Origin of the sequence: Bacillus sp. YP1 (assembly GCF_000877815.1) — a bacterium.
Classification (GTDB): Bacteria; Bacillota; Bacilli; order Bacillales; family Bacillaceae; genus Bacillus; species Bacillus subtilis.
The window spans coordinates 3,095,417-3,210,759 of the sequence record NZ_CP010014.1; the positions used below are offsets into that span (position 1 = coordinate 3,095,417).

At 44.6% G+C, this 115,343-nt stretch carries 108 protein-coding genes, 1 tRNA gene, 1 pseudogene and 1 other annotated feature (2 of these 111 running past the window's edge); of the genes and pseudogenes, 23 read left to right on the plus strand and 87 right to left on the minus strand.

Annotated features, from left to right (window positions below):
• A protein-coding gene (gene opuCA / locus QF06_RS15295; protein ID WP_003243370.1) for an osmoprotectant ABC transporter ATP-binding protein OpuCA crosses the window boundary here: on the minus strand, positions 1 to 646 show its 5' portion. The gene continues 497 nt to the left of window position 1, outside the view; only the first 646 of its 1,143 coding nucleotides appear in the window; its start codon is at positions 644 to 646; the stop codon falls past the left edge of the window.
• A gap of 263 nt (positions 647 to 909) precedes the next feature.
• Between opuCA and opcR the strand changes: the two genes are divergently transcribed.
• On the plus strand, positions 910 to 1,467 hold the full coding sequence (gene opcR, locus QF06_RS15300) for an opuC operon transcriptional regulator OpcR (protein WP_003228345.1): 558 nt from the start codon (positions 910 to 912) through the stop codon (positions 1,465 to 1,467).
• Between the two features lie 17 nt (positions 1,468 to 1,484).
• On the opposite strand, the gene QF06_RS15305 is transcribed toward opcR, so the two are convergent.
• Positions 1,485 to 2,120 (minus strand): NAAT family transporter, encoded by a 636-nt coding sequence (locus QF06_RS15305; RefSeq protein WP_082044608.1) that lies wholly within the window; start codon positions 2,118 to 2,120, stop codon positions 1,485 to 1,487.
• A 149-nt stretch (positions 2,121 to 2,269) separates the two neighbouring features.
• Between QF06_RS15305 and QF06_RS15310 the strand changes: the two genes are divergently transcribed.
• Together QF06_RS15310 and QF06_RS15315 are read left to right on the plus strand one after the other, a co-directional pair.
• Positions 2,270 to 2,884 carry a PH domain-containing protein gene (locus tag QF06_RS15310; protein ID WP_043940197.1) on the plus strand — a complete coding sequence of 205 codons (615 nt, stop codon included), beginning with the start codon at positions 2,270 to 2,272 and terminating at the stop codon, positions 2,882 to 2,884.
• 132 nt (positions 2,885 to 3,016) lie between these two features.
• Positions 3,017 to 3,715 (plus strand): zinc ribbon domain-containing protein, encoded by a 699-nt coding sequence (locus QF06_RS15315; RefSeq protein ID WP_041850524.1) that lies wholly within the window; start codon positions 3,017 to 3,019, stop codon positions 3,713 to 3,715.
• A gap of 35 nt (positions 3,716 to 3,750) precedes the next feature.
• Here the strand turns inward: QF06_RS15315 and QF06_RS15320 are convergent, their stop codons facing one another.
• Entirely contained in the window at positions 3,751 to 5,556 is a 1,806-nt protein-coding gene (locus QF06_RS15320; protein ID WP_041850523.1) for a zinc ribbon domain-containing protein, read from the minus strand.
• Between the two features lie 127 nt (positions 5,557 to 5,683).
• Here QF06_RS15320 and QF06_RS15325 point away from each other — a divergent pair, with 127 nt between their 5' ends.
• Positions 5,684 to 6,151 carry a GNAT family N-acetyltransferase gene (locus tag QF06_RS15325; protein WP_076457576.1) on the plus strand — a complete coding sequence of 156 codons (468 nt, stop codon included), beginning with the start codon at positions 5,684 to 5,686 and terminating at the stop codon, positions 6,149 to 6,151.
• 43 nt (positions 6,152 to 6,194) lie between these two features.
• Here the strand turns inward: QF06_RS15325 and eno are convergent, their stop codons facing one another.
• The 7 genes from eno to araE form a co-directional block, all read right to left on the minus strand.
• A complete protein-coding gene (eno, locus tag QF06_RS15330) occupies positions 6,195 to 7,487 on the minus strand; it encodes a phosphopyruvate hydratase (RefSeq protein ID WP_041850522.1) in 1,293 nt (430 codons plus the stop codon).
• A 29-nt stretch (positions 7,488 to 7,516) separates the two neighbouring features.
• Positions 7,517 to 9,052 (minus strand): 2,3-bisphosphoglycerate-independent phosphoglycerate mutase, encoded by a 1,536-nt coding sequence (gpmI, locus tag QF06_RS15335; RefSeq protein ID WP_003228330.1) that lies wholly within the window; start codon positions 9,050 to 9,052, stop codon positions 7,517 to 7,519.
• Complete coding sequence (gene tpiA, locus QF06_RS15340) at positions 9,045 to 9,806, minus strand: triose-phosphate isomerase (protein ID WP_003243394.1); 762 nt, start codon at positions 9,804 to 9,806, stop codon at positions 9,045 to 9,047. The genes gpmI and tpiA overlap by 8 nt, the downstream gene beginning before the upstream one ends.
• A gap of 30 nt (positions 9,807 to 9,836) precedes the next feature.
• Positions 9,837 to 11,021, minus strand: coding sequence for a phosphoglycerate kinase (locus QF06_RS15345; RefSeq protein ID WP_003243051.1), 1,185 nt, complete (start codon positions 11,019 to 11,021; stop codon positions 9,837 to 9,839).
• A gap of 316 nt (positions 11,022 to 11,337) precedes the next feature.
• Positions 11,338 to 12,345, minus strand: a complete 1,008-nt coding sequence (gene gap, locus QF06_RS15350; protein ID WP_003219957.1) for a type I glyceraldehyde-3-phosphate dehydrogenase — start codon at positions 12,343 to 12,345, stop codon at positions 11,338 to 11,340.
• Positions 12,346 to 12,391: 46 nt separating this feature from the next.
• Positions 12,392 to 13,414 carry a gapA transcriptional regulator CggR gene (cggR, locus tag QF06_RS15355; protein ID WP_009968188.1) on the minus strand — a complete coding sequence of 341 codons (1,023 nt, stop codon included), beginning with the start codon at positions 13,412 to 13,414 and terminating at the stop codon, positions 12,392 to 12,394.
• 297 nt (positions 13,415 to 13,711) lie between these two features.
• On the minus strand, positions 13,712 to 15,106 hold the full coding sequence (gene araE / locus QF06_RS15360; protein ID WP_003243899.1) for an arabinose-proton symporter AraE: 1,395 nt from the start codon (positions 15,104 to 15,106) through the stop codon (positions 13,712 to 13,714).
• A 203-nt stretch (positions 15,107 to 15,309) separates the two neighbouring features.
• On the opposite strand from araE, the gene araR reads away from it, so the two are divergent.
• A complete protein-coding gene (araR, locus tag QF06_RS15365; protein ID WP_003243070.1) occupies positions 15,310 to 16,398 on the plus strand; it encodes an arabinose utilization transcriptional regulator AraR in 1,089 nt (362 codons plus the stop codon).
• Between the two features lie 49 nt (positions 16,399 to 16,447).
• Here araR and QF06_RS15370 read toward each other — a convergent pair whose 3' ends face one another.
• Both QF06_RS15370 and QF06_RS15375 read right to left on the minus strand, forming a co-directional pair.
• Positions 16,448 to 17,458: an LLM class flavin-dependent oxidoreductase gene (locus QF06_RS15370; RefSeq protein ID WP_003228318.1), complete on the minus strand. Its 1,011-nt coding sequence runs from the start codon at positions 17,456 to 17,458 to the stop codon at positions 16,448 to 16,450.
• A 156-nt stretch (positions 17,459 to 17,614) separates the two neighbouring features.
• Positions 17,615 to 18,493, minus strand: a complete 879-nt coding sequence (locus QF06_RS15375) for a LysR family transcriptional regulator (RefSeq protein ID WP_003228316.1) — start codon at positions 18,491 to 18,493, stop codon at positions 17,615 to 17,617.
• Positions 18,494 to 18,592: 99 nt separating this feature from the next.
• Between QF06_RS15375 and QF06_RS15380 the strand changes: the two genes are divergently transcribed.
• Positions 18,593 to 19,510 carry a DMT family transporter gene (locus QF06_RS15380; RefSeq protein ID WP_003228315.1) on the plus strand — a complete coding sequence of 306 codons (918 nt, stop codon included), beginning with the start codon at positions 18,593 to 18,595 and terminating at the stop codon, positions 19,508 to 19,510.
• Positions 19,511 to 19,550: 40 nt separating this feature from the next.
• Here the strand turns inward: QF06_RS15380 and QF06_RS15385 are convergent, their stop codons facing one another.
• The 9 genes from QF06_RS15385 to QF06_RS15425 form a co-directional block, all read right to left on the minus strand.
• Entirely contained in the window at positions 19,551 to 20,894 is a 1,344-nt protein-coding gene (locus tag QF06_RS15385; RefSeq protein ID WP_043940198.1) for an amino acid permease, read from the minus strand.
• A 68-nt stretch (positions 20,895 to 20,962) separates the two neighbouring features.
• Positions 20,963 to 21,198, minus strand: a binding site (T-box leader).
• Between the two features lie 97 nt (positions 21,199 to 21,295).
• The gene (locus QF06_RS15390) at positions 21,296 to 22,330 is read right to left on the minus strand and encodes a glycosyl hydrolase family 18 protein (protein WP_043940199.1); all 1,035 of its coding nucleotides are present in this window, start codon (positions 22,328 to 22,330) and stop codon (positions 21,296 to 21,298) included.
• A gap of 107 nt (positions 22,331 to 22,437) precedes the next feature.
• Positions 22,438 to 23,160, minus strand: a complete 723-nt coding sequence (lutC, locus tag QF06_RS15395; protein ID WP_043940200.1) for a lactate utilization protein LutC — start codon at positions 23,158 to 23,160, stop codon at positions 22,438 to 22,440.
• Positions 23,160 to 24,599 carry a lactate utilization iron-sulfur protein LutB gene (gene lutB, locus QF06_RS15400; protein ID WP_041850520.1) on the minus strand — a complete coding sequence of 480 codons (1,440 nt, stop codon included), beginning with the start codon at positions 24,597 to 24,599 and terminating at the stop codon, positions 23,160 to 23,162. The genes lutC and lutB overlap by 1 nt, the downstream gene beginning before the upstream one ends.
• 26 nt (positions 24,600 to 24,625) lie before the next feature.
• Complete coding sequence (gene lutA / locus QF06_RS15405) at positions 24,626 to 25,342, minus strand: lactate utilization iron-sulfur protein LutA (protein ID WP_014478017.1); 717 nt, start codon at positions 25,340 to 25,342, stop codon at positions 24,626 to 24,628.
• Positions 25,343 to 25,516: 174 nt separating this feature from the next.
• The gene (yvfU, locus tag QF06_RS15410; RefSeq protein ID WP_003228302.1) at positions 25,517 to 26,119 is read right to left on the minus strand and encodes a two-component system response regulator YvfU; all 603 of its coding nucleotides are present in this window, start codon (positions 26,117 to 26,119) and stop codon (positions 25,517 to 25,519) included.
• A 16-nt stretch (positions 26,120 to 26,135) separates the two neighbouring features.
• On the minus strand, positions 26,136 to 27,251 hold the full coding sequence (gene yvfT, locus QF06_RS15415; protein WP_003228300.1) for a two-component system sensor histidine kinase YvfT: 1,116 nt from the start codon (positions 27,249 to 27,251) through the stop codon (positions 26,136 to 26,138).
• Positions 27,252 to 27,254: 3 nt separating this feature from the next.
• Entirely contained in the window at positions 27,255 to 27,992 is a 738-nt protein-coding gene (locus QF06_RS15420; RefSeq protein ID WP_003228297.1) for an ABC transporter permease, read from the minus strand.
• Positions 27,993 to 28,898: an ABC transporter ATP-binding protein gene (locus QF06_RS15425; protein ID WP_003228295.1), complete on the minus strand. Its 906-nt coding sequence runs from the start codon at positions 28,896 to 28,898 to the stop codon at positions 27,993 to 27,995.
• Positions 28,899 to 29,181: 283 nt separating this feature from the next.
• On the opposite strand from QF06_RS15425, the gene rsbQ reads away from it, so the two are divergent.
• Together rsbQ and rsbP are read left to right on the plus strand one after the other, a co-directional pair.
• On the plus strand, positions 29,182 to 29,991 hold the full coding sequence (gene rsbQ / locus QF06_RS15430; protein WP_003228292.1) for a sigma factor SigB/phosphatase RsbP regulator RsbQ: 810 nt from the start codon (positions 29,182 to 29,184) through the stop codon (positions 29,989 to 29,991).
• A 35-nt stretch (positions 29,992 to 30,026) separates the two neighbouring features.
• Positions 30,027 to 31,238, plus strand: a complete 1,212-nt coding sequence (rsbP, locus tag QF06_RS15435) for a phosphoserine phosphatase RsbP (RefSeq protein ID WP_003228290.1) — start codon at positions 30,027 to 30,029, stop codon at positions 31,236 to 31,238.
• A 53-nt stretch (positions 31,239 to 31,291) separates the two neighbouring features.
• Here rsbP and ganB read toward each other — a convergent pair whose 3' ends face one another.
• From ganB to lutR, 7 genes are all read right to left on the minus strand, one after another.
• Entirely contained in the window at positions 31,292 to 32,581 is a 1,290-nt protein-coding gene (gene ganB, locus QF06_RS15440; RefSeq protein WP_043940201.1) for an arabinogalactan endo-beta-1,4-galactanase, read from the minus strand.
• 79 nt (positions 32,582 to 32,660) lie between these two features.
• Positions 32,661 to 34,724 carry a beta-galactosidase GanA gene (gene ganA / locus QF06_RS15445; RefSeq protein ID WP_010886616.1) on the minus strand — a complete coding sequence of 688 codons (2,064 nt, stop codon included), beginning with the start codon at positions 34,722 to 34,724 and terminating at the stop codon, positions 32,661 to 32,663.
• Positions 34,725 to 34,742: 18 nt separating this feature from the next.
• The gene (ganQ, locus tag QF06_RS15450; protein ID WP_014478026.1) at positions 34,743 to 35,594 is read right to left on the minus strand and encodes a galactooligosaccharide ABC transporter permease GanQ; all 852 of its coding nucleotides are present in this window, start codon (positions 35,592 to 35,594) and stop codon (positions 34,743 to 34,745) included.
• Positions 35,595 to 35,597: 3 nt separating this feature from the next.
• A complete protein-coding gene (gene ganP / locus QF06_RS15455; RefSeq protein ID WP_003243623.1) occupies positions 35,598 to 36,854 on the minus strand; it encodes a galactooligosaccharide ABC transporter permease GanP in 1,257 nt (418 codons plus the stop codon).
• Between the two features lie 39 nt (positions 36,855 to 36,893).
• Positions 36,894 to 38,159: an arabinogalactan oligomer ABC transporter substrate-binding protein GanS gene (ganS, locus tag QF06_RS15460; protein WP_041850515.1), complete on the minus strand. Its 1,266-nt coding sequence runs from the start codon at positions 38,157 to 38,159 to the stop codon at positions 36,894 to 36,896.
• A 135-nt stretch (positions 38,160 to 38,294) separates the two neighbouring features.
• Positions 38,295 to 39,293, minus strand: coding sequence for a galactan degradation operon transcriptional regulator GanR (gene ganR, locus QF06_RS15465; RefSeq protein ID WP_014480938.1), 999 nt, complete (start codon positions 39,291 to 39,293; stop codon positions 38,295 to 38,297).
• A gap of 179 nt (positions 39,294 to 39,472) precedes the next feature.
• On the minus strand, positions 39,473 to 40,195 hold the full coding sequence (lutR, locus tag QF06_RS15470; protein ID WP_029318374.1) for an L-lactate utilization/bacilysin biosynthesis transcriptional regulator LutR: 723 nt from the start codon (positions 40,193 to 40,195) through the stop codon (positions 39,473 to 39,475).
• A gap of 227 nt (positions 40,196 to 40,422) precedes the next feature.
• Here lutR and lutP point away from each other — a divergent pair, with 227 nt between their 5' ends.
• The gene (gene lutP / locus QF06_RS15475; protein ID WP_041850514.1) at positions 40,423 to 42,114 is read left to right on the plus strand and encodes an L-lactate permease LutP; all 1,692 of its coding nucleotides are present in this window, start codon (positions 40,423 to 40,425) and stop codon (positions 42,112 to 42,114) included.
• Positions 42,115 to 42,140: 26 nt separating this feature from the next.
• On the opposite strand, the gene rpoN is transcribed toward lutP, so the two are convergent.
• The gene (gene rpoN, locus QF06_RS15480; protein ID WP_041850613.1) at positions 42,141 to 43,451 is read right to left on the minus strand and encodes an RNA polymerase factor sigma-54; all 1,311 of its coding nucleotides are present in this window, start codon (positions 43,449 to 43,451) and stop codon (positions 42,141 to 42,143) included.
• A 78-nt stretch (positions 43,452 to 43,529) separates the two neighbouring features.
• Here rpoN and yvfG point away from each other — a divergent pair, with 78 nt between their 5' ends.
• The gene (yvfG, locus tag QF06_RS15485) at positions 43,530 to 43,748 is read left to right on the plus strand and encodes a protein YvfG (protein ID WP_003219905.1); all 219 of its coding nucleotides are present in this window, start codon (positions 43,530 to 43,532) and stop codon (positions 43,746 to 43,748) included.
• 9 nt (positions 43,749 to 43,757) lie between these two features.
• Here the strand turns inward: yvfG and QF06_RS15490 are convergent, their stop codons facing one another.
• From QF06_RS15490 to QF06_RS15560, 15 genes and pseudogenes are all read right to left on the minus strand, one after another.
• Positions 43,758 to 44,726, minus strand: a complete 969-nt coding sequence (locus tag QF06_RS15490; protein WP_038427926.1) for a polysaccharide pyruvyl transferase family protein — start codon at positions 44,724 to 44,726, stop codon at positions 43,758 to 43,760.
• Complete coding sequence (locus QF06_RS15495) at positions 44,705 to 45,871, minus strand: DegT/DnrJ/EryC1/StrS family aminotransferase (protein WP_041850513.1); 1,167 nt, start codon at positions 45,869 to 45,871, stop codon at positions 44,705 to 44,707. The genes QF06_RS15490 and QF06_RS15495 overlap by 22 nt, the downstream gene beginning before the upstream one ends.
• Before the next feature lie 4 nt (positions 45,872 to 45,875).
• Positions 45,876 to 46,526 (minus strand): acetyltransferase, encoded by a 651-nt coding sequence (locus QF06_RS15500; protein ID WP_041850512.1) that lies wholly within the window; start codon positions 46,524 to 46,526, stop codon positions 45,876 to 45,878.
• The gene (locus tag QF06_RS15505) at positions 46,523 to 47,131 is read right to left on the minus strand and encodes a sugar transferase (protein WP_015251185.1); all 609 of its coding nucleotides are present in this window, start codon (positions 47,129 to 47,131) and stop codon (positions 46,523 to 46,525) included. Before QF06_RS15505 ends, QF06_RS15500 begins: the two co-directional genes overlap by 4 nt.
• A complete protein-coding gene (locus QF06_RS15510; RefSeq protein WP_041850511.1) occupies positions 47,128 to 48,645 on the minus strand; it encodes an MATE family efflux transporter in 1,518 nt (505 codons plus the stop codon). The genes QF06_RS15505 and QF06_RS15510 overlap by 4 nt, the downstream gene beginning before the upstream one ends.
• Positions 48,642 to 49,676 carry a glycosyltransferase gene (locus QF06_RS15515; RefSeq protein WP_041850510.1) on the minus strand — a complete coding sequence of 345 codons (1,035 nt, stop codon included), beginning with the start codon at positions 49,674 to 49,676 and terminating at the stop codon, positions 48,642 to 48,644. Before QF06_RS15515 ends, QF06_RS15510 begins: the two co-directional genes overlap by 4 nt.
• Positions 49,673 to 50,749 carry a polysaccharide pyruvyl transferase family protein gene (locus QF06_RS15520; protein WP_038829422.1) on the minus strand — a complete coding sequence of 359 codons (1,077 nt, stop codon included), beginning with the start codon at positions 50,747 to 50,749 and terminating at the stop codon, positions 49,673 to 49,675. Before QF06_RS15520 ends, QF06_RS15515 begins: the two co-directional genes overlap by 4 nt.
• Positions 50,750 to 50,753: 4 nt before the next feature.
• Positions 50,754 to 51,788: a glycosyltransferase family 2 protein gene (locus QF06_RS15525; RefSeq protein WP_032677038.1), complete on the minus strand. Its 1,035-nt coding sequence runs from the start codon at positions 51,786 to 51,788 to the stop codon at positions 50,754 to 50,756.
• A 24-nt stretch (positions 51,789 to 51,812) separates the two neighbouring features.
• On the minus strand, positions 51,813 to 52,916 hold the full coding sequence (epsG, locus tag QF06_RS15530; RefSeq protein ID WP_003228259.1) for a biofilm exopolysaccharide biosynthesis protein EpsG: 1,104 nt from the start codon (positions 52,914 to 52,916) through the stop codon (positions 51,813 to 51,815).
• Positions 52,913 to 54,067 (minus strand): glycosyltransferase family 1 protein, encoded by a 1,155-nt coding sequence (locus QF06_RS15535; RefSeq protein ID WP_041850509.1) that lies wholly within the window; start codon positions 54,065 to 54,067, stop codon positions 52,913 to 52,915. The genes epsG and QF06_RS15535 overlap by 4 nt, the downstream gene beginning before the upstream one ends.
• The gene (gene epsE / locus QF06_RS15540) at positions 54,060 to 54,896 is read right to left on the minus strand and encodes a glycosyltransferase EpsE (protein WP_003228255.1); all 837 of its coding nucleotides are present in this window, start codon (positions 54,894 to 54,896) and stop codon (positions 54,060 to 54,062) included. The genes QF06_RS15535 and epsE overlap by 8 nt, the downstream gene beginning before the upstream one ends.
• Positions 54,893 to 56,038 carry a glycosyltransferase family 4 protein gene (locus QF06_RS15545; protein ID WP_032677035.1) on the minus strand — a complete coding sequence of 382 codons (1,146 nt, stop codon included), beginning with the start codon at positions 56,036 to 56,038 and terminating at the stop codon, positions 54,893 to 54,895. Before QF06_RS15545 ends, epsE begins: the two co-directional genes overlap by 4 nt.
• A gap of 11 nt (positions 56,039 to 56,049) precedes the next feature.
• A complete protein-coding gene (locus tag QF06_RS15550) occupies positions 56,050 to 57,870 on the minus strand; it encodes a polysaccharide biosynthesis protein (protein WP_172861509.1) in 1,821 nt (606 codons plus the stop codon).
• A 234-nt stretch (positions 57,871 to 58,104) separates the two neighbouring features.
• Entirely contained in the window at positions 58,105 to 58,788 is a 684-nt protein-coding gene (gene epsB / locus QF06_RS15555; RefSeq protein ID WP_003228249.1) for a protein tyrosine kinase EpsB, read from the minus strand.
• 5 nt (positions 58,789 to 58,793) lie between these two features.
• Positions 58,794 to 59,497, minus strand: a pseudogene (locus QF06_RS15560) (YveK family protein).
• Between the two features lie 245 nt (positions 59,498 to 59,742).
• Here QF06_RS15560 and slrR point away from each other — a divergent pair.
• The 3 genes from slrR to QF06_RS15575 all read left to right on the plus strand — a co-directional run bounded on the left by slrR (position 59,743) and on the right by QF06_RS15575 (position 61,940).
• Positions 59,743 to 60,201 carry an HTH-type transcriptional regulator SlrR gene (slrR, locus tag QF06_RS15565; protein ID WP_014478046.1) on the plus strand — a complete coding sequence of 153 codons (459 nt, stop codon included), beginning with the start codon at positions 59,743 to 59,745 and terminating at the stop codon, positions 60,199 to 60,201.
• A gap of 75 nt (positions 60,202 to 60,276) precedes the next feature.
• Positions 60,277 to 61,746, plus strand: coding sequence for a para-nitrobenzyl esterase (pnbA, locus tag QF06_RS15570; RefSeq protein WP_041850508.1), 1,470 nt, complete (start codon positions 60,277 to 60,279; stop codon positions 61,744 to 61,746).
• Positions 61,747 to 61,748: 2 nt separating this feature from the next.
• The gene (locus tag QF06_RS15575; RefSeq protein WP_003228241.1) at positions 61,749 to 61,940 is read left to right on the plus strand and encodes a hypothetical protein; all 192 of its coding nucleotides are present in this window, start codon (positions 61,749 to 61,751) and stop codon (positions 61,938 to 61,940) included.
• Positions 61,941 to 61,966: 26 nt separating this feature from the next.
• Here the strand turns inward: QF06_RS15575 and padC are convergent, their stop codons facing one another.
• The 4 genes from padC to QF06_RS15595 all read right to left on the minus strand — a co-directional run bounded on the left by padC (position 61,967) and on the right by QF06_RS15595 (position 65,116).
• The gene (gene padC / locus QF06_RS15580; protein ID WP_003243190.1) at positions 61,967 to 62,452 is read right to left on the minus strand and encodes a phenolic acid decarboxylase; all 486 of its coding nucleotides are present in this window, start codon (positions 62,450 to 62,452) and stop codon (positions 61,967 to 61,969) included.
• A gap of 22 nt (positions 62,453 to 62,474) precedes the next feature.
• Positions 62,475 to 62,930, minus strand: coding sequence for a DUF3237 domain-containing protein (locus tag QF06_RS15585; protein ID WP_041850507.1), 456 nt, complete (start codon positions 62,928 to 62,930; stop codon positions 62,475 to 62,477).
• Positions 62,931 to 63,061: 131 nt separating this feature from the next.
• Entirely contained in the window at positions 63,062 to 63,745 is a 684-nt protein-coding gene (gene racX / locus QF06_RS15590; protein ID WP_032726905.1) for a broad specificity amino-acid racemase RacX, read from the minus strand.
• A 15-nt stretch (positions 63,746 to 63,760) separates the two neighbouring features.
• Complete coding sequence (locus QF06_RS15595) at positions 63,761 to 65,116, minus strand: serine hydrolase (protein ID WP_041850506.1); 1,356 nt, start codon at positions 65,114 to 65,116, stop codon at positions 63,761 to 63,763.
• Positions 65,117 to 65,652: 536 nt separating this feature from the next.
• Between QF06_RS15595 and sacB the strand changes: the two genes are divergently transcribed.
• The 6 genes from sacB (at position 65,653) to QF06_RS15625 (ending at position 71,784) form a co-directional block, all read left to right on the plus strand.
• Positions 65,653 to 67,074: a levansucrase gene (gene sacB, locus QF06_RS15600; protein WP_014480964.1), complete on the plus strand. Its 1,422-nt coding sequence runs from the start codon at positions 65,653 to 65,655 to the stop codon at positions 67,072 to 67,074.
• 73 nt (positions 67,075 to 67,147) lie between these two features.
• Positions 67,148 to 68,698, plus strand: coding sequence for a 2,6-beta-fructan 6-levanbiohydrolase (gene levB / locus QF06_RS15605; protein WP_041850505.1), 1,551 nt, complete (start codon positions 67,148 to 67,150; stop codon positions 68,696 to 68,698).
• A gap of 106 nt (positions 68,699 to 68,804) precedes the next feature.
• Positions 68,805 to 70,367 (plus strand): aspartate/proton symporter AspP, encoded by a 1,563-nt coding sequence (gene aspP / locus QF06_RS15610; protein WP_003228228.1) that lies wholly within the window; start codon positions 68,805 to 68,807, stop codon positions 70,365 to 70,367.
• A 94-nt stretch (positions 70,368 to 70,461) separates the two neighbouring features.
• Positions 70,462 to 71,046 (plus strand): TetR/AcrR family transcriptional regulator, encoded by a 585-nt coding sequence (locus QF06_RS15615; RefSeq protein ID WP_003244443.1) that lies wholly within the window; start codon positions 70,462 to 70,464, stop codon positions 71,044 to 71,046.
• Positions 71,047 to 71,128: 82 nt separating this feature from the next.
• On the plus strand, positions 71,129 to 71,464 hold the full coding sequence (locus QF06_RS15620; RefSeq protein WP_041850504.1) for a QacE family quaternary ammonium compound efflux SMR transporter: 336 nt from the start codon (positions 71,129 to 71,131) through the stop codon (positions 71,462 to 71,464).
• A complete protein-coding gene (locus QF06_RS15625; protein WP_003228222.1) occupies positions 71,464 to 71,784 on the plus strand; it encodes a QacE family quaternary ammonium compound efflux SMR transporter in 321 nt (106 codons plus the stop codon). Before QF06_RS15620 ends, QF06_RS15625 begins: the two co-directional genes overlap by 1 nt.
• A 35-nt stretch (positions 71,785 to 71,819) precedes the next feature.
• On the opposite strand, the gene QF06_RS15630 is transcribed toward QF06_RS15625, so the two are convergent.
• Positions 71,820 to 72,332, minus strand: coding sequence for a DUF3231 family protein (locus tag QF06_RS15630; RefSeq protein WP_014478056.1), 513 nt, complete (start codon positions 72,330 to 72,332; stop codon positions 71,820 to 71,822).
• A gap of 155 nt (positions 72,333 to 72,487) precedes the next feature.
• A tRNA-Arg gene (locus QF06_RS15635) sits at positions 72,488 to 72,563 on the minus strand.
• Between the two features lie 269 nt (positions 72,564 to 72,832).
• Here QF06_RS15635 and clpP point away from each other — a divergent pair.
• Positions 72,833 to 73,426: an ATP-dependent Clp endopeptidase proteolytic subunit ClpP gene (clpP, locus tag QF06_RS15640; protein WP_003228214.1), complete on the plus strand. Its 594-nt coding sequence runs from the start codon at positions 72,833 to 72,835 to the stop codon at positions 73,424 to 73,426.
• A gap of 44 nt (positions 73,427 to 73,470) precedes the next feature.
• Here clpP and pgmB read toward each other — a convergent pair whose 3' ends face one another.
• From pgmB to QF06_RS15690, 10 genes are all read right to left on the minus strand, one after another.
• A complete protein-coding gene (gene pgmB / locus QF06_RS15645; RefSeq protein WP_041850503.1) occupies positions 73,471 to 74,145 on the minus strand; it encodes a beta-phosphoglucomutase in 675 nt (224 codons plus the stop codon).
• A complete protein-coding gene (gene malL, locus QF06_RS15650; protein ID WP_041850502.1) occupies positions 74,142 to 75,827 on the minus strand; it encodes an oligo-1,6-glucosidase in 1,686 nt (561 codons plus the stop codon). The genes pgmB and malL overlap by 4 nt, the downstream gene beginning before the upstream one ends.
• On the minus strand, positions 75,820 to 78,093 hold the full coding sequence (gene mdxK / locus QF06_RS15655) for a maltose phosphorylase (protein ID WP_041850501.1): 2,274 nt from the start codon (positions 78,091 to 78,093) through the stop codon (positions 75,820 to 75,822). Before mdxK ends, malL begins: the two co-directional genes overlap by 8 nt.
• A complete protein-coding gene (locus QF06_RS15660; protein ID WP_041850500.1) occupies positions 78,071 to 78,955 on the minus strand; it encodes a DUF1189 domain-containing protein in 885 nt (294 codons plus the stop codon). Before QF06_RS15660 ends, mdxK begins: the two co-directional genes overlap by 23 nt.
• 5 nt (positions 78,956 to 78,960) lie before the next feature.
• The gene (gene mdxG / locus QF06_RS15665) at positions 78,961 to 79,797 is read right to left on the minus strand and encodes a maltodextrin ABC transporter permease MdxG (RefSeq protein WP_041850499.1); all 837 of its coding nucleotides are present in this window, start codon (positions 79,795 to 79,797) and stop codon (positions 78,961 to 78,963) included.
• Positions 79,798 to 81,105 (minus strand): maltodextrin ABC transporter permease MdxF, encoded by a 1,308-nt coding sequence (gene mdxF, locus QF06_RS15670; protein WP_041850498.1) that lies wholly within the window; start codon positions 81,103 to 81,105, stop codon positions 79,798 to 79,800.
• Between the two features lie 39 nt (positions 81,106 to 81,144).
• Entirely contained in the window at positions 81,145 to 82,398 is a 1,254-nt protein-coding gene (gene mdxE / locus QF06_RS15675) for a maltodextrin ABC transporter substrate-binding protein MdxE (protein ID WP_041850497.1), read from the minus strand.
• Between the two features lie 95 nt (positions 82,399 to 82,493).
• Positions 82,494 to 84,263: a maltogenic alpha-amylase gene (gene mdxD / locus QF06_RS15680; protein WP_041850496.1), complete on the minus strand. Its 1,770-nt coding sequence runs from the start codon at positions 84,261 to 84,263 to the stop codon at positions 82,494 to 82,496.
• Positions 84,264 to 84,375: 112 nt separating this feature from the next.
• Positions 84,376 to 85,326 (minus strand): LacI family DNA-binding transcriptional regulator, encoded by a 951-nt coding sequence (locus tag QF06_RS15685; RefSeq protein ID WP_029318349.1) that lies wholly within the window; start codon positions 85,324 to 85,326, stop codon positions 84,376 to 84,378.
• 191 nt (positions 85,327 to 85,517) lie between these two features.
• Positions 85,518 to 86,093: an LOG family protein gene (locus QF06_RS15690; RefSeq protein WP_003228180.1), complete on the minus strand. Its 576-nt coding sequence runs from the start codon at positions 86,091 to 86,093 to the stop codon at positions 85,518 to 85,520.
• A 116-nt stretch (positions 86,094 to 86,209) separates the two neighbouring features.
• On the opposite strand from QF06_RS15690, the gene QF06_RS15695 reads away from it, so the two are divergent.
• A complete protein-coding gene (locus QF06_RS15695; RefSeq protein ID WP_041850495.1) occupies positions 86,210 to 86,530 on the plus strand; it encodes a MazG nucleotide pyrophosphohydrolase domain-containing protein in 321 nt (106 codons plus the stop codon).
• Between the two features lie 26 nt (positions 86,531 to 86,556).
• Here the strand turns inward: QF06_RS15695 and QF06_RS15700 are convergent, their stop codons facing one another.
• Together QF06_RS15700 and QF06_RS15705 are read right to left on the minus strand one after the other, a co-directional pair.
• Positions 86,557 to 88,149, minus strand: coding sequence for a SulP family inorganic anion transporter (locus tag QF06_RS15700; protein WP_041850494.1), 1,593 nt, complete (start codon positions 88,147 to 88,149; stop codon positions 86,557 to 86,559).
• A gap of 18 nt (positions 88,150 to 88,167) precedes the next feature.
• On the minus strand, positions 88,168 to 88,761 hold the full coding sequence (locus QF06_RS15705) for a beta-class carbonic anhydrase (protein ID WP_003228173.1): 594 nt from the start codon (positions 88,759 to 88,761) through the stop codon (positions 88,168 to 88,170).
• A gap of 383 nt (positions 88,762 to 89,144) precedes the next feature.
• Here QF06_RS15705 and QF06_RS15710 point away from each other — a divergent pair, with 383 nt between their 5' ends.
• A complete protein-coding gene (locus tag QF06_RS15710; RefSeq protein ID WP_072173470.1) occupies positions 89,145 to 90,122 on the plus strand; it encodes a 2-hydroxyacid dehydrogenase in 978 nt (325 codons plus the stop codon).
• Between the two features lie 36 nt (positions 90,123 to 90,158).
• On the opposite strand, the gene psdB is transcribed toward QF06_RS15710, so the two are convergent.
• The 5 genes from psdB to QF06_RS22035 form a co-directional block, all read right to left on the minus strand.
• Positions 90,159 to 92,099 (minus strand): lantibiotic ABC transporter permease PsdB, encoded by a 1,941-nt coding sequence (gene psdB, locus QF06_RS15715; protein ID WP_041850493.1) that lies wholly within the window; start codon positions 92,097 to 92,099, stop codon positions 90,159 to 90,161.
• A complete protein-coding gene (gene psdA / locus QF06_RS15720; RefSeq protein WP_003228167.1) occupies positions 92,074 to 92,853 on the minus strand; it encodes a lantibiotic ABC transporter ATP-binding protein PsdA in 780 nt (259 codons plus the stop codon). Before psdA ends, psdB begins: the two co-directional genes overlap by 26 nt.
• An 82-nt stretch (positions 92,854 to 92,935) precedes the next feature.
• On the minus strand, positions 92,936 to 94,006 hold the full coding sequence (psdS, locus tag QF06_RS15725; RefSeq protein ID WP_041850492.1) for a two-component sensor histidine kinase PsdS: 1,071 nt from the start codon (positions 94,004 to 94,006) through the stop codon (positions 92,936 to 92,938).
• Entirely contained in the window at positions 94,000 to 94,713 is a 714-nt protein-coding gene (psdR, locus tag QF06_RS15730) for a two-component system response regulator PsdR (protein ID WP_003228163.1), read from the minus strand. The genes psdS and psdR overlap by 7 nt, the downstream gene beginning before the upstream one ends.
• Positions 94,714 to 95,059: 346 nt before the next feature.
• Positions 95,060 to 95,830: a DUF6973 domain-containing protein gene (locus QF06_RS22035; protein ID WP_043940202.1), complete on the minus strand. Its 771-nt coding sequence runs from the start codon at positions 95,828 to 95,830 to the stop codon at positions 95,060 to 95,062.
• 136 nt (positions 95,831 to 95,966) lie between these two features.
• Here QF06_RS22035 and QF06_RS15740 point away from each other — a divergent pair, with 136 nt between their 5' ends.
• Positions 95,967 to 96,167, plus strand: coding sequence for a hypothetical protein (locus QF06_RS15740; RefSeq protein WP_373569463.1), 201 nt, complete (start codon positions 95,967 to 95,969; stop codon positions 96,165 to 96,167).
• A gap of 63 nt (positions 96,168 to 96,230) precedes the next feature.
• Here the strand turns inward: QF06_RS15740 and QF06_RS15745 are convergent, their stop codons facing one another.
• The 20 genes from QF06_RS15745 to hisG all read right to left on the minus strand — a co-directional run.
• Positions 96,231 to 96,995, minus strand: coding sequence for an arylamine N-acetyltransferase family protein (locus QF06_RS15745; protein WP_080332556.1), 765 nt, complete (start codon positions 96,993 to 96,995; stop codon positions 96,231 to 96,233).
• On the minus strand, positions 96,996 to 97,253 hold the full coding sequence (locus QF06_RS15750) for an HPr family phosphocarrier protein (RefSeq protein ID WP_003219835.1): 258 nt from the start codon (positions 97,251 to 97,253) through the stop codon (positions 96,996 to 96,998).
• Positions 97,254 to 97,276: 23 nt separating this feature from the next.
• Entirely contained in the window at positions 97,277 to 98,227 is a 951-nt protein-coding gene (whiA, locus tag QF06_RS15755) for a DNA-binding protein WhiA (protein WP_003228147.1), read from the minus strand.
• A gap of 22 nt (positions 98,228 to 98,249) precedes the next feature.
• Positions 98,250 to 99,203 carry a gluconeogenesis morphogenetic factor gene (gene mgfK / locus QF06_RS15760; protein WP_003244450.1) on the minus strand — a complete coding sequence of 318 codons (954 nt, stop codon included), beginning with the start codon at positions 99,201 to 99,203 and terminating at the stop codon, positions 98,250 to 98,252.
• Between the two features lies 1 nt (position 99,204).
• Complete coding sequence (rapZ, locus tag QF06_RS15765; protein WP_003228143.1) at positions 99,205 to 100,092, minus strand: RNase adapter RapZ; 888 nt, start codon at positions 100,090 to 100,092, stop codon at positions 99,205 to 99,207.
• A 26-nt stretch (positions 100,093 to 100,118) separates the two neighbouring features.
• The gene (locus QF06_RS15770; RefSeq protein ID WP_010886622.1) at positions 100,119 to 100,595 is read right to left on the minus strand and encodes an 8-oxo-dGTP diphosphatase; all 477 of its coding nucleotides are present in this window, start codon (positions 100,593 to 100,595) and stop codon (positions 100,119 to 100,121) included.
• A 318-nt stretch (positions 100,596 to 100,913) separates the two neighbouring features.
• Entirely contained in the window at positions 100,914 to 101,864 is a 951-nt protein-coding gene (trxB, locus tag QF06_RS15775; RefSeq protein ID WP_003228139.1) for a thioredoxin-disulfide reductase, read from the minus strand.
• Between the two features lie 218 nt (positions 101,865 to 102,082).
• Positions 102,083 to 103,492, minus strand: a complete 1,410-nt coding sequence (cwlO, locus tag QF06_RS15780) for a peptidoglycan DL-endopeptidase CwlO (protein ID WP_041850491.1) — start codon at positions 103,490 to 103,492, stop codon at positions 102,083 to 102,085.
• A 380-nt stretch (positions 103,493 to 103,872) separates the two neighbouring features.
• Complete coding sequence (locus QF06_RS15785; protein WP_041850490.1) at positions 103,873 to 105,327, minus strand: tetratricopeptide repeat protein; 1,455 nt, start codon at positions 105,325 to 105,327, stop codon at positions 103,873 to 103,875.
• 125 nt (positions 105,328 to 105,452) lie between these two features.
• Positions 105,453 to 107,222, minus strand: a complete 1,770-nt coding sequence (bmrA, locus tag QF06_RS15790) for a multidrug resistance ABC transporter ATP-binding protein/permease BmrA (protein ID WP_032726926.1) — start codon at positions 107,220 to 107,222, stop codon at positions 105,453 to 105,455.
• 166 nt (positions 107,223 to 107,388) lie between these two features.
• Positions 107,389 to 107,748, minus strand: coding sequence for a hypothetical protein (locus QF06_RS15795; RefSeq protein WP_032726927.1), 360 nt, complete (start codon positions 107,746 to 107,748; stop codon positions 107,389 to 107,391).
• A 14-nt stretch (positions 107,749 to 107,762) separates the two neighbouring features.
• The gene (locus QF06_RS15800; RefSeq protein WP_032726928.1) at positions 107,763 to 109,670 is read right to left on the minus strand and encodes a DUF6792 domain-containing protein; all 1,908 of its coding nucleotides are present in this window, start codon (positions 109,668 to 109,670) and stop codon (positions 107,763 to 107,765) included.
• A 5-nt stretch (positions 109,671 to 109,675) separates the two neighbouring features.
• Positions 109,676 to 110,398 carry a hypothetical protein gene (locus tag QF06_RS15805; protein WP_032726929.1) on the minus strand — a complete coding sequence of 241 codons (723 nt, stop codon included), beginning with the start codon at positions 110,396 to 110,398 and terminating at the stop codon, positions 109,676 to 109,678.
• Positions 110,399 to 110,643: 245 nt separating this feature from the next.
• A complete protein-coding gene (gene hisIE / locus QF06_RS15810; protein WP_003228125.1) occupies positions 110,644 to 111,273 on the minus strand; it encodes a bifunctional phosphoribosyl-AMP cyclohydrolase/phosphoribosyl-ATP diphosphatase HisIE in 630 nt (209 codons plus the stop codon).
• Positions 111,270 to 112,028 carry an imidazole glycerol phosphate synthase subunit HisF gene (hisF, locus tag QF06_RS15815; protein ID WP_015714777.1) on the minus strand — a complete coding sequence of 253 codons (759 nt, stop codon included), beginning with the start codon at positions 112,026 to 112,028 and terminating at the stop codon, positions 111,270 to 111,272. Before hisF ends, hisIE begins: the two co-directional genes overlap by 4 nt.
• A complete protein-coding gene (gene hisA / locus QF06_RS15820; protein WP_041850488.1) occupies positions 112,025 to 112,762 on the minus strand; it encodes a 1-(5-phosphoribosyl)-5-[(5-phosphoribosylamino)methylideneamino]imidazole-4-carboxamide isomerase in 738 nt (245 codons plus the stop codon). Before hisA ends, hisF begins: the two co-directional genes overlap by 4 nt.
• Positions 112,759 to 113,397 (minus strand): imidazole glycerol phosphate synthase subunit HisH, encoded by a 639-nt coding sequence (gene hisH / locus QF06_RS15825; protein ID WP_021480686.1) that lies wholly within the window; start codon positions 113,395 to 113,397, stop codon positions 112,759 to 112,761. Before hisH ends, hisA begins: the two co-directional genes overlap by 4 nt.
• Complete coding sequence (gene hisB, locus QF06_RS15830) at positions 113,398 to 113,982, minus strand: imidazoleglycerol-phosphate dehydratase HisB (RefSeq protein ID WP_003243389.1); 585 nt, start codon at positions 113,980 to 113,982, stop codon at positions 113,398 to 113,400.
• Positions 113,979 to 115,262, minus strand: a complete 1,284-nt coding sequence (gene hisD, locus QF06_RS15835) for a histidinol dehydrogenase (protein ID WP_041850486.1) — start codon at positions 115,260 to 115,262, stop codon at positions 113,979 to 113,981. The genes hisB and hisD overlap by 4 nt, the downstream gene beginning before the upstream one ends.
• Positions 115,259 to 115,343, minus strand: partial view of an ATP phosphoribosyltransferase gene (gene hisG, locus QF06_RS15840; protein WP_015251138.1) — the 3' portion only. 557 nt of this gene lie beyond the right edge of the window; the window shows 85 of its 642 coding nt (coding positions 558–642); the start codon falls outside the window, past its right edge — the gene reads right to left on this strand; it ends in the stop codon at positions 115,259 to 115,261. The genes hisD and hisG overlap by 4 nt, the downstream gene beginning before the upstream one ends.

Consider the following 115,343-nt stretch of genomic DNA (forward strand, 5'->3'; position numbering starts at 1 on the left):
GAACGATTTCTCCCGCTTTTAATATCACAATCCTGTCGGCAAGCTTAATCGCTTCATCCATATCGTGGGTTACAAACACAATCGTTTTGTTTAAGGTTCTCTGCAGTTTTTTGAATTCTTCCTGAAGGGAATCACGCGTAATCGGATCAAGCGCTCCGAACGGTTCATCCATTAAAATGAGAGGGGGTTCCGCTGCCAGGGCGCGCAGCACGCCGATTCTCTGCTGCTGTCCGCCGCTGAGCTCATGCGGATAACGGTCTAAATACTCTGGGCCCATATCCACAAGCTTTAACAGCTCGCGCGCCCGTTCTTTCCGTTTTTCCTCAGGCCATTTCAGCAGCTTTGGTACGAGTGAGATGTTCTGCTGGATGGTCATATGGGGGAACAAACCAATCTGCTGAATCACATAGCCGATTTTTCTCCTCAGCTCAACCGGGTCCTGTTCCATAATATTTTCTCCGTCGATAAAGATCCTTCCAGACGATGGTTCTATCAGCCTGTTGATCATCTTCATCGTCGTCGTTTTTCCGCAGCCGCTCGGGCCGATAAAACAGATAAATTCACCTTTGGCAATATCTAAATCAATGCTGTTCACAGCTTTTTTGCCGCCTTTATATACTTTTGACACTTGTTCCAATTTCAGCAATCCGTGCACCTCCGCAGGTTTCCTTTAAATTTTCTGAAAAGTATAATCCTTATTATAGTTTGAACTTTGTAAAATAAAAAGTTTACAATGTGTTGAAATTATATGTTATTTATAGATTATTTATTGTTATGACCAAGACGGAAAGGGTGTTCTTACAATTACGCCGGATACCTCCCACTTCCTCTGCATTCAGCTATTTTCAACACCAGGAAGAAATATGATATATTGACACCATCAATTGCCATTTGAAGGGATGATCAGCTGTGAAAAAAACCGCTCTCGACATCATTGAACATGCTGAAGAGCATCTCATTGAGAAGATTGCCGAAAATATGCATACGTTTGGAATGCCTTCAACTGTCGGACGTGTGCTCGGAATTATTTATATGAATCGAAAACCAATGACCTTAAGCGAGCTCTCTGAGGCAACGGGCATGAGCAAAACACGGATGAGCCAGGTTGTCCGGGAAATGATCGATGCCAATATCGCCGAAAAGGTGTTTGAAAAAGGCGTACGAAAAGACCTTTATGACGTCGAGCAGGATTATTATCAAACCTTCATTTCTTTATTTGCGGCGAATTGGACAAAGGTCGTGAGCAAAAACAAAGTGCTGTATAAAAAATTAAACCGGGAACTGAGTGATCTTTTACAAAGGGACGGGCTTACCCCGGAAGCGGAAGAGAAAGTCAATCAGCTGCTGAATGAATTAAAAGAATGGCTTCATTACTATGATTGGCTGAGCAGGTTGATTGAATTTTTTGAGAGTGAGGAAGTCTTTCGGTACGTGCCAAAAACAAAAGAAAGCAGCTCTCTAAAATAAGGGAGCTGCTTTTTGCATCATGAGGTTAAGATCGGAAACATGCCTTTCAGCCCCGCACCAATCATCCCGACCGCAACCACGGCTAAGATTAATCCCATCAGTCTGGTAATCACATTCATCTCGGTTTTTCCGAGTTTGCTGCTGATAAAAGCAGAATAGTGGAAAAAGAGAAAGGTCAGGGCAATAACGGCGGCTATGCCGATCATGACAGCCACATAATGACCAATGCCGCTATGTCCGGCGGAAAGGCTCATCACTGTTGCAATCGTTCCGGGCCCAGCAATGATCGGAATGGATAAAGGTGTGACTGATATATCCGCTTTTTCCTTGCTTTCCTTATGTTCATCATGGTGAAGAGATTGCACGTGCGATTCTTTCGCATTAAATAGATTATAGGCAATGCCGAAAATGAATATGCCGCCCGCCACTCGGAGCGCGTAAATGTTGATATCAAACAGTTTAAAGATAAGATGACCGAAAACCAAAAAAGCTGCGAGAATAAAAAAGGATAAAATAGCTGCCTTCCGGGCAATCGCTTTTCTTTCCGCTGCAGTATAGCCTTCTGTCAGCGTCAGAAATATCGGTACGTTTCCGATCGGATTCGATACTGCGAATAAAGAAATGAAGACGTGAACGATAAATGAGAACATCATATACCTCCTTGTTGATAGTCTCTGCACAGGAAATAGAATTATTCTCCACCCTTTTACCCGGAGGCGATTTCCCGGTAAACCTTTATAGCCTGTCAGAAACGCGCCATGCTACAATGAAGTGACAAATTGAATAGGAAGGACGTATACAGATGTTCAAAAAAATTGCGGCAGATGCCTTGGGCTTATCTGATATCGGAAAAATTATCGAACCTCAGGACTATGACAAAACAGACGCAGATGACTATGTCATGCATGAAGATAATGAGAAAATTTATTTCTTGATTAAAACAAAAGCAGACGAGTATTGCTTTACGAACCTGGCCCTGATCCATGTGGACGGCGAACGCGCCACTTCCTCAAAACGAACGTTGAAACGCTATCCTTATTCGCAATATAAAATCTCTGACGTTTTTCTTGAAACTGCCGGAAAAGTGGATTTGGATGTTGAAATTAAGTTCAAGCTGGGCGGTGAACAATTCGACATTGATGTCCACAAAGACCAGATTGAAAAGTTAAAAGACCTTTATAAAGCAATGCTTCGCATCGCTGAAACAACCTATGAAAATGACATTTTAATCAATCAAGCGGAGCAAAGCTTAGATAAAGCAGTGACGATTCTTCACCATACCCGCCCTGAGCACGTCAATATTGAAACGCAATACAAAGAGCTGACCGAATTCGGATTTACTTGGCTGACATCCGTTCGCTCGCAGTATCATATTAAGGATTTTGGAGATGTATTTGAGAAATATATGAATAACTAGCATAAAAAAAGACACAGCTGCTATCGGGCACGTGTCTTTTTTTGTATGAATATTGATTACTTTACAACTTTTTTCTTTTATAATAAAACTATTAGTCTATTTTCCCTATATTACAGGTAAAGGAGTTATTTTATGTATTGTCCTCAATGCGGCCATCAAACAGATGGCGGAAATTTTTGTGAGAAATGCGGATCACCGCTCTCCGGTCAATCAGGCCACCAGCATGCAGCTCAAACTGGAACCGCTGCAAAGCAAGCAGCAAAACAGTTCGGTTCATTTGTCTTATCCGTCCTGAAACGCCCTTATCAGGAATGTAAAGCAACAGGCGGAGAACAGCTGATCAGCGCAATCATTACGATGGTTCTTTTCAGTTTGCTGACCCCTTTGATGTTTTATATTCTTTTTTCAGACGGTCCCGGAAGCGTAAGCTTTACAGCAATCTTCTTAGAGCCAACCATTTATTTTATTTTATTTCTATTTGGCCTGCATGCATGCATCTTTTTCGCCCTGAAAATCGCGGGAAACCAAGTATCTTTCAAGGATTCATTCTCAAGATTCGGAGCGTTTCTCATACCGTTTACGGCTATTTTGATTCTTGCCCTTTTCTTCTTTTTATTACATACAGACATTTGCTTTACCATATTAGCCGTTGGTTTAATCGGTGCATTCTTCGCCATTCCTCCTGCGATGCTGAGCAGTTACCAGCATTCATATAAAGGGAAGATTGATGTCATTTACTCAACGATTGTGATTTATCTGATCATCTGCGTTACATTTCAGCTTATTATCGAACACTATGTCAAAGAAATTTTCCGTTATATGCTCTTTTAAAAACAACCCCATCACCTGCTGGTGATGGGGTTGTTTTATTGAATAGACGTTAAGTAAATTCTTCCGTTCTTCACTACGCCGGTATAAGTCCAGTTATATGTTCTGAGCTTTGGACTGCCGCCTGATTTTGTGATTTCGAATTCTTCGTATGTTTTAATTGTGATATTCGAGCCGCTTTGGCTAAAGCTTTTGACCTCTACATCAATAAATACTTCAGTCGTCCCCTCGCTATACAATTTCTTAACTAGTTTCTGCTGATCAGCATATAATGTGCTTCCTTTTTCCAAATTACCTTCCATCACTGCAAATTCATTTAAACTCACAGCACTTGATTGATTTGTCAGATAATCAACCATAAATGATGTCACTTGCTCTTTTGTAAGTGTGTCGGAATTAACTTTGGCCTCATTTGATGACGCCCAAGCGGAGGTGTATATTTTAGGATTTTCATTTTTAAGAGTTTTTATATGGTCTCCTATGGAATCAGAAGTGGTCTCCGCACTCTCAAGCTTCCATTCTTTTTGTTTTTTATCATACGACAAATAATAACGATAAGCTGTATGTTCTTGTTTCATCTCAGGTTCTGTATAATCATCAAAATAAGCTGATTCGTGAAGTTCATTTCCGTTCACTGAAACAATCCATTGTCCCTTGTCACTTTGTGAAATAGCAAATGAATCAAGATCGTAATCTGTTTCTATATATTTATCCTTATAATACATATGATTGCTCTTCATCTCTGAAATTTGTTTTTTCGTTTGAGCTTTAACATCGGATACAGCTTTTGTCATCTGTTCGGTTTTCCCATTGGAAAAGGCAGCCGTGTATTGCTCAGTCGCCTTATTAATGGTTTCTATGATGTTTTCTTTTGTTTCTTTATCAGGAACTAATCTCATCTTCATGTCGCTACCTGTAATTGGCATTGCATCAGTCATTTGCTTTCCCCATGGAAAGTCAGTTTTCACAGTCGCCGTCATACTGCCATCAGTCAAAAGAGGGCCATATGTAAAAGTTTTGAACGGATCTTTATGAATTGATTTACCGTTAATCAGCAAATCTCCCTTCCCGCTCTTGATGTCATCCGCTAAGCTGAATGTCACATCGTCTGCTTCCAATGAGAGATCAACACGAAAGCTGCTATCGCCAACCGCCTGAATGTCTTCCTTTTTCACAAGATCGACGACATCGTTTTTCAGTTTGGCTGAGACTGTATATTCGCCGGGAATGTACGGACCGAGGGTTTGTGCTTGATCTGCTTTCTTTACAGATCCGGCTTCCTCTTTATTGACATATAGATCGGTATTTTTATAATTGCTGCTCACTTCAAAATAAACAGGTGCTACCTTTAAGTCATAATGGTCAAATACCAGCAGGCTTTTCCCGTCTTTTTCTGCATATACGATATCCTTCTGGGCTGTTTCATCCCGCAGCGATGCAAAAAGTTCATCTTTTTTGTCTGGATGATCCTTCAAATATGTAAGAAACGGTTTTACATTATTTTTAGTGAGTTTAAGATTGTCATTTACCGGTGTAAGTAGAGTCGCGATTTGGTCCTGATCCTCATCATTTACGGCCTGTTCAAACTTGTTAACTAACCTATCCTTTGAAGTAAAATACGCTCCGGTTTTATATGCGGCGAATAATATAACGCACGCCGCGGCAATGCTGCTCCATAAAATGATGGTTTTCTTAGGGATCGGTTTTCGCGGAACCTGCCTTGTTTCTGCAGTGCTAGCTGGTTCTTGATTCGCCTGTTTGCTGCCCCCTCCGATCGGGGTGCCGCATTGTTTACAAAACTTGGCTCCTTCATTATTTTTTTGACCGCATTCCTTACAAAACATGTGGCTTTCCTCCTGTTTGTTACCCGCTATATTTTGTGCTTATTTCCTATGTTACATATTTTATAATAGAATGGTAAGAAATTGGAGAAAATCATGAAAATATCTCTATAAACTATGAAAAGGTGGAATGATAATGCAACACCTCACCATTCAAAAAGCAACAAACTTTGATCAAGCGCTGTATGAGCTTCTGCTGCTCGCCGATCCGTCAAAAGAAATTGTTGATGACTACTTGGTCAGAGGAGAATGCTACACAGGTTATATATCAGGCGAATTAGCTGGTGTATACGTGATCATCACAACTAGGCCACAAACGGTAGAAATCGTTAACATCGCAGTAAAACAAACAATGCAAAAACAGGGCATTGGCAAGCTTCTTATCCTCGACGCCATTGAAAAAGCGAAACACATGGGAGCAAAGGTGATTGAAATAGGTACTGGAAATTCAAGCATCCATCAATTGTCTCTATATCAAAAATGCGGATTTCGCCTTCAAGCGATCGACCATGATTTTTTTATCAGACACTACGACGAGGAGATTTTTGAAAACGGCATTCAATGCCGTGATATGGTGAGGCTTTATTTGGATCTCTGAAAGCATAAAAAAAGCCGCCGAGAAAATCCCGGCGGTCTTTTTATTACTTGTTTAAGTTGTAGAAAGAGTTAATACCGTGGTATTGAGCAGTTTCAGCCAACTGATCTTCGATGCGAAGAAGCTGGTTGTATTTCGCAACACGGTCCGTACGAGACGGAGCACCTGTTTTGATTTGTCCTGCGTTTGTTGCCACAGCGATGTCAGCGATTGTGCTGTCTTCAGTTTCACCAGAACGGTGAGAGATAACAGCTGTATAGCCTGCGCGTTTCGCCATTTCGATCGCATCGAATGTTTCTGTCAATGTACCGATTTGGTTTACTTTGATCAGGATAGAGTTGCCTACGCCGTTTTTAATACCTTCAGCAAGTTTTTTCGTGTTTGTAACGAAGAGGTCGTCACCAACAAGCTGAACTTTTTTGCCAAGACGCTCAGTAAGAAGCTTGTGGCCTTCCCAGTCGTTTTCGTCAAGTCCGTCTTCGATAGAGATGATTGGGTATTTAGAAACAAGCTCTTCATACCAGTCAACCATTTCAGCAGATGTTTTCACAACGCCTTCGCCAGACAGATGGTATTTGCCGTCTTCTTTGTTGTAGAACTCAGAAGATGCAGCATCCATAGCAAGTTTAACTTCTTCGCCAGGTTTGAAGCCGGCTTTTTCGATTGCTTCAACGATTGTTTGAAGTGCTTCTTCGTTAGAACCAAGGTTTGGAGCGAATCCGCCTTCGTCACCTACAGCAGTGTTTAAGCCTTTTGCGCTTAATACTGATTTCAGGCTGTGGAAGATTTGAGCGCCCATGCGAAGTGCTTCACGGAAGTTAGGAGCACCTACAGGCATGATCATGAATTCTTGAATATCCACGTTGTTATCAGCATGCTCTCCGCCATTTACGATGTTCATCATCGGTACAGGAAGCGTTTTTGAGTTGAATCCTCCAAGGTATTGGTAAAGAGGAATCTGTAAGAAATCAGCAGCAGCACGCGCACAAGCCATAGATACGCCAAGGATTGCGTTCGCACCAAGTTTGCCTTTGTTTTCAGTACCGTCAAGCTCGATTAAAAGCTGATCGATTGCGTTTTGTTCAGTTACATCAAAGCCAAGAAGCTCTGGAGCAATGATTTCGTTTACGTTGTTAACAGCTGTTAACACGCCTTTTCCAAGGTAACGGTCTTTGTCGCCGTCACGAAGCTCAACCGCTTCGTATTCACCTGTAGAAGCTCCGCTTGGCACTAATGCGCGGCCGAAAGCTCCTGTTTCTGTATATACTTCAACTTCAACTGTTGGGTTGCCGCGGGAGTCTAATACTTCGCGTGCATAAACATCAACAATGTATGGCATGAGTTTTGTCTCTCCTTTTGATTTTCAAATTATTTTTGAATTAAAGATGTTCCTGTCATTTCTTTCGGTTTTTCAACACCAAGAAGGTCTAATAACGTTGGTGCAAGGTCGCCTAGGATTCCGCCTTCACGCAGCGTAATGCCTTCTTTCGTTACAATCACAGGGACTGGGTTTGTTGTATGCGCAGTGTGCGGTTCGCCTGATTCTGTAATCAGAATGTCAGCATTACCGTGATCAGCGGTAATGATGGCATGTCCGCCTTTAGCAAGAATCGCGTCAACGACTTCGCCCAAGCATTCGTCCACTGCTTCAATTGCTTTAATTGTTGGTTCAACCATTCCGGAGTGGCCGACCATATCAGGGTTTGCGAAGTTAAGAATGATCGCGTCATGCTTGTCAGCTTCAATTTCTTTGACAAGCGCGTCTTTCACTTCATAAGCACTCATCTCAGGCTTCAAGTCATACGTTGCAACTTTAGGCGAGTTGATGAGAATACGCTCTTCACCCGGGAATTCAGCTTCACGGCCGCCGCTCATAAAGAACGTGACGTGCGGATACTTTTCAGTTTCTGCAATTCGAAGCTGTTTTAACCCGTGCTGAGATAATACTTCTCCGACTGTGTTATCAAGATTTATCGGTTTAAACGCTACATAGCCGTCAACTGTTTCACTGAAGTGAGTCAGGCAGACGAAATACAGGTTCTTTGGATAATTCTCGCCGCGGTCGAAGTCACGGAAGTCTTTGTTTGTGAACGTGTTGGAAATCTGGATGGCGCGGTCCGGTCTGAAATTATAGAAAATCACAGAATCGCCGTCTTGGATTTTCGCAACAGGCTCACCGTTTTCTTTTGTAATGACAGATGGAATCACGAATTCATCGTAGATACCATTTGCATATGAATCATCAACAACATCCAGGGCGCTGCGGTAAGATGGGCCTTCGCCGTACGCCATTGCGCGGTACGCTTTTTCTACACGGTCCCAGCGTTTGTCGCGGTCCATAGAGTAGTAACGTCCGGAAATGCTGGCGATTTCACCTACACCGATTTCCTTGATTTGATCGTTCAACTGGTTGATGTACGTTTTCGCTGTCTGCGGACCTACATCACGGCCGTCAAGGAAGCCATGGATATAAACCTTTGTCAGCCCTTCTTTTTTCGCAAGCTTTAACAGTGCGAATAAATGGTTGATATGGCTGTGCACGCCTCCGTCAGATAAAAGACCGAACAGGTGCAAGGCTTTGTTGTTTTCTTTCGCGTTGCTGATCGCGTCAAGGAATGTTTGATTGCGTTCGAACTCTCCTTCACGAATGGCAACATTTACGCGTGTTAAGCTTTGGTACACAATACGTCCCGCACCGATATTTAAGTGACCTACTTCGGAGTTCCCCATTTGCCCTTCAGGAAGACCTACAGCCTCGCCTGAAGCAGTCAATGTTTGATGAGGATACTGGTTCCAATAGCGGTCAAAATTCGGTTTTTTCGCTAAAGCGACTGCGTTCCCTACTGTTTCGTTACGTAATCCGAACCCATCAAGAATGATGAGTGCAGCTGGTTTTTTACTCATATTGACCTTCCTCCAATAATTGAACGAATGACTGTGGCTCAAGGCTCGCGCCGCCGACCAAAGCACCGTCAATATCGGACTCTGCCATATATTCTTTAATGTTTGCAGGCTTTACGCTTCCGCCATATTGGATGCGAAGCTTGTCTGCAGCTTCTTGGCTGAAGCTTTCAGCGACGGTTTTACGGATATGCGCACACACGTCATTCGCATCTTTCGCTGTAGAAGATTTGCCTGTTCCGATTGCCCAGATTGGCTCATACGCAATAACAGAAGCAGCAACTTGTTCTTCAGAAAGACCAGCAAGGCCTTTTTTCACTTGGTCAGCAACAAGATCATTTGTTTTGCCGGCTTCACGCTCTTCAAGCGTTTCACCTACACAGATGATCGGCACAATGCCGTGTTTGAAAGCTGCGTGTGCTTTTTTGTTAACTGTTTCATCAGTTTCAGCGAACATTTCACGGCGCTCAGAGTGGCCGATGACGCAGTAGTCAACGCCAAGGTCTTTCAGAGCAACCGGGCTGATTTCGCCTGTGAACGCGCCGCTTTCTTCGAAGTGCATGTTTTGAGCGCCGACTTTTAGGTCAGTGCCTTTCACAGCAGAAGCAAGCTTTTCTAAGAAAAGCGCTGGCGCGCAAACAACAGCTTCAGCTTTGTCTGCTGCTGGAATGGAAGATTTCACTTCTTCAACGAAGCTGACAGCTTCGCCGAGTGTTTTGTTCATTTTCCAGTTACCGGCGATAATTGGTTTTCTCATCTGTTCCACTTCCTTATAGCAGTTTTGAGATTATTTATCGTTCAGTGCAGCTACCCCTGGAAGCTCTTTGCCTTCCATAAACTCAAGGGATGCGCCGCCGCCTGTTGAGATGTGGCTCATTTTGTCAGCAAGGCCGAATTTTTCAACCGCTGCCGCAGAGTCTCCTCCGCCGATGACAGAGTATGTATCTTTCGCCTCTGCCAATGCTTCCGCAACCGCTTTTGTTCCTTGAGCGAACAAGTCGATTTCGAATACGCCCATTGGTCCGTTCCACACGACAAGTTTGCTGTTTTTGATGACGTCAGCATACGTTTCGCGTGTTTTCGTACCAATGTCGATTGCTTCTAAATCACTAGGGATTTCAGAGATCGGCACAATTTTCACGTTTGCATCGTTAGAGAAATCATCTGCAACGAGTACATCTTCAGGCATGTAGAAGTTAACGCCTTTTTCTTTAGCGCGGTCCATAAATGATTTCGCAAGCTCGATTTTATCCTCTTCAAGAAGAGATTTACCGACTTCATAGCCAAGCGCTTTTACGAAAGTATAAGCAAGACCTCCGCCGATGATCAGGTTGTCTACTTTATCAAGAAGACTCTCGATTACACCGATTTTGTCTTTTACTTTCGCTCCGCCGATGATCGCTGTGAACGGGCGGTCAGGATTGGAAACCGCTTTTCCAAGTACATCAAGCTCTTTTTCCATTAAGAAACCTGCAACTGCTGGCAGATGCTCGGCAATTCCAGCTGTAGATGCGTGAGCACGGTGGGCAGCACCGAATGCGTCATTTACATATACATCTGCAAGCTCAGCAAATGCTTTTGCAAGCTCAGGGTCATTTTTCTCTTCACCAGGATAGAAACGTACGTTTTCCAATACAAGAACGTCTCCGTCCTTCATCTCGGAAATTTGTGCTTTTACAGCATCGCCGTATGCTTCATCCGCTTTTTTCACTTCTTTGCCAAGCAGTTCGCCGAGACGTGCAGCGACAGGAGTTAAACGAAGCTCCTCAACCACTTCGCCTTTCGGGCGGCCTAAGTGGCTCGCAAGAAGGACTTTTGCGCCTTGGTCTGCAAGGTGTTTGATTGTTGGAAGCGCAGCACGGATACGTGTATCGTCTGTTACTTCCCCGTCTTTCATTGGAACGTTAAAGTCAACGCGGCAGAATACAACTTTGCCTTTTACGTCGATGTCTTTGAGAGTTTTTTTATTCATGCCTAGGAGATCCTCCTTCAAAATGGTTTGCATACAGCACGAAAAACGTGAAACCGTCTGTTCAAGCGATAACTCCGCTAGGGCAGATCGCAGTCTTTTTCGGCACAGGGCAGTTCGTCTAAAAGCCAGGGCAGCGGCCTTAGGCGAAAGCGCCGGCAAAGCTGCTTAAAACGCGGTCGTTTCTCTATCACAGAGCGTTTTCTGAAAGCCGGTCTTCATGGAAAAAGGGAAAGGGAGTCCGTCCCCTTCCCTTGTCCGCTTTCATTATAGCGCTTCTATTCGAAAGAACCAAGTCAGGTCCTTTTTCAGCTATAAATTAAAGACCTTTTTTTGCGATGTAAGCTGCAAGGTCAACAACGCGGTTAGAGTAGCCGCTTTCGTTATCGTACCAAGAGATTACTTTTACCATGCTGCCTTCCATAACCATTGTAGAAAGAGCATCGATTGTAGAAGAGTTTTTGTTTCCGTTGTAGTCGCCAGAAACTAATGGCTCTTCGCTGTAGCCAAGGATTCCTTTAAGGTCGCCTTCAGCCGCTTCTTTAAGAGCTGCGTTTACTTCTTCAGCTGTTACTTCTTGGTTCAGTTCAGCAACCAAGTCAACTAGAGAAACGTTTGGAGTTGGAACACGCATTGCTCCACCGTTCAGTTTGCCTTTTAGTTCAGGAAGAACTAGAGAAACTGCTTTAGCAGCACCAGTTGATGTTGGGATGATGTTTTCAGCTGCTGCACGCGCACGACGGTAGTCTTTGTGCGGAAGATCAAGGATTTGCTGATCGTTTGTGTAAGAGTGAACAGTTGTCATCATACCGCGTTTGATGCCGAATTTATCGTTAAGTACTTTTGCAAACGGCGCAAGGCAGTTTGTTGTGCAAGATGCGTTAGAGATAACATCGTGGTTAGCCGCATCGTATTTATCTTCGTTAACACCCATAACGATTGTGATATCTTCTTCGTTAGCAGGAGCAGAGATGATTACTTTTTTCGCGCCAGCTTCTAAGTGTTTCGCAGCGTCTGCGCGTTTTGTGAAGAAACCAGTAGATTCAACTACGATTTCAACGCCTTGTTTGCCCCAGCTAAGTTTAGCAGGATCGCGTTCTGCAGAAACTTCAATTGTTTTGCCGTTAACAACAAGGTTGTTACCGTCAACTGAAACTTCAGCGTCTAATTTTCCGTGTACAGAATCATATTGTAAAAGGTGAGCCAGCATGTTAGCATCTGTTAAATCGTTAACCGCTACTACCTCAACTTCAGGATTGTTTAATGCTGCGCGGAATACGTTACGTCCAATACGACCAAAACCGTTAATACCGACTTTTACTGCCATGATTGTTTCCTCCTTTAAATAAGTGAGAGATATTTATATTGAGGGATTATTCATCCCTTAATAACTTCTTTGCGGCTCCTTCGTCTGTGACGAGAACCGTGTTGCGTGGCTTTTTAAAGTAAGCCTCGATCGCTTCGGCTTTTGATGATCCGCCCGCTACCGCAATAATATCGGGGATGGCGTCTATGTCATCCAGCTGCATTCCGACAGAATGCACTTTGTGAACCACTTCGCCGTCCGCGTTAAAATAGTAGCCGAACGCTTCCGTCACCGCGTCGTTATCATCTATTTTCTTTAAATCTTCTAAAGGCGTGTTTCTGCGCTGAGCCATAGTTTTAGCTTCGCCGATTCCGTGAACCAGCATACTCGCTGATTTAATGGTGTTCAGCACCTCTTTGACAGAAGGCTCTTCAATAATAGATGAATAGGCGCCTTGTGACAGCTGTCCCGGAACAAACAAAAGCCGGTAAGTGCCTGAAGCCTTCTCCGCCATATGCGCGCATATGGTGTTCGCCTGGTTTTTCACGTCTTCGCCTAAACCGCCTCTTGCAGGCACAAACAAAAGCTCGCGGTTTTTAGAATCCGGCGTCATCATTTCGGCGACAGCTTCAATTGTCGTACCGCCAGTTACAGCGACGATATTTTTGCCTGAAAATCTTTTTTTCATACATGCGACAGCCGCTCTTCCCATTTCTTTTTTGACCCATGGGGATTGATCGCTGTCTCCGGATACGATAATGGCATCCTTTAGATTTAAACGTTCTTTTAATGTCTTTTCCAAAAGAGTCAAACCTAAAACATCTTTCATCGTATCTTCCAAAACAGAAAGCAGTTCATAGCCCTCTTCTGTCAATGTCATGCCGTTTGTCTTAATATCGACCAGGTTCTGTTCCTTTAAAAACTGAACCTCGCCCCTCAGCACACGCTCGCTGATTCCGAGACTGGCAGACAGGCTTCTTCGCCCGATGGGTTCTGTCAGCCTGATATACTGCAAGATTTCAAACCTCTTTTGCATAACGAGCAGAAGATCAGGCAATAATTTTTTTTGAGCTTGTATTAACTGGTTCATGACTCAAACGTTCCTTCCTTTTTTGCTGGACATTATATGTCCCGCTATGACAAAAAACGTCCCGTCATAGCCAAAAAAAATCATTTCTGCTTTCTTTAATTATTTTAACAGGGTGGAATTGTTTATTCAACTGTTAAGAGCCAATTCATCGACAATATTCGCAGAGTTTTCATGCCGCGTCGTTTTATCCAGCAATATTTTATCCTATATATCTTTATCTTATACAGAAAGCGCCAAATGGTGCATCCCAATATAAACAGCCCTTCCCGTAGAAAGGGCTGTTTCATTAAAGCGTTTTCATTTTATCCAAAGCTTTTCAATTTCCTCGAGCGATTTGTTCTTCGTTTCTGGACAGATCGTAACGACAAACAGGAAACAAAGGATGTTAATCACCGCAAAGATCCAAAATGTATAGGCGAGCCCGAAAGAATCGATCATCATTGGCACAAACTGTCCGATCGCCCAGTTTGCTCCCCATAAAAAGATGGTCGCAATGCCCGCGGCCCGCGCACGCAGATGGTTCGGGAAGATTTCAGAAATCATAATCCATGTGATCGGTCCGACCGAGACACAGAAAGCAGCGACAAAACCTAATATAAGGACGATCATCATGATCCCGCTTGTTAACTCAAAATAAAACGACGTCCCGATTAAAATCATAAAAATAGCCATAAAAGCAGAACCGATGGACATCAGTTTTTTTCGTCCGACTTTATCAATCAGCAACACCGCAATAACGGTAAAGATGACTTCTACAACCCCGACGATACAAGTTGTCACAAATCCGGCGTTTTGCCCGAATCCCATCATTTTAAAGATTTCCGGCCCGTAGTAAGTAATGGCGTTCATGCCGATGACTTGGTTAAAGAGCGCCAGCAGGATTCCAATGACAAGCGCCTTTCTGAGACCCGGCTTAAACAGCTGGGAGAGCGACCCCATTTGTTCTATTTTTAATGAGTTCTCAATGTTCTTTAATTCTTCTTTTGCAACAGTTTCTCCATTAATACGTGTCAGGATCTTTAAAGCTTCATTTGTTTTGCCCGCTTTCGCCAGCCATCTCGGACTTTCCGGGACGACGAGAAGGACAAGGAAAAAGATGACGGACGGCACCATTCCATAAGCAAGCATCCATCTCCAGCCGGTGTGCACGCCCCATTCGTATGTTCCGGACCGCTGCACAGCTAGATTAATAAAGTATGTTGCAGAAATACCCAGTATCGTAAAGAGCTGATATAACGAAGATAAACTTCCGCGTATGGCGGGCGGTGCCGCTTCTGTAATATACGTAACAGAGAGCGATGAGCCCATCCCGATTCCCAGCCCCCCGATAATCCTTGCAATGATTAAGGTGGACACGTCTTGAGAAAGTGCTGAAACGATTGCTGATATCGCAAATAACAAAGCGGCTGTCATTAAAATTTTTCTCCGGCCGAATCTGTCACTTAAAAATCCGGATATCCCGACGCCCACAACTCCTCCAATCATAATGCTTGAAATGACAAGTCCCTCCATAAACGGACTCAGGCTGTATAAATCTTTCAGAAAACCGATAGCGCCAGAAATCACTGCCGTGTCATAGCCATACAATAAGCCGCCAAGCCCCGCCGCACATGAGATCAAAATGACAAATCCCATTGAATGGCTTCTTGTTACAGGAACATTTGGTTCTAATTGTGTTGGAGTATTCTTCATTTCCCTGCCCTCCCGAATGTTGAGTAAAGCGTTTTCATTTAAACCTTCAATTGTACGTACTTATATTAAAATTTAACGAAAATTACATTTAATTAGTACGTACAAATATAGAATAATCTTGTTTGCATTTTCTGTCAATGTTTTCTTACAAAGAACGCTGTGATATACTGAAATTTGTCCGTATACATTTTGGAGGAATGGATATGTTACCAAAATACGCGCAAGTAAAAGAAGAAATCAGTTCTTGGATTAATCAAGGCAAAATACTGCCCGATCAAAAAATCCCTACCGAAAACGAATTAATGCAGCAATTCGGCGTCAGCCGGCATACCATCCGCAAAGCGATCGGAGACCTCGTATCACAAGGTCTGCTGTACAGCGTGCAAGGCGGAGGCACCTTTGTCGCTTCACGCTCTGCTAAGTCAGCGCTGCATTCCAATAAAACGATCGGTGTTTTGACAACTTACATATCAGACTATATTTTCCCGAGCATCATCAGAGGAATCGAGTCCTATTTAAGCGAGCAGGGGTATTCTATGCTTTTGACAAGCACAAACAACAACCCGGACAATGAAAGAAGAGGCTTAGAAAACCTGCTGTCCCAGCATATTGACGGACTCATCGTAGAACCGACAAAAAGCGCCCTTCAAACCCCAAACATCGGCTATTATCTGAACTTGGAGAAAAACGGCATTCCTTTTGCGATGATTAACGCGTCATATGCCGAGCTTGCCGCGCCAAGTTTTACCTTGGATGATGTGAAAGGCGGGATGATGGCGGCGGAGCATTTGCTTTCTCTCGGCCACACGCATATGATGGGTATTTTTAAAGCTGATGACACACAAGGCGTGAAACGGATGAACGGATTTATACAGGCGCACCGGGAGCGTGAGTTATTTCCTTCTCCGGATATGATCGTGACATTTACAACGGAAGAAAAAGAATCAAAACTTCTGGAGAAAGTAAAAGCCACACTGGAGAAAAACAGCAAGCACATGCCGACAGCCATTCTTTGTTATAACGATGAAATTGCGCTGAAGGTGATTGATATGCTGAGGGAGATGGATCTTAAAGTGCCGGAAGATATGTCTATCGTCGGGTATGATGATTCACATTTCGCCCAAATCTCAGAAGTGAAACTAACCTCTGTCAAACATCCGAAATCAGTGCTTGGAAAAGCAGCCGCCAAATATGTCATTGACTGCTTAGAGCATAAAAAGCCGAAGCAAGAGGATGTCATATTTGAGCCTGAGTTGATCATTCGCCAGTCCGCACGAAAACTGAATGAATAAAAAAAGCAATGTATGGGTCTCCCCGCTACATTGCTTTTTTTTATAGCTGTTATCTGTTTTTCCAAACGTCAGCGATGATTTCAAACGAACGCATTCTGTCTGCGTGTTCAAAGGTTTCTGAGTTAACCATAATTTCGTCAGCCTGTGTCGTTTTGACGAAATCTTCAAGCTTCGCCTTCACTTCTTCCGGACCTCCGACAATCGTGGAGCTCAGCTGCTCATTGACCATCGCTTTTTCATACGGGCTCCAGATTTGGTCCATATCCTCAACAGGCGGTTTAAGCTGGTTCGGCGTACCGCGGACAAGATCAAGAAACCTTTGATAATGCGAAGTCGCAAGGTGCTGCGCTTTCTCGTTTGTATCTGCCGCGATAATGGTGACACCGACCATCGCATACGGTTCGTCGAGCACGTCTGACGGCGTGAAGGAATTGCGGTACAGCTCCAAAGCGGGAACCGTATTCGCCGGTGAGAAATGGGCCGCGAACGCAAACGGAAGACCAAGTTCGCCAGCCAGACGGGCGCTGAAGCCGCTTGAGCCCAGCAGCCAAATCGGCACATCTATGCCCTCTCCGGGAATGGCGCGAACTTGATTGCGCACATTTCCTGACGGTTTAAAATAATTGCGCAGTTCCTCTAATTGTTCTGGAAAATCCTCCCCGCTGTTGATGTTTCTGCGGAGCGCTCTGGCTGTCAATTGGTCTGTTCCCGGCGCACGTCCAAGCCCCAGATCAATCCGCCCGGGATACAGTGTTTCCAGTGTGCCGAATTGTTCAGCAATGACTAATGAAGAGTGGTTCGGGAGCATAATGCCGCCGGAACCGACGCGGATTTTCTTCGTGCCTCCGGCAATATGGCCAATCAAAACTGCGGTGGCGGAGCTTGCAACACCTTCTATATTATGATGTTCAGCAAGCCAGTAACGGTGATAGCCCCATTCCTCTGCCCGGCGCGCCAAGTCCATGCTGTTTCGGAATGATTCTGCAATCGTTCCTCCCTGAACAACCGGAGATAAATTCAAGACAGAAAGCAAGGTATCTTTGCGTTGGTTGTTAGACATATTGTTCTCCTTTGCAAATGTGTTATCAGTAAACAGCCCAAAGCTGTCAGGTCATGATTGAAAGAACTTCTATCACACCATAACACAACTGCATTCAGGAATAAAAGAATTTGATTCGATGAAATTCGAACAATGTAAAACGAACGGTTTGGCCCGCTATTCTGCTCCAAACAGCTCCTTAGCCATCTCAATAAAGAGCTTAGCCGCCAGAGAAGCCTCCTTTAGCGACGGAACAGCAAGCTGCACATCACGGTATACCTGCGGGTCCAATTCCCGGGTCACCACATGCTCCGGAAGCGGCATCCCCGACATGGACATTTCTGATAAAATCGCGAGACCCAGGCCTTCTCTGATCATACTGATCGAGGTGTTGATGTTATAGACTGTGAAAGCTGGGTGCAGCGTAGCGCCCGCCTGCCTGAACATATCGACAAATGGTGATTCATAGCCTCCGTCACAGACGATCATCGGTTCATGGTCAAGATCTTTCAGCGTAATGGCCGAATGACTGGCAAGCGGGTGATCGTCCCTGAGCACGACAGCCATTTTGTCTTTTTTCAAATGGATGTACTCCATCTCCTCTGTTGGATACAGAAGAATGCCGACATCTATCATCCGCGTATGAAGCCACTCCTTGACTTCATTTACAGTTCCCTCGTGCAGCACGAGCTCAAGTTTTGGATATTTTTGTTTAAATTCACTGATCAGCTTCGGCATAAAATAAGCCGAGGCAGTTGAGAATGTGCCGATATGGATCGTTCCCAGTTCAAGCCCTTTTTCCGCTGCTGCTACCTGCTCAACTTTTTCAATGCCTTTTAAGACTTCTCTAATGTGTACTAAGATCTGTTTTCCCGTATCCGTCAGCATCAGGCCATTGCGGCGGTCACGAATGATCAGCTTTACATCAAGCTCAGCTTCGATAGCAGAAATCGCATGGCTGACAGCCGGCTGTGTCATGTTCAGCGCCTGACCCGCTTTTGTAAAGCTTCCCGTTTCAGCTATTTTCACAAAAACCTTTAATTGTGTAATGGTCATAACAATTTACTTATGCTCCTTATAAAAAAGATTCATTTTATTTATCTTATGTTCTACCGTATCATATGATGGAAAAGTTCTACAAGGAGTGAATGAACAATGAAGCAGCTCTCAAAAACGCGGACAGCTCTCCTGCTCGCATTTCTCGTCATCATGTGGGGCGTCAATTGGCCGCTGTCCAAAGCCGCGCTCGCCTATTCTCCGCCATTATTGTTCGCGGGCATCCGAACGCTGATCGGCGGGCTTTTATTAGTCATTGTCGCACTGCCGCGTATTCATAAATTACGCTTAAAAGAAACGTGGCCGATTTATCTTGTTTCTGCTCTTTTAAATATTACGTTATTCTACGGCCTGCAAACGATCGGGCTGAATTATCTTCCGGCCGGCCTGTTTTCTGCAATCGTCTTCTTCCAGCCTGTTCTGATGGGTGTATTTTCTTGGCTGTGGCTCGGCGAATCCATGTTTGTAATGAAAGTGATCGGGCTCATCCTCGGTTTTGCGGGAGTAGCCGTCATTAGTGCTGCGGGCTTTGGCGGGCATATTTCTGTCATTGGGGTTCTGCTGGCTCTCGGCTCCGCAGTCAGCTGGGCGCTCGGGACGGTATATATGAAAAAAACAGGCAGCCGCGTCGATTCCATCTGGATGGTCGCTCTGCAGCTGACGATCGGAAGCGTGTTTCTGCTTATATCCGGCTTTTGGACAGAAAGCTTTTCGGCGATCCAATGGACAGCTCCGTTTATCACGAGCCTGCTGTTCATCTCCGTATTCGTTATCGCGCTCGGCTGGCTTGTCTTTTTTACGCTTGTCGGTTCAGGAGAAGCAAGCAAGGTCGCATCTTATACTTTTTTGATTCCGCTCATATCAATCGTGGCCAGCTCCATTTTCCTGCATGAACCGCTCACCCTTAGCCTCTTGGCAGGGCTGCTGCTGATTGTCACGAGCATCTGTCTCGTGAATACAAAATCAAAAGCGCAGAAAGCTGCGGCGATTGGTATAAACGAGAAAGCTGCACAATAATAAAAACCCTCTTGCCGGATGCGGCAAGAGGGTTTCTTATTTACTGATGCTTGCGTCCTTTGACCAAATATGCAACTGTAATCAAAAGGTAGATCGCCGCAGTAATGCCAGTAATGACAATTGATGTTGTCATGATGACCCCGATCAGAATGGCGAGTAATGCCACAATCGCAAACCATGTCGTGTACGGGAACCATTTTACATAATAGGCCGGTGTTTCCGTTTGCTGTTTTCTCGATTTTAAATGAGCGAATCCGATGATCAGCCAAATGAATAAAACGGTATATCCCAATGATCCCATTAAATAATTAAATGTTTGGCTTCCTGCGAACAGAGAAATCAATACGCCAATATAGAGAGAAGAAGTGCACATCAGAATCGCAAACATCGGTACGTTTTTCGATGAAAGCTTCGAGAAGACCTTTGGAAGCCTTCCGTCACTTGCCTGTGTATACAAAATGCGTGATGATCCGTATAAACCTGAATTCATAGAAGAAATGATCGCCAGCAGGATGACTGCATTCATGATATGATCCGCACCCGGAATGCCTACCATTTTAAAGACCATCACGAAAGGACTTTCCGGAACGGAATTGACTTGGTTCCATGGAATCAGGCTGACGATGATGAAAAACGGCAGCAGGTAAAACGCGACAATCCGTGTCAGTGTGCTGCGGACAGCTTTCGGGACAACCTTTTCCGGATTTTTTGTCTCTGCAAGCGTTACACCGATAATTTCTGTACCGCCGTAAGAGTAGATGACGACAAGCATCGCCGTGATCAGCCCTGTGCCGCCGTGCGGGAAAAATCCGCCGTGGTCTGTCAGGTTGGAAAATCTGGATGCTGTATGATCACCGAATGATACAAATAAGAGCAGCAATCCCAGAATAATAAAGATAATAATAACGGTAATCTTGATCATTGCCAGCCAATATTCAGTTTCGGCGAAGATTTTAACAGAAAGCAAGTTTACAATCGTGACGATAAGAGAAATTCCTAATGCCAACACCCAGATCGGGCAGCCCGGCAGCCAATATTGAATGAAAATCGCAGCTACAACAGCTTCAGCCGCAATGTTAAGCACCCACATTTTCCAGTAGATCCAGTCCAAAAAGTAAGCGGCGTAATTTCCCAATACCTGCTGGACAAGATCACGGAAGGTTCTGGCGTTACGGTTTCGAACAGCCATTTCCGCCAGCCCCTGCATAATAAACAGCAAAATAATCCCGCCGAGCAGGTATGCGATAATGACAGATGGCCCTGCCACATCGATCGCTGAGCTGCTCCCCTTAAATAAACCTGCGCCGATTGCTCCCCCCAGCGCCATCATCATAATATGGCGGGACGTCATCGTGCGTTTTAACGTTTGATTGTCGTTTTTCATCCTCTTCTACCTCTCCTTCTCGTTTTCAAAAACAAAAAAGCCCGCCGTCTCCTACCTAATCTAATAGATAAAGAGACGACGAGCCTTCGGCTGACCGCGGTACCACTCTTGTTGATTCTTCATGAAGAATCCTGCTTTTGACCTGTAACGAAGGTTAGCCGTTAAAACATAGGGAATATTCAATCTATTCCGTTCCGTCTTACCACTCCCGGGCGAGTTCAAAGAAAAATCAGGCTGCGTCGCACCACCCCGCAGCTCTCTGTTCTGATCACTTTCTTTTACTGCTCCCAATCTATGTGTTTTAGTTTTCTGAAAAACTCAAATTTTATGATCTGAATATATTAACATAATATACGTGCTTCTCTTTTAACTGTCAATAACTTCAGAGAAAAAAGAAACTGTTATTTTGTCCCTTTTCGAATGGCTTTCCAAAAGGATTCTGACTCGTTTCCTAATGCGTAAACTGAAACACCTGCTATTTTATATTGCTTTGCCAGATGGCTTTTCGTTTGAACGGTTTTTTCGTTTTCATACCACACGACATGTTTATGCTTCTTTTTGTCAACATAAGAAAACGTCATCGAGCCTGATTTTTTGTTGAATGCCGGCTTTGCTTTTTGTTTTTTGATGAGGGATTTGAGCTCATTCCATACCCTTATTGTGCTGGCACTTCCGTCTTTTACATCCCAGTCATAGCCGTACGCAGGGATTCCCATGATGACTTTATTGGCTTTGATCTTTTTGACTGAAAACTGCAGAGAGCTTTTAATCCAGTTTGTGCTTGCCACTGACCCCGGCTCACCCCAAATGCCGTGTTCATCGTAGGTCATGACTTGTACGAAGTCGGCATATTTGCCGATTTTCGCATAATCATACGGCCAGCTCCAGTCATCATTTTTATCATCGGCGCTTTTGGCCGGAACGGATACCATTGTTTTAATATGTTTCTTGTTCAAAGCCTGTGAGACATATTGAATGAAGTTCGAGTATGCAGCGCGGTCTTCTGGATTTACTGCTTCAAAATCGATATTGATTCCGTAATATGAGTGCTTTTTGGCCAGTGTAATTAACTGATCTGTGAATCGTTTTTTCGCTGTTTTATTACTCATGACTCGACTCGCTAAATCTCCGTCAAAATCATAAATGGCATCATTATAGTTTGAAATGACAGCCCATGTCTTGATTTTTTTCTTTTTCGCATATGTCAGCTGCTTGCTTGGGGCATCGCCAATGATTTGTCCGTTTTTTTCAAACACAAATGTATCGGTTGCGATGGCATTCATGTATGTATGATATTTCGTAAGAGAATTGTATGAAGCAGTATCCCCAGTCGTGTAGCCTAGTGTCATTCCGGCTGCCTTCGCTTCTGTTTTTGTATACATAAACAGAACAATCGCAATCGCCAGTGAAACCGCTATGATCAGCCATTTTTTCATCGCATTTCCTCCTATTTCAAGTCATACTCTTCTCATCGGCCAAAAAATTGGAAGTTGAAGTTTTTTCAAGCAAAAAGCCCGGCATATGCCTGCCGGGCTTCCTGAGTTCAGCGGTCAGAGACGAGAATATATGCTGCCTTTACAGGTCCGTGCACTCCCACAACTAAATCCATTTCAATGTCTGCTGAGTTGCTCGGTCCGGTAATGTAGTTGATACATGAAGGAACAGTGACACCGTCCGCAATGTTTTGGCGGATGATATCACTGGCTTGTGTCATTCTCGGTACAATGCTTGATTTCGGCACGATCGCAATATAAGTCGTCGGCAAAAGGCTGACAGAGCGGCCGATGTCTTTTGAGGAGAAGAGGACAACCGTCCCCGACTCAGCCAATGTAATTTCGCTGAATGTAATCCCTACATTGGCTTGCTCCGCTTTTTTGATATTTTCCTCGCCTTTGTCAGCATCCCACTCCCAGACCGGCGTTCCTTCACTCGGCCAGTCCTTGGTGAGCAGGCTTTTCAGTCCGTATTCTTCAAAGCGGGGGTCTTTCGGAATGATGACAGGGCCTCCGGAAAAGCGGCTGACTTGCTCGCGAAGGGCATCGTAAAGGCCGGTTGAATCCGTTTCAATCAGCTCTGTATGGATTTTGACACAATGGTTTTTGAGCACTTTGACTAAGTCATCCGCTGAATATCCTTCAAGTGTTTTATATTGCGGCTGATGCGCCCACTCAGGAACTGCCACGCCTCCTGTTCTTCTTTCACGGCCCAGGCTGGATGCGATTCGGTTTAAAAAGCTCTCTTGATTCTGAATGGTTCCCTTCGTCATCACTGCTCCTCCTTCGTGCGTTCACTTGTTTCTCTGTCCGCAAACCAGTCTCTGAATCTCGATTTATGCGGTGCCGGGAAGTCGCGGATCTGGGTCCAATTTTTAAGCGGGCCGGGCCCTTTCGAAATTTTTTCGTCCTCTGTAAAAGGCGTCATGGCGGCCGGCGCCCATTTTGAGCCCATTTTGTAAAGCGATAAAGAGGATGCGCCAAGTCCGAATGCTTTCATTGCAAGCTTTTCACTGATCGGCGCTCTGCCTTCTTTTTCGACGATATTCTGACGATGCTTGAGTAGCAGCTCATGAAGCGGGATTTTGACCGGGCAGGCTTCTGAACAAGCAGCGCACAGTGAAGATGCGTACGGCAGCTCCTTATAATCGTCATAACCGCCGAGCAACGGCGATAAAACCGCTCCGATCGGCCCCGAGTAGATTGAGCCGTATGAATGTCCGCCGACATGGCGGTACACAGGACAGACATTGATACAGGCGGCACAGCGGATACATTGCAGCACAGACTGGAATTCCGTTCCAAGGATATTGGATCGTCCATTGTCAACGATGACAAGATGGAATTCTTCCGGACCGTCCACTTCACCTTCCAGCTTCGGACCCGTCAAAGCTGTAATATAGCTTGTCAGCCGCTGTCCGACAGCACTTCTTGTCAGCATGCTGACAAGCACTTCAAATTCAGAAAATGACGGGACAATCCGCTCCATTCCCATGACGGTAATTTGTGTTTTCGGCAAGGTGCTCACAAGCCGTCCATTTCCTTCATTGGTCACAAGGCTGACAGAACCCGTGTCAGCGATGGCGAAGTTACAGCCGGTAATGCCGATATCCGCTTCCAGAAACTTTTTCCGGAGAATGGCGCGCGCATGCATCACCAGCTCTTCCGGTTTTTCTGTATGTTGATAGTCCAGTCTTTCTTTAAACACATCGCGTATCTGCTCTTTATTTTTATGAAGGGCGGGCGCTACGATATGTGACGGCGGATCGTGATCATCAATCTGCAAAATATACTCCCCGAGATCGGTTTCTACGACTTCACAGCCTTCCTTCTCCAGCACCTCATTCAGATTGATTTCCTCTGTGACCATTGATTTAGATTTCACAATTTTCTTCCCGTTCTTCTTTTGAATGACATCGCGAATATAAGAAGACGCCTCATCCGCTGTTTCCGCGAAATAGACATGTCCGCCTCTTTTCGCCACATTTTCGGCAAGCTGTCCAAGATAGAAATCAAGGTTTTCAAGGACATGCTGCCTGATTTCCTCTGATAATGAGCGCCACTCCTCCCAGTTTCCCAGTTCTTCTGCTGCCTCTAGGCGCCGCGTCCGCAGACGCTCCTGTGCACCCGAAACAGCGCCTCTCATAAATTCATTATCAATCCCCTGTGATACCCGCTCTTTAAAAGCGTCAGTACCGATTTTCATCGCCATGATCCTTTCCCCCTCTGTATCCAGTTTTATCTGCTGTTGAGCACTTCGGCGATGTGCATCACTTTGACATTCTTATCTTTTCGGCCAAGCCGTCCCCCGATATTCATCAAACAGCCGCAGTCAGCACCGATCAGCACCTCTGCTCCCGTTTCCTCCACACATTCGACTTTTTCATCGACCATCTGCTCAGAAATCTGCGCCATCTTGACGGAGAACGTTCCTCCGAATCCGCAGCAGTTATGTTTGCCCGGAAGCTCTGTAAACTGCAGGCCCTTCACATGGCTCAACAGCTTCATCGGCTCCTCCCGAACACCCAACAGCCTAGTCATATGGCACGACGTATGTAAGGTCGCTTTTGTATGAAGGGTCGCGCCGACATCCTCTACCCCAAGGACGTTCACAATAAAATCTGTCAGTTCATACGTTTTATCCGCCAGCTTTTGCGCTTTATCGGCCCATTTCGGATCATCCTGAAACAGGTGCGGATACTCCCGGAACATCGTTGTGCAGGAACCGGAAGGACTGACAACATATTCGGAATCCTGAAACGTTTCGATCATCCGTTTCATTGCTTTTTTGGCGTCATGTACATAGCCGCTGTTGTAAGCCGGCTGTCCGCAGCAAATCTGCCCTTCTGGAAAATCAACCTCGCACCCAAGCCGCTCCAGCAGCTCAACCGTTGCTTTTCCGACATTTGTTTGAAACATATCAACAAGACAAGTGACAAAAAGTGAGACTTTCATGATGAACCCCTCTCTCATCCCCAATATATGATCAGGTCATCTGATGACCTGAGTTAAAATAACTATATGAATATCGTACACTATTCTGACAATGGAAGGAAAGAGTTTTCTAGGGATATTTTCATTTGTGGCATATCAAAAACACTCCCGATCTCCCAGGAGTGCAGTATATGGTTAGATCCAGCCCTTTTCCTCAGCGATGCTGGCGGCTTCTGTCCGATTTTTCGCATTAAGCTTTTGGATGATTTCTGAGATATAGTTTCGAACTGTGCCTTGAGATAAATAGAGCTCCAGCGTAATGTCTTTTGTTGTCTTGCCTAAAGCCGCAAGCCTCAGAATTTCTTGCTCTCTAACGGTTAGCGGATTTTCGTCTCGCATCATATTAAACGTCAGCTCAGGGCTGAAGACACGTTTTCCCTTTACACATTTTCGAATGGCATCGGCCAGATCGTCAATTTCACCGTCTTTCAGCAGATAGCCATGTGCACCGGCCTTTACGGCGCGTTCAAAATATCCGGGGCGGGCAAAGGTGGTTAAAATAATGACCTTGCTGACGCAGCCTTTTTTCATTAATTCCTCTGCCACATTCAGCCCGCTTCGAACCGGCATTTCAATGTCCATAATGCATACATCCGGCTCCAGCTTCAAAATAGCATGTAGCGCCTCTTCCCCGTTTAATGCTTGTCCGATGACTGTCATATCCTCTTCTAAATCAAGCAAAGATCCCAAAGCGCCTAAAAGCATTCGCTGGTCCTCAGCAATAAACAGACGAATCATTCTTTTCGTCCTCCAATCATTCTGCTTTTTTAATAAGCGGAATCGTCAGTGCCACAACCGTTCCGTTATGGTCTGAAACCGTTAATCCCCCTTCAATGAGCATGAGCCGTTCTTCCATTCCCCACAGGCCATTCCCAAACATTTTCTCCTTCGGCGCTCCCTTTCCGTCATCCCGTATTACGATCCTCATTTTGTCAGCAAATTGAGAAATGGTGATGGCACAGTGGGTTGCTTTGCTGTGCTTGATAATGTTAGTCACGGCTTCCCGCATACACATACTGATAATATTTTGAGTGACGGGAGATATCACTGAAAAGTCGTCGGCTCCTTCGTATTGAAAGGTAATGTTCCCCGCTCTTAATATGTGCTGAATGTTTACGAGCTCCTCTGTTATCGTGACCGTTCTCATATCAGAAACCAGCTCTCGAACTTGCTTGAGTGCGGAGCGTGAACTGGTTTCCATTTCTTTTGCCTCAAGCTTGGTCCGTTCTGGATCAGATGCAGCCAGCCGCTGAATGAGCTGGCTTTTTAATGTAAGCAGCGACAGGGTGTGGCCAAGAGTATCGTGAAGATCACGGGCGATTCGAACACGTTCCTCCCTTTTAGAGAGTTCTTTTATCTGTTCGTTGGCTTGTGCAAGCTTAGCTTCAAGCTCAATCCTCCGAAACATAGAACGAATTCCGAATGGAGAAATGAGCATAATGACGAGAAACGGGAGAACAGAAAAAAGCTCCCGAAGCGAGACCGAATTCGCGATAAATTGGTATAGGCATGGAAAAAGCAGTATAAAGATTAAAGCGCAGAACGCACGGTTAAAATTCGTTTTCTCTTTGTAATAACCAACAAAGTTTGCCGGAAAAAAACCTAAGTATATATAGGTGATATTGTAAAACACACTATACATCAAAATAACCGCCATTTGCACGATAAGCCAATATGTAAACGAAGCTTTGCCCACGCTGCAGAATAACTGGCGATATGCCGCTACAAAAAGGAGCAGCATACCATATCCGATCCCCTGTTTGACCCCTGATTCTTTTAATAAAGAGAGGAACGGCATAATCGTATACACCAGAAAGATATAAGGGAAAAACCCGAATTCCTTCGGGAAAATAGATATTGCCTTTTTCATGTATTACACCGCTTCTTGTTTTCTTCTTATATATTTAGATAGTAGCATGAAGAGCATCATATAAGCGATTAATATCAGAATATTTTTCCAAGTCGGACTCCCACCCCGGACAAGTTCCCACGCTCCGCTCCCGAAATGATAAGACGGAAGCCACTGGCCAATGCTCTGCATCATGTCAGGCATGACCTCAAACGGCATCCACATCCCTCCGCCTAAAGCCAGCAGCATATAAAGCACATTACTGATTCCGGCCGCTGTTTCTACTTTTCTCATGAGGCCGATTAGTGTGCCTAATGCTAAAAAAGGCAATGCGCCAAACAAAATCCACAGTCCGCTCATCATCCATTCAAACGGTGACAAGGCAATATCATTGATGATTGCGCCGAACAGAAATATGACGGTAATTGATAAAACGTGAATGACACTTTGGCCGATCATCTGAGCTGATAAATAGATATGATCCGGAAGAGGCGTAAGGCGGATAAAGGCGGCCCAGCCTTGTGACCGTTCTTGTACCATTCGGATGCCAAGCGTCATGATAGAGGAACCCATCACGCTGAAGACTGTCATCGACATCAGGTAATGGGCTTCCCATGCACGTTGATCAGGGACGTTGGTATTCACTACATTTGTAAAGAAATAATAAAAGGCAATCGGCATGATCAGAGACCAAAGCACAAAGTACTTGTTCCTAAGCACCCTTTTCATTTCAGCGATGCTTTGCTTTTGCAGCACGTTCACTCACATCGCCTCCCTGTTGCCGTCAGCCAGCTGGCGAAATGCCTCATCGAGCGTTGCTTGCTCAATTCGAATATCCCGTGCATGTATGTTTTCTTGAAAGATCAGCGCCAACACTTTGTCTGTATTTGATGTCTGGATGATGGTTCTCTCATGCTCGTGGATCACTCTCTCGACTTCCGGGTGACAAGACAGCCTTTCCAATGATTCACTTGAATGAAGCGTAAAGGAAACAGACTGTTTTTGAATTCTTGAGCGGATTTGCATTGGTGAGCCGTCTGCAACAAGCTGTCCTTCAGTAAAAAATAGGATTCGCTGTGCGGCATCATCTGCTTCCTGTAAATAATGAGTTGAAAAAATAATCGTTTTTCCTTGGTCCGACAGTCCGTGAATGGTCTGCCAGAATCGGTGTCTTGATGAAGTGTCCATGCCGACTGTCGGTTCATCAAGTATAAGCAGCTCCGGGTTCCCGGCAAGAGCCAAAGCAAAGCTCAAACGGCGTTTTTGTCCGCCGGATAATTTTTCTGCTCTTGTTTTCAAATCTTCTTTGGTGAGTGCTGTTAACGAAACGAGTTCTTTCATGGACAATGGATTCGGATAATAGCTCCGGAAGAGTTCAAGGATTTCATCCACCTTAAGGCCCGGCATGACACTTACTTCCTGAAGCATTACACCTATTTTTTCACGAACCTGTTGATCATCGGGAACCCGGTTAAATAGTTTGATTTCTCCCTCACTCGGTTTCAGCAATCCTAATATCATCGAGACGACGGTCGTCTTCCCTGCCCCATTTGGCCCGAGAATGGCTGCAATTTCTCCTTTTTCAATACTGAAGCTGATGTTGTTTACAGCGGTTTTTCGCTGGAAATGTTTTGTCACGTTGCTTACTGTTACTGCTTCTTTCATCACATGAGCACCTCCTGATCGTTTACATTGATTGTAAAATGACGGAGAAGACGATGTTAGTATGGGGTGTCATGATGATGGAGTGACAAATGTCATTTTTTTCTCACCCCGGTGTCTAGGCAATCCTCCTCCTGCATCTTCCAATTCATCCATCTTTTCTATCTCCCATGTCCTCTTTCTTTTAAACTGCTGTGACATTCATAGAAAGATACACTCTTCAAACCATCCGAGTGTTATGATAGAAATATTGAACTTTATATTACTTTCCGGCTGAAAGGAGCCAATCATGAACGAAGCGATTTTGTCTAGAAATCATGTGAAGGTGAAAGGCAGCGGCAAAGCATCTATCATGTTCGCACCTGGTTTTGGATGCGATCAAAGCGTGTGGAATGCCGTGGCACCTGCCTTTGAAGAAGATCATCGGGTGATTTTATTTGATTACGTCGGTTCGGGACATTCAGATTTGCGCGCATATGACCTGAATCGTTACCAGACACTTGACGGCTATGCCCAGGATGTTCTTGATGTTTGTGAAGCTTTAGATCTGAAGGAAACCGTGTTTGTGGGTCACTCCGTCGGGGCCTTGATTGGGATGCTTGCATCCATCCGCCGCCCGGAGCTTTTTTCCCATCTGGTGATGGTGGGGCCTTCTCCTTGCTATTTGAATGATCCGCCTGAGTATTACGGAGGATTTGAAGAGGAGCAGCTCCTTGGCTTGCTGGAGATGATGGAGAAAAATTATATCGGCTGGGCGACTGTATTTGCGGCAACCGTTCTGAATCAGCCAGATCGGCCTGAAATTAAGGAAGAGCTTGAAAGCCGTTTTTGTTCTACTGATCCTGTCATTGCCCGCCAATTCGCGAAAGCGGCGTTTTTTTCTGATCACCGAGAGGATCTTTCGAAGGTAACGGTTCCCTCTCTTATTCTCCAATGTGCAGATGATATCATCGCACCTGCAACAGTAGGTAAGTATATGCATCAGCATCTGCCTTATAGCAGTCTGAAACAAATGGAGGCTCGCGGACATTGCCCTCATATGAGCCATCCAGATGAGACGATACAGCTGATCGGCGATTATTTAAAAGCACACGTGTGATATAGGAACGAAAGGGATAGAGGTGACCCTCTTAGATGGACAAACAATTGAATGATGCACCATGCGGTTTCCTCGCTTTGTCAGAAGAGGGGTCGATCATAGCTGCCAACCGCACCCTTATCAAGATTCTGGATTATGAACCGGAGCAGGTTATCGGCCAGCACATGAATATGATGTTGACCATTCCCGCGCAGCTTTTCTGCCAGCTTTATTTTTTTCCGCTTTTGAAATTGGAGCATCACATCGAAGAAATATACATTTCCCTGAAAGCAAGAGATGGAGAAGAAATTCCCGTCCTTATCAATGCTATTGCGAGACACGATAGCGGGGCTTCTGTCTTTGATTGTGTTCTGATTCCAATGCGAAAGCGAAATGAATATGAAAATGAGCTGCTGATAGCCAGAAATGAGGCTCAGGAAGCTTTGCTTGCCAAACAGAAAGCCAATGCGGAGTTAGAAATTGCCTTGGAAACGCTGAAAGCAAAACAAGAAGAACTTCTTGAGATCAATAAACAAAATCAACAATTTAAATTAAACACCAAAAGAGAGCTTGAACTCGCCAGAAAGATCCAGAAAAACTCGTTGACTGAACCGATTGTAAACGATCAGGTTCAGATTGACTCTTATTACAACGCATCGAGTGAATTGTCAGGTGATCTTTACGGATATTATCAAATCGATGAACACCGTTACGGCATTATTATCCTTGATGTGATGGGGCACGGAATTTCATCTGCATTGATTACGATGTCTCTTCATCCTTTGTTCCAGCGCCAGATCACGCAAGGTCTCAGCCCCGTTAAAGTTATGAAGGAATTGGACCGGCACCTTCACAGCTTGTTTCAAAATGATGAGGAAGCAAGACATTATTGCACTGCTATTTATCTCGAGATTGATATAGCACGGCAAAGAATTGATTATGTCAACGCAGGGCATCCGCCGGCACTTTGGCAGGACGATAGCGGAACTCAACATCTGCTTCACGCGACCTCGCCTCCGATCGGGATGTTTGAAGACTTAGAGTTTCAGTCAAGCAGCCTTTCATACACGGAGGACGGAAGATTGCTTCTGTATACGGATGGCGTGATGGATCCTACGGCTTCATGTTATTTATTTGATTTACTAAAGGATCATCCTGATTCGCCAATCGCTGACCTGAAGGAGAAAATCCTTACATCACTGCAGCATCAAAAGGAAGCTCATCATAAGAGTGATGACGAATGTTTTATATTAGTTGATGTAAAATAAAATGATCCATGAGACATAACAATGATTTGTTACATCTCATGGATTTTTTTGTTTCAGCGTTTCTTTGGAATATGTCCTGACTCCGCATATTGAAACACCTGCAAGGAAGGCAGCGGGTGTCCATTAAAATCAAATAAAGCTTGATTATCTACAGCACTTCCCCCATACCACTTCCCGGCGTCTTCAGGGTCGTATTCAGCAGCATAGCTGGACGCCCACCCTGACCCGTATGTTTCCCATAACACTTTGTTTTTCTCTATCTGTGTCTTCGGCCCGACTGGAATCCACGCCGGCTCCCAGTAGAAAACACCAAGTCCTGCTTTGCCCGTATTCGCCACTGCCTCCATTACATCTCTTACTGCAGTTGCCTGGCCTTGAACAGAAATTGGATATGGCAACGTCTGCCCGCTTTTTGGTGCTGTATTTCCATGCCCATCGCCATCCTCAGCGGTATAGGTGTACGATGTCTCCGCCACCATGACTTTTTTGCCGTACGTATTGGCAACAGCCTTCAGCACGGAGGTCAAATTTTGTAATGTGCCATGCCAGAAAGGATAATAGGAGCTAGCAAACACATCATAATCCACTTTGTTTTTGCTGAGTGTTTCTGCAATAAATGAATACCTTCCAGCCGTTTCAGGATTGGTAAAATGCAGGGCGACCAAAATATTTGAATTTGTCTCCCTGACCGCTCGGCTTCCTTCATTAAATAATTGGCACATCTTCGTCCAATCAGTCTCACCGGCAAATCCTCCTGTTGTTTCATTTCCGACCTGAACCATGCCGATGTCAACGCCTTCCTTGATCATCTTTTGCAGGCTTTGTTTCGTATACTCATAGAGCTTTGCTTTTTTTGCTTCAAAGCTGAGATTCGCCCAGGCTTTGGGCACCTTTTGTTTCGCTGGATCGGCCCAGAAATCAGAGTAGTGAAAGTCGGCCAGCACCTTCATTCCGTTCGCTGTCGCTTTTTTTCCGATTTCGATGGCTTTTTGAACATCATTGTTTCCCCCGCCATACCCGTTGCCATTTGAATCATACGGGTGATTCCAGATGCGGACGCGAACATAGTTGACCCCAGCCTGTTTTAAAGTTGTAAAGATATCCTGGCGTTTTCCGTTTGTATTGTAAAAGGTGACACCGCTGTTTTCCAAAGCAATAACGCTGGATACATCTGCCCCTTTGATAAAATCCTTGTTCATCCCCTCTACTTTTTTAACAAAAAGATCCTCTGCCCGAAGCTCTGACACGTGCTTCTCCTTCTCAATGGCAGCGGCATATCCTGTTGAACTACATGCACTCCACACGATGGCAGCCGCAAAGAACATTTTCACTTTGCTTTTCATGATTTCATCCCCCCAAGACTTAGCAAGCGTTTTCATTCTATAGAAAAAAGAATCCGCCCATATCGAGCGGAGCATCAGCCTAATGTGTGTTTACGACAATTCTCACTTCATACTTTTCCATCGTCAGGTCGCCTGACAATATGTCTCCTGTCATTATGTCCTTCACACTCTGATCAAACGTGACCAGCTGTTTTTCTTCCGTGAAATTCATGACAAAAATATAATCATTGTCCTGATCCTGCCTCGCTTGTACGGAGACGCCTTTTCCGTGCCGAACCGGAAAAACTGGAGAGAGAGACAGGTCTGTGATCAGACCCTCATAGAAATCACGCTGAAATTGATCCTCCAAACGCGCGCCGATAAAATACGCCTTGCCCTGCTGATACTCATGGCTTGTGACCGCTGGCGTGCGCGCATAAAAATCTTCTTGATACACCGCTTCCACTGAAGCTGTCTTTACATCAATCACGGTTGCATAATCCTTCATTTCATATATTTGGCTGCGGTAGCTGACAGCGTTTCGATCCTTCGGATACAGGGTGTCCGTTTCAAGAGGCTCAACTCCAAATATAGCTTGAAGATCCGGATGCCATCCGCCTGTGTATGTTAAGTCATGCTCATTCACAACCCCGCTGATATACGTCATGACTAAGGTGCCGCCGTCAGCCGTAAACGCTTTTAAACGGGAAACGGTGTCCTCGCTGATTAAATACAGCATCGGGACGATCAGCAGTTTATATGGTGAAAAGTCTTGTTCTTTCGTGATGACGTCGACAGGGATATCGTGTTCCCAGAATGTGCGGTAATGCTGCTGAAGCGTTTGCGGATAACGTTTTGTCGCCTTCGCAAACCCCTGAGCATCCTCGAGCGCCCAATGATTTTCCCAGTCATATAAAATCGCGGTTTGAGCCGGCCTCTTCGTTCCGACAACTTCGGACAGCCGTTCCAATGTCTCGCCTACCTTGGCCACTTCTTGAAAGACGCGGTTCTTCGGGCTATTGTCATGATCCACAACCGCTCCGTGTAATTTTTCTGATGACCCCCGTGATTTGCGGTATTGGAAATAGAGAACGCTGTCCGAGCCGTGGGCAATCATTTGCATGGATGACAGCAGATTCATGCCCGGGCGCTTTGCCTTGTTGACGTTATGCCAATTGACCGCGCTTGGCGTACACTCCATTAATAAGAAGGGCTGCTGCTTCAAGCTTCGGTACAGATCATTGATAAAGCCGACCTTCATCGCCAAATCAGCTGTGCTTTCCCAGTCATTGTGCCAGACAGGATAAGCGTCCCAGCTGATGGCATCGACATGCTTTGCAAATTTGCTGTAGTCGAGGCCCTGATACGGGATCAAATCCGGTGTGTCAGCCATAAAATTCGTTGTGATAGGGATATCAGGCGTCAATTCTTTCAGCGGAATGATTTCATTTTCATAAAACGAAATCGTTTGATCGGTGACGAACCGGCGCCAATCTAAATTCAGGCCATGCAAGCCATTTTCACCGATCGGCGAAGGGCTTTCAATTTGTGACCAGTCATTGAACGTATGGCTCCAAAAAGGGGTCCACCACGCATGGTTCAATGTCTTGAGGCTGTTGTCATATTTCGATTTCAGCCACTCCCGGAAAGCATGCTGGCATAAATCACAGTGGCAATCTCCCCCGTATTCGTTTGAAATGTGCCACATTAACAGCGCCGGGTGATGTCCGTATCGTTCTGCTAATAAGCGGTTGATGTGCCGTGTTTTTTCTCGGTAGACTTTAGATGTGAGGCAGTGGTTGTGCCTTCCGCCGTGCAGCTGTTTGACGCGGGAGGCATTGACGCGCAAAACTTCCGGATAGGTTTGCGACAGCCAGGCCGGACGGGCTCCGCTCGGCGTTGCTAATATGACCCGGCCGCCTATACTGTGAATCCGCTCAAAAATATCATCCAGCCATTCAAATTGATATACGCCCTCCTCCGGCTCAAGTGCGCTCCATGCAAAAATGCCGACAGAAAACGTATTCGTATGAGAAAGCTTCATCAGTTTGATATCGTCAGCTAAAATATCGGGCCGATCCAGCCACTGATCGGGGTTGTAGTCTCCCCCATGGAGCATAAATTTTGCTTTTGTTACGTGCGTTTTTTCAAGCTTTGACATCACATTCTCCTCCTTGTTCTCTTAGCCCTTCGTTCCGCCTGCGGTTAATCCGGACACAAAATTCTTTTGCAGCATAATAAAGATGACGGCAACCGGTATGCTGATAAGCAGGGCTCCGGCCGCAAATGTCGTATAGCTGGCCCCCATGACATCATTCACTAAATTGAATAGACCGACGGGCAATGTATATGATTCAGGCGTTCTCAATATGGTTGAGGACAGCACAAAATCTCCGAGCGGACCGGTAAAGCCGTTCATGGCCACGACTGCCGCCATCGGTTTTGATAATGGCAGAATGATCTGGAAGAAGATTCTGGTGCTGCTGGCTCCGTCAATCTTGGCGCTTTCGTCTAAATCCATCGGAATGGAATCCATGTACCCTTTCATCAAATACGTATTCATCGGGATCAGGCCGCCGATATAAAGCAAGATTAGCAGCCAGTGGCTATTGATCATTCCCAAGATTTGCGCCAGCACAAACAAGGCAATTAAAGCTGAAAACTGAGGAATCATCTGCAGCAATAAAAAGAGCGTTAAAGCGTATTTCCTGCCTTTGAAGCGAAAGCGCGAAAACGCATAGGCCGTAAACGTCACACAGAGCAAAGACCCTGCCATTGTAAACAGGCTGATCTTCATTGAGTTGACATACCACTGCACATATTGAAGGCTTTCTTTGCCCGCAAATAATTCCTTGTAATGGTCGAATGTCGGATGCTTCGGAATGATGGATGTACTGATTAAGCTGTTGCCGGGATTAAAGCTTGCGCCTGCCGTCCAAAGGAGAGGATAAACAATGATGACCGCCATAAAGGCTAGCAACAAGTAAGAGAAAAGGAGACGGATATATTTTCTGACCTTCATATCTGCCAGCATGCCTTATGCCTCCTCTTTAAAAGACTTTGTCTGTCTGAACTGCCACAATGCGATGGAGATGACAAACACAGATAATAAAATCGTTAAAGCCGCAGCAAGAGAATATTGGCTTGACTGCATTGTCAATTTATAAATCCATGAAACGAGGATATCTGTCCCGCCGGCTGTTGATCCGGTTACAGCCGGACCTCCGCCATTGAATAGATAGATAATATTAAAGTTATTAAAATTAAACGTAAACTGGGTAATGATAATCGGAGCCATTGCAATGAACACCATCGGAAGCGTGATGTATCTCAGCTTTGAAAAGACAGAAGCGCCATCAATCGTAGCTGCTTCATACAGATCGTCCGGGATGGATTGCAATACGCCTGTTGAGACGAGAAAGATGTACGGAAATCCGAGCCAGCCCTGCATGAGAATCAATGCAAGCCTCGACCAATTGGCATCTGTCATCCACGGAAGCGGATCTATCCCGAAGAAAGCCAAGATGTCGTGATTCATCGCACCGAAGCTATCATTAAACAGTCCCGCAAAAATTAAAATCGTCACAAAACCGGGAACGGCCCATGGCAAAATCAGAATCGTCCGAAAAAAACGTTTAAACCGAAGGTCTTTCTGGTTAACAATGATCGCGAGAAAAATCCCCAAGGTGACTTGCAGTGTGGATGCAGCAAGTGTCCAAACCACCGTCCAAGCCAGTACATCAAAAAAAGTCGACCTCCAAATATCAACTGTGAAAATATTTGCGAACGTTTGAAAACCGACCCAATCAATTAATTTTGCAGGAGGAGAATGATACAAATCATAGTTTGTAAACGCTAATGCAAAGCTGAATAAGATAGGAAAGATCACGGCGAAAATTAAAATAAACAAAGATGGGCCGCTGACGACATAAGGATAGCCCTCAGAAATGATATGCTGGTATTGTTCCTTTAAGGAACTTAATGGCTTATTTTCATCACGCTGTTTTCCGCTTTGGAACGCATCGCGAAGATTTACATAATACACCGCAAGGCCAAAGCAGGTCACGATGACAGCAATAATCCCTTCCGCCAGCAGAAAAACGGAATTATCCCGCGGCACTTCTGTTCCCAGTGTAAAGATTCCCCAAAACCCCATATTGAGCAGATCTCCAAAGACCGCAAAAAACGATGCGCCTAAGAAAAGAAAGACAATACCTTTTATCCATTGCTTGTTATAAAATTGCCCGAGTCCCGGAATGATAGAAAGCAACAAAGCGACTTGACGATGCTGCACCGTTTTCACCTCTCTTACAATACAAATCTAGCTTTCTCTTTATTTTCCGCTGTGCTTTGCCTTAATTTGTCCTTTGGCCGTTTCAGCTGCTTGATCCAATGCTTGTTTCGGATCTGCCTTCCCTGTTGCAACCGTCTGTAATGCTGAATCAGCCGGCGTCCATATTTCATTCATTTCCGGAATATTTGGTGTTGGCTCTGAGAAACGGGATTGTTCAGTAACAGCCCGTGCCGCCTCGCTTTTCATAATAGCCGGGTCATTGGCTAGGGATTTCACAGCAGGAACTTCTTTCGTTTCTTCATATCGTGTTTTAGAATTTTTTTCATTTGCCAGGAAAACGGCTAATTCTTGCGCCAGCTCTTCATTCTTTGAAAATGCACTAACGTTGTAGCTTTTGACGCCGATAAAGGAGCTCATGTTTTTCCCATTTTCCAGCTTCGGCAGTTTCGTAATGCCATAATTGATTCCTGCTTTCGAAAAAGCTTCTACATTCCATGGCCCAGAGATAATTGCGGCGGCTTTTCCTTCTGTGAACAGCGATTCCAATACGTTAATCCCTTGTTCTCCAATAATGCCAGCCGGGAACAGGCCATCTTTGTAAAACTTCTGAATCAGCGCCGCACCTTTGACAGCTCCTTCATTATTAATTCCAATGTCTGACGGGTTATAGCTCCCATCTTTGGCCTTTCCAAAAATGTATCCGCCATATCCGCTCATCACACTTTCTGCATAATAAATTTGATCGAATAGGGCTAAAAAGCCAAATTTGCTGCCATTAGCAGTCTTTTTGGAATAGTCGTACCACTCTTCCAGCGTTTTGGGCAATTCCTTTTCGGAGATGAGATCTTTGTTGTAAAAAAGGACAGTCGTTTCGACCGCTTTTGGCAGTCCATAAAGCTTTTGATCTACCATTTGAGACTGAATGGAAGCGTCAGTATAAAGTGATTGAACGTCTTTTTTGACATGTAATTCCTTGAGTAATCCTTCCGTGACAGCGGTTCCGATTTGGTCCCCTGGCATTGTTAACACGTCAGGGCCTGTGCCGGCCGGTCCGTCCATTCGCAAATCTTCAATCTGCTTGGCATACGGTTTTTCAACGACTTTGACCTTCACATCATGCTCTTTTTCAAACGCAGCAACGGCGTCTTTAATGCCGATGCTCTTTTCTTTATCCTCCCATACAACAAGCTCTGACCCTTTTGAACTCGATTTGGCGCTGCTGCTTTCCTTTGGGCCGCAAGCCGCCAAGGATAAACTGACAGCTGCGCAGAGCATGAATAAGGAACACTTTTTTGCCATTTTCATTGATTGTCACCCTTTCGGTAGGAATGAAAGCGCTTTAAAGATAATATAGCACGCCTGAGAAAATGTGTAAACAAACTTTTTACCTTATAGAGTAAATTTTTTTACCTAAATAAAAAAATGACTTAGTGTCCTAAGTCATCCTTCATTCATACTCTTCCTGACGATTAATTCTGCGCCCACATATAATGTTTTTACCGTTCTTCTCTTGTCCTGCACTTGTTCAAGCAGTAATTGAACAGCATTTTTACATAATTCATGTATATCAATATGAAACGTCGTCAGAGGAGGCGAGACATACTTCGCGAAGCTGATGTTGTTGATACTCACAATGCTTACCCTGTTTGGTATGGCAATTCCTTTTTCGTTCAGGGCTTGCAGGCAGCCCACTGCAATCGGGTCCGCTGCAATCATAAAAGCAGTCGGAAGCTGATCGCCTAATGTGTCGATCGCTGCTGACATCAGGCGGTAGCCGTTTTCTACCGAGAATCCGCGATGACAAAAAATATAGCGCTCGTCCAGCATGGCTTTTTCCCTCATATAGGATCTGAAGGTTTGTTCACGGATGTCCATTTCATCCTGATTGGTATTCGGATTTTTGTATGTGCCGCCGATAAAACCGATGCTCTTATGCCCCTTCTCAGTCAGGATGTTTACCGTCTTCCTTGTCATTTGTGCCAAATCGGGCCTTACCGAGTCAAAATGATCGGGATCAGGAGTTGAATCGATGAACACGCCGTTTTCAGTGAGATTTCTGAGGAAAGCCAGCTCTTCATCTGAAAATGTGCCAACGGCAATAAACCCTTCCGTATGTTCAGGAATGCTCTCGATTCCATCCGCTATTTTATAAGTGGTCATATCGACATTGAATGCTTTCGCCAGTTTCTCTACTTCTAATCTCATCGTTTTAAAATAGACATCTTCTAATTCTTCTTTATCTGTCAGCCAATATAAAAACGCAATATGTTTCACCAGCGGCCTTACTGTTTTTTTGCGGTAATTGAGCTTCTCCGCCGCTTCATAGATTTTCTCCCGTGTCTCATCAGGAACAGAAAGGCTTTCATCGTTATTTAAAACGCGGGAAACGGTTGAGATTGAAAATCCCGCTTCCTGCGCGATATCTTTAATTGTCGCCATTGTATCTGCCTCCATTATTCAGCTCGCATTGTTTTAGTAAAATATTTTACTTTCTTTTTCACGAATGTCAAGTGCACAAAGCCCTCTGGCTGCCATGTAAAAAGACTGAACCATTTGCGGCTCAGTCTCAGTTGTTCGTATCATTCGAAACCGGCGGAATTGCCCGGGAAATGAGTTGGTTATTGCACATTTTCCTCGAAATATCCCGAAAGCACATCTTCCACATTCGTCAAATGCGCCAGCATGGCGGCTTCCGCCTCTGCACCGTTCCCGGCAGCCACAGCATTGTAAATCCGTTCGTGCTCCTCATACAGCCGCTGAACGGAGGTCTTCTTGGAAAACAGCCAGATTTTCCTCGTTTCCCTCATTGTTTCCAGCAGCAATGATGACACGTGATTCATCAAGTGTTTAAGAAGTTCATTTTGAGAAGCGTCCGCAAGCGCAAGATGAAATGCGAAGTCTGCTTTCTCTCCCAGCTCCCCGTCCGCTTCAATGCTGCCCATTTCCTTTAGTGCATCCTGAATTCTTTCGAGATCTGCTTCTGTCCTTTTTTCAGCCGCTAGTGAAGCCACGCCGATTTCAAGCAGTTTTCTGACCTCGAGCAGCTGCTTGACGTCCTCTTTTTTCATCAGAAGGGCCGCTGAGAGCGGCTGAGAGATTTGATTGAGCTCAAATTCCTTCAGATACGTGCCTTCTCCCTGTTTCATTTCGACAAGCCCCATCGCCTTTAGCGCAGAAAGTGCTTCGCGAACCGCTGAACGGCTGACTTGAAAGCTCTCAGCAAGCGCCTGAACAGAGTCCAGTTTATCCCCCGGCTTCAATTCGCCGTTTTTGATCATATCTAATAGGGCATCCGCTACTTCTTCATATATTTTTTTTGTTTTAATCTGTTTGTATTTCAATGCAATTCACCCCGTAACTTGTAGGTCTGGCTGTTTACGATCTATTATACTCTGTTTTGTGGGCCGCCAAAAGATTTTGACTATTTTGTCAAAAAGTCTTGTACTTTGATTTTTTTCAAAATATAATGCTAGGTAACTGGTCTTATTACCCAGTCATCAGATGATCATATCATCTATAGAAACCGCTTACATATGGCGCCAGTTTATGTTTCAAGGAGGGGTTTGGGATGCAATGGACACAGGCATATACGCCTATAGGGGGAAATTTGCTATTATCAGCGCTTGCCGCACTTGTACCGATTATTTTCTTTTTTTGGGCACTCGCGATTAAACGGATGAAGGGGTATACAGCAGGCTTGGCCACATTGGGGATCGCCCTTATCATTGCTGTATTGGTTTATCGGATGCCGGCGGAAAAAGCGCTGATGTCCGCGACACAAGGAGCCGTATACGGATTGTTGCCGATCGGCTGGATCATTGTGACGTCTGTTTTTTTGTATAAAATCACTGTGAAAACGGGACAGTTTGATATCATTCGCAGCTCTGTTCTCTCAATTACTGATGACCGACGGCTTCAAGCTCTCTTGATCGCTTTTTCATTCGGGGCTTTTTTAGAAGGGGCAGCAGGCTTCGGAGCGCCGGTCGCCATTTCTGCCGCGCTGCTGGTCGGTCTCGGCTTTAATCCTCTTTATGCTGCGGGGATCTGTTTGATCGCCAATACGGCGCCGGTTGCCTTTGGGGCAATTGGGATTCCAATTACAGCCGTAGAAGGGCCGACAGGGATTCCGGCGATGGAGATTTCGCAAATGGTCGGGCGGCAGCTGCCGTTTTTATCCGTATTTATTCCTCTTTATTTAATCATCATCATGAGCGGGTTCAGGAAAGCCTTGGAGATCTGGCCGGCGATTCTCGTATCTGGTGTTTCCTTTGCCGTTGTTCAATATCTCAGTTCCAATTTTTTAGGGCCTGAGCTGCCCGATGTTTTGTCAGCTCTTGTTTCAATGGCTGCGCTTGCTGTGTTTTTGAGATGGTGGACGCCGAAAACAACATTCCGGTTTGCCGGTGAACAAGAGTCGGCCGCCTCAATTGAAACGGCGCGCACAAATCCGGCGGCGCCTGCGTACAGCGGCGGACAGATTTTTAAGGCTTGGTCGCCATTTCTGCTGCTGACGGCGATGATTTCCGTATGGGGCATTCCATCTGTCAAATCCGCGCTGACCGGGCATTATGAAGGCTCTGCGGTGTTCTTAAAGTGGCTGAATGCTGTTGGAGAAAAACTGACTTTTTCCCCAGGTGTGCCTTTTTTGAACAATCAGATTGTCAATGCTGACGGTACACCGATTGAAGCGGTTTACAAGTTGGAGGTGCTTGGTTCGGCCGGCACCGCGATTTTGATTGCCGCAGTGCTGTCAAAGTTCATCACGGCGATTTCATGGAAAGACTGGGGAACCGTTTTTAAAGAAACAGTCCAAGAATTGAAGCTTCCGATTTTGACCATTGCTTCTGTCGTTGGTTTTGCCTATGTCACCAACTCCTCGGGAATGAGCACGACACTCGGGATGACACTCGCGCTGACAGGTTCGATGTTTACCTTCTTTGCGCCCGTTCTCGGCTGGCTCGGCGTCTTCATTACCGGCTCGGATACTTCCGCCAACCTGCTGTTCGGCAACCTGCAGAAAGTCACCGCATTATCAGTCGGCATGGACCCCGTTCTGTCTGTGGCCGCCAACTCTTCAGGCGGTGTCACAGGAAAAATGATTTCACCGCAGTCGATAGCGGTGGCATGCGCCGCGGTAGGCCTCGCCGGAAAGGATTCAGATCTTTTCCGCTTTACCATTAAACACAGTCTGTTTTTGCTGCTGCTCGTTTGTATCATCACCTTTTTGCAGCATCACGTATTCAGCTGGATGATTCCTTAAAAAAATCCTCCCGTCTAGGGAGGATTTTATTTATATCGCTTTCTCGCTGCCGATGACGGAATATTCATTTGATCGCGATATTTTGCCACGGTGCGTCTCGAGATTTGGATGCCGTGTTGTTCATACAGCAAATCGACAAGCTTTTGATCTGAAAGCGGTTTTGTTTTGTCCTCTTGATTGATCAGGTCTTCAAGATGCATTTTGACTGCATAATTCGACGCATCTCCCTCTCCTGAAGCCTCGGCTTTTGCTGAGAAAAAGAGTTTCATCTCAAACAGCCCGTAAGGCGTTTGTATTGTTTTCCCTTTAATGGCCCGGCTCACAGTTGATTCATGAAGGCTTAGACAGTCCGCCACCTCTCTGAGAGTCAGCGGCTTCATTGCGCTTCGCCCTTTCAGAAAGAAATCCTTTTGGCGTGTGATCAGTTCATTGATAATTCTCGTGATTGTCTGTTTTCGCTGCCGCAGCGCGCGGCTCAGCCAGCGCCACTCCTGATATTTCGCAGATAAATAGGAGACAGTATCCTGACAGGAGCCGGATGATAAAAGCGTTCTGTACTGCGGATGCAGATCGATCTCGGGAAACGAGCAGGTATTCAGTTCCGCTGCAATGTGCCCGTTTTTTACGGTGATAAAAATGTCAGGCTCAATATACACATCTTGCTCTGGCCGGGCAAACAGAAGGCCAGGTCTAGGATGAAGAGCCGCGATATCATCTGAGATATCTTGAATGGTATGAAGCGGAATTCCCGTCTCTACTGAAAGCGCTTTCCATTTTTTTTGCGCAAAAGCATCAAAATGAGCTGAAATCAGCATTTCCGCTTGTTCATTTCTGTTCGGCAGCCGCTGTAATTGAAGAAGGATGCATTCCTGCAAAGATCTCGCACCGATTCCAGCCGGTTCTAATGACTGGAGTTTTGCCAAAACAGCCTCCGTTTCCTTAGCCGATACAGATAGGCGCCGTGCTGCCTCCTCCACATCTTCTTCCAAGTACCCGTTTGAATCAAGCGAATGAATCAGATAATTAAAAATCTTTTTTTCAGTGTTGGTCAGATTCATATCGAGTGACTGCTGTTTTAACGCATCCTGCAATGTTTTTTGCGGATCACTTAATTGAAGGCCCGCTTCCTGTGCATTCATCCTGTTTTTGTTTGTTTTATGGTAAGATAGTGGCGGTGTGTCTGTTTCCTTTCGTTCAATAAGAGGGTTTTCCAGTGAGAGCTCATCAATGTACTCGGCGAGTTCTGCCGAATGATAGCCAAGCAGCGTGATGGCCTGCCTGAGCTCCTGTGTCAGTTGAGGCTTTAATACTTGTACTTGCTGAAGTTTCATATCCATCATGCTCACTCCCCTTTCTTCATTGTACATGATTGAGATCACACCGTATACATTTATGAAAAAGGAGCTGCCAAAGAAATGTCTGAACTTTTTTCCGTCCCTTATTTTATTGAGAATTTAAAACAGCATATTGAAATGAATCAGTCTGAGGATAAAATCCACGCGATGAACAGCTACTACCGTTCCGTTGTTTCAACACTAGTGCAGGACCAGCTGACGAAAAACGCAGTTGTCCTGAAACGGATTCAGCATTTAGATGAAGCATACAACAAAGTCAAACGTGGAGAATCAAAATAAACCTTCCGCTCACATGTGAGCAGGAAGGTTTTCCTTCTTTGAGGCGTGCTGGATGAGCCGGGTGCCTGGCACTCCTTCCATCCAGGTATGAAAGTAATTGGCGTTTTTCCCATAGGAATTATCAATGACCGTGTTTTCTTTTTGAAGAAGAGCGGACAAGATGTGTCCGTGCAGCCTTGACGTTTCCACCGATTCGTAACGGCTGAAAAACCGAATGGCTTTTTGGACGATATAATCCGAGTATTTTCCCCATATATACGCAATGGGCAAAGGGTTGCCTGCTTTTTTATTCAGGACGTTCAGCGTTTGCAGAAAAGCAATCGTCCGGCGGTCTGAAGCTGACAGCACCGTGCGCCAGTCGTAGCTTTCCGCTTCTGTGTGTTCCTGAAGCGCCTGGTTTGCTTCATGATCTGTTCGGATAAATCTCAGCTTTTGATTGGACGGCTGCTGCGTGGGAATGACGGGAAACAGCTGATGAGCCATATCAGGCAGAAGCTGAATGTGATTTTTTGAAAAATAAGCCTGTGCCGTAGCATAGGAGGCTTTTTCCCTTGTCATGATGTGAAGGTTCGCATGCTTAGAAAATATCTCTGCCGTCCGTTTGAGGTTGTCTTTGTTTTGAAAATAAATCGATTGCGGCAGGATCACAATTTTGTGGTTCGGATAGGTTTGGACGATTTTCTCTCTAAAGCCTTGATAATACGGATACAGATCCCCGAAGTTTCCGCCTCCCTGGCAGACGATGATGAGATTAGGATCCAGCTTTCGCCCGACTGGAAAATTGTCAGGATTCCAGCGTTTTCTGACCCGAATCCCGTGTTCTTTAAAGAAGGCTTCTGTTCCTTTCATAATAAATAAATCCCCTACATTCCCATATAGAGGATAGTCAGCATATATAATCTCTGATTGTTTCGGAATGACGTCGAGCAGCCCGGACAGTTTCTGTTTCAGGCTGATCATCGAATGCTTGCTGTCCATTTCTTCACCTCGGCAGTTTGGAATAAGTGCAGTAGCACTTCAATGACCCGGTCTTGCTCATCTTCTGTCATATTGGACCCCGATGGGAGACAGATTCCTCGCTTGAACAAATCTTCGCATACGCTTCCTGTATCTTCATGAGAATAAAATAAAGCCGGATCGAACAGCGGCTGGGTATGGAGCGGCTTCCACAGCGGACGGGCTTCAATGTTTTCTTCAGCAAGACGTTGAACTACGTCATATGGGCTGAGCCCGTTATCAAGTGTGAGCGTGGTGAGCCAGCGATTGGATACGCCTGCTGCGTACTCCGGCATAAAGCGGACGCCGTCTATGTGACCGAGCGCATTTTTGTATCTCGTGAAAATGGTCCTTCTTTTCTCCACTCGCTCTTCCAGCACATCAAGCTGGGCAATGCCGACGCCGGCTAAGATATTGCTCAGCCTGTAATTATGTCCAATTTGACTGTGTTGATAATGAACAGCCGGCTCTCGTGCCTGCGAAGCGAGAAATCTTGCTTTTTCCATTGCTGCTTCATCATTTGAAACGAGCATCCCTCCCCCTGATGTGGTAATGATTTTGTTCCCGTTAAATGAAAAAATGCCGAAGCGCCCGAAAGTTCCGCTTTGCTTCCCTTTATAGACTGTTCCGAGAGATTCGGCTGCGTCCTCAATGACAGGAACTCCGTATGCATCACACAGGCTTACGATTTCATCCATTTTCGCACTCTGCCCATATAGATTGACGGCAATCACCGCTTTTGGCAGTGTTCTGTTTCTTTTCGCTTCCTCCAATGCTCTTTCAAGGGCTGTCGGCGACATATTCCACGTATCAGGCTCAGAATCAATAAAGACGGGCACCGCTTTTTCATATAGAATCGGATTGGCGGTTGCTACAAATGTGAAGGACTGGCAAAACACGCTGTCACCTTCTTTTACCTCAAGTAAACGCAGCGCGAGATGAATCGCCGCCGTTCCTGAGCTGACCGCAGCAGCTGCTTTTACACCGACTCGTTCTGCCAGCTGTTCTTCAAATGAATTCACGAGCGGCCCAAGCGGCGCAATCCAGTTTGAGCGAAAGGCTTCTGAAATATAGTGCTGCTCCCTGCCGCTCATATGAGGGGGAGATAAGTAGATTTTTTTATGCATAGAATCATCCTTTGTTTGATGTTTGAATGGAAGAAATGATGCGTGCCGGAGCACCGGCCGCCGTTACCCTGTCAGGTATGGGACGGATCACCGCGGAGCCGGCTCCGACAATGCTCCAAGCCCCGATTGTGATCTGCGGTATGACGGATGCACCGGTTCCGACGTGAGCGCCTTCCTGAACGGAAACCGCTCCTGACAGCGTGGCACGCGGGGAAAGATGAACGTAATCGCTGATTTGATTGTCGTGCTCTGCCACTGCACCCGTATTGATGATGCAGTGGGCGCCGATGCGCGCATCCGCCTGAATGATCGCGCCCGCCATAATTACTGTCCCTTCCCCAATGACAGCCGACCTGCTGACGATGGCTGACGGGTGAATCAATGTAATAAAATCATCTTTCCTCAGTCCCAGTCGCTCCGCCAGCTGTTTTCTGACACTGTTATTCCCAACAGCAATCAGAAACAGCACATCAGGAATGAGCCTGCGTAGTTCATTAACGGCTTCCGGCGGTCCTGTGTACCATTCTTTTCCGCCTTCGAACGTTTTGAATTTATCATCCAGCACCGCGGCTAAGCGCGTATCTGAGCGGGCGTTTATCAGCTCTCTGATCACCTTTCCGTGTCCGCCGTCACCCACAATGGCCACGTTTTTCATGAGGACACATCTCCGCTTCCGGTAAACCGTTCCGCGGTCACATGATTGGTTTGCTGAATCCCTTCTGAAACAAGGACCTTTCGCACCGTCAAACATAAAATTTTCAAATCGAGAAAAAATGACCGGTTGTCAACGTACCAAACATCTAATTCAAATTTCTTTTCCCAGGAAATCGCGTTTCTGCCATTGATTTGCGCCCAGCCTGTGATACCCGGCTTCACCTCATGGCGCCGTGCCTGTTTTTCTGTATAAAGAGGCAGATAGTCCATCAAAAGCGGCCGCGGCCCGACAAGGCTCAGATCGCCCTTCAGGACATTCAGGAGCTGCGGAAGCTCATCAATGCTCAGCTTTCTGATCAGCCTGCCCGTTTTCGTCAGCCGGACTTCATCAGGCAGCAGATTTCCCTCACCGTCCCGTTCATCCGTCATTGTCCGGAACTTATATAGGGTGAACGGTTTGCCGTGCAGGCCTGGCCTTACTTGCTTAAAGAAGACAGGTGATCCTATTTTCAGCCTGACAACGGCGATGGTGAACAGAATGATCACACTTGTACAGCACAACAAAAAAATGGCGGCCGTCAGATCAAAAAGTCGTTTCAGGATCAAAGATTCACAGCTCCTTTCGTTTTTCGAAACCGTTTTAATACCAGCTGTCTTTCCTCTTTTGTACAAACGAGCATAAAAGCGAAAACAGCGTAGAAAAAGCTGACTGTCACTCCCGTCGCTATCAATGACGGCCAGCTGTCAATCTTCACAATGAACTGAATTGCCTTACAGACCGTCCAGGCAAACACAGCGGCTGAAAGAGGCCCGATGATGCCTTTAAAGAACACGTGCTTTTTGTAGCCTGTAATGCGGGATACGTAAAGCGGCGTAAAGATGGCATTTTTTAAAATAAGAGAAATGGCCCCTGCCAATGTTATGCCGTACAGACCGAGATGAGCCGGCCCGCTCAGCGTGACCGCCAGCACCACATTCACCGCACCTAACAGCAGGGTAACAATCGCCGGTGTTTTTTGTTGATTAAAAGCGGTCCATATATAAAACAGCGGCATAAAGGCGAGGCTGACAACCAAGTATCCGGCATGAATAAATAAAAGCGGTGCTATCGACGAAAAGGACGGTCCGAGCCAGATTGTCAAAAAAGGTCCCGCCAATCCGCCCAATAAGGCAGCAGGAAGTGCAAGCAAAAGACCATTGAGCCTCACTGCCTTATTGGCATAATTCATCAATCCGTCCATATCGCCTTTTGAATAATATGAAGTCATGATAGGCGCAAACAGGGATGCGACCGTTCCGGCCAAGCTGCGCAAAAGCAGCGGAAACTGGATAATTGCCGCGTATTTCCCAGATGCGGACGCCCCAAGCATCAAATTGGCGGTTAACAGATCAATCTGCAAAAAAAGCAGGACGCCGATTTGATTGACGGAGCTCCATGCGCCAGCTTGAAATAGCTCCTTGCTAGTGCGGAATGAAAGATCCTTCATACGAAACGAAAACCACGGAATCAGCTTTTTGAAGAAATAGAAAGACAGCACAGACGCCATGACAGCACCAGCTAAAGCTGCAAGCTGGATCTGCCAGATTTTCGGCGCAAAGCATGCAAACAGGAGCAGCACAGACAGCACCCGAATAAGCATTTGCACCGCCTGAATGGAACTGGTGATATAAAGGCGGTTGGCATAAAATGGTGCAGCACCGAAACCCGCCATCAGAAACGTTAAAATAAACAGCACACTGCCGATTAAAATCGACAAACGCACATCTGCCAAAAGCGCTTGCGGCACATTCATGACGCGGTCAATAAAAAAAGCCGAACCCGCAAGCGGCAGCAAGAGCAGCAATGAAATCAAAACAGAGGCCGCTAAATAATTGCTGATATACGCATTTGCTTTCTCCCGCTCTCCCCTGTGGGCAGCAACAGAAAAGAACCGAACAACAACCGAGCTGAGCGCCACGGTGATAACCGAAAAGTAATTAATCACATTTTGTGTCAAGTGAACAAAGCCAAACGCTTCCACACCAAGCGTTTTGACAATAAAAGGCGTCATCCAAACCGATAGGAAAACGGACAAGAGAAAAGCCGTGAGATTAGCGCTGAAATTTATCGTGAATTTCATGCCTGCTTCGCACTGCCTTTCATTGTCCCCCGCTGCTCGAAAAACAGCTTGATGAGAAAAGTGAGCCGCCATTTACACAGTGCTAATACCAAGCGCTCTCCTCTTAATAATTTCTCATGCTGAAACGGTGTATGTCTGACAGCCTGCCGCACCATGTCATAGGATAAAATCTGTCTGATCTTCTTTTTGATGTCTTTCGGCGAATTCGGAGAAGCACAGGCATTTGCCAAAAGCATCGGAAGCTGATGCCTGCAAATGTACACATTCAAATCTTCTTTACATGCGCCTGCTAAGCCATAGTGATTGTAGAATGCGATTTTAGCCTGATATTGTTTTTGAAGATGTTCATCCATCGCCGGCTTATAAGGAATTTCTGTCAGGCTGTTCGGGTTTTCACGATAAATGTACAATCCTTCATCAAGCATTTTCACCCGCTCCGCTTCGCAAAAAGCGGACAAATTGAAGGGAGAGTCTTCAGCAAAACGGATGTCTTCATCAAACAACAGATTCGCCCTTTCAAAAAGCTCACGACGGTAAAGATAACGCCATACATACCAGATAAATCTCGTTTCGTGAGCATGTTTAAGCTGTTCAGTCATTTCTGGTTTCGTCAGCACGCGGTTTGCCTCAAGCTGCGGTGGCACATATGTCCGCCTGTCCGATGACTGCTTGTAAAAACCGCATCCGACGATGTCAAGCTGATTTTGCTCCGCTTCTTCAGTCAGCCTCTGGAACATGGCGGATGATACATAATCGTCTCCGTCTACAAAGCCGATGTAAGTGCCCCGCGCGGCCTTTATTCCCGTATTTCGCGCTGAACTAAGCCCGCCGTTTGCCTGATGAATGACCCGGATTCTCGCATCCCGTTTTGCATAGTCCTCTGCAATCTCGCCTGAACGATCCGGTGTTCCGTCATTCACGAGGATGATTTCAATATCCGAAAGCGTTTGGCAAAGCAAAGAGTCAATGCACTCCCCTATAAATGGTTCAACATTATACATCGGGACAATAATGCTGACGAGCGGGGTCATTGCGCTTCACCGCTGATTTTGTCACGCAGACCTTTAAAATACACATCTCTCGGAAAGCCTGCACGGGTTGTTTCTTTTGTTAAAAGCTCATTGACTGCGGCTATTACGCGCTCTGGCTCCGGATGTTCTATCAGCTTCATGAACGGGATGTCTTTAAGCCATTGATAGCCCTCCATCACCTTATGGTCAAAGGAGCGAATGACAACACACGGCGTTCCTGTCAGCGCGCAAAAAATCATGCCATGAAGCCTGTCAGTGACGACGGCTTCTGCGCTTTGCAGCTTAGACCACAGTGCTTCAAGTTCTTGTTCGCGTGTATCCCGGCTGACCCGGCGGCCGATCGTTGTCGTAAAGGATTTGATCTCGCCGAATTCCTCAAATAGCGCAGCCTTGACCCGGTTCCTCTGGTCCTCCTGAAGCACGCTTTCCTGATCCTCGCGCAAACACATATAAACCCCTTCGCGTTCTGCGGGGGGCTTGCTTCTGTCTAAATACAGCACCATGTCCGGCTGCTTCAAAATTGTTTTTTCATGAAAATGCTGTTTCATAAATTGATACGTTGTTTCATCCCGTGCCATGAGCAATAGGCCGGGGTGCGCATTATAAATTTTCTGTGCCCGTTTCAGCTCTTTGCGCCCCTTTTTCGTGTCAGAAAAATGAGCCGTTGCCGGAAGCTGGACAACCCGATAGTCATGGAATGTTTTAATGATGAAGCGGCGCGTCCACTCCTCATAACGGTATAAATCCCCCATATTTCCTCCGCCGATGATAAAGACCATATCCTCCGGATGGCGCGAGCGGATCAGGCTTTTTGCTGATTTGTAAATGTCCTTCATATCGACCTCGACGATGTCAAAGTCCGGGTATTCTTGCTCAAGAAATGCCTTGCTGGCATAAGCAATTGCGTGATCTCCCAAATTGTCATGGGACGGCAGCAGGGTCAGTATGATTTTTTTCTGATGTGCTGCGGCCTTTATCGGTTGATCTGCCGCTCCCAGCCAATATTGGGACGGGTATTTGACCTTTAGCAGCAGCCATTCTGCAAAATTGATTTTCAACGATTGTAACGACATGTCCTCACCCTCTGTTTCTCATTTTGTACTCGATCACCCGCTGATACACAGCCGATGCCATAGCGACGAACGGAATCATTCTGTATTTCGCCATCAGAAGCAGGCATGACCGTTTTGCGTCAAAAGGAGCGGTACCCGTTTTTGAAAGACTTTCTTGAAACACCGGGTCCGCGCATATCACGCCAACATTTCTAAGCTTTTCAAACAGCCGGCGGCTGCCGCTCGTTTTCCATTCATTCAGCATACAGATGCTGCTGTGAAGAACGATAAAGGTATCAAGCTCCTTGCGATACTCCTCCAGTTTGTTGTTCTCCTGTAAAAACGCCGCATTCGCCTCATACAGCGCAAGTCCTGATTCAAACAATTTTTTCTGATAGCGCTGCACAATGGAGGAAAGGTGAATTCGATAATGATAGAGCGGCGTTTTTACGTAGGATACTGAGCGGGCGAAAAAGTGAGCCCTGAAGCTGAAAAACTGATCCTCGACATGCTCCAGCTCGCCTCGGAGCGGAAACGACAGCCGATGGGCTTCAATCATGCTTCTTCTGTACAGTTTGTTCCATGAAAACCCTCTGACCTTCCCTTCGAATAACGCCTTGATATAGTGCTCCTTCGGCTGATCCTGATAGGTTTGGGCAATGTCTGAGTCCATGGTTTTGCCAGTGTCCTCAAACTCTGCGGCGTAATTGCAAATGACCAGATCAGTTTTATCGCCTGCTGCCCGGAGCATCTGCTCGCAATAATCAGGCTCAATCCAATCGTCTGAATCGATAAACGCGATAAATTCGCCGCGTGCAGCTTCAATGCCTTTATTCCGAACCGCACCGAGTCCCTGGTTTTCCTGATGAATCACCTTGAACCTGTTGTCCATTTTGGCGTATTCTTCTGCGATATCCGGGCTGGCGTCAGCTGAACCGTCATTGACAATGATGATTTCAATATTGTCCATTGTCTGGTTCCGCAGTGATTCGAGACACGTTCTGATATATGTTTCTGTGTTATAAACAGCGACTAACAGACTAACCGCAGGTGTTTCCATAATGACCGGCTCCTCGTGCATAAATTACCGGGAAAAAATCGTTCTGTAAGGCAGAACCGATGAATCGACCGGCATAAGCAAATAACTGTAAAGAAAATAACAAACAACGATAGCGATATAGATAAGAGCGTTCGATTTTTCATCAAATATCCTGACGAAATAAGGGACTAAGATCATTTGATACAGACCGAAATAAATATTGAATCTGGCAAAAATCACGTCCTTTGTGGCCAAAAGGCCGAACAAAAAACCAAGTAGGCACAAATTGACTACAATATCGATTTGCGGCCACAGACTCCGCAGTCGTTCTTTATAGCAAAATGCAAGGAACAGCGGCAGAACCAAAACAGCGATTTTGATCACATTCATTCCATTTGTGTTCGTCATGAGCCATTTTTCATAATGGCTGTATGAGCTGTTTTCAAGTACAACGACAAACACAGAAATAAATTTTTGATATAAAAATGTCATGCCGAGAAATAAAGCGGATAGGCCGAATATCGCCGGAGACCAGGCTTTTCTTCTGACAATAAAGTACACCGGAATCATAATCAGCGCGGACGAATGAAAGAGCGAGCTGACCAGCACAATCAGGAAATATCGCTTCCAGTTCCCGCTAATGATATAACGGATCGCCCAAAACAAAACAGCTGCGACCATGTATTGCCTGATGCCGTTAAAAGACGCGTAGTAATGAAAGGTTCCCAAAAATAAAAAGACACTCAGCTCAAACGGCCTGCCATAGTCGGCGAGTGTCTTCATAATAAAGCTGTAGGTCACGACCGCCACCGTAAAATACATGATTTGAGGATCTTCCGTGATGAAATTCATCAGCCAAAGGAGTGCGGTAAACCCCGGATCTGTCGCTGTTTTTGCTGTGCCGAAACCGAATATCTGCCACACATTTTGATAATCGCCCGCCAATTCGTACAGCAGCGTATACGTCTGAAAATCCGTGCCGACTCGATAACGGAGACCTGACACGAGCACAAGTGAAGCGAGCGGAATCCAGATCAAAAGCTTATTCGGCCGATACCCCGTGGCAAGCGAATCGTCACGGCCGCCGCACATTTTAGCGAACCAAGACCAAATAAATACAATCCCCATATTGACGGCATATACAATCATCGGTTATGGTCCTTTTCCGTGCTGATGTTGTATACATTCAGCAGCGCTCCTACATTTTGCTGTGCATCGTAGCCAAGTTGAGCGAGTGTTTCTTTGATGAACTCACGCTTCGGCCTGCCTGCGGCGGCGGCCCTTGCAATGGTTTCAGCCCAGACGCTGATCGGCTCAGAAAGACTTAATCTTGTGACAAGCCCGAGACCGGCGTCGACTTTTTCTGTAATGCTGTCTGAAATGATGCATGGAAGCCCCGACGCCTGCGCTTCCACAAGCACAACCGGCAAGCCTTCGTACAGAGACGGCATGACAAATACATCGAATGTTCGCATCAGTTCATGGATCCGTTCTTCCGTGCCTAAAAAGAGGACGTCTGATAGCAAATTCTGCTGCCGCGCCTCCTCCTCTATCTCCCCGCGCAACGGCCCGTCTCCCGCCAGAACGAGCTGAAAGCGAACGCCTCTTTCCTTGAGATGTGCGGCAAGCTTCAACAGGAACGCGTGGTTTTTCACTTCATGAAACCGGGCCACATGGCCAATGATGAGCCGGTCGGCTGCAATGCCGCGTGCTGCTTTTTCTTCATCAGCCGCCTGCCCATTTGGGGCGAACAACTCAAGGTCAATCCCGTTAGGAAGAAGGTGAACACGCTCCCGCTCCATATTGGACTGTCCAAATAAAAACCTGCCCGCATCCTCTCCGCAGGCACACAGCGCTGTCGCATTTGCCAAAATGAGCCGCCTGAACACGAGCAGCTGCAATCGATCCTTCCAGTTGAAGCCGGTCTTCCAAGACGTATTGTGGGAGTGGCATACCCTGACCGGCACTCCGGCGAGCCTTGCCGCAAGGGCGATAAAACCCGTTTGGAAATCCGTGTGCGCATGAACGGCGCTGAACGGCCCATTTTCTTTTATCACGTTTCTCACATTCCTCACAAATGTAAGGGGATTGCTTTGCCCAATGCTCGGGACATAAAAAAGCCGCCCGCCTAAAGATAAAATCTCTTCATCATAAGCGCACGGATCATTTCGATACGTTAAAAAATCAAATTGCACTTTGCTTTTGTCCATCTTCCGATATAAATTCATTACCATGGTTTCCGCGCCGCCCCTGTTCATGCCGCTGAGAACATGGAGCACGCGCTTTTGGCTGCTATTCATGCTTGACAAGCCCTTCCTTTTGGTTCATCACTCTTTTTTTATGGTAGCGATTCATCACAGCTGCAGGCATAAAGGCGCGAATTAACGGTTTTGCGATATATATGTAATCAGATAAAGGAAGCTTCAAGCGTCTGCACGCCTGATAGACAAGAATGGCATTGTCGATTGAATACGTAAATGACCGCCGTTTGAATGCATCGCTGTCTTCCCTCACTTTATACAAGGCTTCCTGAAGATTATAGCCCCTGAAGCCCTCTTCAAAAAAGCGAAGCCACAAATCAATATCTTCCATTCGTCTCGTCCGCCGCACCGACCGGTAGCCTTTCAGCGTGCGGTAGGCACTCGCTCTCATCATAATCGTGCCGTGGCAAAATGGAGTCCCTTTTGCCATGATGCCCGGCTCCGGAACAGAAGGCAGAATGCGGGTGCCTCTTACGCCAAATTCATCAAACACAAGCATGCCGGTGCCAACCACCTGATAGTGTCGGTGCTTTTCTAAAAACGCGACCTGCTTTTCCAGACGGCGCGGAAACGAAAGGTCATCTCCGTCCTGACGTGCGATATAATCGCCTGTCGCATGCGAAAGACAATGATTTAATGATGCGGCAAGCCGCTTATTTGTTTTGTTTTGAATCAGTTTGATGCGGTCGCTGTAATGAGCGGCATACTGCTTCGCGATACGGAGCGTGCCGTCTGTTGACGCATCATCGCACAAAATCAGCTCCCAATTTTTATAGGATTGGCTGAGAATGGATTCTATGCTTTCTGCCAAAGTGCGTTCGCAATTATAAATGCCCATAATGACAGAAACTTTCGGTCCTGAGTTCATACGCTTTTCTCCTTTGTATCCATATCCATGTACGCGGAATAAATATCTGCCATTTCTTCCACCGTTCGCGCCTCCGAGAAGCGCAAGGCTGTTTTTCGGCCTTCCTGTCCCAGCTTTCGGCAGATCTCCGGCTTATGGTAAAGCTGTTCAATCCGGCGGGCAAAAGCAGCACTGTCACCGATTTTGATCAGAAAACCGTTTTCTCCGTCGCGAATGATTTCCCGATGCCCGCGATTATCTGTGGCGATCGCCGGTTTTTCTGCCGCCATTCCCTCAAGCACATTCATGCCGAGGCCCTCTCTAATGCTGGATGCGACAGATACATCCGCAAGCTGAATCAGCTCATGTATGTCGCTGCAAAAGCCGTAAAAACAGACATTGGCGGAGGCACCAAGCTTTTCAGCTAACATTTGATACGTTTGTTCCATTGCCCCTTCCCCGGCAAACACAAGGCGGAGCGAGGGGATTTTTTCTTTTAGCAAGGCTGCGGCTTCAATTAACTGCTTCTGGTTTTTGTTCAGATTGAGCTCAGCCGGATAAACCAATATAAAATCATCTTCACGGAACCCGTGCTTTTCTCTGAGTCTTTGCTGCTCTATCGGACTGACAGGCCGGAAACGCTCGGTGTTGACGCCAATGCCGTGAATTTTCTGCGTCCTTCCGCCCGGCCTTTGAAGTCCTTTCGCCCGTTTATAATCCTCTTCATTAATCGTAATCAGGCAGTCCGTATATGCTGAAAGCCATTTCTCGACCGGATAGTAAAGAAGCCAATTTTTCATTGGTGCTCCTTTGCAGAAGTGAAATCCGTGCGCTGTATACAGCACCTTTGTTCCGTGCCGCCGTGCCTGCCTCGCCGCCAGTCTGGCGAGAACGCCGCCGACCGGTGTATGGCAATGGACAATGTCGTATTCATAAGTGTCGATCACTTTCTTCAACTGCCTATAAACGGCCAGGTTCTGAGGGTCAAAAGGTGACCTGCGAATCGGGATGGAGAATTTCTCATCTACATACGGCAGCTTGGTTTGTCCGTTCGCGGCGACATGAACCTCCCAGCCCCTTTGTTTAAACCATTTAAAATAAGGGAGGTGAAAGGCCTTAAAATGATAATCAACAGTCGCGCAAAACAAGATCTTTTTCGTCATTTTCACTCCCCCTAATGAACACTGGCAGCCGTCATTTTGTCTGATGTATTGATTGCCGCAAACAGCCTCGCTCTCAGGTCGGCTTCCGACAGCTCATGAAAATCCTCGATAAAGCGCATCAGCACCGGCCAATCACCGTCCACCGCTTTACCGATGTGAATTTTCGGAAAGATTTGTTCAGCATGGACTTCATTTTTGTTCAGTAATTCTTCATACATTTTTTCGCCCGGACGAATGCCTGTGAATTCGATTGGAACCTGCTCTGTCGTGTAGCCGGACAAATGAATGAGGTTTTTGGCAAGATCTACAATCTTTACGGGCTCTCCCATATCGAGAACGAAAATCTGACGCCCTTTCGCCAGTGCCCCAGCCTGAATCACAAGCCTTGATGCCTCGGGAATCGTCATGAAATAGCGGGTCATTGCCGGATGTGTTACTGTCACCGGGCCGCCTTTTTCAATCTGTTTTTTGAAAATCGGAATGACGCTGCCTCGGCTCCCGAGTACATTGCCGAAGCGAACAGCGACAAATTTGGTTCTGCTGACTTTCCCAAGATTCATAATAATCATCTCTGCGAATCGTTTTGTCGCCCCCATTACGTTGGCTGGGTTCACCGCTTTGTCCGATGAAATCAGCACGAATGTCTCTGTTCCCGACATATCGGCTGCTTCCGCGACATTTTTTGTTCCGATAATATTGTTTTTGACCGCCTCTTCAGGATTATGTTCCATTAAAGGCACATGCTTATGGGCAGCTGCATGATAGACAACATGCGGCTCGTATTTTTTCATCAATGTAAACATTTTATCGCGGTCCTGCACATCAGCGATTTCCGTATGGAACACAATGTGTTTGCCGAATCGTCCGTTCAGCTCTGTATAAATTGAATGAATGCTGTTTTCCCCATGGCCGAGCAGAATAATTTCCTTAGGCTGAAACGCACTGATCTGCCGGCAGATTTCTGAGCCGATTGATCCGCCCGCTCCCGTGACGAGAACTGTTTTTCCTTTGATGCGATTCGAAATTTCGCTAGTGTCGAGGGTTACCGGCTTTCTGCCGAGCAAGTCCTCAGCTTTTACATCTCTAATTTGTCCGGCAGTTCGTGTGCCAAGCAGCATTTCATCAAAATGAGGCATAATTTTAATGCTTACTCCGGTTCGCACACATTCTTTATATAACACCTGAAGCTCATGGGTGCGGAGTGAAGGAATGGCAATAATAATAAAATTAATTTTGAGCTTTTGCACCGCAGGCATGATACTTTCTTTTCCGCCGATTACGGGCAGCCCCATAATTTCTAATTTATGCTTCGTTTGGTCGTCATCAATAAAAGCGACAGGTATGATATCTGGTTCATCTTTCGAAAGCAGCTGCCTGACCATCAGAGTCCCACCTGAGCCCGCCCCGATAATCAGCGCGCGGGACGAGGCGCAGCGTTTTTTCCTGATGCTTTCGTTTAATACTCTGGATAAAATACGGGTCCCTCCAATAGACAAAAGCTGAAGCACCCAACACGCGGTTAACAGTCGGAAGAACATCGTGTGATACACAGCATACTGAATGACGCCGGTCACAGCGGCTGAAAGCGTAATGCCCTTAAGCAGGACAATCAGCTCGCCAAGCCCGGTGTATGTCCACACCTGTTTATACTGATTGAACAGGAAAGCACACACATGATAGCTGAGGAGCAAGCTGACAGCGGTAAGCAGTAATGCTCCGGAGTCATAAAATTGATAGGAATCTTTTAAAAATTGATATCCTGCAATAACTGAATTTAAAACGAGGTAAGTATCCAGCGCAATAATCATTGACAGTCTTCTCCGGTAACTCAACCTTTTCCCCCCTAATTCTTTTATCGGTTTAGCTGCGGCGGTTTTCGTCTCTCCAAAAAATCAGCAGCAGCTAAACCGACAATACGTCCTATGTATATATCAGATAAGTGGGCATTTAACCCATCCTCACGCCCCGCCAGCGACGACCAGCATCTAAGGCAGCAACTTCAGCTGCCCACAGCAGAGCCGAGTGCCTCCATTGATACAGGTCAGGAGACATCACCTTTACAAAAACTAGTAGGAATAGTGTTCCGATTTTTTCATTTTCTTTTTGTTTAAAAGAGCGCCTAACAGCTTCGCATTGGATTGTTCCAGTGCATCCTTTGCTTTCAGAACGGTATCGGTTTTTGTTTTTCCGCTTAAAACGACGAGCACGCTGCCGTCTGTTTGATTTGCTAGAATCTGAGCATCTGCAACAGCCAAAAGCGGAGGGGAATCAAAGATGACGAGGCTGAATTGTTCATAGATCTCAGATATTAAATCTCCCATTGCTTTTGAAGACAGCAGTTCTGCCGGGTTTGGCGGGGTCGGCCCGCTTGTCAATACATATAAGTTATCGATCGGCGTCTTTTGCACCGTCTCACTGAGTGAAGCATTACCGACCAGCACATTTGTCAGCCCGGTTACATTATCAACCTGAAACGTCTGATTGATGGTCGGCTTTCTTAAATCGGCATCCACCAGCAGTACTTTCTTTTCCTGCTGCTGCGCAAAGACAGCCGCAAGATTCGCTGCACTGAACGATTTACCTTCACCAGGCACAGAGGAGGTGACGAGGATAGATCGCAAGTTGGTCTGGACAGATGAGAACTCAATGTTTGTCCGAATGGTGCGATATTGTTCCGCAACAACTGATTTATTGTGTAAAACAGATATTTGAGCCAAACCTCGCCTTGCTTTCTTTTTTCTAAAGATCACTCGCTTCACTCCCCGAAATGTTTTATCCGCGATTCCGCCCTTTGTGGACATCAGGAACGGAGCCTAAGCATGGCAATCCGGTTCTCTCGCTGAGCTGCCGTGCGCTTTTGCACGTATCATCGAGAAAATGCAGAAAAAATGCCAGTGTAATGCCGCCCATGACAGCAGCGCCAAAAGCCATGACCATATTTCGCAGCCTGGCCGGCTTGATCATCGGGCTTTCAGAAGCCTTCGCCTCTGATAATATATGTACGCCTTGTACATTCATTCTTTCATCTACTTCTTTTTCAAACTTGTTCACTAACGTGTTCGCAATCTCAGCCGCTTTCGCCGGATCGTGATCCTGGACGGCAACGTTGATAATTTCTGATTCATTTTCACTGCTGGTGATTACTTTTCCTTTCAGCGAGGAAGCCGATTCAGATAGGTGCAATTCCGCCTTAACTTCTTCCATCAAGGCAGTGCTTTTCATAATCGATTGGAACGTGCTGCTATACTGAAGATTTCGCTGGATGTCACTGAGATTCGAGTTTTCTTCACCGTCTGATTCATGAACCAGCACCTGTGTCGACGCCTGGTAGGTCGGTGAAATGACCTTAAATTGCACAAAACCCATCATAAGGGTGACGCCGATTGTGATGAGCAGAATCAGCACGAATCTGTGTCTGACAATCGCATATAATTCTTTGAAACTCATATTCTCATTCATGTATTCATAGCCTTCAGCCTTCCCGCGGCTGGCTTCCCGCGCCCCTTTCTGTTAATGATTGGATTATAAAAGAAAACGTTATTATTTAAAAATTGCAAAATAAGCCAATAAGTTCTCTTTAGAGAACAAAATCATGATTTTCCTCTAATTTACTGCACTTCCCTTATTATTTTAAATTTTATAAAGAACGAAAAATTCCTTATAATGAACGAAATAACGACAGGAATAGAGGAGAATTTCATATTATGATTGGAAGAATTATCCGTTTGTACCGTAAAAGAAAAGGCTATTCTATTAATCAGCTGGCTGTTGAGTCAGGCGTATCCAAATCCTATTTAAGCAAGATTGAAAGAGGCGTTCACACGAATCCGTCCGTTCAATTTTTAAAAAAGGTTTCTGCCACACTGGAAGTTGAATTAACAGAATTATTTGACGCAGAAACAATGATGTATGAAAAAATCAGCGGCGGTGAAGAAGAATGGCGCGTACATTTAGTGCAAGCCGTACAAGCCGGGATGGAAAAGGAAGAATTGTTCACTTTTACGAACAGACTCAAGAAAGAACAGCCTGAAACTGCCTCTTACCGCAACCGCAAACTGACGGAATCCAATATAGAAGAATGGAAAGCGCTGATGGCGGAGGCAAGAGAAATCGGCTTGTCTGTCCATGAAGTCAAATCCTTTTTAAAAACAATGGGAAGATGATGATCGGTTAAAGGGCTAACGTTCGCATCTATAGGGGAAATCTGTTTATAATGGGGGAAAAAGGGAGAGAACACAATGACTCATCAAATAGTAACGACTCAATACGGCAAAGTAAAAGGCACAACGGAAAACGGCGTACATAAGTGGAAAGGCATCCCCTATGCCAAGCCGCCTGTCGGACAATGGCGTTTTAAAGCACCTGAGCCGCCTGAAGTGTGGGAAGATGTGCTTGATGCCACAGCGTACGGCCCTATTTGCCCGCAGCCGTCTGATTTGCTGTCACTGTCGTATACAGAGCTGCCCCGCCAGTCCGAGGATTGCTTGTATGTCAATGTATTTGCGCCTGACACTCCAAGTAAAAATCTTCCTGTCATGGTGTGGATTCACGGAGGCGCTTTTTATCTAGGAGCGGGCAGTGAGCCATTGTATGACGGATCAAAACTTGCGGCACAGGGAGAAGTCATTGTCGTTACATTGAACTATCGGCTGGGGCCGTTTGGCTTTTTGCACTTGTCTTCATTTAATGAGGCGTATTCCGATAACCTTGGGCTTTTAGACCAAGCCGCCGCACTGAAATGGGTGCGGGAGAATATTTCAGCGTTTGGCGGTGATCCCGATAACGTAACAGTATTTGGAGAATCCGCCGGCGGCATGAGCATTGCCGCGCTGCTTGCTATGCCTGCGGCAAAAGGCCTGTTCCAGAAAGCAATCATGGAAAGCGGCGCTTCTCGAACGATGACGAAAGAACAAGCGGCGAGCACCTCGGCAGCCTTTTTACAGGTCCTTGGGATTAACGAGGGCCAACTGGATAAATTGCATACGGTTTCTGCGGAAGATTTGCTAAAAGCGGCTGATCAGCTTCGGATTGCAGAAAAAGAAAATATCTTTCAGCTGTTCTTCCAGCCCGCCCTTGATCCGAAAACGCTGCCTGAAGAACCAGAAAAAGCGATCGCAGAAGGGGCTGCTTCCGGTATTCCGCTATTAATTGGAACAACCCGTGATGAAGGATATTTATTTTTCACCCCGGATTCAGACGTTCATTCTCAGGAAACGCTTGATGCAGCGCTCGAGTATTTACTAGGGAAGCCGCTGGCAGAGAAAGTTGCCGATTTGTATCCGCGTTCTCTGGAAAGCCAAATTCATATGATGACTGATTTATTATTTTGGCGCCCTGCCGTCGCCTATGCATCCGCACAGTCTCATTACGCCCCTGTCTGGATGTACAGGTTCGATTGGCACCCGAAGAAGCCGCCGTACAATAAAGCGTTTCACGCATTAGAGCTTCCTTTTGTCTTTGGAAATCTGGACGGATTGGAACGAATGGCAAAAGCGGAGATTACGGATGAGGTGAAACAGCTTTCTCACACGATACAATCAGCGTGGATCACGTTCGCTAAAACAGGAAACCCAAGCACCGAAGCTGTGAATTGGCCTGCGTATCATGAAGAAACGAGAGAGACGCTGATTTTAGACTCAGAGATTACGATCGAAAACGATCCCGAATCTGAAAAAAGGCAGAAGCTATTCCCTTCAAAAGGAGAATAAATATGGGGAAAACAGGATACATTGGTGCTGCCATTGTTGTGGCAGCTTGTATCATTATTTTGTCGGCCGTGGTATGTTTACGGGACACAGTCTATTACCAGCCTATGCGCTGGACTGGCATCATACTGTTTTTCGCGGGAATTGTGATGGTTCCCGCATACTCAGCAAAAAGAAAACCCGGAAAAGAGAAGTAATTCTCTTTTCTGGGTTTTTATGTTTATTATAATCTTCCCGCGCGAATATCGTCTGTCATTCCCTCATAAGGAGCCTTCGAAATCACTTCTTCGTTGTCGACTCCTTCATTTTTCAGAAATGTAATTTCCGCAAATTCAGGTACAACGTATTTTGGATACGTTTCATATTTTTCGCGGGATTCTTTCATCAAATCAATGTGGTCATTTTGGTAGCAAACCGTAATTTCAGGATGTTCATGTACCCATTTCGGGAAGAAAATAATGCCATGCATGCGTTTTTCATTTGGCATAAAGTTTAATGAAACATCCGTGCCAGTCGGCTCTGTCCAAGACACTTTATATACGCCTTCTGTCAGTTTGACAATATTCACTTCCTGATCCCGAACCCAGCGTCCGGCAACCATTCCGCTATGAATTCTATAATCAATTGTATGGTCGTTTTTAATATAAATCTCGTATTCCCATCCGTTTTCATACGTATAAATCATGTGGCTTCCGATAAAGTTTTCCATCTTACACACTCTCCTTAGTCTTTTACTGTACTTCATAAATGTCTAGTAGAACGTAATCAGGGGTTCTTTCTGCGGAACCGATAAACAAGCGGTCATGGAGCCATTGATAGACTTCACTGCCTGTTTCAAACGTCGGTACCGTACGAAAATAAACATGTTCCGGTTCAATAATTTCCCCGGCTGCCGCTTGTTTTCGAAACGGCTCGCTGACTTGCCGTATTCCATTGTTTTCAATGTAAATCAGTTCATGATCTGCTGTTTCAATCACATACCTGGCAGATAAATCTGTTCTGCCGTTAGCGCGAATCATTTGTGAATCGGCACCGCCCGGCAAAATACGTCCCTTTACTTCCCCGGTTATTGTTCCCGAACGAATCGGAATGAATCGTCTCAGTCCCAGGCTTGTCTCACCAATCGTGATAGGCGGATCAACCTTGATTTCTAAAGAGGCGAATGGTTTTAAAACCGGCTTCTTCACGAGAACCACCTCACCTTCAGAAAAAAATCATGTAACTATTTACATGTTTACTTTAACACCATTGCAGTTAACTGTCAAACAATAGGAACATAAAAAAACAAGGACTGTTTGAAGACAGTCCTTGTCTGAAGCTAGCTTTGATAAGCAAGATATGTGCTGACAGTGCTTTTGGCAAGACAGGCAGAGGAATCTATAATCGGAATCTCACTTTGAATATGATCTAACACCGCATTTAAATCCGTGCAGGCTGAAATGATGATGTCTGCATGCTGACTGATTTCTTCATATAGCGTCTGCCACAATGCTTGTGTATGCTGCATATGATTTGGCTGTTTGATTGCGGCGATAAGCTGGTTCACAGCCTGCTGCCAATGGTCCTTGTGAATAACTTCTTGTCCATTTCCCTTCAGAACTTTTTGGTAGATGGCGGATTGGATGGTTGGCTCTGTTCCTAAAACCACCGCTTTTTTTGCGAGATGCGGAATCTCTTTTATCGTTTCCTCAACAATATGCAACATAGGAACCGACAATGCCTGCTGAATCTCTTCATAGTAGACATGCGCCGTATTACAAGGCAGCGCAATGAAATCCACGCCTGTTTTCTCGAGCTTTACCGCTCCGTCGATAATTGCTTTTTTCATCTCGTCATGGTCAATTGGACGATCTGCATAGAAGGGCGTCGGGCATGAATAGATCATCATGTGCGGGTAGTCAATATCGTTTGAAGCCCCATACAGCTTCTGACAGTAATCAATCACCTTATCAATAAACGGCGAGGTCGATTTCGGCCCCATTCCGGCTAATATTCCGATCATCAAATTCATTCCTTTCTACTTCGTACGGACCGCTTCTTCCTCTGAGCCATCCTCATAGAGGATAAAGCTTTTCGCAGCATCCACACCTAATGTAAACTCGACTTCAACAGACAATGCTCGCAGAAAGAAACGGGTTTCCGAAGAAGGAAATAACTCCAGTCTCAGCTGTCCGGCGATCTCCAAATAAAGCCGTTCATTCTCGGCAGTCACCTGTGCAGCCGTCCCATCCTGCAACAGGTAGCTGCCAACATAGCGGCTGTATATCGCCGTATCAATTGCTTTTTTCTTTTTATCAGCAGGACGTTCCGGGACCTCATATGGCTGGCCAAATAGAATATGTTCCGCCGCCTTCAGAATCGCTTGTTCATATTCAGTATCCTCTTCCTTATTACTCAAATAGATCAGTGTTTTACGATGATCGATATATCGGATCATCAACGTCGAATAGCCGGGCCACCCTCCGCTGTGGCTGACAATCCGCCCTTTTTCAGGACTATTTTGCAGTACCCAGCCAAAGCCATAATCAATTGTTTCTCCATTGTTGAGGCGCACTGGAGAAAACGCGGATTCCTTAGAAGCCTTGCTGATGAAATCGTCCTGATATAAAGCCTGATCAAATCGAAACAAATCGCTTGTGACAGAGTTCACCGTCCCATCTCCCTGTATGCCATCGAGATACACAACATAGTTCGTTTCCTCCAGCTCATCAGGGAGGACGTATGTTTCGGAATGTACATCATACACATATCCATATGCATAATGATCAATTCGCTCAGGCGAAAGCCTCCTGTTATACACTCTTGTTTCATTCATGCCTGCCGGTAAAAAAATACTTGTTTTCATAAAATCCGCATAGCTCATGCCAGATGCTTTTTCAATGATAACCGCCAGCAGCACATACCCCGTATTGCTGTACATCCAGCCTTCATTCGGTTCAAAATAACCAGATAGCCCCTCATTCATCAGCATATCGACAATATCCTGATTCACCGCAATCTTGTGCGGATCCCAATTGGCAAAAAACCAACCCATATAATCAGGAAGCCCTGACGTATGGTTCAATAAATGCCGAATCGTTACACCCTGGTACGGAAAACCGGGCAGCCAGCGATCCACTTTATCTTCATAGCCAAGAATCCCCTTCTCTTCCAGCAAGATGATTCCCAATGCTGTAAAAGGCTTTGACAAAGACGCTAACTCAAACAAAGAGTTGGTTTGCAACGGGCGTTTTTCCGTCATTTCCGCATAACCAAAAGAGTGATGATATAAAATATCGCCACCCTCCGCAGCCAGAACCGTCCCGTTAAACTGATGTTTTTCGCCTAATGTCTCAAATAACGCCTGAAGATGCTTTCTTTTATTCTGCTTCATTCCTCCACCTCCCATATCTCTGTACGTTACTAACCTACTAACGTTTCGAATATTTTGAAAAATCCTTCAGTTAGAGATCCTTTTTAACCCATCACATATACCTGCCGTTCACTATTATTTAGTGAAATGAGATATTATGATATTTTCTGAATTGTGATTAAAAAGGCAACTTTATGCCCATGCGACAGAATTATAAAAAATCGGAGAACGAAAAGAAACAGATAGTTTTTTTAGTTCTTTAGGCCCGTAGTCCGTAAATTCTTTTATGATTTTCTATCAAACAAAAGAGGAAAATAGACCAGTTGCAATCCAAACGAGAGTCTAATAGAATGAGGTCGAAAAGTAAATCGAGCGGGTTTGTTACTGATAAAGCAGGCAAGACCTAAAATTTGTAAAGGGCAAAGTGTATACTTTGGCGTCACCCCTTACATATTTTAGGTCTTTTTTTATTGTGCGTAACTAACTTGCCATCTTCAAATAGGAGGGCTGGAAGAAGCAGACCGCTAACACAGTACATAAAAAAGGAGACATGAACGATGAACATCAAAAAGTTTGCAAAACAAGCAACAGTATTAACCTTTACTACCGCACTGCTGGCAGGAGGCGCAACTCAAGCGTTTGCGAAAGAAACGAACCAAAAGCCATATAAGGAAACATACGGCATTTCCCATATTACACGCCATGATATGCTGCAAATCCCTGAACAGCAAAAAAATGAAAAATATCAAGTGCCTGAATTCGATCCGTCCACAATCAAAAACATCTCTTCTGCAAAAGGCCTGGACGTTTGGGACAGCTGGCCATTACAAAACGCTGACGGCACAGTCGCAAACTATCACGGCTACCACATCGTCTTTGCATTAGCCGGAGATCCTAAAAATGCGGATGACACATCGATTTACATGTTCTATCAAAAAGTCGGCGAGACTTCTATTGATAGCTGGAAAAACGCTGGCCGCGTCTTTAAAGACAGCGACAAATTCGATGCAAATGATTCTATCCTAAAAGACCAAACGCAAGAATGGTCAGGTTCAGCCACATTTACATCTGACGGAAAAATCCGTTTATTCTACACTGATTTCTCCGGTAAACATTACGGCAAACAAACACTGACAACTGCACAGGTAAACGTATCAGCATCAGACAGCTCTTTGAACATCAACGGTGTAGAGGATTATAAATCAATCTTTGACGGTGACGGCAAAACGTATCAAAATGTACAGCAGTTCATCGATGAAGGCAACTACAGCTCAGGCGACAACCATACGCTGAGAGATCCTCACTACGTAGAAGATAAAGGCCACAAATACTTAGTATTTGAAGCAAACACTGGAACTGAAGATGGCTACCAAGGCGAAGAATCTTTATTTAACAAAGCATACTATGGCAAAAGCACATCATTCTTCCGTCAAGAAAGTCAAAAACTTCTGCAAAGCGATAAAAAACGCACGGCTGAGTTAGCAAACGGCGCTCTCGGTATGATTGAGCTAAACGATGATTACACACTGAAAAAAGTGATGAAACCGCTGATTGCATCTAACACAGTAACAGATGAAATTGAACGTGCGAACGTCTTTAAAATGAACGGCAAATGGTACCTGTTCACTGACTCCCGCGGGTCAAAAATGACGATTGACGGCATTACGTCTAACGATATTTACATGCTTGGTTATGTTTCTAATTCTTTAACTGGCCCATACAAGCCGCTGAACAAAACTGGCCTTGTGTTAAAAATGGATCTTGATCCTAACGATGTAACCTTTACTTACTCACACTTCGCTGTACCTCAAGCGAAAGGAAACAATGTCGTGATTACAAGCTATATGACAAACAGAGGGTTCTACGCAGACAAACAATCAACGTTTGCGCCAAGCTTCCTGTTGAACATCAAAGGCAAGAAAACATCTGTTGTCAAAGACAGCATCCTTGAACAAGGACAATTAACAGTTAACAAATAAAAACGCAAAAGAAAATGCCGATATCCTATTGGCATTTTCTTTTATTTCTTATCAACATAAAGGTGAATCCCATATGAACTATATAAAAGCAGGCAAATGGCTAACCGTATTCCTAACCTTTTTAGGAATATTGCTGTTTATCGACTTATTTCCAAAAGAAGAACATGACCAAAAAACAAAATCAAAACAGAAGCCGGACTACCGGGCGGCATATCATTTTACGACGCCGGATAAATGGAAAAATGACCCTCAAAAACCGATCTATTTTGATGGCAAGTATCATTATTTCTATCTATATAACCGGGATTACCCAAAAGGCAACGGCACAGAATGGCGCCATGCCGTCTCAGAGGATTTGGTGCACTGGACCGATGAAGGCGTGGCGATTCCGAAATATACAAACCCGGACGGTGACATTTGGACCGGTTCCGTCGTGGTTGATAAAGAGAACACAGCCGGCTTCGGGAAAAATGCGCTTGTCGCGATTGTGACACAGCCCTCAGCCAAAGACAAAAAACAGGAACAATATTTGTGGTACAGCACAGATAAGGGAAAATCATTCAAATTCTACAGTGGCAACCCCGTTATGCCTAATCCGGGCACAGACGATTTCAGAGATCCGAAAGTCATATGGGATGACCAGGATAACAAATGGGTCATGGTCATGGCTGAAGGATCAAAAATCGGCTTTTATGAATCCGATAATCTTAAGGACTGGCATTACACAAGCGGATTCTTCCCAGAACAGGCGGGAATGGTGGAATGTCCCGACCTCTACATGATGCGGGCAAGCGACGGAACGAATAAGTGGGTTCTCGGTGCCAGCGCGAATGGCAAACCGTGGGGCAAACCAAATACGTACGCCTACTGGACCGGAAGCTTCGACGGAAAAGAATTCAAAGCGGATCAGACTGAAGCCCAATGGCTTGACTATGGCTTCGACTGGTATGGCGGTGTGACGTTCGAAGACAGCAAAAGCACAGATCCATTAGAAAAGCGGTATGCGCTTGCCTGGATGAACAATTGGGATTATGCCAACAACACCCCGACAATGAAGAACGGCTTTAACGGCACAGATTCTGTCATACGCGAACTCCGGCTGAAGGAGCAGGATGGAACATACAGCCTCGTCTCACAGCCGATTGAAGCTTTGGAGCAGCTGACTGTTTCAACTGACGAAATAGAGGATCAGGATGTGAACGGATCAAAAACATTGTCGATAACAGGTGATACGTACCAGCTTGATACGGATCTTTCTTGGTCAGAGCTAAAGAATGCAGGCGTCAGGCTCAGAGAATCAGAAGACCAAAAACGCCATATTGATGTCGGTATTTTCGCTGAAGGCGGCTATGCTTATGTCAATAGAGCAGCCACAAATCAGCCTGACAAAAGCAATACCTATGTCGAAAGCAAAGCTCCTTATGATGTAAGCAAACGTAAGGTGCATTTGAAAATACTTGTCGATAAAACAACGATAGAAGTATTTGTTGGCGACGGGAAAACCATTTTTTCAAATGAAGTCTTCCCAAAGCCTGAAGATAAAGGCATTACCCTTTTTTCTGACGGCGGCACAGCCTCCTTCAAAAATATAACAGTGAAACACTTTGATTCGATTCATAAATAAAAACAGGGGCGGCGCAAGCTGCCCTGTTTTTTTATTAGGAGCGGTATTCTCTGTTACATATTGGGCATTGTAAGAAATATAAGGCTGGTTTCAAAGGAGGAAGCGAATGTCTAAACAAGGAAATTTTCAAAAATCAATGTCGCTGTTTGATCTGATTTTGATTGGGATGGGAGCCATCTTTGGATCAGCGTGGCTGTTCGCTGTCAGTAATGTCGCTTCAAAAGCAGGGCCCTCCGGCGCTTTTTCCTGGATCCTCGGAGGAGCCATTATTTTGTTAATCGGGCTCGTATATGCAGAGCTCGGAGCCGCTCTGCCCCGTACCGGAGGCATCATTCGATACCCCGTTTATTCACATGGCCACCTTGTCGGCTACTTAATTTCGTTTGTCACGATTGTCGCTTATACAAGCTTGATTTCAATTGAAGTGACAGCTGTGCGCCAGTATGTGGCCTATTGGTTTCCCGGCCTGACCATTAAAGGGTCTGATTCGCCGACCATTTCCGGCTGGATCTTGCAATTTGCCCTATTATGCTTGTTTTTCCTGCTGAATTATTGGAGCGTCAAAACCTTCGCTAAGGCGAATTTCATCATATCGATTTTTAAATATATTGTGCCGATTACCATCATTATTGTGCTAATCTTTCATTTTCAGCCGGAGAATTTATCCGTTCAAGGATTTGCACCGTTTGGATTTACAGGTATTCAGGCTGCCATCTCGACAGGCGGCGTCATGTTTGCGTATCTCGGCCTGCATCCGATTGTATCTGTAGCAGGTGAAGTCCAAAATCCAAAACGCAATATCCCGATCGCTTTAATCATTTGCATCATCGTTTCAACCATCATTTATACTGTTTTGCAGGTCACCTTTATTGGTGCAATCCCGACAGAAACACTGAAACATGGCTGGCCGGCAATTGGCCGGGAGTTCTCATTGCCGTTTAAGGATATTGCGGTCATGCTCGGGTTAGGCTGGCTTGCAACGCTTGTCATTTTAGACGCCATTCTGTCTCCCGGTGGAAACGGGAATATCTTTATGAATACGACATCCCGCCTTGTTTACGCCTGGGCGCGTAACGGCACATTATTTGGCATATTCTCAAAGGTCAATAAAGATACGGGGACACCCCGCGCTTCGCTTTGGCTTTCGTTTGCCCTGTCCATTTTCTGGACACTTCCCTTTCCTTCGTGGAACGCGCTCGTCAATGTCTGTTCAGTCGCGCTCATTCTTTCATATGCGATTGCACCCATTTCTTCAGCTGCGCTGAGGGTCAACGCGAAGGACTTAAACAGGCCGTTTTATTTAAAGGGAATGAGCATTATCGGGCCGCTTTCCTTTATATTTACAGCGTTTATCGTGTACTGGTCAGGATGGAAAACAGTCTCCTGGCTGCTCGGTTCACAACTCGTGATGTTTTTGATCTATCTCTGTTTCAGCAAATATACGCCTAAAGAAGATGTCAGCCTCGCTCAGCAGCTGAAATCAGCCTGGTGGCTTATCGGGTTTTATATTATGATGCTGATCTTTTCCTACATCGGTTCTTTCGGACATGGTTTAGGGATTATCAGCAATCCCGTCGACCTCATTTTAGTCGCGATCGGCTCACTTGCTATTTATTACTGGGCAAAGTATACCGGGCTCCCAAAAGCCGCCATTGATTACGATAAATAAAGAAGCAAGAGGTTTTCTTGCTTCTTTATTCTTTACAAACAAACATACACGCGATAAAATGAATGAGAGTCAGTCATTACTGGAGGTGTTCCTCATGCCAAAACAAACATCGGGCAAATACGAAAAAATTTTGCAGGCGGCCATAGAAGTCATTTCTGAAAAAGGCCTCGACAAAGCTTCTATTTCTGATATTGTCAAAAAGGCCGGCACTGCCCAAGGAACATTCTATTTGTATTTTTCATCTAAAAATGCCCTCATACCGGCCATTGCAGAAAATCTCCTCACCCATACACTTGATCAAATCAAAGGTAGGCTGCATGGGGACGAGGATTTTTGGACCGTTTTAGATATATTAATTGATGAGACATTTCTCATTACAGAACGCCATAAGGATATTATTGTCCTCTGTTATTCCGGGCTTGCGATCGACCACTCCATGGAAAAATGGGAGACGATCTATCAGCCTTATTATTCCTGGCTTGAAAAAATCATCAACAAGGCCATTGCAAACCATGAGGTAACGGAAGGAATCAATTCAAAATGGACGGCCAGAACGATTATCAACTTGGTCGAGAACACTGCGGAACGATTCTATATCGGATTTGAACAAGATGAAAATGTTGAAGTGTATAAAAAGGAAATTTTTACTTTCTTAAAACGGAGCTTAGGTACTGCTTAAAAAATGACTGGGTAACACCGCTCATTTTTTAATGCCCTAAAAATGACTGACGTTCATTCATAAAAATAGAGAGGTGTTTCATTTGAATTGGGTTCTTGTTTTTATTGCAGGGCTTTTAGAAGTTGTTTGGGCCTCTTCCCTCAAACATGCCAATTCGCTTTTGGATTGGATCATCATTTTTATCTTAATCGCGGTCAGCTTTATCCTGTTGATCCGCTCTTATCAAAAAATCCCGATGGCCGCGGCGTACACTGTGTTTGTCGGAATCGGAACCGTCGGAACATATCTGACTGGAATTGTTCTGGGCGAATCCTTCTCAGCAGCCCAAATGTTCTTTTTAGCTTTATTGCTGGCTGGCATTTTAGGAATGAAATTATTTACGAAAGAAAGCAAATCTCAGCCGGGAGGTGAACAATAATGGCATGGTTTTTATTAGTGATTGCCGGCATAGAAGAAATTATAGCTGCCATTGCCATGAAATATATAGACGGAACAAGAAAAAAATGGCCGATCATTGTGATGACTGTTGGATTCGGCTTATCCTTTTACTGCCTGTCCCAAGCGATGATCGTCCTGCCTGCCGGAGTCGCATATGCCGTCTGGACTGGCATTGGAAGCATTGGTGTTTCGGCGGTCGGGCTCATTTGGTTTAAGGAGCGGTTTCAGCTATCACAGGTGATTTCACTTTGCCTTATCCTAGCCGGCGTTATCGGCCTGCGTCTTACGTCATCTTCATAAAATCAAGGCATATACAGCTGTATATGCCTTTGCCATTAAGCTTCGTGATGTTTTTGAAGATGAAGCGGCGGCGGGATAAGCCAGCCTTTGTTTTTTAGCAGCCTTAAGTATTTTGCGCCGGTTGCCGCTTTCGACATATGAAATTGCCCAAACATCATGGCAATATCCTCACGAATCGATTGCCCCATCATTTTGCTGCATGTCACAAGACCTGCAGCATTTTGTGCTGCCGCGGAGGCCGCCACATCCGGATCGAGAAACCGTGCGCCAGGCGGAATGTCGTTAAGATCTGCTGTCGGCGGTTCAGGAGAAGCCGGCGGCAGCGCCACCCCGTTTTCTTTCAGGATCGTGCTGACCTGTTTGATTTCATCTTGGCATTTCTCAATAGACTCACGAAGCAGCTTCTTCAGGTCGTCATCACCGACATGATTCAATAGCATTTGGTAATTGCCGACCATTTTATTGCCCGCCATCACATAACTCCATAAGCCGAATACCTCACCATAATGCATCGGTTCATCCTGCGGATTTCCGCTTAAAATACCCATGTTCATCCTCCTCGCAAATTCAATATCGCATACATTCCATAACGTGCCCGAGAGAAGGAAAATTTATGTTGCAGCAAGAAAAATTTATGAACCAAAACAAAAAAGACAAGAGTGGCAAATCGCCAAACCCTTGTCTTTCCTGTTGTTCTATTGGACGCGCTCGGAGGGATTCGAACCCCCGACAGACGTGGTACCGGAAACCACCGCTCTATCCAACTGAGCTACGAGCGCAGAATGACTGCGTTATGAGAACGTCAGCACAACTAATTATACGATAATTCCATTCAAATAACAACCCTCTATTTCGAGAGGCCGTTTTTTAAATAGACAAAGCATCTTAATTGGCAATCTGACATACGATGGTTTGAACCCCTGTATTTTTGGGGAAAATGGGAAAAAGAGACGACTTTGCATATTAGGCCAGCTTTTTGTTTGACCTTTATTGACCAAAAATGTATCATGTAACTACATACTTACCTAAAAGGTGAAGGAGGAGCATTATGAATTTAATACCTACAGTCATTGAACAAACGAACCGCGGAGAAAGAGCGTATGACATTTATTCTCGTCTATTAAAGGATCGTATCATCATGCTTGGATCTGCGATTGATGACAACGTTGCGAACTCCATCGTGTCACAGCTTTTATTCTTAGCAGCAGAAGACCCTGAAAAAGAAATTTCTCTTTACATCAACAGCCCGGGCGGCTCTATTACAGCCGGTATGGCGATCTATGATACCATGCAGTTTATTAAGCCGAAGGTATCTACAATTTGTATCGGTATGGCTGCGTCAATGGGCGCGTTCCTGCTTGCAGCCGGCGAAAAAGGCAAACGCTATGCACTTCCAAACAGTGAAGTCATGATTCACCAGCCTCTTGGCGGTGCGCAAGGTCAAGCGACAGAAATTGAAATTGCTGCGAAACGCATTCTCTTGCTTCGCGACAAATTAAACAAAGTCCTAGCTGAACGTACTGGCCAGCCGCTTGAAGTGATCGAACGTGACACAGACCGTGATAACTTCAAGTCTGCTGAAGAAGCGCTTGAATACGGCCTGATTGACAAAATTTTGACTCACACAGAAGACAAAAAGTAATAACACAACCTGCAAGAGCTGCGTCTCTTGCAGGTTTTTTTCATTTAAACACTTTTGATTCTAAACTGCTCCCATTCCTCGTGTAACAGCTCAAGTGTTAGATCACTCGTCTGCCTCACAACTAGATCAGCACCAAGCATCGGCTGTCCTTGACCGACACCAACCGCAAACATCCCCGCAGATTTGATTGCAGAAATGCCTGCTTCTGCGTCTTCTATTGCCGCGCAATCAGCAGGGGAAACATCGAGCATCGCTGCAGCTGTTAAAAAGATGTCAGGATCAGGCTTCCCCTTCGCAAGAGTCGTCGGATCAACAATGGCATCAAAATCATCGATAATTGCCAAACGTCTTAAAATCTTAGGAGCATTGCGACTTGAAGATGCTAACCCGATTTTTATATTTTCGTTTTTCAATTGACATAGGAGCCTGCCAATCCCCGGTAAAAGATCTTCCGGCGTCAATTTGCTGATCAGCGTTTGATAATTGTGATTTTTCCGATGCATAAGCTCTTGTTTCTCCGCATTTGTATACTTTGTTTCCGCACCGCCAAAGATCAATATGCTTTCAAGTGACTCTTCTCTGCTGATTCCTTTTAGCCTTTCATTCATGTCTCTGTCAAAGGGAATATTGATTTGTTCTGCGACGTGCTTCCAAGCGAGAAAATGATATTCAGCAGTATCTGTTATCACTCCGTCTAAATCAAAAATGACCGCTTTCATATACTAATGCCCATCACAGCTTCATAAGGTTTGAGGCTAATACTCTTTAAGTCAGCCCGCTCCTGCGGATAGTTTGAAATCAGCACTTTCCAACGCTCATGAATCAGTTCTGGAGGCGCTACGAACAGAGCCTTTTCTTCCGATAAATTCACAACGACAAGAAGCTTTTCCCCTTGATATTCTCGAAGGTAAGAAAAGACCTGCGGATCATTCTCCTGCAAAAGCTGATAATCGCCATATATCATAATCTTATATTGCTTTCGTAATTGAATGAGCTTCTGATAGTAAAAGAAAATCGAATCTTGATCTTTCAAGGACTCTTTCACATTGATATCTTGATAGCGGGAATTTACCGGTATCCACGGGTCTCCGGCTGTGAATCCCGCATGTTTTCCGGCATCCCACTGCATCGGTGTTCTCGCATGATCCCTTCCTTTTATCATCACGGCTTTGACAAACTCTTTTTCTGACATCGTTTTGTTTTCGACGACTAGTTCACGATATGCATTCTTTATTTCAAGATCATCATACATCTCCAGCGGCATATCGCTGTTGACCATGCCGATTTCTTCTCCCTGGTAAATAAACGGCGTTCCTTTCATGCCGTGCAAAACCGTTGCAAATGCCTTCGCACATTCCTTACGCAGCTTCCCGTCATTGCCCCAGCGGGAAATAACCCTCGGCTGGTCATGGTTCTCAAAATAAAGGGTATTCCAGCCGACATTCATTAACCCGGTCTGCCACCTTGTCATCGTCTTTTTTAAAGCAATCAAATCAAACGGCTTGATCTGCCATTTCCCATTTGGCGAGTTTTGTTCTGTATCAATATCCATATGTTCAAATGTAAAGATCATATTCAGCTCTTGCCTGCTTGCATCTGTGTACTTTTTCGCCTCTTCAATATCAGAGCCGTTTGCCTCTCCGACTGTCATGCAGTCGTAATGAGAAAGCACTTCCCTGTTCATCTCTTGAATAAACTCATGAAGACGTGGGCCGTTAGAGTGATAACGGCCGACAATATAGCTGCGGCTGTGATCCGTTTCGTAGTCCGGAAAATCGGTGTATTTAGAAATAGAGCCGATCACATCCATCCGCCAGCCGTCAACGCCTCTATCCATCCAGAATCTCATTACATCATAAACTTCCCGGCGAACGGCTTCGTTTTCCCAATTTAAATCAGGCTGTTTTTTCGAAAAGTAGTGCAAATAATACTGCCCTGTTCCTTCATCGTATGTCCACGCTGAGCCTGAAAAGATCGATCCCCAATTATTCGGCTCTGAGCCGTTCGGTTTAGGATCTTTCCAAAAATAATAATCCCGGTAAGGATTGTCCTTCGACTTGCGGCTTTCAGCAAACCAAGCATGCTCATCTGATGTGTGGTTCACGACCAAATCCATGACGATTTTCATTCCGCGTTTATGGACTTCATCAATCAGCTGAAACATATCTTCATTTGTCCCAAACTTTTCATACATGTTTTTGTAATCGCTGATATCATATCCGTTGTCATCCTGCGGGGAATCAAATACCGGGGAGAGCCAGATGACATCCGCCCCGAGATTTTTGATGTAATCCAGCTTTTGAATCACACCTTGCAAATCCCCGAATCCATCTCCATTGGCATCATAAAAACTGCGCGGGTAAATTTGATAAACGACAGCTTCTTTCCACCATTCACTCATTAGGCGTTCTCCTTTCACATCGTCCCTGTAGGACAACTGGTTCCTCATAAACGTTCATGTGCAGCGGCTCGCCTTTTACAAGCTCAAAAATAACGCGCTTTTCGTCAACGGTCACATTGATTAATCGATTTCGATAATTGATGTTGAATGAATATTCGTCCCATTCTTTCGGCAAAAACGGAGCAAATGACAGCGTCTCATTCGCGGTGCGCATGCCTGCAAAGCCATGAACGATTGCCAGCCAGCTACCCGTCATTGAAGTAATATGCAAGCCTTCTTCCGTATCATGATTGTAATTATCAAGATCAAGCCTTGCTGTGCGCTTATATAATTCGAGCGCTTTCTTTTCCAGCTTGAGTTCGGCTGCGAGAATCGCATGGACAGAGGGCGATAGGCTTGATTCATGAACAGTCATCGGCTCATAAAATTCAAAATTTCGCCGTTTTTCTTCCATTGTAAAACGGTCATTAAAAAGATAAATGCCTTGGAGAACATCTGCCTGCTTAATAAAATTGGAGCGGAGAATCTTGTCCCATGACCAATTCTGGTAAAGAGGCCGTTCCGCTGGATCTAATTCGTCAACTGTTTGCAGGTCTTTGTCCAAGAACGTGTCATGCTGAACGAAAATTTGCAGTTCTTCACTAAATGGATAGTACATGTGCTGGATGATTTCTCTCCAGACTTTCAATTCTACTTCCTGCACATCCAGATGGCGGCGTTTCTCCGCTGAGATACTTTCGAGACTTTGTAGAGTATACTGCAACGTCCAAGCCGCAATGACATTCGTATACCAATTGTTGTTAACGTTGTTTTCGTATTCATTCGGCCCTGTGACGCCATGGATCATATACTTATTTTTTCGTTTCGAGAAGTGAACACGGTCGGCCCAAAATCTGCTGACTGCCACAAGAACGTCTATCCCGTATTCTTCCATATAGTCACAGTCGCCTGTATAATTGATATAATTGTAGATCGCATAACAGATCGCGCCATTGCGGTGAATTTCTTCAAAGGTGATTTCCCATTCGTTGTGGCATTCATCACCGGTGAACGTCACCATCGGATAAAGTGCCCCCTTCATCCCCAATTTTGCCGCGTTTCGTTTGGCAGCCTCCAACTGATGATAGCGATACAAAAGCAGGTTTTTCGTCACCTCCGGCTCGGCTGTCGCCAAATACATCGGAACGGCGTACGCCTCAGTATCCCAATATGCGGCACCTCCATATTTCTCGCCAGTAAATCCTTTCGGCCCGATATTCAAACGGGCATCGCCCCCGTAATATGTCGAGAATAACTGAAAGATATTGTAGCGGATTCCTTGTTGTAGCTCCTCATCTCCTTTAATCTCAATGTCCGCTTTTGCCCATCTTTCCTTCCATCGATCAGTGTGCCTCCGTTTTGCTTTTTCATAGCCGTACTCAACCACATCCGCCAAAAGCTCCTTGGCTTTCGATAAAAGCTCTTCCTCACGAAAATCACGTGAAGTCGTGACAATCACAAACTTTTTCAATGATGCCTTCGTTTGATAACTGTAGCGATTCTCGACATACATTTCAGTCGTTTTAAAGCTTTCATGGACAAAACCCTCCGTCTTGTTTGCCATTGCGGCTAATACCGTGAAGCGCGGTGTTCCAAATGGATTTTCGATCGTTTTTGCCGCTAAATGGCCGCTGTGAGAATCAGCACCTTTCGCTTCCTCCTGCCAAAACTGTTCTTGGTAGTTAGAATCTTCATTTGCGACATTTCCATCCAGATAAGGAACAAGCGTAATGACCGCATCTTCTGTCAGACACTCCGCTTCATAATGAATCGCACAGAGTTCTTTTACAGCAAGGCTAAGAAATCGCTCCGATCTGAGTCTGACGGTTTTATCCTGAATGCGGACCACAGCGCTTCGCCGCAGAATCCCCTCTTTCATATTGAGCTCTACCTCAAATGATTCAATTGGATTTTGATAGAGATCGATTTTTTCACCGTCAACATATAAGCCTATGCCCATAAAGTTCATTGCATTGATCACTTTTCCGAAATATTCCGGATACCCGTTTTTCCACCAGCCGACTCGCGTTTTGTCTGGAAACCACACGCCTGCAATATATGTGCCTTGGTGACTGTCGCCTGAATAGCCTTCTTCAAAATTCCCTCTGACCCCCATATAGCCATTGGCAAGAGACGTCAGGCTTTCCAGCAGCCGTGTACGCTCCTTATTAAATGTATTTGTTTTGATTTTCCATTCATCAATCTCAAATAACCGCTGATTTATCATCATTTCCTCCCGAATGTAAGTTTCCATTATCACGGCGGGTTTTGGTCAAATATCTAAATGCAAAAGAGATCATCAAAGTAACGCCACACGAATGGATCATCAATACAGTAATCAAATCAAAATGAACCATGCCGATAGCAGCTGCCGCAAATGCCGGCAGTGCTGATGCGCAAATCGCTATAGAGGCCGCTTCCTTGAATGATGCAATAGAGACCATGTTTGATCGTTTTGTGATCCAGAGGCCACCTGCAAGAACAAACGTTAACAAAAGCTGGATCATAGAAAACACCGCATATGCCAGCATCATGATCATCGGCTTATACTGTGCCAACCACAATGTATCGATCAAAACCTCTACATCATGGACGTTTGGTTTCTCGAGCTTAACGTCCATTTTCGCATAGCCAACAGAAAACCCCGTTTCGTTTTGATCGGTGATCACCAGTTGATCAGGTTGAAATATGATGGCGTTTTCAAATCCAGTTACTTTCAATCGCCCATTTTCACCGCTTGTCTCATATTCATGCTTCATATCGACTGCCATCACATTCTGCCCATCTTCAATCCTCTCAGAGCTCTTCCCGCCTGTTAGTTTTCCGTTCCTGATTTGAAAACCCTGCAATTGATCAGCAAATTGATCATTAACCCCTTGAATCGCTGACGGCATGAAAGATGCAACGCTGAAGCGATCCATTTTCACAAACGAAACCGCTAACGGCGCCATTAAGCAGGCCGTTAAAAACAGAAAGAGAAAAGAGAGCTGCAGCCAGCTGAAGGTATTCCCGTAACGGCAAACACCTGATGGGGATGCAGCCGCCTTCAGGCAGCGGATGATAAAGCTTTTATTCTCCAGATTCTTCATTGGCATTACCCCTTTGTTCCGCCGGCTGTCAAACCGGACACAAAGTTCTTTTGGAGAAAAAAGAATAGAACGCATATCGGCAGTGCGGCTAGTATGGCACCGGCTGCAAATAGAGCTACTTTTTGCTGCTGCGGATTAGAAATAAAGGATTGTAATCCTACAGCGATGGTCAGCCTTTCCGGTGAGCGAAGCAGAAATTTCGCCAGCAAATAGTCGCCGAACGGTGCCATAAACGCCCAAAGCGCTTGTACCGCGAGCATTGGCTTAACAAGCGGTAGAACAATTGAAGCGAAAATCCTCAGATGTCCCGCTCCGTCAATTCGCGCGGCTTCATCAATTTCTCTCGGCACAGTATCAAAATAACCTTTCATCAGCCACGTGTTCATAGGAATTCCGCCGCCGATATAGATCGCTGTTAAAAACCAGTATTGATCGAGTGCGCCTATTAGCATCGCCAAGACATAAAAAGCAGTCAGCGCCGCCATTGTCGGCACCATTTGAATGATTAAAAAGAATATCAGGCTCTTTTTTCTGCCTGCAAACCGATAGCGGCTGTACGAGTACCCGGCAAGTGTCACGATTGTAACCTGCAAAACCATGACCGATAGCGCGATGACAAGTGTATTGCTGTACCAATTGAGATAAAGCGTTTCGTCAAATAGCCGCTTAAAATGATCCAATGTCCAAGGACCCGAAAAATCGAGCTGAAAAGCCGCCGAATTCCCCACACGGAAGGCTGATGATGCCGTAATCAGCAACGGATATATAATGACAATACTTAAAAGCGTCAAAAATAAATACGTACTGATTTTATTAAGCATTCTGGCAGTGCTCGCGTTCACCTACATAACCTCCTCATTGCCAAAAGCATTTGATTTTTTGAAAGCAATCAGTGAAATTCCAATGACAATGAAAGAAATTAACAGTGTCACAGCCGCCGCAACGGAATATTGGGGTGATGTGCCTGTTGTCAGTTTATAAATCCACGAAATTAAGATATCGGTCGATCCGGCCCCGGCTCCCACACTGCCTGGCCCTCCCTCATTAAATAAATAGATGATCGAGAAATTATTGAAATTAAACGTATACTGAGTAATCATCACGGGTGCTGTGGCAAATAAAATCATCGGGAATGTAATATGCCGAAAACGCTGAATAAAAGTGGCCCCGTCAATCTTTGCCGCTTCATACAATTCACCTGGAATCGCCTGAAGCACTCCCGTTACCATGACATATATATATGGAAAGCCGAGCCACGTTTGAATCATAATGAGGGCTGTCTTGGTCCAGAAAGGATCGGTCTTCCACGCGATCGCAGGCAGCTCGACAAACGGCAGGTGATTGAATAATGGTATCACCTGTGCATTCACCGCTCCTATGCTGTCGTTAAACATGTTGGAAAAACTCATGATTGTAATAAACGCCGGAACAGCCCATGGAAATAAGAAAATCATTCGAAATATCCGCTTGCCTTTTATAAAATCCTGATTGACGAAAAGTGCCGTCACAATACCTAAAATGATTTGCAGCGTTGTTGCACAGATTGTCCAGATAACCGTCCAGCCCAGTACATTCACAAATGTTTCACGATAGGAGCCAAGGAAAAAAATATTTAAGAAATTTTTAAACCCGACCCAGTTAATCAGACGATTAGGCGGAATATGATAAAAATCATAGTTTGTTAATGCAACAAACAGAGTCACCAAAACCGGAAAAATAATCACAAACACCATCATGATATATGCCGGAAGTGTAAATAGATATGGAAACCCTTTATCGCCCGCATGACAGATCATATCCTTGGCTGTTGGATTGACTTCCAAACCCGCCGCTTTCATTGCGGCGGTCTTACGCGAATCATGAATATTAAAGATATAGAACATGAGGAAAATCATTGTCACGATCAATTGCAGCGTGCCTTCAATCAGCATAAACAGCGAGTGATCTTCACCGGGAACACTTCCCAATGTCATCAATCCGGTTAGCGCCTGTATACCGAAAACGCATAATTCAAAAGCAAACAAGCCTGTGATGGCAAGAAATAAGAGCCCCTTTGACAATTGCTGATTCGCAATCTGCCCAAGTCCTGGAATGATCGATAAAAGCCCTGCCTTTCGTTTTTGCTTTGTAAGTGTGTGATGTTTATTCATTTTTCCGCCCTCTATTCTTCCGGACGCTATCCCGCCGTTTTATTTCACATACTTTTCTTTAATATTTTCCTTTATGACGTTTACAGCATCATTCGCTGATGTTTGTGTCGATTTTTTTCCTGAAGCTGCATCAAAAATTAAACTTTCCGCTCCTGTCCATACTTCAGCCATTTCCGGAATATTTGGAGTCGGCGTTGCTGTTTCATATTGTTTAATCACAGCTGACGTCAGTTCATTCTTTTGCTCATCGGCTTTCTTCCTTGCAGCCGTGTTGGCCGGAACTTCGTTTGTATCCTCATAAAAAGCGTAAGCATTGGCATCATTTGCAGCATACTCAAGCCATTTTTCAGCCAGCTCGGGCTCTTTTGTATATTTCGAGGCAACCCAGCCCTTCCCGCCAGCAAAAGGGGCGTATTCTTCTCCATTTGGCAATGTCGGAATGGGAGCCGCTCCGTAGTTCAATTTAGCCTCTTTATAGTTGGCAGCTGACCAAGGACCGCCAATGATCGCAGCCGCTTTGCCTTCTAAAAACATCTGCTGAATAAAGTCGTCTGCGCTTGAATTGTCTTGCATTCCTTTCGGCCAATATGTCTCAAACCATTTCTCCGCATATTTCACCGCTTCTACAGCCCCTTTATTGTTCAGGCCGATGTCCCCGGAATCTGTGCCGTTTTTTCCAAACACATATCCGCCGTATCCAGCCAATAAGCCGTACGACATATAAAAGTCAGTCCATTTTGCTAAAAATCCGGTTGATTTTCCTTTTTCCGAAGCAAACGCGAATCGAGGATCTTCCGTTAACTTTTCAAGGTCTTTAAATGTTTTTGGCGCTGTTTTTAAAAGATCTTTGTTGTAATACAAAATAAGTGTCTCAATGACTAGCGGCATTCCGTACACTTTGCCGTCAACTGTCACCTGCTGCATTTCTTTATCACCAAAGCTTTTTGTATGAGATGGCTTAATGTCAAGCAAATGTCCTTGCTGTCCCAAACCGCCGATCCGGTCATATGCAGCAAGCATAACATCAGGCGCATTACCCGCCGGGCCATCAAGAGGAAGCGCCTCCAACTGTTCGAACATTTGCTTTTCAACAATTTTTACTGTGACGTCATTCTCTTTTTCGAACTTTGTTTTTATGCTTTCAATGTATTCTTTATACGTTTCTTCGACAGACACAGTCAGCACCTTTTTGCCATCAGAGCTTGCTGGATTTTTTGAATTTGAGCAGGCGGCAAGGCCGATTGCCAGAAATGATGCCGCCAATATGGCGAACCCCTTTTTAAAAAGAACCATCTCTTTTCCCCCTTCTATTTACGAAACTATAACAATTGTATTTTCCTATAGAAAGCGGTTACAACAACTTTCGATTTGTTACCGATAACAGAATTTTATACTGGGGCAGCAGCACTCAAAATCAAAAATTCTCCCGGCTGAACGGCAATGACATCGTGATGCTGAAGCGGCTGCTCTGTCCATGCATCACAGATCCTCTTATTCCTTTCAATATTCAAATCTAGTAAACTGACGTGTTGAACCACATTCCCTTGATTAAAGAAATAAATCAGTATTTTTTCATCAAAAGTCCGCGAAAAGCTAATAAAATCATTTTTGTCGTCCAGCAGATTCCACTCAAGATGTCCTTCAGTCAATAAAGTGTTTTCCTGCTTGCGTAAAGCAATTAACCGTTTCATAAATTGCAGCATGTCTTGGTTTTGCTTCTCCTTTTCCCAAACCATACATTTCCGGCATAATGGATCATTTTCGCCGTCCAGCCCGATTTCCGTCCCGTAATAGATGCATGGTGAGCCTGTCTGGGCAAACATAAAGGCCAGCAACGCGCGTGCTTTCTTCTCATCATTGCGGCATCTGGTCAAAAGGCGCTTTGTATCATGGCTATCCAGTAAATTAAACATCACCTCATTGGCCTGCTTCATTCCATTCATCAAATGTGCATTGACACGGTAGGCCATACGTGAGGCTGGGATCGTCCGGTCAGCAAAATATTCAATCATAGGCTCTGTAAAAGGGTAATTCATCGCCGCATGAAATTCATCCCCTCTAAGCCAGGGTTCGGCAGAATGCCAGATCTCACCTAAAATATAAACGTCAGGCTTTTCAGTAGATACAGCCTGCCTGAATGTCTTCCAAAACACGTGATCCACTTCATTTGCGACATCCAAACGCCAGCCGTCAATGTCAAATTCGCGAATCCAGTACAAAGCAATATCAAGCAAATATTTCTGCACTTCGGGATTAGCCGTGTTTAGCTTCGGCATATCAGCTGTAAAAGCAAACCTGTCATAATTGTCGCCTGTGACGGGAAAAGAGTGAATATGGAACCAATCCTTATAGCGGGATTGATCTCCGTTTTTAACGACATCCTGCCATTGCGGAGACGCGCTTCCTATATGGTTAAAAACCGCATCAAGCATAATTCTCATCCCCCGCTGATGCAGCTGGCTGACCAATGTACGAAAAATCTCTGGATCCCCGAAATGCGGATCAATAGAAAAGTAATCCAGCGTGTCGTATTTATGATTAGAAGGCGCGGAAAAGATCGGCGTCAGATAAATGCCGTTCACCCCTAAATCCTCTAAATAATCAAGCTTGTCAACAATCCCTTGCAAATCTCCTCCAAAAAAATCATTGACGCCCGGGTCCTTGCTCCCCCACGGCAATGAATTCTTCGGTGACAAGTCTTCTCTTCCATTTGCAAAACGCTCCGGAAAAATTTGATACCAAACCGTTGACTTGACCCATTCAGGCGCTTGAAATGTATCAGCCTCGTGAACAAACGGAAATTTAAAGTAATAATGAATCGTTTCCAGTGTTTTTTCGTTATAAGGGCATAAACCCGAACTTCCGAAAAAGATGTCTTCATGATCGTCTGTTACAACAAACGCATATTGTAAACGCCTAAATGGCGGCACCACTTCAGCAAACCAATAGTCATGCATTTCTGTTGCAGCAATTTTTCTCATCGGCTGCTCGTTTGCCGACCATTTGCCGTCGTTGTACTCATAGGGATCACCCCAAATGAATCGAATGTGATCTGCATCACCTTTTTTCGTCCGAATCTTGATATGCACAGTCCGCCCATCATAAGAATAAGCATCTGTGCTGAATGGCTGGTGGTGAATCGCTGCATATTCCATCATGTTTCCCCCTTTGATTTCCGTTTTATTGAAGCCGGCTCATAGTTTGAAAGTATCATGATGAAATTGTGGGAACAATCCTTTTCACCCTGTTACCGATAACAGAATACGGCGCTTACAGCGTTGATTCTCGTACAATTAACTCTGGTTCAAAAAATAGACTTCCTTGTGCAGCACCGTCTTCATTCATTTTTTTCAGCAACATTTTCGCACAGGCTTCCCCCATTTCAACAACAGGCTGTCTGACTGTAGTCAAGCGCGGCGAGGAGATGCGATCAAGAAACACACCGTCATTCCCGGTAACCGCAACGTCTTCTGGAATTCGCTTTCCAAGGGATTGCGCCGCACGAATGACGCCGAGCGCGATTCGATCAGATGCGCAGACAAATGCGGCCTGATTGTCCATGGATTTCAGCAGTTCTCTTGCAAGGCCTTCACTTTTCTTAGAACTGTTGTCGATCCGAAACATATTCGATTTTTTAAAGCTTTTATTCATCGCCCGTATATACCCCTGTTCTCTTGCACGTTCGAAAGGCTCATCTAAATCAATGCCAAAAAAGACAACTTCCCGCTCCCCCAGCCCCATAACATGGCGGGTTGCCATAAAAGTGCCTTTCTCGTTATTCACATCGATAAAGTCATAGCCCATTTCATTTTGTCCAAATACGACGAGCGGCTTCTCAAAAGCTTTTATTACACCTTCAAAATCGTTCTTTCTCAAGCCGGTGGCAATAATGCCGTCACATTGGCCAATATTAAGAGAATTTCTTGTCACAAGCTGGAGAGCATAGTGATTGCGATCCAGCTCCCTGCTGATTCCTGTCAGCAGGTTCATGTAATATGGTTCTGTCGTATCCATTTCCTCAAGTATCAATAGTTTCACAACCTGTGTTCTGTTTTGCACGAGCGCTCTCGCCGCATAATTAGGGATGTAATTCAGCTCTTTCATCGCAGAATGAACAAGCTTTTTCAATTCATCTGTCACCGTCTCAGGGTGATTGATCACTCGTGATACCGTCATTTTTGAAACATTTGCTTTTTTCGCCACATCTGACAAAGTTGCCATTTTCATCCCCTCCTTATCTGTGCTTATTATCCAAACTAGTGATAAAGTCCTCTATTACTGCTAAATATACGATGCAGGCAAAAGAGAAATAAAAAAGAGATTTCCCTTAAGGAAACCTCACTTTGTTAAAAACACTCGATATTTCATGGATCATAACTCATTCTCTCCACTTCCATGAGAAAGTCTCTTTTTTAAATTTCTGTCCACTTTTTTTCTAAAATCGGATAAGAATAATTTTGCATTTGCTCAATTAACTCATCCGGCCGTGACGAGCTGTGAATCAGTTTTAGGTGCGATTCGTTAGAAAACCCTTCTTGAATGCTGTATTTCACCATTTTCATCATTGGTTCAAAATATCCGTTTACATTGTACAGTCCGATTGGCTTTTGGTGGATGCCGATCTGTGCCCAGCACAGCACTTCAAATAATTCTTCATATGTACCGAAGCCGCCCGGCATCGAGATAAAGCCGTCCGCCAGCTCGCTCATTTTAGCCTTTCGTTCATGCATCCCGTTTACTTCAATCAGCTCAGTCAGGTTTTGATGGACAACCTCCCCGCTGAACAAACCGCTCGGCATGACCCCGATTGCAGTTCCGCCGTTTTCCATAATCGCGTCAGCAATCGTGCCCATCAAGCCTACGCGGGAGCCCCCATAGACAAGGCCGATTCCCTGCTCAGCCATATACACGCCAAGCTCTGCCGCTTTTCTTTTATACGCTTCATTTCCCCCAGGGTTTGATCCCGCAAATACACAAATGGTTTTCATCTTGTCATCTCCGCATCTATATATCGTGTTAAATATTCAAAAACACACTATATATTGTCCCATCTTCATGTGATAATATCAATATGAAATACATAAAGAATGCAGGAGTGATGAGGTTGCAGCTGGCTGATGCAGAAAAATGGATGAAAGAGTTTTACGAAAAAAGAGGCTGGACAGAATACGGACCTTTTATTCGCGTCGGCTTTTTAATGGAGGAAGCCGGAGAACTGGCCCGGGCTGTCAGGGCGTATGAAATCGGCAGAGACCGGCCGGATGAGAAAGAATCGTCACGCGCTGAGCAAAAACAAGAATTGATTGAAGAAATGGGAGATGTCATCGGAAATATCGCCATTCTTGCTGATATGTATGGTGTCTCTTTAGAAGACGTCATGAAGGCCCACCAAGAAAAACTGCCAAAACGATTTGAGCATGCATAAAAAAGCGGCCGCGATGGCCGCTTTTTTTAACCTGTGATTTCATCATGGTGATCAAAGAAATGCTGCTTTCCTATTTTGTGAAAAAGGCCTGTTTTATGCAGCAGCTCCTTCGGCTGCGATTGCAATCCTACAATCATCAGCTTTCCATTGTGGCGTTTAATTCGATTCATAATGTTCCCAAGCACCGCTTCAGCTGACGTATCCATATAGTTCACCTTATTCATGAGCAGAATGAGGGTTTTCGGTTTTTTCTGTACATGCTCCAGCAATGACGATTCAAGGGAATCAATTGACCCGAAAAACAGCGGCCCTTCTATGGCATACATGCTGACAGATGGATCTTCTCTCTTCGCCAGAACAGGATGCGATTCCTGATTGTGGATGCGGGTCGCTTCGCTCATTCTTCTGATAAAGAACACAAATGCGAGCAGCAATCCGGTTGCCACACCGATGATTAAGTCAAACAGAACCGTAAGGGCGAAGGTCGCCGCCAAAATAAAGGAATCAGCGTTTTTCAGTCTCAGCATGTTTGCGACTTCCTTGCGCTCACTCATATTCCATGCGACCACCATGAGAATCGGTGCCATACTGGCGAGCGGCACATGGGACGCATAAGGCGCAAATACAAGCAGGACAAGGAGAACGACTACGCCGTGAACGACGCCGGAAACTGGGGAAACCGCTCCGTTTTTTATATTGGTCGCCGTTCTCGCAATCGCTCCTGTAGCCGGGATTCCGCCAAACAGGGGCGCTGCCATATTCGCAATTCCCTGGCCGACAAGCTCCTTGTTGCTGTCATGCTTTGAGCCCTTCATGTTATCAGCGACCATTGCGGACAAAATCGACTCAAGTCCTCCAAGAAGCGCGATGACAAGCGCAGCCGGAAACAGCATGACCATTCTATCCAAAGTAAACTCAGGAAACTGAAATTCAGGCAAATGGCGGGGGATTTCTCCATAAGTTGACCCGATCGTTGCCATGCGGTCAGGGAAAAAGACAACCGCGACCACTGTGGAAATAAGAAGCGCCAACAAAGCGCCCGGCACTTTAGGCATCACCTTGGCGGATACAAGCAAAATGACGAGCCCGATCACAGCTGTCAAAATGGCATACACGTTAAAGGTGCCGAGCTGCTGCACAATTTCAAACATGTTGTGGTGAAAGTTCTCATGTTTTTCAACATTTCTCAATCCGAGAAAATTAGCGATTTGTTCCGTAAAGATTAACACGGCAATTCCTGCTGTAAAACCGACGATAACGGGTTTAGGCACAAATTTCATTATTTTTCCGAGCTTAAACAGCCCAAACAGCACCAGCATTACCCCTGCCATAAACCCCGCAATCAGCAGATTCTCTAATCCGTACTGCATGATAATGCCGAACAGTATCGGGACAAAGGCGCCTGTCGGACCGCCAATTTGATATTTAGATCCTCCGAACAAAGAGATACAAATCCCCGCTATAACAACAGTATACAGCCCGTATTCGGGCTCGACTCCCGAGGCAATGGCAAACGCCATTCCTAAAGGAATTGCCACGACACCTACTACGATACCTGCAATTAAGTCTTTCTGAAATTTCTGTAAATTGTATCCCTTGAATCTCCCTGAGAATCGCATATTTTGTTATAACCTCCCTTATGAGTGATTGTTTATTAGCTCAGTTTCATAACCGTTAATGACCACATCAAGTTTTCCTGTTTCAGGGTGAATGACAAGCCCGTGAACCGGCACCTTTTTCGGAAGCAGCGGATGATTCTTAATCATGTTCACACTGTGGGAAACGCTTTCTTCCACGCTGTGAAAACCAGTCAGCCACGTTTTCAAATCGAGTCCGGCACTCGTCAGCAAATTCAGGCAGCTATCCTCCACCCCGCGTTCCTTTGCTTTCTCAAGAATCGAGGACGCATTTAGCCCTGACATTCCGCATTCATGATGGCCGACAATGCATACCTCTTCAGCCTGCAATTCATAAATCGCGACCAGTATGCTTCGCATCACGCTTCCAAATGGGTGAGAAACGATGGCTCCCGCGTTTTTTACAATTTTAGCATCACCGTTTCTAAGCCCCATTGCTTGCGGAAGAAGTTCTGTAAGCCTTGTATCCATACAGGTGACAATGACGAGCTTTTTTGAAGGAAACTTTGTCGTTTTGTACGGTTCATACTTCTTCTCTCTGACAAACCGCTGATTGTGTTCCAAAATTGATGTTAAAGAAACCATTTGATTCATCTCCCATCCATATGATTTTGCAAGCCTTCTTACCCAGCTTACAGTAAGGAATTATAGCATAGGAATAAGCCAAGAAAAGGATTTCAAAAAAAGACACTATAATTGAACTGTAGAATCAAAACATAAACATTTATATCTTTCAAAGATAATAAAATTTATATTTAATGAATCCTATAATCCGGCTGCTGCTCGCATATTGATGATTTGTCTGACAAAAAATATGGGTGAATTCTGATAATTAAAAAACTTTTTTAAGCAGATTTAGCTGTTCGATCTCCATTTTAAGTTCAAAAGAACCAGAAAATAAAAAGAATGCAGCTATATTTTTAACATCTATTTATTTCCGATATAATGAAATAGACAATAGCCATAAAGGGGGAGCCTTGTTGAAACCATTTGTATTTATCACAAAACCGATTCCTGAAGAGATTGAAGCATTCATCGGTGAACATTGCCGTTATGAAGTATGGCAGGAGGATACGCTTCCGAGTGACGTGCTATTTGAAAAATTAAAAGATGCGGAAGGGCTTTTAACGTCAGGGACTTCCGGGCCGTCAATCAATCGTGAGTTGCTGGAACACGCGCCTAAGCTCAAAGTGGTCAGCAACCAATCAGTAGGCTACGATAACTTCGATATAGAAGCAATGAAAGAAAGAGGAGTCGTCGGGACTCATACACCTTATACACTGGATGACACAGTTGCAGATCTGGCTTTTTCACTGATTCTGTCTTCCGCCAGACGTGTTGCCGAACTGGACCGTTTTGTCAGAGCAGGAAAATGGGGAACCGTGGAAGAGGAAGCGCTTTTCGGAATTGATGTTCATCATCAAACGTTAGGCATTATCGGCATGGGCAGAATTGGAGAACAAGCAGCGAGACGCGCCAAATTTGGTTTTGATATGGAAGTGCTTTATCATAACCGACATCGCAAACAAGAAACAGAAGACAGCATCGGCGTTAAGTATGCAGAGCTTGATACATTGCTGGAGCAATCTGATTTTATTCTTCTCATTACGCCGCTGACTGATGAAACCTATCACATGATAGGAGAACGTGAATTTAAGTTAATGAAGGATTCAGCAATTTTCGTCAATATTTCCCGGGGAAAGACAGTCGATGAAAAAGCACTGGTTCGCGCTCTTCAGGAAGGCTGGATCAGGGGAGCCGGCTTAGATGTATACGAAAAAGAGCCTGTCACCCGAGATAATCCGCTTCTGCAGCTGGATAATGTCACGCTGCTTCCTCATATCGGTTCAGCAACAGCTAAAGTGCGCTTCAACATGTGCAAACAGGCCGCCGAAAATATGATTGCAGCCATTCAAGGACAAACACCGAAAAATCTCACAAGAGAATTTCAATAAATCAAAAATCCGGTCTGATAACAGACCGGATTTCTATTACATACGCTGAAGAACAGCACGCTTATAAATATGGCGGGTGACGATATAATAAACAGCCTGGAATACAAAATAAATGAAGATGACAATTACGGCCTCAAGAAATAAATTGGAATTCAGCATATTACTTAACGCTGCATACGCAAAGCCGGCGTGAATCGTACCTGCGATAAATGGGATGAAGAATAAAAATCCTATTTGCTTTCCAAGGATCGAGTGAATCTCTTTGTCCGTAACCCCTATCCTTTTTAACGCTAACACCTGCACTCTCGTATCTTCTATTTCCGTAAACATCCGCAAATACAGCATGCTTCCTTGCACGATAAAAAACAGCACGCTGACAAACAGACCAATAAACAGCATTAATGCAACTCCCTGCTTCACAATTTGATAACTAGGAGCACGTGTTTGAAAATCAGATGTATGTTCTTTCGGCACCATGTTTTCAAGCTTTTCAGAGACATCCACCGTCTCCTGCCAATGCTCAAGCTCATAACCTACCATTCTCATCTGTTCCTTCAGCGGCACATCCTGTGACAGACTGTCAAAGCTCTTTTCGCTGACAACCAATAAACGGCTGACTCCATCGACAGACATCAATATCCCTTTGTTTTGCTGCTTTTTCATGACGTAGGAAAGGGTTTTTCCTGACTTCATATGAAATGCTGCTGTTTCCCCTTCTCCAAATGTGTCTTTAACCATCATTTGAAAAGAAACATTAATAAATGCTTCATTTTCTTGTAAATGAATAACTGGGAACCCTTTTTCCTTTGCGACTTGATTATAGACCTTTTCTGAAATCAGCAAAGCTTCCGCTTCCATCTTCTTATTTCCATACGGCAAGTCTGACTGAAAAGTGACAGGAATCCCAGTGGCATCCACCTTATACTTGATAACAACATGAGCTTTTTTCAATGTATTCTCAGCCGTCTCAGGCTTCATGACCTGAAAGCGGGAAGCATCCTTTTCCACCCAGGAAACAGACTGAGGAATGCTTTGCTCCTCCTGCCTTTGTAAATCGGAATAAAACATATAGATGACACCTGTAGCTGTTAGTATGACCGCTGTAATGACAGAGGTTAAAAACAGCATGCGTGCATGATCCTTCAGCCTGAATATCATGTTGGAACGCACAATGATATTTGTGCCTTTGTAGAAGCTGTGTTTCTTTCGGTACAGCATGCGGAAAAACGCCACACTGCTTTGTGTAAAAAAGAAATACGTGCCAATTAACACTAAAATCAAAATTGGAAATACCCGAAACATCATGTCAATTGCATTGGCTGTTGCAGATAGATAATAACCGCTGCCAAGACATAGCAAAGACAATACAGTGAGCCATTTCGAATAAACCGGCAAGCTTTTCGGCTTTTTGGCCGATTTAATCAGTTCAATGATTTCCAGCTTCCGAATCCGTCCCAGTGATAAAATGAGCAGCGTCTGAAACAGGATGAGAAAGCCGGCAATTGTCATCACAAACGCTTTCGGCACAATGGCAAACGAAATCGGCACCTTCACGCTGAGCATCCATGTCATGATCATAAAAAACAGTTTTGAAAATAACAGGCCTGCTCCAATGCCGGCCGCAATCGCCGCAAGAGAAATAAGTGACTGCTCATAATAAATCATCTTGCGAAGCTGCTGCTTTGATGTGCCAAACAGTGTCAGCAGCCCAAACTCTTTCTTTCTTGCCTGCAAAAACGCTGAATTGGAATATGTGATGAAAAATATACAAAACACAATGATGACGACAAGAGCTGCGCTCAAGCATGTTTTGACAAGGCTTCCGCCATATATATTGTCTTCATTGACATCAGGATGAAAAATAAATGATGTGAAGACAAAAAACACCGAAACGGCAAACACACAGCTTAAAAAGTAGGCCACATACCGTTGCAGATTCCCAAGAATGTTTTTACGGGCGATAGTTCTCAAATTCATGAAAATCGCCTCCCAACACACTCAAGGTATCCAATATACTTTGATAAAACACCTGCCTGTTTGTTCCTCTGTGAATCTCTGAAAAGAAACGTCCGTCTTTAATAAAAACAATTCGTTTACAGAAACTTGCTGCTGTGGCATCATGCGTAACCAACAGAATCGTCGCTTCCTTTTCCTCATTCAACTGAGCTAGTGTGTTCATCACTTGCTTTGCCGATTTTGAGTCGAGGTTTCCTGTCGGTTCATCGGCAAGAATGAGCGCTGGATTGTGAATAATCGCTCTGGCACAGGCTGCCCGCTGCTGCTGTCCGCCCGACACCTCATATGTGCGGTGATCGAGAATATGCTTGATTTGCAGCGTATCCGCCAGTTCATCCAATCGGGCTTCCATTTCTCTCAGCTTTACCTTATCCAATGCGAGCGGCAAGAGAATATTTTCACGAATCGTCAGCGTATCAAGCAGATTAAAATCCTGAAAGACGAAGCCGAGTTCTCTTCTGCGAAACAAAGCCAGCTCTTGGTCCTTTAACGTTTTCGGCTGAATGCCGTTGATCATCATCTCGCCCTGGGTCGGCTTATCAATGGTAGCCAGCAAATTCAAAAGCGTGGTTTTTCCGCTTCCCGACGGCCCCATAATCCCGACAAATTCTCCTTTTGACACACTGAGATCAAAGGCGCTGAGCGCTTGGTATGATATTGTTCCTTTATTTGAATAGTACGTTTTCGATAGGTTCGTTGTTTGCAACACGTTCATGTTCTGCTCCTCCTTTTTCTTTATTATAAAAAGGAAGTCAGCATCCTCCCATCGAACTTTCTTGCAATTCCGCTCCCCAACCTTACAATGCTGTCACATTCACGAGGGTGTCACTTGAAAACACGATGGTCATCACAGTGCCAGCCCCTTCTTTTGATTCCGCATACAGCTTATGGCCGAGACGGCTGCACACCTGTTTTGCCAAATAAAGGCCCATTCCAGTTGCCTCTTTCATGGTTCGTCCGTTTTCTCCGGTAAAAAACGCGTCAAAAATCCGCGGCAGATCCTGCGGCGGTATGCCGATTCCTTCGTCGGCAACCGACAATCGCGTCTCATGTCCCTGCGTTTCAATACGGATTGTAATAGGGTCTCCCACACCTTGCTTGGAATATTTTAAGGCGTTGAAAAGGATTTGCTCAACAACAAAGGAAAGCCACTTTTGATCACTGGAAATCTGAATGGCATTTGGCGGCACATGTAATGTTGGAAAAAGGCGCCGTTTAATAAACTGACGTTTTTCCTGATTGATCAGTGAACGAACCATTTCTGTCAAATCAAAAGTTTGCGGCTTTACATCAAATGCAAATTCCTCCAGCCGGGCCGTTTGCAGCATCATATCAAGACCGTGGCGAAATCTCTCATTCTCATCCTCCAGCTCCTCTAAAAACGTCGGAAAAGAGGATGAAGTTCCGTTTTTTCCTTCCTGAATCATTAAGGATATGACGGATACCGGTGTTTTCATATGGTGGACCCATTGGTTGGTGAAGGTATAATGCTGTTTTTGCTGATTGATATATTGTGAGAGCCTGCTTTCGTATTGCTGCCCGAGTGCGTTGATCATTTTCGTCCAAAGCGCTTGCTCTCCTGTTCTTGGCTTTCGGGCTTTCAAAGACTGTCCGATGTCATTCGAAGAAGAGGCTTGTTCTGCAAGCTTTTTAACATAGGTGAGAAAGGAAATTTGCCGAACATAATCAGCAGCAAAACCTGCGGCTAAAAGAGTACCGGGCAAAATCCATATGTACATCATATTTTCTTTGGAAGGTTCTGCGCCGCTCTCGATAATGCTTAAATACGCAATCAGCATGGCGGATCCTATCCCTAATAATGAAAATAGAATAATGGCTAAGCGGTCGATGAGATAAGTCTTTAACATTCCGCTTCATCCTTCCGATTGACTTGAAATTGATAGCCTTGTCCTCTGATTGTGGAAATGCAATCTTTCAGTCCTGCATTCTCCAGTTTTCTCCGCAGCCGGTTGACATTGACCGTTAACGTATTGTCATCGACAAAATCAACGTCATCCCATAACGCCTCCAATAGTTCATCACGAGAGACAATTTTTTTATGCTCCCTCACAAAAATCGAGAGAAGCTGGAATTCTTTTTGGGAAAACAAAATCCGGACGCTGTTCCACTCCGCTTCATTTTGATCAGGATAAATCGTTAGCCCGCCAAGCTCCACTATTCTTGATTCCTGCGGCAAAGAGGGCGAGTATTCACCATATGTGCGGCGCAGGACGCTTTTGATTTTGGCCATCACTACCTCTAGATGGAACGGCTTTGTGATATAATCATCGCCGCCATTTTCAATCGCCATTACCTGATTCAGCTCATCGGTCCGTGCCGATATAAAGATAATCGGCGCATTGGAAATGGTACGGATTTGCCTGCACCAATAAAACCCGTCAAAAAAAGGCAGGTTGATATCAAGCAGCACAAGATCAGGCTTCATTTCTGCAAATTCCAATTTTATATCATTCAGCTGTTCAGCAATTTTCACTTCATATCCGTATTTTTGAAGATGACCGCCCAGCAAAGAAGCAATCCGCTCATCATCTTCCACAAGCAAAATCCGATACACGTTGATCCCCCTTATATGTACATCACGATGATTTTTCTAGAAGATTCCAAAATTATTATAGCATAAGGGAAACCAAGCGATTCAACTTGCCTATAGAAAGCAGTCAAAATAGGTAAAGTTGTAAAAGCCAATAAAGTGATATTTTAACCGAAATATATAATATAGTTGAGAGTTTTTAGTAAGTTCTCTTTTTCAATTAATAAAAAATTCATTTAATTTTTTTATTGCCTTTGGTTAAGTTATGTGCTTTTTATAATAAAAAAAGCTTGTGACTAAATCCAAACAAATGGATATAATCAACAAGCGAAAAAGTCTATAAAATATTCTAACAAAACCAAAATAAAAACTATTTTCCTGTAGTACCGTTAGTAGCTACTAACTTACCATTCACGATCCTTACTAGACTACCTTGTTTAACCATACTTCTTAAGACACTGCTATATTTTACGCTACTATATGTATAATAGTTTTCAGTAGCAAGAAATCTCCCAGTTTCATTGTTCATAAGATCCATCTGTTTATCTAAACCTGAAGACTTTGATTCATGTGCCGTTGCCCATACTTTTGCTCTATTATACCCATGGCTTGGTCCTCCGCCAAACGATTGTACTAGACGAGCATTCCAATAACTATGGCGAAATGCATCTCCATTTCCTTTCCCAAGTTGTTCTTTACCATAATATTTTTCCGCTTCCGCTTTAGCTTCTTGTGCAGCATTACCATACTTCACAAATTCAAGCGGATTACTTTTTGCTAAACGAATCTCTGCATCAGTTAAAGCTCCAAAACCGGGAATACTGTAATCCATAGCTGAAAAAGAAGTTGATTTATTTTGAATTGCTTGCTGAATTGCTTTAGCAGCAATTTGATTAAGTTCTTCTTCTGTATAATTTTTGTTAGCAATCTTTTTTTCTAGTTGATCATTTACTTTACTTAACATATTGAAGTCCGTATTTCTGAGTTCCTGTTCAGTTAAATATAATTTATTCTTTTTTGTGTGTTCGGTCTTTGAATATTGTAGTTTATCTGGTGAATATTCTTTGGCTAAAGCCGTTGATGAAGTAAAAATTGTTGCTGAAATTACTACGCTTGATAACAGAATTATACTCTTTTTCACAAATTAAACCTCCAAATAATGTAATAACATGTAAAATTTTATCATATCAAAATTGTATTATCAACAATTATTTTCACAAAAGGTATTTTTTGATATAGTTGAAATAAACTGTGAGAGGGTGATTTATTTGAAAAAAATGTTAATGCTAATTTCTGTCCTCTGTATAATTTCTGGTTGTGAAAAAAATTACACAGGTAAATTCACTGAATGGGGAGATACAGTAACAGAAGATAACAAAAAATGCTTTAAAGAAAATCAAATTCCTTATAAGATTGACAACGGTAAAATATATATTCCCGAGGATGCTTTTGATATGGCTATTAATACTTGTTCCTGATAGGTCACAACTATCTTCTTTGTTCACAAAAAAAGCTTGCAGACATGCTGCAAGCTTTTCATGTTACAAAAAATAAGTATTTAATTTCTCTTCAAATCCTGAAGGGCCGATGTCGCTTTTTTGAATGTTACCGCCGTTTTCATGAATCGTAAAATGGCGGTCTGACATGACCATCCTTCCGCTCGGCGTCAGCTTTGAGGCAAGCGGTGATTTGTTAAAAGGAGATTTTTCATGAGAGTGAATCATGTCCTTCATGTTATCTAAATCACAGAGATCACTCTCTTCAAGGGTAAAGGCGTACCCAATTTGCCAGCCTTCTCTTTTGTCCATCAGCAGCAAATGGCTGCCCTTTTCTGTCTCTTCTTTTTTGATTCGGAATGACCCGACTGGTGACTGTACCGTTTCTCCGGAAAGTGGTATTGGCTGGAGCGCAAGGTTGATGCCGAAGCCGATATCAACGAGATAATCGCCGTTTTCCGCAGACAGCCATACAGCAGCATGCGTCCCTTCTAGTGCCCATCCCTCTTGATTGCCTGCATAAACCGTTCCTCGAATGAGCTTCACATGAAACCCGGCCTCACGCAAGACAAAATAAAGGAAACCATTTAAATCGTAGCATAGGCCGCCGTGCTGATCTTTGAGCAGACGTCGCCACAGCTCTTCTTTTGTGATCTTATAGTTCTCTTTTGCAAGTACGGCACGGTTTTCGAATGGAAAACGGTATGCCATTGCTTTGAGAAAAAGGGGAAGATCGCCGAAGCTGACATGATCTTTCTCCCAGCCGATTTTCTGAAAGCAGTCTTTTAGAAAGTCACTCATTTTTATCACCTAAACTTCTTCTTGAACGTAAGCTGCCAGCTTCTCCAGCGCCTCTTGTTCATCTTCTCCCTGGGCAATCAAGGTAACCTCAGTGCCTGTGCTTACCGCAAGGCTCATCAGCCCCATGATGCTTTTGGCGTTTACTTTTTTCCCATCCTTCTCAAGAAACACATCTGACGTAAACCGGTTTGCTTCTTGTACAAACAAAGCAGCAGGACGTGCTTGCAGTCCTGTCTTTAATCGAACTTCCACTTTCTGTTGAACCATAAGATCTCCCCTTTTCTTTACGGTTATTTTAAAGTGACGGTTTGCCCTGTCCGCAGCTGTTCTGCGATTTCGTCAAGTTTTCTCAGCCTGTGATTGATCCCTGATTTGCTGATTTTCCCGCTTGCTACCATTTCCCCCAGCTCTTTCAGCGTCACTTCCTGATAATCAATCCGCAGCTGCGCAATTTCCCGAAGTTTTTCAGGCAGCGCCTCCAGGCCGATTCTTTCATCGATGTATTTAATATTTTCCACCTGTCTCAGCGATGCGCCGATTGTTTTGTTTAAGTTGGCTGTTTCACAATTGACGAGGCGGTTGACCGAATTTCTCATGTCCCGGACGATTCTGACATCCTCAAATCGCAGAAGCGAATTGTGAGCGCCAATTACGTTCAGAAACTCTGTAATCTTTTCAGCCTCTTTTAAATAGGTAATGTAGCCTTTTTTCCGTTCAAGCGTTTTGCTGTTTAACTGAAACTCATTTAACAGGTCGCATAATGAATCGTTATGCTCCTTATAAAGAGAGAAGATTTCTAAATGATACGAGGAGGTTTCCGGGTTATTGACCGAACCTCCTGCCAAAAATGCTCCTCTCATATAAGAACGCTTGCAGCATCTCTTTTTGACCAGCTCTTTCGAAATACTTCGTTCAAACACAAAATTCTCCCCGAGTATTTTTAAATCCTCTAAGATTGTTTTTGCATTTTCTGAAAAACGCACAATATAGACGTTATTCTTTTTCAGCCGCATTTTCTTTCTGACCAGCAGCTCGACCGACACATCATATTGTTTTTTCAGCAATGTATAGATGCGGCGGGCAATCGCCGCGTTTTCGGTTTGAACATCGAGTACGAGATGGCGGTTTGTAAATGATAAAGCTCCATTCATCCGAATGAGTGCAGACAGCTCGGCATTAATGCAGCAGTCCTTCACTTCCAGATTCGTTAATTCTTTTTTTGTTTCTGATGCAAATGACATATAGCCACCTCATTTCAAGGCTTCATTCTTTCAGTAAATCAACAAGAAGAGAGGCCACTTTATGTGTATCGTGACGTATTACGTCATTTTTATACGTTACAATTTGATCTCTGATGACTTCAAGCCCCATCGCTTTCAGCTCTTCGATATCAAAATCAACAGGACGCGCCGATTCCATTTCGTACTTACGTTTTATTTCGTCGGGAATGTCTTCACTGTTCACTAATATCGTATCAATAAAACCGCAGCCCATATGCTGATTGAGCGCTTTCACATGATCAGCAGCGGTGTAATGGAGCGTTTCGCCGGGCTGAGTCATCACGTTGCAAATGTATACTTTTTTCGCCGGCGCCTTTATCACTTCTTCCCCGATTTTTGGGACGAGCAAATTGGGAAGAATGCTTGTATAGAGGCTTCCCGGGCCGATAATAATCAAATCCGCTTCCCTGATCACGTCTATTGTTTCCGGCAGCGGATCAATCTGTTCAGGCGTGAGAAAAACACGCTTAATGCGCTGTCCGTATTCTGGGATCGTTGACTCGCCTGAGACCACGCGGCCGTCTTCCATCTCAGCATGCAAAACAACACTGGCATTGGCAGCCGGCAAAACCTTTCCTCTTACATTCAGCACCTTGCTCATTTCAGTGACAGCGTGAAAAAAATCACCGGTTATATTTGTCATCGCTGCCAAAATCAAATTCCCGAGAGAATGGCCTGTTAAGTCATTCCCTTTATTGAAGCGGTGCTGAAAAAGATCTTCAACAAGCGGCTCCACATCGGATAAAGCGGCAAGCACATTTCTGATGTCTCCGGGAGGCGGAATTTTCAGTTCATTCCGCAGACGGCCAGAGCTTCCGCCATCATCAGCAACTGTTACAATGGCCGTGATGTCAACAGGTTTATGCTTTAGGCCCCGAAGCAATACAGAAAGACCTGTACCGCCGCCAAAGATTGCGATTTTCGGCTTTTGTCCCATCTTATTTCCGGCTTCTCTTTTCAATGTCCCGGTGAGTAACATGAGTATAGTAATCCTTTTTGAAATAATCAGCTAAATTCTCGGCTAATGTCACAGAGCGGTGCTGGCCCCCTGTGCAGCCGATCGCAATGACAACCTGGCTTTTTCCTTCTCTTTTATAAGATGGAAGCATAAAGCTCAGCAGATCAATTAATTTCTCATTGAACTTTTGTGTTTCATTCCACTTCATGACGTAAGAGGAAACCTCTTTATCCTTGCCAGTCAGCGGCCGCATGCTTTCGATATAGTACGGATTCGGCAAAAATCTGACATCAAAGACAAGATCTGCATCAATTGGAATACCGTATTTAAAACCAAATGACATGACATTCACGGTAAATGTCTCTCCTTGGTTTGTCGCAAAGTGCTTCACGATTTTTTCACGCAAATCACGCGGCTTCATGTCAGACGTATCGTAAATGATTTGAGAGCGGCCTTTTAATTCCTCAAGCAGCTCTCGTTCTAGCGCGATGCCTTCAAGCGGCAGGCCAGTCGCTGCCAGCGGATGCGAGCGTCTCGTTTCTTTATATCTCGTGACGAGAATGGAATCCTTCGCGTCCAGGAATAAAATTCGCGGTGTGATCCACGGATTTTCGGCCATTTCATCCAGCGCTTCAATCAGCCGGTCAAAAAATTCGCGGCCGCGCAAATCCATCACGAGCGCAACTTTGCTCATTTTCGAATTTGATTCCTTCATCAGCTCTAAAAACTTCGGAAGCAATGAAGGCGGAAGATTATCGACGCAGAAATAGCCGAGATCTTCAAAGCTTTGGATCGCGACAGTTTTCCCCGCTCCCGACATTCCGGTTATAATGACAAGCTGAATATCATGTGATTCACTAGCACTCATCTTTCTCCCCCCCCTGACTTGTCTTTCTATTTGATGTGCTGCGGGTCTAAACGATAACTGAGCAGCTCAAATTCCGGTGTATACGTAAATGTGCCGTGCAGCAGCCCTTGTCCCTTCATCATAAAATCAAGGATATGGCCGTCTCCAGGGGCCATAGGCAGGTTCTGAATGTCATTGACATCGTGCCACTGCAGTTTGCCTTCCTCTGATTCTGATACATTTTGTCCTGTATATGAATCAGCGACAAACGTAAACATCATCCACTCGGAGACAATGTGGTCACCGTCTTTAATAATAAAGGTAAAAACGCCTTTTAATTGAGGATTTATGATATAGATACCAGTCTCTTCTCTGTACTCTCTGATGACGGAGTCTCTGACTGATTCTCCGCTCTCCATCTTGCCTCCCGGCGCGACCCACCATCCGCGTCTCGGCTTTTGAAGCAGAAGAACTTTGTCATCCGTCTGAAGCACACAATTTGTCACTCTTTGCAAGTACGTCACCTAACCTTCGTCCTGTCATCGTCTCTTTATTATACCGCTTCAAGATGCCTCCCACAATGAAGAGACATTGACAATCTTTTCTTCTATTTTACAGCATATTCATTCCTTAATTCAGATGATTTTGCTGTAACTGGCATTCATCTTTTATTTATGGACAAAAAAAGGACACGGATAACTGGAGAATCCGTGCCAAAAAAGTGTATTCATTATAAAAAGGGGGTCAATTACTTTATTAATCATAACCGAAAAGCATTACACATGTGTTACAGCGGAATTAAAACCCAGTAACGTAATGTGAAACTCGTATGACAGCCCTTTTTATTTTAAGGTTTTCAGCGTTTCTTGAAGCTCTTCGACATAATGCTGTACGCTTTGTGCCGCAATGCTTCCGTCTCCTGTAGCCGTTACGATTTGGCGCAGTGATTTTTCGCGAATGTCTCCGGCAGCGAAAATTCCTTCAACCTTTGTCTCCATGCGGTCGTTTGTTTCGATATAGCCTTCTTCATTCGTAATGCCCAGGTTTTCAAACGGTTTAGACAGAGGAAGCATGCCGATGTAAATGAATACGCCGTCTGTTTTGAATTCACTTTCTTCACCGGTTACCGTATCGACAAGCGTTACGTTACCGACTTTGCCGTTTTCCTCATGAATTTCCTTCACGGTTTTATTCCATAGGAAGTCAACTTTTTCATTATCAAATGCTCTCGCTTGAAGAATACTTTGAGCACGGAGTTTATCACGTCTGTGAACAATCGTTACTTTTGAAGCGAAACGAGTCAGATACACGCCTTCTTCAACCGCGGAATCTCCGCCGCCAACAACGACAAGTTCTTTGCCTTTAAAGAAAGCGCCGTCACATACTGCACAATAAGATACACCGCGGCCGCCCAATTCTTTTTCGCCAGGCACACCGATTTTTTTATATTCCGCACCAGCAGCAATGATAACAGCACGGGCTTTATATTCTTTTGAACCGGCTTTGACTACTTTGTACTCTTTGCCGTCAACGACTTCTTTAATATCGCCATAAGCGTATTCAGCGCCAAATTTTTTCGCGTGTTCAAACATTTTGTTAGAAAGCTCAGGCCCAAGGATACTTTCGAATCCAGGATAGTTTTCTACATCTTCCGTATTGGCCATTTGTCCGCCAGGAATTCCTCTTTCAATCATTAATGTCGATAAATTCGCTCTCGATGTGTATACAGCGGCCGTCATCCCAGCAGGGCCCGCGCCGATTATAATCACGTCATAAATTTTTTCTTCTGACACACTATTCACTCCTTAAACCATCTTTTCAAGTTTGGGCTCTTTCTTATATGATAAGAATCCCCATCAAACGTATTCCTTACCCATATCCTATAAAATCTCATGGTGATACGCTATTTTTTTGCTCATTTTTTTCGAAACGCGATTAAATGTATTTCAAAAGGGTATGTATATTAATAAAGAAAGAGCCTTCTGTTTATAGAAGGCCCATGTCTTAGTTATTATTGAACAACACGTCTTACATTACCATTGAAGTATTTTTTCCAGTAAGGGTTATTCATAGAATCAATTGAAACACCATGTGAAGAATTGTCGTTAAGGAACGTTCCGTTTCCTAAATAAATCCCAACGTGACCGTTTACTTTGTATGTGTCAAAGAAAACTAAGTCTCCGCGCTTCATTTCTGACGGGCTGACAGCTCTTCCTTTATTAATTAAAGTGTCAGTGCTCGTTCCGCTAACAGGTCCAAGGTTAACACCTGCAGAAGCGTATGCCCAGCGTACAAATGATGAGCAGTCAAAAATACGGTTGTTGATATCAGACTGAGTGCGTCCGCCACCAAACTTGTACGGAGATTGTCCTACAATGCTTGAACCAACGCTGATCGCGCCTTCAATTCCGCCGGAGTTGCTGATAACAGTGCCGCCTGAATTGCTGTTTGAGCCGCTGCTCTTCTTAGAAGATGATCCGTTAGACGAACTGTTTGATGAACTGTTAGAAGAATTGTCTGAAGAATCATCAGATGAGCTTGCTTTTGCTGATTCAGTTGTAGCCGTTTGGCTGTCATCTGTTTGTGTTTCATCAGATGCTTTTTGTGCTTCTTCCTGCTTTTTGATCAAAGCAGCCGCTGCTTCTTGTTCTTTTTTGATGCGTGCTTGTTCAGCTTCAGTATTTGCTTTTTGATTTGCAAGTTCAGACGCCTCTGATTTTAATTCAGAAATCGCTTTAGCCGTTTTCTTCTGGCTTGCCTTTGCTTCGTCGAAAAGCTTGTCTTTTTCATTAAGCTGTTTATCAAGGTCTTTTTGCATTGTTTCTAATTTAGCCAATGCAGCTTGAACTTCTTTCAGCTTGTCATTCAAATCCGCTTCAGAATCTTCGAGCTTCGCTTTATCCTGTTCTTGCTGTTTGATTAAATCTTTGTCTGCGTCCACAATAGATGAAACCGCAGTCGCACGAGAGATAAAGTCACCAAAGCTTGTTGATCCTAAAAGAACATCTATGTATCCTTGAGATCCGCCGCTTTCCTGTAAAGAACGAACGCGTTTTTTCAGGATCTCATTGCGTTTTTCGATGCGTGCTTCTGTTTCTTTAATCTCTTTTTTCAGTTTTTTGATTTCTTCTTTTGTTTTATCATTTTCTTCTTTTTTATCTTCAATCTTGTTGCTTGTATCAAGCGCCTTATCATTAATGTCTTTCAGTTCTTTTTCAATCTTTGATTGATTTTCCTGAAGCTCGGTTAATTCTTTTTCCTTCGCTTCAATGCTGGAAGCAACCTCAGATTGCTTGCTTTCGATTTTTTGTTTCTTTTCATCTAATGTTTCCGCCGATGCAGTTTTACTTGTAAATGGGATCAAAAAACTGCTTGTCCCGATGACGGAAGCCAAACCAAGTGTAATTAAACTCTTTCTCACTTTTTATATCCTCCCTTTTACTGTGAACCTGTCCTCATTTGGAATCGTATTTTGAACATCAAGTTTCGTTCCTCATACTCTACGAGGAATGATGGTTGTTTATGGTTAATTATTCTGTGCATCTCTTATTCTGGTTGTATAGCGTTTATTTCACATCATATGTAAAAAACACTAATTCCTTATGTACGAGAATCATTATACCATCAAGTTTCGACAAATTAGCGATAAATTTTATTACATTTATGTTTCAAACAGATGTCAAGTCACACATCATTTGTCATTTTTCTTAAGCGTGTAAAAAAACTGTCGATATTATTTTCTTAATATAATCTATCAAACAAAAAAAGAGTCGATTAAATAAATCGACTCTTTAAAATTTACTATTCTAGAATATCATCAATATATTTCATATATTTCGTCAAAGTTGCCGGAGAGATGCCGAATCGGGTCGCTGTGTCTTTTTTCGTGTCTTGCTTGCCATGGGCTTCCTTCCAAATATAACAGATGGCTGCTGCCCAGCCTTTCTCATTCTTCAACGGAGCAGCTGCACGAATTTGCTGGATGACATGGAAAACCCAGCAGCTCATGACTTCTGTTTTCATCTCTTCTTTTTCAGCTTGCTCTAATAATTTGACCGTTTGATAAGCGAAAAGTGCATCCTCTGAAACGTCAGCAGTAGCAGAATCTCCATTCAGAAGCAGCTTTACAAAATGATTTTCAAAAGGAGCGGTAATTCTCTTTGAGCGTATCACCGCTTCAAGATGCTCTGTTTCTCCCTTTGTGCTGCTGATATAATAGGCTGCGAGACGCTGCTCCACAGATGAAGGAAGAGCTTCCCTCCGCTCAATCCAAGGCGCCGGGCGGTCTTCGCCGGGATATTGCGACTCGACTTTTCTCCAGATCGTCTCGGCAAAGTCGGTATGTCCCGTAAAATAAGCAGAGCAGGAAAGCCAGTAAAAGAAGGTGTCGTCCCCTTCAAAGCCGGTTTTATATAATGATTTGAGCCATTTATATCCGATCTCGTAGCGGCCGACAAGCGCCAAAGTAGCACCCAATTTATAACGCTGCTCCATTAGCATCGGATAGACATTGGAGAGCTGATCACTCAATTCCGCCACTTTTTCGTCTTCTCTTTCATAATAGTAGAAAACGAGAAGATTGCATAAGGCGTGAAGATTTCCTTCATTATGAGAAAGCACTTCATAAGCGGTTTGCTTCGCTTTTACAACGTTTCCTGAATAGAAATAGGCAAGCGCGAGATTGTTGTATGCTGACCAAAGCTCCGGATATTCAGCTGTGATTTCCTCAAGCGCCGCAACCGCTTCAGCAAGCTGGCCGCTTTCCAGCAATGACTTTGCCCGATCCTGTTTCACCAGCAGTTCATCCTGATCATACAACGAATCCTCAATGCCGTCGTCTCCTAAATCGAGCAAATCCAGCAGACTATCGTTTTCTTCGGCGAATTCACCATCCGGGTCCGCATCAGAATAAGCGGCCGCTTCTTTATAAGCTTCCTGGAAGAGCCCCAGATGGGCAAAGTTATTCGCTTTAAAGTAATGGCACTCCGGCATTTCGGCCTCCAGATTTGCCATGATATAGTCAAGAAGATCGTTCGACTCTTGATACTGGCCCATTTCCGAATAAATGACCGCAAGCTGTGAAAGCATCTCTGAATCCTCCGGCTCCAAATGAACCGCGCGCTGAATCAGTTTGCTTGCCCGTTTTAGATTGCGCTCTTTATACGCTTTCAAGCCTTTATGAAAAAAATATTGTCCATCTTGAAGCAGCTGGACAATTTGTGCGTGATTTTTATGTTCAGAAGTGTGTTTTCCCACAACTACCCTCCGTTTTATACAATATTACCGTCAGTAGTATACCATAAATCGTAAGCCCCTCAATAGTTCAAAAGGAAGGATTGGGAAAATCCCTCCTCTTTTTTATTGGCTGATTCGACCAAAATTTACCCGGCTTTGTTTTCTAAGTCTGCATTCATTTTCAGCTGCTGTTCAGCAAAATCCCGATAAAGGCCATGGGAAGCCATTAACTCATGGTGTGTTCCACGACCGGTAATTTCCCCTTTTTCAACAAACAAAAGCTGGTCCGCATCTACAACGGTAGATAGGCGGTGAGCGATAACAATCGTTGTGCGGCCCTCCATCAGCACCTCCAGTGCCTGCTGAACTGATTTTTCAGATTGGCTGTCGAGACTTGAGGTAGCTTCATCGAGCATAAGAATGCTTGGGTTACGGAGAAGTGCTCTCGCAATCGCGATTCTTTGCCTTTGTCCGCCTGACAGCATAATGCCGCGTTCGCCTACTTCTGTATCAAACTGATTCGGCAGCTCCTTTATAAAATTGAGCGCATATGCCATCTCCGCGGCTTTTTCGATCTCAGCATCCGTCACATCTCGTTCTAACCCGTAGCAAATATTTTCTCTGATTGTCCCGGACATTAACGGGCTTTCCTGTGATACATACCCGATATGCTCCCTCCACGATTCAAGCGAGTAAGTATCGACCGGCTCGTCCCCCAGCCGAATGGTCCCTGCAGTCGGAGAATAAAAGCGTTCAAGCAGCTTAAACAGCGTCGTTTTTCCCCCGCCGCTCGGACCGACGATCGCTGTGACTTTCCCTGCTTCAATGACGGCGCTGATCTCTTTTAAGATCAGCTGATCGGGCTTATATCCAAAAGACACGCGATCAAGCTGGATAGGCAGATGCGCATTTTCGATTTGTTTTCCCGTCACTGTATCTTCCTCTTCCTCTGCCAAGATCTCAATCATTCGTTCTGTTGCACCGATTGATTTTTGCAGCTGTGTAAAGAATGTTGTAATTTGGCCCATCGGCATAATAATTTGGAACAAATATAAAATAAAAGCCACGAGCGCTCCGGCCGTGAGCTCGCCTGAAGATACCTGCATGCCGCCATATCCGATGACTGCGACAAGGGCTGCCATTAACACGAGTGAGATAAGCGGGCCGACAAGTGATTGAACCTTAGCTTCTCGAACGCCAAGCTTAAATAATGAGGAAATCCCTGTTTTCCCGCGGCCGTATTCGACATCCTCCGCATTTGAAGCTTTGACAAGTCTGATTTCCGGGAGAATTTGATTCAGCAGGCCTGTAAAACGGGCTGTTTCATCTTGTGTTTCCCGTGAAATGGAGAACATTTTCCGCCCAATCGGCACCAAAATAAGAGCGGCCAGCGGAACGACCACTAACACAAGCAGTGTCAGCTTCCAGTTCATAATAAACAAGATTGTCAATGATCCAATGACAGAAATGATGCCTGTAATAAATCCGCTGATATGGGTTGTAATCAATTCTTTGACAACCATCGTATCGTTCGTTACACGGCTGACTGTTTCTCCGGAAGCATTTGTATCAAAATAAGAGACAGGAAGCTTAATTAGTTTCTTCCATAATAAATCCCGCAGCCCAGAGATGATTTTTTGTCCATTATAGTTAAGGGCATAGGTGGCATAAGCGCTTAAACCCGCCTGAACGAAAAACACCAGCGCGATCAACCCGATTTGCGTGCCTGACAGATTTGACATAGAAAAACCATCGACAAGCTGCTTCGTTAATAATGGAATGAGCAGGCTGACCAGTGTGGTTACAACACTGAGGGCAAGCGCAAAGGCGAGCTTTCCATAAGAAGGATTGGTCCGTCTTACTAAGGCAAAAAAGGGTTTCAATTTACTTTTAGATTTTTGTTTCTTGGTTGGCATATATTTTCCTCCTGTTTCAGCGTTCAGAAAGGTGAAAAGTCATAGCAAAAGGATGATTTTTACTCTTTCTCAATCATATCAATGGCGAGAGACTTTTTCAGTATATTTTTGCCGTGATGAAAATAAAAGATCTCCCACTCATTGTTTGAATAGGAGATTTTTTATGTTAGACATCTTTCACAGGCTTCTTTTTTCTATAAGTCAATGTTACATCCTGCTGTCGCAGGTCTTCAATTATCATTTTGTACCGATCAACTTTTGCGGTATGTTCCTCTTTTATCATCTCAAGGGCAGCTTTTCGTTTTTCGCTTTTCGACTCAAGTTCTTCTTTTATTTTTTTTACAATCAATCCTTTTTGTCCTTTGATTTCCTCTTTTAATGAAGACTCAAATTTCTTTGTCAGGCTGAGAAAGTCGTTGATCGGTTGATTGAGGGTGCCCGCTTTCCCCTTCATTTCATCTTGAGTAAGAAACATATAGGTCGTTGATACAATTTCTGTTTCACTTTCTGAAAATAAGGAAGTCACTCTTCATATTCCTCCTAAGGCTGAAAATCAAATAACTGAGAAATCATTTCTTCTTTTTCAAACAGCTTTTCAATACTCTCACGGATATTTTTGATAAAATCTCTTTTTTCTGTTGTCTGTTTTTTTAATTCAGCAACAATTCCATCATTAGCAGGAAGCGCACCTGTGTGGAATGATTCATGAACAGAGATTTTCTCCAATTTATCGAATGTGTGGCTGAAACCAGCTGCAAGCCGGAATTGAAGATCGAAGGCATAATGCGAAGGGTTTTCTTCCATATGATGAATCGCCGTGGTGATCGCCTGTTTTTTATCTATGAAGTCTTCATCGATTTCCTGACTGTAAACCTTCTGGTACTTAGAAATCGCATCTTCCATATCTTCAACGATTTTCATACCGTTTTGATAGATTCTGACAGCGGATGAGAGATTGACTTGAATCGTTTCTCCCGAGCCGCTCTTCCCTGTAAAATAAATATCGGAGCCTTTATAGCTGAAGCCTTTTTCCTTTGACAAGGCGTTGAGCATTTGAACGATACTGTGGCCGTCGACGATAAGTTTTAGTGCGTCTTTTGTTTCTGTGTCGAGTGTTTTCAATGAGGACAGAATTGATTTTACGTAGTCCACTATTTCACCAACGTCTTTTAAAGCTTGCATAAATTGGCCATGCTTTAGATGGTCAATGAAATGTTCGTACCGTGATTCTATGCCTCGCATACTCGCATTAATATTCGTTAATTCTTTTTTGATGACTTTCTTTTGCGTTTCATCAATATAACCATTTTCAGCTAACTGATCTACGACCGGTCCGCTGTTTCTCAACAAGGTATGAAGAAAACCTAAAAATGAAGGCAGTTCTTCTTTTATTCGGCCATACATTTGCTTAACATCATCAAAATGCTCATATAGGACACTTACTTTCTTTAAAGCGCCGTCTGTGTTTTTCACTTTTTCAATCAGGTCTATGTCTATCCCGCTGGCTGCCTTTATAAAACCGTTCAAGCCGTCTTTTTCATAGTCATCCTTATATTTTTGAAGGAATTTTTGAATTGACCTCACATCTTCGTCAGGAACCCCATCCATAATATTTCGGATGCCTTTTACACTTGTATTTGTATCTGCCATCTTCACATCACCGAATGTAATGAAATCGGCCTTGCCGCTGACTCCATACAGCGGGTCATCTTTTGAGATGCGTTGGGTGATGTTTGCTGTCACGCCTTTGTCTTCATAATATTTTTGGATTTCTTTTTTTAACTTTTCTGGCGGGATATCATTAATATCTTTTAAGCGTCTAATATGAAATTTATGCATTAACCTATCTCTCAAATTCAAATCAGTTGCTAGTAGGTGGTCAACGCTTATTTGAGCTCCGTTAACCCCATAAACTTCATCAAATTCTCCGTCAATTAATTGAACCATCACCTGATTATTATTTGCCAGTGAGTGCCCCATAGCAAAGGTCTTTAAATCATTAGAATTCTCTGTTTCTCTTTTGGCATTTCTTACAAACTCTTTTGTCGCTTGGTACTGGCTGTCATCTATCCCTAAAAAGAGACCAAAGAAATTGTATGACCAGTCTTCGTTATCAGCACTCCCCTCTGAAATAATATGAAGTTGATTAACGTGTTGTTTATCATCCTTAATATAAATAGCTGTACCATCATATCCGGACTCTCTTATTGATGTATCTATTTTCGAATTTTTTTTAATAAGTTCATTAGATGTGTATATTTCCAGATTTTTTGGAAGATCTCGATGTGTTTCTTCTTTGTATATTCGACGCACCTCGACTTCAAAATCTGTTTTAGCTCTCTTTATTTCACTTTCAATATTAGAAGCGAATTTTTCTTTATAATCGTACTCCAAATCAATTAAACGCAGCTTTACATTTTCATTTTCAAATATATTCTTATTTTCCATTTTCTCTATTTCTCCTTTTTAACTTTTAAAAAGGTAATAGAATCAATTATTTTTCGAACTTTTTTTTCTGCTTCTTCTTTCTTTAATGAACAAACCTCTTTACCCTTATAGCAAGAAAAACGAAAAGAATACTCTATTCCTAAATATTCCTCTTTTTTAGATTTAACATAACCAAAAAATCTATAAGAAAAATTATTCTTTTCATCCACATCATCAAAACTGCTTTTCTTTTGAGCAGAATATACAATTTTATCAGATAGCTCTCTTTCTTCGTATTTTCCTTTATAGCTATTTCTGCCACTTACAATGTCAAGCATTGTATCCTTGTCATTCGCAAAACTTTTTTCTTGATGATAATCTAATTGCCCGTCATATTGAATGTTAGTTTTTTTATTGAAACTATCAAATACTATTGTTTCCTCATTTTCACCTTTACTTGAAAGATCAGGTACATACTCCCCATCCTCCGGAAACAACATCCTAAAACCTTTCAGCTTAGATTCCAGCAAATAATATCCTGGTTCCTCTTCTTTTGTTGACACCATGTACTCTCTCGTTTTCTCGTCCTGAAACGCAGGTACTTGAGGCAGATCCTTGGGATCCATGTCTTTTGGTTTTACCGCTTCTGTTTTATTGTCATTTGTGGTGTTTTTATCATTGTCATTCATACTGCATCCTCCTGTCAGGGCAAGTAATAAGCTGAAGCAAATAAAGATGATCTTTTTCATTACGAACCTCCACGGGTTTTGTGAGAATAGTATTCTATTTTTATATCAAAAATAATTCTATTGACCTGGTTAAGAGATGATTATTTCATCCTTTTTCATGTTACATCATGGCGGAATTTGGATAAATAGGAAATCAGACTCGGTTTTGATCTCCTTTTATTAACTAATCATATATAACACCCCATATAAATCTAAATACCTATTACTTTTTTCACAAAACAAAAAGAGCCGTATCATACGGCTCTTTACTCTTCTTTCTCAGAATGGCGTTTTTTCAATACGTCAAGCACATCATCCAGCGGCAAGGCTTGTTCTCTGAGCAGGACAAGCAGGTGATACAGCAGGTCTGCCGCTTCCCATTTGAGTTCCTCGTGGTCCCGATTTTTCGCGGCGATGATGACTTCGGATGCTTCTTCACCGACTTTTTTCAAAATCTTATCGACGCCTTCACGGAAAAGGTAAGTAGTATAAGCTCCCTCAGGCATTTCCGCTTGGCGTTCCGCTATCACACGCTCCAGTTCGTTCATGATGCCGAATCGGCCTGCGGCCTGTTCTTCTGTTTGTTCCTTCATAAAACAGCTGTAGCTGCCAGTGTGGCATGCCGGGCCGGATGGCTCTACAAGTACGATCAATGCGTCCTGGTCGCAGTCATACCGGATACCTTTGACGGCTTGCGTGTTCCCTGAGGTTTCTCCTTTATGCCATAACGCTTGGCGTGAGCGGCTGTAAAACCATGTTTCCTTCGTTTCCAGCGTTTTTTCGTACGATTCCTTGTTCATATACGCAAGTGTCAGCACTTCTTTGCTTGCCGCATCCTGCACGATGGCAGGAATTAATCCGTCCTCGTTAAAACGCAGTTCATCTGCCTGTTTCATCTCACATTCACCCCGTATTCTTTCAAGTATGATTTCACTTCTTTAATCGATGTTTCTTTATAATGAAAAATTGAGGCGGCCAGCGCGGCGTCAGCTTTTCCTTTTGTAAAAGCCTCAAGCATATGCTGTGCGTTTCCCGCGCCTCCCGAGGCGATAACAGGGACGGGGACAGCTTCGGAAACAAGCTTTGTCAGCGTGTGGTCGAAGCCTTTTTTCTCACCGTCAGAGTCCATGCTTGTCAGCAATATTTCTCCTGCCCCGCGTTTGACGCCTTCTTTTGCCCACGCGGTGACCTCCCAATCTGTTTTCTTTCTGCCGCCGTGCGTATAGACCTTATATGTGTCAGATTCTTTGTCATACTTGGCATCAATGGCAAGAACGATGCATTGCGAACCGAAAAACTCGGCTCCTTCTGCAATCAGCTCAGGGCGAAGAACAGCTGCCGTGTTCACCGACACTTTGTCCGCTCCGGCACGCAGTATCGTTTTCATATCGCTGAGCTGATTGATGCCGCCGCCGACTGTAAACGGAATGGCAAGCTTCGCGGCAACCTGCTCCACAACGTCAACCATCGTCTTTCGTCCTTCGTGCGAGGCGGAGATATCAAGAAAAACAAGTTCATCCGCACCTTCCCGGTCGTACACTTCGGCGAGTTCAACTGGGTCACCGGCATCCTTCAATTCGAGAAATTGAATTCCTTTGACAACGCGTCCTTCTTTGACATCAAGGCATGGGATAATCCGTTTTGTGATCATTTGCGCTTCACCCTTTCAAGCGCCTCACACAGCGTAAACTGATTGGTATACAACGCTTTTCCGATGATTGCTCCAGAGACGCCGTCCGCCTCATAGCGGGCGAGGTCTTCGAGATCCGTGACGGAGCTGACTCCGCCTGAAGCGATCACCGATTTCCCCGTTTCCTTAGCAAGCTCGACCGTGCTTTTAACATTGGGGCCTGACAGCATTCCGTCTGTCGCGATGTCAGTAAAAATAAAGACTTCCGCACCTTCATTGGCAAGCTCTTTGCCCAGTTCAGTTGCCTTAAGGGTTGATGTTTCCAGCCATCCCTCTGTTGAAACAAAACCGTTTCTCGCATCCAGTCCGATTGCAATTTTCTCGCCATATTGTTTCAGCATTTTTTTGACAAACGGAGGGTTAGAAACTGCTGAGCTTCCCAGGATCACCCGATCGACTCCTGCTGATAAATATTCATAGACGTCTTTTTCGGAACGGATCCCGCCGCCGATTTCGACTTTCAGGTTCAGCTTTTGCGCAATCTCAATCACATGGCTGTCATTCACTCTTTTCCCTTCTTTGGCCCCGTCGAGATCAACGAGATGGATCCATTCGGCACCCTCTCTCGCAAATAACTCAGCCATCTCGTACGGTGAATCGCCATATATCGTTTCCTTATTATAATCCCCTTGAACAAGGCGGACACATTTGCCATTTCTCATATCAATTGCCGGATATAATGTAAAAGCACTCATTTTTTCACCTTCTGTTCTGCTGCCATTTTCGTAAATTGGGTTAAGATAGACATTCCGACCGTGCTGCTTTTTTCCGGGTGAAATTGGGCGCCGAAGACGTTCCTTTTTCCAACTACAGCAGGCACTCGCACACCATAATCAGCGCTTGCCAGGAGCGAGTCCTCCTGCATCCCGTCAATGTAATAAGAATGCACGAAATAAGCGTAGCCTTCTTCTGCTTCAGCCAGCAGCGGAGATTCATTATGAAAAGAAAGACGATTCCAGCCCATATGCGGAACCTTCAGCTTGTTTCCTTTTTCATCTTCTGCTTTCAGCCTGACTGCTTTTCCTTTTAACAGCCCGAGTCCTGAAGCGGTGCCGTTTTCTTCGCTTTCTTCAAATAAAAGCTGCATGCCGAGGCAGATCCCTAGAAGCAGCCTTCCCTCTGAGACCATATCGTGAATCAATTGATCAAGCTTCGTGTAGCGCAAATTGTCCATCGCGTCTCCAAATGAACCGACTCCCGGCAAAATGAAGGCATCAGCTTCTTTCAGCTCCTCCGGCTTTTCAGAAACAAAATACGGCACGCCGACACGTTCAAGCGCCTTTGAGACACTGTATAAATTCCCCATTCCGTAATCTATCACGCCGATCATTTACAGCATCCCTTTCGTTGACGGTATTCCTTTAACTCGCGGATCGATCGTTGTCGCTTCATCAAGCGCACGTCCCAGTGCTTTAAAAACGGCTTCAATCATGTGGTGGGTGTTTGTGCCATAATGAACGATGACATGCAGGTTCATTCGAGCTTCGAGCGCCAGCTTCCACAAAAATTCATGTACAAGCTCCGTATCGAAAGTTCCGACTTTAGCAGCCGGGAAGTCAGCGCGCATTTCTAAGTGCGGCCGGTTGCTTAAATCAATCACAACTTGAGCAAGTGCCTCATCCATCGGCACAAACGCCGATCCGTAGCGTTTGATTCCTTTTTTATCGCCCAACGCTTCGAGCAGCGCCTGCCCTAAGCAGATGCCGATATCTTCAGTCGTGTGGTGATCATCTATATCAACATCGCCTTTTGCGTTAATGGAAAGATCGAATTGGCCGTGTTTCGTGAATAAATCCAACATATGTGTCATAAACGGCACATCTGTTTTGATATCCGCTTGTCCCCCGCCGTCTATTGTAAATGCCAGCTCAATATCTGTTTCGTTTGTTTTCCTGACGCGTTCCGCTTTTCTCATTTAGAAATCCTCCGTTCTCTCGCTTCAATTGATCTGGCATGGGCTTCTAACCCTTCCAGTCTGGCAAAAGCCGCGATGCTTTCAGCATGTTCTTCAAAGGCTGATTGACTGTAAGAAATAATGCTCGATTTCTTTTGAAAATCAGTTACGTTTAATGGACTTGAAAATCTGGCTGTTCCGTTTGTCGGAAGCACATGGTTCGGTCCGGCAAAATAATCACCGACAGGCTCAGGGCTGTATCTGCCTAAAAAAATTGCACCCGCATGTTTGATACTGCCAAGCAAAGCTTCCGGAGACTGTGTTATGATTTCTAAATGCTCTGGCGCGAGTGTATTGACAGTATCAATCGCTTCCACCATTGTTTCCGCCACATATATACAACCGTAATCTCTCACTGAAGCTTCCGCTATTTCTCTTCGCGGCAAGGTTTTCAGCTGCTTACTCACCTCGGCTGAAACCGCCTCGGCCAGCGCCATGGAATCTGTGACAAACACACATGAGCTGAGCTTATCGTGTTCCGCCTGTGACAGCAGATCGGCTGCAATTTCGCTCGGAATCGCTGTTTCATCAGCCAGCACGACGATTTCACTAGGTCCGGCAATCATATCGATATCGACATCGCCGAACACTTCCCGTTTGGCAAGCGCGACATAAATGTTGCCCGGACCCGTGATTTTATCCACTGGCTCAATGGTTTCTGTTCCGTATGCTAACGCCGCAATCGCCTGAGAGCCGCCCATTTTGTAAATGTCTTTTATGCCCAGCTCGGCTGCAGCAACCAAAACTCCAGGAGACAGCAGACCGTCTTTTCCCGGAGGCGTGACGAGAACGATTCTTTCAACGCCCGCTACAAGCGCCGGAATCACATTCATCAAAACAGATGAAGGATATGCGGCCGTTCCCCCCGGCACATATACACCGGCGGAATCCAGCGCCGTCACTTTCTGCCCCAGCATTGTGCCGTCCTTTCTGTGATAAAACCAGGAGGATTCAAGCTGTCTTTCGTGATATTCCCTAATATTTTCGATTGCCTTCCTAATCACCTGAAGAAGACGTGGATCCAGTGAGGTGTATGCCTCCTCAAATTCTTCTTTTGTGACCAGCGGGCTGTCTATTTCGATGCCGTCAAATTTCGCCGTGTAGCTGCGAACCGCCTGATCACCGTTTGCTTTAACATCTTCAATAATGGACCGGACTGTCTTTCTTTGCTCTTCCGTTCCGGCATCGATGGAACGCTTGAGAGAAAGCCGTTCCGCTCCGCTGATGGTTTTGATCTTCATTTTGCCGTCTCTCCTTCCACAACGAGAGATAGGCGGGATGCCATTTCGTCAATCACATCGTCTTTCATGCGATAGCTTACC

Bases quoted from the DNA above. Each gene is read 5' to 3' on its own strand.
- hisD (WP_041850486.1), bottom strand. From the start codon at position 115,262: ATGAAGATCAAAACCATCAGCGGAGCGGAACGGCTTTCTCTCAAGCGT.
- ganS (WP_041850515.1), bottom strand. From the start codon at position 38,159: ATGAAAATGGCAAAAAAGTGTTCCTTATTCATGCTCTGCGCAGCTGTC.
- aspP (WP_003228228.1), top strand. From the start codon at position 68,805: ATGTCTAAACAAGGAAATTTTCAAAAATCAATGTCGCTGTTTGATCTG.
- rapZ (WP_003228143.1), bottom strand. From the start codon at position 100,092: ATGAGTGCTAGTGAATCACATGATATTCAGCTTGTCATTATAACCGGA.
- epsE (WP_003228255.1), bottom strand. From the start codon at position 54,896: ATGAACTCAGGACCGAAAGTTTCTGTCATTATGGGCATTTATAATTGC.
- hisB (WP_003243389.1), bottom strand. From the start codon at position 113,982: ATGAGAAAAGCGGAACGCGTCAGGAAAACAAACGAAACAGATATTGAG.
- racX (WP_032726905.1), bottom strand. From the start codon at position 63,745: ATGATCGGAATATTAGCCGGAATGGGGCCGAAATCGACCTCGCCGTTT.
- QF06_RS15310 (WP_043940197.1), top strand. From the start codon at position 2,270: ATGTTCAAAAAAATTGCGGCAGATGCCTTGGGCTTATCTGATATCGGA.
- levB (WP_041850505.1), top strand. From the start codon at position 67,148: ATGAACTATATAAAAGCAGGCAAATGGCTAACCGTATTCCTAACCTTT.
- QF06_RS15345 (WP_003243051.1), bottom strand. From the start codon at position 11,021: ATGAATAAAAAAACTCTCAAAGACATCGACGTAAAAGGCAAAGTTGTA.
- clpP (WP_003228214.1), top strand. From the start codon at position 72,833: ATGAATTTAATACCTACAGTCATTGAACAAACGAACCGCGGAGAAAGA.
- hisA (WP_041850488.1), bottom strand. From the start codon at position 112,762: ATGAGTGCTTTTACATTATATCCGGCAATTGATATGAGAAATGGCAAA.
- mdxK (WP_041850501.1), bottom strand. From the start codon at position 78,093: ATGATAAATCAGCGGTTATTTGAGATTGATGAATGGAAAATCAAAACA.
- QF06_RS15740 (WP_373569463.1), top strand. From the start codon at position 95,967: ATGTTAATGCTAATTTCTGTCCTCTGTATAATTTCTGGTTGTGAAAAA.
- araR (WP_003243070.1), top strand. From the start codon at position 15,310: ATGTTACCAAAATACGCGCAAGTAAAAGAAGAAATCAGTTCTTGGATT.
- QF06_RS15520 (WP_038829422.1), bottom strand. From the start codon at position 50,749: ATGTCGTTACAATCGTTGAAAATCAATTTTGCAGAATGGCTGCTGCTA.
- psdB (WP_041850493.1), bottom strand. From the start codon at position 92,099: ATGAATTTGAGAACTATCGCCCGTAAAAACATTCTTGGGAATCTGCAA.
- mdxD (WP_041850496.1), bottom strand. From the start codon at position 84,263: ATGATGGAATATGCAGCGATTCACCACCAGCCATTCAGCACAGATGCT.
- QF06_RS15545 (WP_032677035.1), bottom strand. From the start codon at position 56,038: ATGACGAAAAAGATCTTGTTTTGCGCGACTGTTGATTATCATTTTAAG.
- tpiA (WP_003243394.1), bottom strand. From the start codon at position 9,806: ATGAGAAAACCAATTATCGCCGGTAACTGGAAAATGAACAAAACACTC.
- QF06_RS15320 (WP_041850523.1), bottom strand. From the start codon at position 5,556: ATGTTTTGTAAGGAATGCGGTCAAAAAAATAATGAAGGAGCCAAGTTT.
- hisH (WP_021480686.1), bottom strand. From the start codon at position 113,397: ATGATCGGCGTGATAGATTACGGAATGGGGAATTTATACAGTGTCTCA.
- hisIE (WP_003228125.1), bottom strand. From the start codon at position 111,273: ATGAAACAGGCAGATGAACTGCGTTTTAACGAGGACGGATTAATTCCT.
- slrR (WP_014478046.1), top strand. From the start codon at position 59,743: ATGATTGGAAGAATTATCCGTTTGTACCGTAAAAGAAAAGGCTATTCT.
- sacB (WP_014480964.1), top strand. From the start codon at position 65,653: ATGAACATCAAAAAGTTTGCAAAACAAGCAACAGTATTAACCTTTACT.
- QF06_RS15370 (WP_003228318.1), bottom strand. From the start codon at position 17,458: ATGTCTAACAACCAACGCAAAGATACCTTGCTTTCTGTCTTGAATTTA.
- yvfT (WP_003228300.1), bottom strand. From the start codon at position 27,251: ATGAAAAAGGCAATATCTATTTTCCCGAAGGAATTCGGGTTTTTCCCT.
- ganR (WP_014480938.1), bottom strand. From the start codon at position 39,293: ATGGCGACAATTAAAGATATCGCGCAGGAAGCGGGATTTTCAATCTCA.
- QF06_RS15385 (WP_043940198.1), bottom strand. From the start codon at position 20,894: ATGAAAAACGACAATCAAACGTTAAAACGCACGATGACGTCCCGCCAT.
- QF06_RS15525 (WP_032677038.1), bottom strand. From the start codon at position 51,788: ATGGAAACACCTGCGGTTAGTCTGTTAGTCGCTGTTTATAACACAGAA.
- psdA (WP_003228167.1), bottom strand. From the start codon at position 92,853: ATGAACGTGTTGCAAACAACGAACCTATCGAAAACGTACTATTCAAAT.
- whiA (WP_003228147.1), bottom strand. From the start codon at position 98,227: ATGTCATTTGCATCAGAAACAAAAAAAGAATTAACGAATCTGGAAGTG.
- QF06_RS15685 (WP_029318349.1), bottom strand. From the start codon at position 85,326: ATGGCAACTTTGTCAGATGTGGCGAAAAAAGCAAATGTTTCAAAAATG.
- QF06_RS15510 (WP_041850511.1), bottom strand. From the start codon at position 48,645: ATGAAATTCACGATAAATTTCAGCGCTAATCTCACGGCTTTTCTCTTG.
- lutP (WP_041850514.1), top strand. From the start codon at position 40,423: ATGCAATGGACACAGGCATATACGCCTATAGGGGGAAATTTGCTATTA.
- QF06_RS15315 (WP_041850524.1), top strand. From the start codon at position 3,017: ATGTATTGTCCTCAATGCGGCCATCAAACAGATGGCGGAAATTTTTGT.
- rsbQ (WP_003228292.1), top strand. From the start codon at position 29,182: ATGAACGAAGCGATTTTGTCTAGAAATCATGTGAAGGTGAAAGGCAGC.
- QF06_RS15615 (WP_003244443.1), top strand. From the start codon at position 70,462: ATGCCAAAACAAACATCGGGCAAATACGAAAAAATTTTGCAGGCGGCC.
- mdxF (WP_041850498.1), bottom strand. From the start codon at position 81,105: ATGAATAAACATCACACACTTACAAAGCAAAAACGAAAGGCAGGGCTT.
- epsG (WP_003228259.1), bottom strand. From the start codon at position 52,916: ATGATTGTATATGCCGTCAATATGGGGATTGTATTTATTTGGTCTTGG.
- psdS (WP_041850492.1), bottom strand. From the start codon at position 94,006: ATGTTAAAGACTTATCTCATCGACCGCTTAGCCATTATTCTATTTTCA.
- QF06_RS15325 (WP_076457576.1), top strand. From the start codon at position 5,684: ATGATAATGCAACACCTCACCATTCAAAAAGCAACAAACTTTGATCAA.
- mdxE (WP_041850497.1), bottom strand. From the start codon at position 82,398: ATGGTTCTTTTTAAAAAGGGGTTCGCCATATTGGCGGCATCATTTCTG.
- pgmB (WP_041850503.1), bottom strand. From the start codon at position 74,145: ATGAAAGCGGTCATTTTTGATTTAGACGGAGTGATAACAGATACTGCT.
- QF06_RS15625 (WP_003228222.1), top strand. From the start codon at position 71,464: ATGGCATGGTTTTTATTAGTGATTGCCGGCATAGAAGAAATTATAGCT.
- QF06_RS15375 (WP_003228316.1), bottom strand. From the start codon at position 18,493: ATGACCATTACACAATTAAAGGTTTTTGTGAAAATAGCTGAAACGGGA.
- QF06_RS15575 (WP_003228241.1), top strand. From the start codon at position 61,749: ATGGGGAAAACAGGATACATTGGTGCTGCCATTGTTGTGGCAGCTTGT.
- gpmI (WP_003228330.1), bottom strand. From the start codon at position 9,052: ATGAGTAAAAAACCAGCTGCACTCATCATTCTTGATGGGTTCGGATTA.
- QF06_RS15800 (WP_032726928.1), bottom strand. From the start codon at position 109,670: ATGGAAAATAAGAATATATTTGAAAATGAAAATGTAAAGCTGCGTTTA.
- padC (WP_003243190.1), bottom strand. From the start codon at position 62,452: ATGGAAAACTTTATCGGAAGCCACATGATTTATACGTATGAAAACGGA.
- lutB (WP_041850520.1), bottom strand. From the start codon at position 24,599: ATGGCGATGAAAATCGGTACTGACGCTTTTAAAGAGCGGGTATCACAG.
- yvfG (WP_003219905.1), top strand. From the start codon at position 43,530: ATGTCTGAACTTTTTTCCGTCCCTTATTTTATTGAGAATTTAAAACAG.
- QF06_RS15690 (WP_003228180.1), bottom strand. From the start codon at position 86,093: ATGAAAACCATTTGTGTATTTGCGGGATCAAACCCTGGGGGAAATGAA.
- rsbP (WP_003228290.1), top strand. From the start codon at position 30,027: ATGGACAAACAATTGAATGATGCACCATGCGGTTTCCTCGCTTTGTCA.
- eno (WP_041850522.1), bottom strand. From the start codon at position 7,487: ATGCCATACATTGTTGATGTTTATGCACGCGAAGTATTAGACTCCCGC.
- ganB (WP_043940201.1), bottom strand. From the start codon at position 32,581: ATGAAAAGCAAAGTGAAAATGTTCTTTGCGGCTGCCATCGTGTGGAGT.
- mgfK (WP_003244450.1), bottom strand. From the start codon at position 99,203: ATGGGACAAAAGCCGAAAATCGCAATCTTTGGCGGCGGTACAGGTCTT.
- araE (WP_003243899.1), bottom strand. From the start codon at position 15,106: ATGAAGAATACTCCAACACAATTAGAACCAAATGTTCCTGTAACAAGA.
- QF06_RS15515 (WP_041850510.1), bottom strand. From the start codon at position 49,676: ATGACCCCGCTCGTCAGCATTATTGTCCCGATGTATAATGTTGAACCA.
- QF06_RS15805 (WP_032726929.1), bottom strand. From the start codon at position 110,398: ATGAAAAAGATCATCTTTATTTGCTTCAGCTTATTACTTGCCCTGACA.
- QF06_RS15490 (WP_038427926.1), bottom strand. From the start codon at position 44,726: ATGGACAGCAAGCATTCGATGATCAGCCTGAAACAGAAACTGTCCGGG.
- QF06_RS15750 (WP_003219835.1), bottom strand. From the start codon at position 97,253: ATGGTTCAACAGAAAGTGGAAGTTCGATTAAAGACAGGACTGCAAGCA.
- cggR (WP_009968188.1), bottom strand. From the start codon at position 13,414: ATGAACCAGTTAATACAAGCTCAAAAAAAATTATTGCCTGATCTTCTG.
- QF06_RS15535 (WP_041850509.1), bottom strand. From the start codon at position 54,067: ATGAATAGCAGCCAAAAGCGCGTGCTCCATGTTCTCAGCGGCATGAAC.
- QF06_RS15500 (WP_041850512.1), bottom strand. From the start codon at position 46,526: ATGAAAAACGTGGCCATTGTGGGTGACGGCGGACACGGAAAGGTGATC.
- QF06_RS15390 (WP_043940199.1), bottom strand. From the start codon at position 22,330: ATGAAAAAATGGCTGATCATAGCGGTTTCACTGGCGATTGCGATTGTT.
- yvfU (WP_003228302.1), bottom strand. From the start codon at position 26,119: ATGATTCGTCTGTTTATTGCTGAGGACCAGCGAATGCTTTTAGGCGCT.
- QF06_RS15705 (WP_003228173.1), bottom strand. From the start codon at position 88,761: ATGAATCAAATGGTTTCTTTAACATCAATTTTGGAACACAATCAGCGG.
- malL (WP_041850502.1), bottom strand. From the start codon at position 75,827: ATGAGTGAATGGTGGAAAGAAGCTGTCGTTTATCAAATTTACCCGCGC.
- QF06_RS15595 (WP_041850506.1), bottom strand. From the start codon at position 65,116: ATGAAGCAGAATAAAAGAAAGCATCTTCAGGCGTTATTTGAGACATTA.
- QF06_RS15380 (WP_003228315.1), top strand. From the start codon at position 18,593: ATGAAGCAGCTCTCAAAAACGCGGACAGCTCTCCTGCTCGCATTTCTC.
- QF06_RS15305 (WP_082044608.1), bottom strand. From the start codon at position 2,120: ATGATGTTCTCATTTATCGTTCACGTCTTCATTTCTTTATTCGCAGTA.
- QF06_RS15630 (WP_014478056.1), bottom strand. From the start codon at position 72,332: ATGGGTATTTTAAGCGGAAATCCGCAGGATGAACCGATGCATTATGGT.
- QF06_RS15660 (WP_041850500.1), bottom strand. From the start codon at position 78,955: ATGAAGAATCTGGAGAATAAAAGCTTTATCATCCGCTGCCTGAAGGCG.
- QF06_RS15495 (WP_041850513.1), bottom strand. From the start codon at position 45,871: ATGCATAAAAAAATCTACTTATCTCCCCCTCATATGAGCGGCAGGGAG.
- hisF (WP_015714777.1), bottom strand. From the start codon at position 112,028: ATGATCACAAAACGGATTATCCCATGCCTTGATGTCAAAGAAGGACGC.
- QF06_RS15700 (WP_041850494.1), bottom strand. From the start codon at position 88,149: ATGCGATTCTCAGGGAGATTCAAGGGATACAATTTACAGAAATTTCAG.
- bmrA (WP_032726926.1), bottom strand. From the start codon at position 107,222: ATGCCAACCAAGAAACAAAAATCTAAAAGTAAATTGAAACCCTTTTTT.
- gap (WP_003219957.1), bottom strand. From the start codon at position 12,345: ATGGCAGTAAAAGTCGGTATTAACGGTTTTGGTCGTATTGGACGTAAC.
- lutA (WP_014478017.1), bottom strand. From the start codon at position 25,342: ATGAAAGTCTCACTTTTTGTCACTTGTCTTGTTGATATGTTTCAAACA.
- pnbA (WP_041850508.1), top strand. From the start codon at position 60,277: ATGACTCATCAAATAGTAACGACTCAATACGGCAAAGTAAAAGGCACA.
- ganQ (WP_014478026.1), bottom strand. From the start codon at position 35,594: ATGCTGGCAGATATGAAGGTCAGAAAATATATCCGTCTCCTTTTCTCT.
- lutC (WP_043940200.1), bottom strand. From the start codon at position 23,160: ATGACGAAGGGAACCATTCAGAATCAAGAGAGCTTTTTAAACCGAATC.
- rpoN (WP_041850613.1), bottom strand. From the start codon at position 43,451: ATGGATATGAAACTTCAGCAAGTACAAGTATTAAAGCCTCAACTGACA.